At 40.0% G+C, this 115,343-nt stretch carries 111 protein-coding genes and 3 pseudogenes (1 of these 114 running past the window's edge); 62 read left to right on the top strand and 52 right to left on the bottom strand.

The window, feature by feature from the left end:
* Positions 1 to 282 precede the first annotated feature (282 nt).
* Together JZ787_RS13110 and JZ787_RS13115 are read left to right on the top strand one after the other, a co-directional pair.
* Positions 283 to 744 (top strand): DUF2147 domain-containing protein, encoded by a 462-nt coding sequence (locus JZ787_RS13110; protein ID WP_078424939.1) that lies wholly within the window; start codon positions 283 to 285, stop codon positions 742 to 744.
* A 270-nt stretch (positions 745 to 1,014) separates the two neighbouring features.
* Positions 1,015 to 1,941 (top strand): alpha/beta hydrolase-fold protein, encoded by a 927-nt coding sequence (locus tag JZ787_RS13115; RefSeq protein ID WP_346312637.1) that lies wholly within the window; start codon positions 1,015 to 1,017, stop codon positions 1,939 to 1,941.
* A gap of 68 nt (positions 1,942 to 2,009) precedes the next feature.
* Here JZ787_RS13115 and JZ787_RS13120 read toward each other — a convergent pair whose 3' ends face one another.
* Positions 2,010 to 3,647, bottom strand: coding sequence for a long-chain-fatty-acid--CoA ligase (locus JZ787_RS13120; RefSeq protein WP_346312562.1), 1,638 nt, complete (start codon positions 3,645 to 3,647; stop codon positions 2,010 to 2,012).
* A gap of 604 nt (positions 3,648 to 4,251) precedes the next feature.
* Here JZ787_RS13120 and JZ787_RS13125 point away from each other — a divergent pair.
* Complete coding sequence (locus JZ787_RS13125; RefSeq protein ID WP_346312563.1) at positions 4,252 to 4,488, top strand: hypothetical protein; 237 nt, start codon at positions 4,252 to 4,254, stop codon at positions 4,486 to 4,488.
* A 67-nt stretch (positions 4,489 to 4,555) separates the two neighbouring features.
* Here the strand turns inward: JZ787_RS13125 and bioB are convergent, their stop codons facing one another.
* A complete protein-coding gene (gene bioB, locus JZ787_RS13130; RefSeq protein ID WP_004981788.1) occupies positions 4,556 to 5,545 on the bottom strand; it encodes a biotin synthase BioB in 990 nt (329 codons plus the stop codon).
* A 301-nt stretch (positions 5,546 to 5,846) separates the two neighbouring features.
* Positions 5,847 to 6,941: a tRNA epoxyqueuosine(34) reductase QueG gene (gene queG / locus JZ787_RS13135; RefSeq protein ID WP_346312564.1), complete on the bottom strand. Its 1,095-nt coding sequence runs from the start codon at positions 6,939 to 6,941 to the stop codon at positions 5,847 to 5,849.
* A gap of 22 nt (positions 6,942 to 6,963) precedes the next feature.
* Between queG and JZ787_RS13140 the strand changes: the two genes are divergently transcribed.
* Positions 6,964 to 8,433 carry an NAD(P)H-hydrate dehydratase gene (locus tag JZ787_RS13140; RefSeq protein ID WP_346312565.1) on the top strand — a complete coding sequence of 490 codons (1,470 nt, stop codon included), beginning with the start codon at positions 6,964 to 6,966 and terminating at the stop codon, positions 8,431 to 8,433.
* Positions 8,430 to 8,708, top strand: coding sequence for an acylphosphatase (locus JZ787_RS13145; RefSeq protein ID WP_346312566.1), 279 nt, complete (start codon positions 8,430 to 8,432; stop codon positions 8,706 to 8,708). The genes JZ787_RS13140 and JZ787_RS13145 overlap by 4 nt, the downstream gene beginning before the upstream one ends.
* Positions 8,709 to 8,775: 67 nt before the next feature.
* Here the strand turns inward: JZ787_RS13145 and slyD are convergent, their stop codons facing one another.
* The 3 genes from slyD to JZ787_RS13160 all read right to left on the bottom strand — a co-directional run bounded on the left by slyD (position 8,776) and on the right by JZ787_RS13160 (position 12,134).
* A complete protein-coding gene (gene slyD / locus JZ787_RS13150; protein ID WP_004696728.1) occupies positions 8,776 to 9,258 on the bottom strand; it encodes a peptidylprolyl isomerase in 483 nt (160 codons plus the stop codon).
* Positions 9,259 to 9,397: 139 nt separating this feature from the next.
* On the bottom strand, positions 9,398 to 10,699 hold the full coding sequence (locus tag JZ787_RS13155; protein WP_346312567.1) for an NAD(P)/FAD-dependent oxidoreductase: 1,302 nt from the start codon (positions 10,697 to 10,699) through the stop codon (positions 9,398 to 9,400).
* Positions 10,700 to 10,823: 124 nt separating this feature from the next.
* Positions 10,824 to 12,134, bottom strand: coding sequence for a D-alanyl-D-alanine carboxypeptidase PBP6B (locus JZ787_RS13160; RefSeq protein WP_346312568.1), 1,311 nt, complete (start codon positions 12,132 to 12,134; stop codon positions 10,824 to 10,826).
* A 179-nt stretch (positions 12,135 to 12,313) separates the two neighbouring features.
* Between JZ787_RS13160 and JZ787_RS13165 the strand changes: the two genes are divergently transcribed.
* Positions 12,314 to 14,017 carry a M61 family peptidase gene (locus tag JZ787_RS13165; protein ID WP_346312569.1) on the top strand — a complete coding sequence of 568 codons (1,704 nt, stop codon included), beginning with the start codon at positions 12,314 to 12,316 and terminating at the stop codon, positions 14,015 to 14,017.
* Between the two features lie 82 nt (positions 14,018 to 14,099).
* Here the strand turns inward: JZ787_RS13165 and uraH are convergent, their stop codons facing one another.
* Positions 14,100 to 14,498: a hydroxyisourate hydrolase gene (gene uraH / locus JZ787_RS13170; RefSeq protein ID WP_346312570.1), complete on the bottom strand. Its 399-nt coding sequence runs from the start codon at positions 14,496 to 14,498 to the stop codon at positions 14,100 to 14,102.
* Between the two features lie 514 nt (positions 14,499 to 15,012).
* Here uraH and JZ787_RS13175 point away from each other — a divergent pair.
* Complete coding sequence (locus JZ787_RS13175) at positions 15,013 to 17,244, top strand: NADP-dependent isocitrate dehydrogenase (RefSeq protein WP_346312571.1); 2,232 nt, start codon at positions 15,013 to 15,015, stop codon at positions 17,242 to 17,244.
* 171 nt (positions 17,245 to 17,415) lie between these two features.
* Entirely contained in the window at positions 17,416 to 18,114 is a 699-nt protein-coding gene (locus JZ787_RS13180; RefSeq protein ID WP_346312572.1) for a hypothetical protein, read from the top strand.
* 53 nt (positions 18,115 to 18,167) lie between these two features.
* On the opposite strand, the gene JZ787_RS13185 is transcribed toward JZ787_RS13180, so the two are convergent.
* From JZ787_RS13185 to JZ787_RS13200, 4 genes are all read right to left on the bottom strand, one after another.
* Entirely contained in the window at positions 18,168 to 18,956 is a 789-nt protein-coding gene (locus tag JZ787_RS13185) for a pseudouridine synthase (RefSeq protein ID WP_005401097.1), read from the bottom strand.
* Positions 18,957 to 19,062: 106 nt separating this feature from the next.
* Entirely contained in the window at positions 19,063 to 19,266 is a 204-nt protein-coding gene (locus tag JZ787_RS13190) for an AlpA family phage regulatory protein (protein WP_029575045.1), read from the bottom strand.
* 19 nt (positions 19,267 to 19,285) lie between these two features.
* On the bottom strand, positions 19,286 to 19,498 hold the full coding sequence (locus JZ787_RS13195; RefSeq protein ID WP_346312573.1) for a hypothetical protein: 213 nt from the start codon (positions 19,496 to 19,498) through the stop codon (positions 19,286 to 19,288).
* Between the two features lie 340 nt (positions 19,499 to 19,838).
* Positions 19,839 to 20,537: a hypothetical protein gene (locus JZ787_RS13200; protein WP_058951820.1), complete on the bottom strand. Its 699-nt coding sequence runs from the start codon at positions 20,535 to 20,537 to the stop codon at positions 19,839 to 19,841.
* A 606-nt stretch (positions 20,538 to 21,143) separates the two neighbouring features.
* Here JZ787_RS13200 and JZ787_RS13205 point away from each other — a divergent pair.
* Complete coding sequence (locus JZ787_RS13205; RefSeq protein ID WP_346312574.1) at positions 21,144 to 22,094, top strand: MobA/MobL family protein; 951 nt, start codon at positions 21,144 to 21,146, stop codon at positions 22,092 to 22,094.
* 59 nt (positions 22,095 to 22,153) lie between these two features.
* On the opposite strand, the gene JZ787_RS13210 is transcribed toward JZ787_RS13205, so the two are convergent.
* Positions 22,154 to 22,999 carry a hypothetical protein gene (locus JZ787_RS13210; protein ID WP_087014602.1) on the bottom strand — a complete coding sequence of 282 codons (846 nt, stop codon included), beginning with the start codon at positions 22,997 to 22,999 and terminating at the stop codon, positions 22,154 to 22,156.
* Positions 22,989 to 23,327 (bottom strand): hypothetical protein, encoded by a 339-nt coding sequence (locus tag JZ787_RS13215; protein ID WP_010326922.1) that lies wholly within the window; start codon positions 23,325 to 23,327, stop codon positions 22,989 to 22,991. The genes JZ787_RS13210 and JZ787_RS13215 overlap by 11 nt, the downstream gene beginning before the upstream one ends.
* A 1,113-nt stretch (positions 23,328 to 24,440) precedes the next feature.
* Between JZ787_RS13215 and JZ787_RS13220 the strand changes: the two genes are divergently transcribed.
* The 9 genes and pseudogenes from JZ787_RS13220 (at position 24,441) to JZ787_RS13260 (ending at position 30,218) form a co-directional block, all read left to right on the top strand.
* The gene (locus tag JZ787_RS13220; protein ID WP_151732045.1) at positions 24,441 to 25,049 is read left to right on the top strand and encodes a hypothetical protein; all 609 of its coding nucleotides are present in this window, start codon (positions 24,441 to 24,443) and stop codon (positions 25,047 to 25,049) included.
* A gap of 30 nt (positions 25,050 to 25,079) precedes the next feature.
* Positions 25,080 to 26,432, top strand: coding sequence for a CAP domain-containing protein (locus JZ787_RS13225; RefSeq protein ID WP_234303694.1), 1,353 nt, complete (start codon positions 25,080 to 25,082; stop codon positions 26,430 to 26,432).
* Positions 26,422 to 27,219: a hypothetical protein gene (locus tag JZ787_RS13230; RefSeq protein WP_087014598.1), complete on the top strand. Its 798-nt coding sequence runs from the start codon at positions 26,422 to 26,424 to the stop codon at positions 27,217 to 27,219. The genes JZ787_RS13225 and JZ787_RS13230 overlap by 11 nt, the downstream gene beginning before the upstream one ends.
* A 15-nt stretch (positions 27,220 to 27,234) precedes the next feature.
* The gene (locus tag JZ787_RS13235; protein ID WP_078390424.1) at positions 27,235 to 27,618 is read left to right on the top strand and encodes a hypothetical protein; all 384 of its coding nucleotides are present in this window, start codon (positions 27,235 to 27,237) and stop codon (positions 27,616 to 27,618) included.
* 95 nt (positions 27,619 to 27,713) lie between these two features.
* The gene (locus JZ787_RS13240) at positions 27,714 to 27,959 is read left to right on the top strand and encodes a type II toxin-antitoxin system HicB family antitoxin (protein ID WP_078390425.1); all 246 of its coding nucleotides are present in this window, start codon (positions 27,714 to 27,716) and stop codon (positions 27,957 to 27,959) included.
* A 29-nt stretch (positions 27,960 to 27,988) separates the two neighbouring features.
* Complete coding sequence (locus JZ787_RS13245) at positions 27,989 to 28,270, top strand: hypothetical protein (RefSeq protein ID WP_078390426.1); 282 nt, start codon at positions 27,989 to 27,991, stop codon at positions 28,268 to 28,270.
* Positions 28,271 to 28,296: 26 nt separating this feature from the next.
* Positions 28,297 to 28,872, top strand: a complete 576-nt coding sequence (locus JZ787_RS13250) for a DUF6088 family protein (protein ID WP_346312575.1) — start codon at positions 28,297 to 28,299, stop codon at positions 28,870 to 28,872.
* A 178-nt stretch (positions 28,873 to 29,050) separates the two neighbouring features.
* A pseudogene (locus tag JZ787_RS13255) lies at positions 29,051 to 29,354 on the top strand (type II toxin-antitoxin system Phd/YefM family antitoxin).
* A gap of 558 nt (positions 29,355 to 29,912) precedes the next feature.
* Positions 29,913 to 30,218: a hypothetical protein gene (locus JZ787_RS13260; RefSeq protein WP_010326913.1), complete on the top strand. Its 306-nt coding sequence runs from the start codon at positions 29,913 to 29,915 to the stop codon at positions 30,216 to 30,218.
* 122 nt (positions 30,219 to 30,340) lie between these two features.
* Here the strand turns inward: JZ787_RS13260 and JZ787_RS13265 are convergent.
* Positions 30,341 to 31,251: pseudogene (locus JZ787_RS13265) on the bottom strand (IS5-like element ISAba12 family transposase).
* A 243-nt stretch (positions 31,252 to 31,494) separates the two neighbouring features.
* On the bottom strand, positions 31,495 to 32,454 hold the full coding sequence (locus JZ787_RS13270; protein ID WP_010326911.1) for a helix-turn-helix domain-containing protein: 960 nt from the start codon (positions 32,452 to 32,454) through the stop codon (positions 31,495 to 31,497).
* A gap of 132 nt (positions 32,455 to 32,586) precedes the next feature.
* Between JZ787_RS13270 and JZ787_RS13275 the strand changes: the two genes are divergently transcribed.
* Positions 32,587 to 33,471: an MBL fold metallo-hydrolase gene (locus tag JZ787_RS13275; RefSeq protein ID WP_087014586.1), complete on the top strand. Its 885-nt coding sequence runs from the start codon at positions 32,587 to 32,589 to the stop codon at positions 33,469 to 33,471.
* 84 nt (positions 33,472 to 33,555) lie between these two features.
* On the top strand, positions 33,556 to 34,098 hold the full coding sequence (locus tag JZ787_RS13280; protein WP_346312576.1) for a cysteine hydrolase family protein: 543 nt from the start codon (positions 33,556 to 33,558) through the stop codon (positions 34,096 to 34,098).
* A gap of 103 nt (positions 34,099 to 34,201) precedes the next feature.
* On the opposite strand, the gene JZ787_RS13285 is transcribed toward JZ787_RS13280, so the two are convergent.
* The 5 genes from JZ787_RS13285 to JZ787_RS13305 all read right to left on the bottom strand — a co-directional run bounded on the left by JZ787_RS13285 (position 34,202) and on the right by JZ787_RS13305 (position 37,404).
* A complete protein-coding gene (locus JZ787_RS13285; protein WP_087014582.1) occupies positions 34,202 to 34,423 on the bottom strand; it encodes a DUF6500 family protein in 222 nt (73 codons plus the stop codon).
* A 56-nt stretch (positions 34,424 to 34,479) separates the two neighbouring features.
* Positions 34,480 to 34,698, bottom strand: a complete 219-nt coding sequence (locus JZ787_RS13290; RefSeq protein WP_010326906.1) for a hypothetical protein — start codon at positions 34,696 to 34,698, stop codon at positions 34,480 to 34,482.
* Between the two features lie 4 nt (positions 34,699 to 34,702).
* On the bottom strand, positions 34,703 to 35,998 hold the full coding sequence (locus JZ787_RS13295) for a Y-family DNA polymerase (RefSeq protein WP_010326905.1): 1,296 nt from the start codon (positions 35,996 to 35,998) through the stop codon (positions 34,703 to 34,705).
* A 12-nt stretch (positions 35,999 to 36,010) separates the two neighbouring features.
* Positions 36,011 to 36,646: a S24 family peptidase gene (locus JZ787_RS13300; protein WP_010326904.1), complete on the bottom strand. Its 636-nt coding sequence runs from the start codon at positions 36,644 to 36,646 to the stop codon at positions 36,011 to 36,013.
* A gap of 107 nt (positions 36,647 to 36,753) precedes the next feature.
* Positions 36,754 to 37,404 carry an SOS response-associated peptidase family protein gene (locus JZ787_RS13305; protein ID WP_010326903.1) on the bottom strand — a complete coding sequence of 217 codons (651 nt, stop codon included), beginning with the start codon at positions 37,402 to 37,404 and terminating at the stop codon, positions 36,754 to 36,756.
* A gap of 215 nt (positions 37,405 to 37,619) precedes the next feature.
* On the opposite strand from JZ787_RS13305, the gene JZ787_RS13310 reads away from it, so the two are divergent.
* Positions 37,620 to 37,760 (top strand): hypothetical protein, encoded by a 141-nt coding sequence (locus JZ787_RS13310; RefSeq protein WP_004981682.1) that lies wholly within the window; start codon positions 37,620 to 37,622, stop codon positions 37,758 to 37,760.
* Positions 37,761 to 37,827: 67 nt separating this feature from the next.
* On the opposite strand, the gene JZ787_RS13315 is transcribed toward JZ787_RS13310, so the two are convergent.
* From JZ787_RS13315 to JZ787_RS13330, 4 genes are all read right to left on the bottom strand, one after another.
* Positions 37,828 to 39,906 carry a catalase gene (locus JZ787_RS13315; protein WP_010326902.1) on the bottom strand — a complete coding sequence of 693 codons (2,079 nt, stop codon included), beginning with the start codon at positions 39,904 to 39,906 and terminating at the stop codon, positions 37,828 to 37,830.
* A 290-nt stretch (positions 39,907 to 40,196) separates the two neighbouring features.
* Entirely contained in the window at positions 40,197 to 40,880 is a 684-nt protein-coding gene (locus tag JZ787_RS13320; protein WP_004986536.1) for a DUF421 domain-containing protein, read from the bottom strand.
* 71 nt (positions 40,881 to 40,951) lie between these two features.
* Positions 40,952 to 41,248, bottom strand: coding sequence for a hypothetical protein (locus JZ787_RS13325; protein WP_004981674.1), 297 nt, complete (start codon positions 41,246 to 41,248; stop codon positions 40,952 to 40,954).
* A 143-nt stretch (positions 41,249 to 41,391) separates the two neighbouring features.
* Positions 41,392 to 41,538 (bottom strand): hypothetical protein, encoded by a 147-nt coding sequence (locus tag JZ787_RS13330; protein WP_346312577.1) that lies wholly within the window; start codon positions 41,536 to 41,538, stop codon positions 41,392 to 41,394.
* Between the two features lie 622 nt (positions 41,539 to 42,160).
* Between JZ787_RS13330 and JZ787_RS13335 the strand changes: the two genes are divergently transcribed.
* Entirely contained in the window at positions 42,161 to 43,567 is a 1,407-nt protein-coding gene (locus JZ787_RS13335; RefSeq protein ID WP_005005848.1) for an iron-containing redox enzyme family protein, read from the top strand.
* Positions 43,568 to 43,767: 200 nt separating this feature from the next.
* Here the strand turns inward: JZ787_RS13335 and JZ787_RS13340 are convergent, their stop codons facing one another.
* Positions 43,768 to 44,001 (bottom strand): DUF2171 domain-containing protein, encoded by a 234-nt coding sequence (locus tag JZ787_RS13340; RefSeq protein WP_004772208.1) that lies wholly within the window; start codon positions 43,999 to 44,001, stop codon positions 43,768 to 43,770.
* Positions 44,002 to 44,265: 264 nt separating this feature from the next.
* On the opposite strand from JZ787_RS13340, the gene JZ787_RS13345 reads away from it, so the two are divergent.
* From JZ787_RS13345 to JZ787_RS13365, 5 genes are all read left to right on the top strand, one after another.
* Positions 44,266 to 45,279: an acyl-CoA/acyl-ACP dehydrogenase gene (locus JZ787_RS13345; protein WP_004985006.1), complete on the top strand. Its 1,014-nt coding sequence runs from the start codon at positions 44,266 to 44,268 to the stop codon at positions 45,277 to 45,279.
* Entirely contained in the window at positions 45,267 to 46,043 is a 777-nt protein-coding gene (locus JZ787_RS13350; protein ID WP_004985005.1) for a PIG-L family deacetylase, read from the top strand. The genes JZ787_RS13345 and JZ787_RS13350 overlap by 13 nt, the downstream gene beginning before the upstream one ends.
* Complete coding sequence (locus JZ787_RS13355; RefSeq protein WP_005325058.1) at positions 46,036 to 46,635, top strand: class I SAM-dependent methyltransferase; 600 nt, start codon at positions 46,036 to 46,038, stop codon at positions 46,633 to 46,635. The genes JZ787_RS13350 and JZ787_RS13355 overlap by 8 nt, the downstream gene beginning before the upstream one ends.
* On the top strand, positions 46,632 to 47,276 hold the full coding sequence (locus tag JZ787_RS13360) for a glycosyltransferase (RefSeq protein WP_005325061.1): 645 nt from the start codon (positions 46,632 to 46,634) through the stop codon (positions 47,274 to 47,276). Before JZ787_RS13355 ends, JZ787_RS13360 begins: the two co-directional genes overlap by 4 nt.
* Positions 47,277 to 47,660: 384 nt before the next feature.
* Positions 47,661 to 48,851, top strand: a complete 1,191-nt coding sequence (locus JZ787_RS13365) for an MFS transporter (protein ID WP_005325067.1) — start codon at positions 47,661 to 47,663, stop codon at positions 48,849 to 48,851.
* Between the two features lie 61 nt (positions 48,852 to 48,912).
* On the opposite strand, the gene JZ787_RS13370 is transcribed toward JZ787_RS13365, so the two are convergent.
* Positions 48,913 to 50,349 (bottom strand): trehalose-6-phosphate synthase, encoded by a 1,437-nt coding sequence (locus JZ787_RS13370; RefSeq protein ID WP_010326898.1) that lies wholly within the window; start codon positions 50,347 to 50,349, stop codon positions 48,913 to 48,915.
* The gene (otsB, locus tag JZ787_RS13375) at positions 50,337 to 51,191 is read right to left on the bottom strand and encodes a trehalose-phosphatase (RefSeq protein WP_346312578.1); all 855 of its coding nucleotides are present in this window, start codon (positions 51,189 to 51,191) and stop codon (positions 50,337 to 50,339) included. The genes JZ787_RS13370 and otsB overlap by 13 nt, the downstream gene beginning before the upstream one ends.
* A gap of 260 nt (positions 51,192 to 51,451) precedes the next feature.
* Here otsB and JZ787_RS13380 point away from each other — a divergent pair.
* Positions 51,452 to 51,654 (top strand): annotated as a pseudogene (locus JZ787_RS13380) (transposase); the annotation flags it as partial.
* Positions 51,655 to 51,700: 46 nt separating this feature from the next.
* On the opposite strand, the gene xseB reads toward JZ787_RS13380, so the two are convergent.
* Together xseB and xseA are read right to left on the bottom strand one after the other, a co-directional pair.
* A complete protein-coding gene (gene xseB, locus JZ787_RS13385) occupies positions 51,701 to 51,895 on the bottom strand; it encodes an exodeoxyribonuclease VII small subunit (protein WP_004986572.1) in 195 nt (64 codons plus the stop codon).
* Positions 51,888 to 53,150: an exodeoxyribonuclease VII large subunit gene (gene xseA / locus JZ787_RS13390; protein ID WP_184119157.1), complete on the bottom strand. Its 1,263-nt coding sequence runs from the start codon at positions 53,148 to 53,150 to the stop codon at positions 51,888 to 51,890. The genes xseB and xseA overlap by 8 nt, the downstream gene beginning before the upstream one ends.
* A 561-nt stretch (positions 53,151 to 53,711) precedes the next feature.
* On the opposite strand from xseA, the gene JZ787_RS13395 reads away from it, so the two are divergent.
* From JZ787_RS13395 to JZ787_RS13405, 3 genes are all read left to right on the top strand, one after another.
* Positions 53,712 to 53,939, top strand: a complete 228-nt coding sequence (locus tag JZ787_RS13395) for a hypothetical protein (RefSeq protein WP_279683851.1) — start codon at positions 53,712 to 53,714, stop codon at positions 53,937 to 53,939.
* 94 nt (positions 53,940 to 54,033) lie between these two features.
* Positions 54,034 to 54,303 (top strand): hypothetical protein, encoded by a 270-nt coding sequence (locus JZ787_RS13400; RefSeq protein WP_004984984.1) that lies wholly within the window; start codon positions 54,034 to 54,036, stop codon positions 54,301 to 54,303.
* 501 nt (positions 54,304 to 54,804) lie between these two features.
* Entirely contained in the window at positions 54,805 to 55,014 is a 210-nt protein-coding gene (locus JZ787_RS13405) for a hypothetical protein (RefSeq protein ID WP_004676710.1), read from the top strand.
* Between the two features lie 621 nt (positions 55,015 to 55,635).
* Here the strand turns inward: JZ787_RS13405 and JZ787_RS13410 are convergent.
* Positions 55,636 to 56,853, bottom strand: a complete 1,218-nt coding sequence (locus JZ787_RS13410; RefSeq protein WP_004984978.1) for an integrase arm-type DNA-binding domain-containing protein — start codon at positions 56,851 to 56,853, stop codon at positions 55,636 to 55,638.
* Between the two features lie 385 nt (positions 56,854 to 57,238).
* Between JZ787_RS13410 and icd the strand changes: the two genes are divergently transcribed.
* The 3 genes from icd to JZ787_RS13425 all read left to right on the top strand — a co-directional run bounded on the left by icd (position 57,239) and on the right by JZ787_RS13425 (position 59,852).
* Complete coding sequence (icd, locus tag JZ787_RS13415; protein ID WP_005401098.1) at positions 57,239 to 58,492, top strand: NADP-dependent isocitrate dehydrogenase; 1,254 nt, start codon at positions 57,239 to 57,241, stop codon at positions 58,490 to 58,492.
* Positions 58,493 to 58,776: 284 nt separating this feature from the next.
* The gene (locus tag JZ787_RS13420; protein ID WP_004696738.1) at positions 58,777 to 58,950 is read left to right on the top strand and encodes a hypothetical protein; all 174 of its coding nucleotides are present in this window, start codon (positions 58,777 to 58,779) and stop codon (positions 58,948 to 58,950) included.
* A 350-nt stretch (positions 58,951 to 59,300) separates the two neighbouring features.
* Entirely contained in the window at positions 59,301 to 59,852 is a 552-nt protein-coding gene (locus JZ787_RS13425; RefSeq protein WP_346312579.1) for a M23 family metallopeptidase, read from the top strand.
* 204 nt (positions 59,853 to 60,056) lie between these two features.
* On the opposite strand, the gene JZ787_RS13430 is transcribed toward JZ787_RS13425, so the two are convergent.
* On the bottom strand, positions 60,057 to 61,259 hold the full coding sequence (locus tag JZ787_RS13430; RefSeq protein ID WP_346312580.1) for a YbfB/YjiJ family MFS transporter: 1,203 nt from the start codon (positions 61,257 to 61,259) through the stop codon (positions 60,057 to 60,059).
* A 108-nt stretch (positions 61,260 to 61,367) separates the two neighbouring features.
* Entirely contained in the window at positions 61,368 to 61,973 is a 606-nt protein-coding gene (locus tag JZ787_RS13435; protein ID WP_184119152.1) for a flavin reductase family protein, read from the bottom strand.
* Between the two features lie 159 nt (positions 61,974 to 62,132).
* Here JZ787_RS13435 and JZ787_RS13440 point away from each other — a divergent pair, with 159 nt between their 5' ends.
* The 3 genes from JZ787_RS13440 (at position 62,133) to JZ787_RS13450 (ending at position 67,425) form a co-directional block, all read left to right on the top strand.
* Positions 62,133 to 63,521 carry an L-cystine transporter gene (locus JZ787_RS13440; RefSeq protein ID WP_346312581.1) on the top strand — a complete coding sequence of 463 codons (1,389 nt, stop codon included), beginning with the start codon at positions 62,133 to 62,135 and terminating at the stop codon, positions 63,519 to 63,521.
* Between the two features lie 152 nt (positions 63,522 to 63,673).
* Entirely contained in the window at positions 63,674 to 64,501 is an 828-nt protein-coding gene (locus tag JZ787_RS13445) for a PhzF family phenazine biosynthesis protein (RefSeq protein ID WP_346312582.1), read from the top strand.
* 146 nt (positions 64,502 to 64,647) lie between these two features.
* A complete protein-coding gene (locus JZ787_RS13450) occupies positions 64,648 to 67,425 on the top strand; it encodes an insulinase family protein (RefSeq protein ID WP_346312583.1) in 2,778 nt (925 codons plus the stop codon).
* Between the two features lie 91 nt (positions 67,426 to 67,516).
* Here JZ787_RS13450 and JZ787_RS13455 read toward each other — a convergent pair whose 3' ends face one another.
* Positions 67,517 to 68,581: an amidohydrolase family protein gene (locus JZ787_RS13455; protein ID WP_234964317.1), complete on the bottom strand. Its 1,065-nt coding sequence runs from the start codon at positions 68,579 to 68,581 to the stop codon at positions 67,517 to 67,519.
* 121 nt (positions 68,582 to 68,702) lie between these two features.
* On the bottom strand, positions 68,703 to 69,098 hold the full coding sequence (locus tag JZ787_RS13460) for a DUF3144 domain-containing protein (RefSeq protein WP_004696747.1): 396 nt from the start codon (positions 69,096 to 69,098) through the stop codon (positions 68,703 to 68,705).
* 114 nt (positions 69,099 to 69,212) lie between these two features.
* Here JZ787_RS13460 and JZ787_RS13465 point away from each other — a divergent pair, with 114 nt between their 5' ends.
* Positions 69,213 to 69,845 (top strand): hypothetical protein, encoded by a 633-nt coding sequence (locus tag JZ787_RS13465; protein WP_178927894.1) that lies wholly within the window; start codon positions 69,213 to 69,215, stop codon positions 69,843 to 69,845.
* A 69-nt stretch (positions 69,846 to 69,914) separates the two neighbouring features.
* Here the strand turns inward: JZ787_RS13465 and JZ787_RS13470 are convergent, their stop codons facing one another.
* Both JZ787_RS13470 and JZ787_RS13475 read right to left on the bottom strand, forming a co-directional pair.
* Positions 69,915 to 71,378, bottom strand: a complete 1,464-nt coding sequence (locus JZ787_RS13470) for a CHAD domain-containing protein (protein ID WP_346312584.1) — start codon at positions 71,376 to 71,378, stop codon at positions 69,915 to 69,917.
* Positions 71,379 to 71,775: 397 nt separating this feature from the next.
* Complete coding sequence (locus tag JZ787_RS13475; RefSeq protein ID WP_346312585.1) at positions 71,776 to 73,236, bottom strand: CYTH domain-containing protein; 1,461 nt, start codon at positions 73,234 to 73,236, stop codon at positions 71,776 to 71,778.
* Positions 73,237 to 73,521: 285 nt separating this feature from the next.
* On the opposite strand from JZ787_RS13475, the gene JZ787_RS13480 reads away from it, so the two are divergent.
* The 7 genes from JZ787_RS13480 (at position 73,522) to JZ787_RS13510 (ending at position 81,677) form a co-directional block, all read left to right on the top strand.
* Positions 73,522 to 73,905: a DUF962 domain-containing protein gene (locus tag JZ787_RS13480; protein WP_346312586.1), complete on the top strand. Its 384-nt coding sequence runs from the start codon at positions 73,522 to 73,524 to the stop codon at positions 73,903 to 73,905.
* 518 nt (positions 73,906 to 74,423) lie between these two features.
* The gene (gene thiE / locus JZ787_RS13485) at positions 74,424 to 75,044 is read left to right on the top strand and encodes a thiamine phosphate synthase (RefSeq protein ID WP_346312587.1); all 621 of its coding nucleotides are present in this window, start codon (positions 74,424 to 74,426) and stop codon (positions 75,042 to 75,044) included.
* A 42-nt stretch (positions 75,045 to 75,086) separates the two neighbouring features.
* Positions 75,087 to 76,385 carry a glutamate-1-semialdehyde 2,1-aminomutase gene (hemL, locus tag JZ787_RS13490; RefSeq protein WP_078424990.1) on the top strand — a complete coding sequence of 433 codons (1,299 nt, stop codon included), beginning with the start codon at positions 75,087 to 75,089 and terminating at the stop codon, positions 76,383 to 76,385.
* A 528-nt stretch (positions 76,386 to 76,913) separates the two neighbouring features.
* The gene (aspT, locus tag JZ787_RS13495) at positions 76,914 to 78,599 is read left to right on the top strand and encodes an aspartate-alanine antiporter (RefSeq protein ID WP_168159283.1); all 1,686 of its coding nucleotides are present in this window, start codon (positions 76,914 to 76,916) and stop codon (positions 78,597 to 78,599) included.
* Between the two features lie 55 nt (positions 78,600 to 78,654).
* Entirely contained in the window at positions 78,655 to 80,253 is a 1,599-nt protein-coding gene (locus JZ787_RS13500) for a bifunctional aspartate transaminase/aspartate 4-decarboxylase (protein WP_346312588.1), read from the top strand.
* A gap of 158 nt (positions 80,254 to 80,411) precedes the next feature.
* Positions 80,412 to 81,242 carry a hypothetical protein gene (locus JZ787_RS13505; RefSeq protein WP_346312589.1) on the top strand — a complete coding sequence of 277 codons (831 nt, stop codon included), beginning with the start codon at positions 80,412 to 80,414 and terminating at the stop codon, positions 81,240 to 81,242.
* A 108-nt stretch (positions 81,243 to 81,350) separates the two neighbouring features.
* Positions 81,351 to 81,677: a hypothetical protein gene (locus JZ787_RS13510; RefSeq protein WP_234950288.1), complete on the top strand. Its 327-nt coding sequence runs from the start codon at positions 81,351 to 81,353 to the stop codon at positions 81,675 to 81,677.
* Positions 81,678 to 81,680: 3 nt separating this feature from the next.
* On the opposite strand, the gene ruvC is transcribed toward JZ787_RS13510, so the two are convergent.
* Positions 81,681 to 82,226, bottom strand: a complete 546-nt coding sequence (ruvC, locus tag JZ787_RS13515) for a crossover junction endodeoxyribonuclease RuvC (protein WP_004984936.1) — start codon at positions 82,224 to 82,226, stop codon at positions 81,681 to 81,683.
* A gap of 122 nt (positions 82,227 to 82,348) precedes the next feature.
* Between ruvC and JZ787_RS13520 the strand changes: the two genes are divergently transcribed.
* Both JZ787_RS13520 and JZ787_RS13525 read left to right on the top strand, forming a co-directional pair.
* The gene (locus JZ787_RS13520; RefSeq protein ID WP_168159281.1) at positions 82,349 to 82,930 is read left to right on the top strand and encodes an FxsA family protein; all 582 of its coding nucleotides are present in this window, start codon (positions 82,349 to 82,351) and stop codon (positions 82,928 to 82,930) included.
* Positions 82,931 to 83,061: 131 nt separating this feature from the next.
* Positions 83,062 to 83,703 carry a LysE family transporter gene (locus JZ787_RS13525; protein ID WP_168159280.1) on the top strand — a complete coding sequence of 214 codons (642 nt, stop codon included), beginning with the start codon at positions 83,062 to 83,064 and terminating at the stop codon, positions 83,701 to 83,703.
* Here JZ787_RS13525 and JZ787_RS13530 read toward each other — a convergent pair.
* Positions 83,665 to 83,877: a hypothetical protein gene (locus JZ787_RS13530; RefSeq protein ID WP_346312590.1), complete on the bottom strand. Its 213-nt coding sequence runs from the start codon at positions 83,875 to 83,877 to the stop codon at positions 83,665 to 83,667. The genes JZ787_RS13525 and JZ787_RS13530 overlap by 39 nt on opposite strands.
* Positions 83,878 to 84,191: 314 nt before the next feature.
* Here JZ787_RS13530 and JZ787_RS13535 point away from each other — a divergent pair, with 314 nt between their 5' ends.
* Positions 84,192 to 84,437, top strand: a complete 246-nt coding sequence (locus tag JZ787_RS13535) for a hypothetical protein (protein WP_026056381.1) — start codon at positions 84,192 to 84,194, stop codon at positions 84,435 to 84,437.
* Between the two features lie 95 nt (positions 84,438 to 84,532).
* Here JZ787_RS13535 and metK read toward each other — a convergent pair whose 3' ends face one another.
* The gene (metK, locus tag JZ787_RS13540; RefSeq protein ID WP_004984924.1) at positions 84,533 to 85,699 is read right to left on the bottom strand and encodes a methionine adenosyltransferase; all 1,167 of its coding nucleotides are present in this window, start codon (positions 85,697 to 85,699) and stop codon (positions 84,533 to 84,535) included.
* Positions 85,700 to 86,417: 718 nt separating this feature from the next.
* Here metK and tkt point away from each other — a divergent pair.
* The 4 genes from tkt to JZ787_RS13560 all read left to right on the top strand — a co-directional run bounded on the left by tkt (position 86,418) and on the right by JZ787_RS13560 (position 90,022).
* Positions 86,418 to 88,406 (top strand): transketolase, encoded by a 1,989-nt coding sequence (gene tkt, locus JZ787_RS13545; RefSeq protein ID WP_346312591.1) that lies wholly within the window; start codon positions 86,418 to 86,420, stop codon positions 88,404 to 88,406.
* Between the two features lie 116 nt (positions 88,407 to 88,522).
* Complete coding sequence (locus JZ787_RS13550) at positions 88,523 to 88,738, top strand: hypothetical protein (RefSeq protein ID WP_004696769.1); 216 nt, start codon at positions 88,523 to 88,525, stop codon at positions 88,736 to 88,738.
* Positions 88,739 to 88,852: 114 nt separating this feature from the next.
* Positions 88,853 to 89,302, top strand: a complete 450-nt coding sequence (locus JZ787_RS13555; protein ID WP_234950285.1) for a GNAT family N-acetyltransferase — start codon at positions 88,853 to 88,855, stop codon at positions 89,300 to 89,302.
* A 123-nt stretch (positions 89,303 to 89,425) separates the two neighbouring features.
* Complete coding sequence (locus tag JZ787_RS13560; RefSeq protein ID WP_125274213.1) at positions 89,426 to 90,022, top strand: YceI family protein; 597 nt, start codon at positions 89,426 to 89,428, stop codon at positions 90,020 to 90,022.
* A gap of 103 nt (positions 90,023 to 90,125) precedes the next feature.
* Here the strand turns inward: JZ787_RS13560 and JZ787_RS13565 are convergent, their stop codons facing one another.
* Both JZ787_RS13565 and JZ787_RS13570 read right to left on the bottom strand, forming a co-directional pair.
* Complete coding sequence (locus JZ787_RS13565) at positions 90,126 to 90,827, bottom strand: glutamine amidotransferase (protein WP_346312592.1); 702 nt, start codon at positions 90,825 to 90,827, stop codon at positions 90,126 to 90,128.
* Positions 90,828 to 90,943: 116 nt separating this feature from the next.
* On the bottom strand, positions 90,944 to 91,507 hold the full coding sequence (locus tag JZ787_RS13570) for a TetR/AcrR family transcriptional regulator (RefSeq protein ID WP_346312593.1): 564 nt from the start codon (positions 91,505 to 91,507) through the stop codon (positions 90,944 to 90,946).
* A 94-nt stretch (positions 91,508 to 91,601) separates the two neighbouring features.
* Here JZ787_RS13570 and JZ787_RS13575 point away from each other — a divergent pair, with 94 nt between their 5' ends.
* Together JZ787_RS13575 and JZ787_RS13580 are read left to right on the top strand one after the other, a co-directional pair.
* Positions 91,602 to 92,369 (top strand): SDR family oxidoreductase, encoded by a 768-nt coding sequence (locus JZ787_RS13575; RefSeq protein ID WP_346312594.1) that lies wholly within the window; start codon positions 91,602 to 91,604, stop codon positions 92,367 to 92,369.
* An 11-nt stretch (positions 92,370 to 92,380) separates the two neighbouring features.
* On the top strand, positions 92,381 to 92,977 hold the full coding sequence (locus tag JZ787_RS13580) for a 2-hydroxychromene-2-carboxylate isomerase (protein ID WP_346312595.1): 597 nt from the start codon (positions 92,381 to 92,383) through the stop codon (positions 92,975 to 92,977).
* A 66-nt stretch (positions 92,978 to 93,043) separates the two neighbouring features.
* Here the strand turns inward: JZ787_RS13580 and eutC are convergent, their stop codons facing one another.
* The 4 genes from eutC to JZ787_RS13600 all read right to left on the bottom strand — a co-directional run bounded on the left by eutC (position 93,044) and on the right by JZ787_RS13600 (position 98,449).
* Entirely contained in the window at positions 93,044 to 93,859 is an 816-nt protein-coding gene (gene eutC, locus JZ787_RS13585) for an ethanolamine ammonia-lyase subunit EutC (RefSeq protein WP_346312596.1), read from the bottom strand.
* A 10-nt stretch (positions 93,860 to 93,869) separates the two neighbouring features.
* On the bottom strand, positions 93,870 to 95,255 hold the full coding sequence (locus JZ787_RS13590) for an ethanolamine ammonia-lyase subunit EutB (protein WP_346312597.1): 1,386 nt from the start codon (positions 95,253 to 95,255) through the stop codon (positions 93,870 to 93,872).
* Between the two features lie 13 nt (positions 95,256 to 95,268).
* Entirely contained in the window at positions 95,269 to 96,714 is a 1,446-nt protein-coding gene (eat, locus tag JZ787_RS13595) for an ethanolamine permease (RefSeq protein ID WP_346312598.1), read from the bottom strand.
* A gap of 223 nt (positions 96,715 to 96,937) precedes the next feature.
* On the bottom strand, positions 96,938 to 98,449 hold the full coding sequence (locus JZ787_RS13600) for an aldehyde dehydrogenase family protein (RefSeq protein WP_346312599.1): 1,512 nt from the start codon (positions 98,447 to 98,449) through the stop codon (positions 96,938 to 96,940).
* Positions 98,450 to 98,648: 199 nt separating this feature from the next.
* On the opposite strand from JZ787_RS13600, the gene JZ787_RS13605 reads away from it, so the two are divergent.
* The gene (locus tag JZ787_RS13605; protein WP_010326873.1) at positions 98,649 to 99,824 is read left to right on the top strand and encodes a transcriptional regulator; all 1,176 of its coding nucleotides are present in this window, start codon (positions 98,649 to 98,651) and stop codon (positions 99,822 to 99,824) included.
* Between the two features lie 29 nt (positions 99,825 to 99,853).
* Here JZ787_RS13605 and JZ787_RS13610 read toward each other — a convergent pair whose 3' ends face one another.
* A complete protein-coding gene (locus JZ787_RS13610) occupies positions 99,854 to 100,825 on the bottom strand; it encodes an alpha/beta hydrolase (protein ID WP_346312600.1) in 972 nt (323 codons plus the stop codon).
* A gap of 193 nt (positions 100,826 to 101,018) precedes the next feature.
* Positions 101,019 to 102,230, bottom strand: a complete 1,212-nt coding sequence (locus JZ787_RS13615) for an iron-containing alcohol dehydrogenase (RefSeq protein WP_346312601.1) — start codon at positions 102,228 to 102,230, stop codon at positions 101,019 to 101,021.
* A gap of 238 nt (positions 102,231 to 102,468) precedes the next feature.
* Between JZ787_RS13615 and JZ787_RS13620 the strand changes: the two genes are divergently transcribed.
* From JZ787_RS13620 to JZ787_RS13630, 3 genes are all read left to right on the top strand, one after another.
* On the top strand, positions 102,469 to 104,433 hold the full coding sequence (locus JZ787_RS13620) for a hypothetical protein (protein WP_346312602.1): 1,965 nt from the start codon (positions 102,469 to 102,471) through the stop codon (positions 104,431 to 104,433).
* Between the two features lie 128 nt (positions 104,434 to 104,561).
* Positions 104,562 to 106,277: an AAA family ATPase gene (locus JZ787_RS13625; protein ID WP_346312603.1), complete on the top strand. Its 1,716-nt coding sequence runs from the start codon at positions 104,562 to 104,564 to the stop codon at positions 106,275 to 106,277.
* Positions 106,278 to 106,378: 101 nt separating this feature from the next.
* Positions 106,379 to 107,362 carry an ion transporter gene (locus tag JZ787_RS13630; RefSeq protein WP_346312604.1) on the top strand — a complete coding sequence of 328 codons (984 nt, stop codon included), beginning with the start codon at positions 106,379 to 106,381 and terminating at the stop codon, positions 107,360 to 107,362.
* Between the two features lie 212 nt (positions 107,363 to 107,574).
* Here the strand turns inward: JZ787_RS13630 and JZ787_RS13635 are convergent, their stop codons facing one another.
* Together JZ787_RS13635 and JZ787_RS13640 are read right to left on the bottom strand one after the other, a co-directional pair.
* Entirely contained in the window at positions 107,575 to 108,795 is a 1,221-nt protein-coding gene (locus JZ787_RS13635; protein WP_346312605.1) for an MFS transporter, read from the bottom strand.
* 236 nt (positions 108,796 to 109,031) lie between these two features.
* On the bottom strand, positions 109,032 to 109,490 hold the full coding sequence (locus JZ787_RS13640) for a DUF441 domain-containing protein (RefSeq protein WP_168159265.1): 459 nt from the start codon (positions 109,488 to 109,490) through the stop codon (positions 109,032 to 109,034).
* Between the two features lie 135 nt (positions 109,491 to 109,625).
* Between JZ787_RS13640 and JZ787_RS13645 the strand changes: the two genes are divergently transcribed.
* A complete protein-coding gene (locus JZ787_RS13645) occupies positions 109,626 to 110,360 on the top strand; it encodes a pseudouridine synthase (RefSeq protein ID WP_346312606.1) in 735 nt (244 codons plus the stop codon).
* Positions 110,361 to 110,370: 10 nt separating this feature from the next.
* Here JZ787_RS13645 and JZ787_RS13650 read toward each other — a convergent pair whose 3' ends face one another.
* The 3 genes from JZ787_RS13650 to JZ787_RS13660 form a co-directional block, all read right to left on the bottom strand.
* Positions 110,371 to 110,811 carry a GNAT family N-acetyltransferase gene (locus tag JZ787_RS13650; protein ID WP_151836481.1) on the bottom strand — a complete coding sequence of 147 codons (441 nt, stop codon included), beginning with the start codon at positions 110,809 to 110,811 and terminating at the stop codon, positions 110,371 to 110,373.
* 93 nt (positions 110,812 to 110,904) lie between these two features.
* Positions 110,905 to 111,240 carry a type II toxin-antitoxin system RelB/DinJ family antitoxin gene (locus tag JZ787_RS13655; RefSeq protein ID WP_004984882.1) on the bottom strand — a complete coding sequence of 112 codons (336 nt, stop codon included), beginning with the start codon at positions 111,238 to 111,240 and terminating at the stop codon, positions 110,905 to 110,907.
* A 112-nt stretch (positions 111,241 to 111,352) separates the two neighbouring features.
* Positions 111,353 to 112,267, bottom strand: coding sequence for a pseudouridine synthase (locus JZ787_RS13660; RefSeq protein ID WP_346312607.1), 915 nt, complete (start codon positions 112,265 to 112,267; stop codon positions 111,353 to 111,355).
* A gap of 121 nt (positions 112,268 to 112,388) precedes the next feature.
* On the opposite strand from JZ787_RS13660, the gene tsaE reads away from it, so the two are divergent.
* The 3 genes in view from tsaE to miaA are tightly spaced (at most 6 nt apart) and all read left to right on the top strand, a layout consistent with a single transcriptional unit that may run on beyond the window.
* Positions 112,389 to 112,865: a tRNA (adenosine(37)-N6)-threonylcarbamoyltransferase complex ATPase subunit type 1 TsaE gene (tsaE, locus tag JZ787_RS13665; protein ID WP_026056383.1), complete on the top strand. Its 477-nt coding sequence runs from the start codon at positions 112,389 to 112,391 to the stop codon at positions 112,863 to 112,865.
* Positions 112,858 to 114,798: a DNA mismatch repair endonuclease MutL gene (mutL, locus tag JZ787_RS13670; protein ID WP_346312608.1), complete on the top strand. Its 1,941-nt coding sequence runs from the start codon at positions 112,858 to 112,860 to the stop codon at positions 114,796 to 114,798. Before tsaE ends, mutL begins: the two co-directional genes overlap by 8 nt.
* Positions 114,799 to 114,804: 6 nt before the next feature.
* Positions 114,805 to 115,343 carry the 5' portion of a tRNA (adenosine(37)-N6)-dimethylallyltransferase MiaA gene (miaA, locus tag JZ787_RS13675; RefSeq protein ID WP_346312609.1) on the top strand. The gene runs 406 nt beyond the window's last position, so 539 of the gene's 945 nt are visible here — the first part of the coding sequence; the start codon lies at positions 114,805 to 114,807; its stop codon lies off the right edge, out of view.

A 115,343-nucleotide genomic window follows, 5' to 3' on the forward strand; every position in this document is an offset into this window, starting at 1 on the left:
CAACGTGCAGACAACCGTATTATTCGCCCAAGTGCGGACTATACTGGGCCTGAGCTACGTAAAGTGGTGCCGATTGAGGAGCGTTCAGCGGCTTAATATGAAGCTCTGATACATTATAAAAAAAGCCTCTTCGGAGGCTTTTTTATATGCAATTTTTTGTTGATTTTTCTCACGGGTTAATTCAGATAAATATTTAATTTTAATGAAATAATAGATAATTAAAAGAATAGAATTGCTATAATCGCGACCGTTTATTTCTTCATTTATATTGTAATTTACTTTATGAAACATAAGTTTTTTTGTGTATCAGCACTGTTTTTGGGGTTGTCTCATTCTGCTTTCGCCATGCCATTTGACCCGCTTATTGGAACATGGAAAGTGATTGATGATCGGACCGGGTATTATATTTCAGATATTGTGATTCGTAAGAATTCTAAAACATCACAATATAGCGCAGTGGTGACCAAGTACTATCCTTTGGCTGGAGCGCCTGTGAGTGATGTGTGCAGTAAGTGTCAGGGTGGACTCAAGGATAAACCGATTTTTGGTATGCAAGTGCTGAATGGCTTAATGGGTGATGCAACAGGTCAAAAATTCGCAAAAGGCCAATGGCTGAATCCTCAAGATGGCCGTGTGTATAACATCAATACTGCGCAGTTAAATGCAGGTAAAGATCAGATGAAGGTACAAGCCTCAGCAAAAGATGCGAAAGGTTTGAGCAGCATGACATGGAAAAAGCTTTAAGTCTTTTGCTTGTGTCGATAAAGCCATCGCACGGTCATAGTGCGGTGGCTTTTTTTATGGATAAAAAAAGCTGGAAGGATATTTGCTAGATTTGCTCAATCCGTATAAAAAGGAAAAATCATCTTTCGGAGTGCTTGGTCAAAGAAAATGTAGTCTTTTAATCGATGAGATGTACGTCATGACAAAGAGATGATTAAGATTTACTTAATTGATAATGATAACTATTATTGTATGTTAAGCTTCGGTATCTCATGGCTGTATATACGAAAAATGACTCATCTTTATAGAAAGATTTTTACTACTGTGTTTTCGCGAATTTTTGGCTCGATATTGATTTTGGGTGCCAGCTTAAGTATTTATGCGAAACCTGAAATGAAACCTTTACTTGCCAATATTGCAGAAATAGGCTCGGCGTATTACAGCTTTAAAGTCAAAGAATTTGCAACTACAGATCCAAATAAAATCTATAGCGTTTGGTTAGGTATTCCAAAGACAGTACAGAAGACGCCGAACGCCTATGCATCGGTCTTTATGCTGGATGGGAACGCTGCGATGTCCCATCTGAATGAAGAAATACTTAAGTCTTTGTATGAAAATGATGCCCCTGTATTGGTTGCCATTGGTTATAAAACCAATTTGCCATTTGCCACAGCTTTTCGTTCACTTGACTATACTCCAGCAGATTTATTGACTGGAAAACCCGCTCAAGACCCAAGAAATCCAGAGCGGATGAGCGGGGGAAGTGCTGATTTTAGAAATGTGATTTTGAAGGATATCGCCCCTTGGGTTGAGCAGAATGTAAAGTTGGATGCGCAAAGAAGGGCGTTATGGGGGCATTCCTATGGAGGGCTTTTTGTGCTGGATAGCTTGCTCGATGGGCGTTATTTCAGCCATTTTTTTGCTGCAAGTCCATCACTTTCTTGGGCAGATGAGCGCATGATGCAAAAAATTAGAGCTGTAAAATTAGTCAAAGAGCCACAAAAACATGTATGGCTGATGGAAGGTGATCTTTTAACACATACTGGAGCACAGCAAAGCGCTAATTTTGATGCAAATGGCATTAATAAAAATAGAGAAATTTTGTCTATATTTGATCAGCAAGGCGTAGAGGCTAAATTTTTAATCTATCCAAATCTAAAGCATGGTGAGGTCTTTAAAGTGTCTTTATTGGATGTGCTTTCAAATAAATTATATTGATGGTATTTAAATTATCCGAACATAAAGAAAAGCCTGAGCATAAGATCAGGCTTTTCTTTTAAACAATGTTAAACAGAATTTTGTTCTAGTAGTACTTGGCCATATTGGGCGCGGAGTTCACGTTTTAGCATTTTACCCGTACCGCTCAATGGAATACTGTCGACAAAAATCACACGGTCAGGGATCTGCCATTTCGCAATTTTGTCGGTATAGTAGTCTAAGACACCTTGTTCAGTGACCGTGCTATCGGGTTTCTTCACAGCGATGACAATAGGACGTTCATCCCATTTTGGATGTTCGGCTGCAATAACGGCTGCCATAAGAATGTCTGAATGTCCCATCGCAAGGTTTTCAAGTTCAACCGATGAAATCCATTCGCCGCCAGACTTGATCAGATCTTTAGAGCGGTCACTGATGCATAAGAAGCCATCCTCATCTAAGGTCGCAATATCACCTGTGTCAAACCAGCCATCGGTCGTGAGGGCAGATTCATCTTTACCAAAGTAACTGTCAATAATCCAATGGCCCTTAATTTGTAGGTTTCCAATCTGCTCACCATCGCGGGCAATTTCATGGTTGCCTTTTTCTTCATCGGTAAGACGTAAATCTACGCCAAAAGGCGGACGGCCTTGAGAAAGATGTAGCTTGAAACGCTCTTGTTCAGAGAGCTGTTGATGTTTGGCTTTAAGTTGGTTGGCAGAACCGAGTGGACTGGTTTCGGTCATGCCCCATGCATGGATGGTGTCGCAGTTATAGTCATTTTTAAAGGCCGCTAACATGGATGGCGGACATGCAGAACCACCAACAACGTTACGGTTCATACTTGCCAGCTGGCTGCCTGTTTGTTTGGCTGCTGCCAGTAAACCTTGCCAAATGGTGGGTACACCCAAAGCCACAGTGACTTTATAGCTGTCAATCATATTCACTAAACTTGGCCCATCTAAGCCTGGCCCAGGCAATACAACGGTACAACCGACCATAGCTGCTGCATAAGGAGTACCCCAAGCATTGACATGGAACATGGGCACTACAGGCAACATAATGTCATTTGCAGACAGATTAAGAGAATCGGGTAGGCTGATGGCAAAACTATGTAAAATGGTAGAGCGGTGGCTATATAGCACGCCTTTTGGATTTCCAGTTGTGCCCGAGGTATAGCACAAAGAGCTTGCAGTTTGCTCATCAAAACTTGGCCATGTGAATTGTTCAGACTCTTTGCTGACCAAGTCATCATAAAATTTTACATCGGCAATTTTTTCTGCAATAGCGTCATCTGCAGCATCTAAGCAAATAAAGTGCTCTACATGGGGTAAATGTGCTTTTACCGCAGCAATGAGTGGTGCAAAGGTTTTATCAAATAACACCACACGGTCTTGGGCATCATTGATAATAAAAATCAGTTGTTCTGGAAATAAACGTGGGTTGATGGTATGGCAAATATAGCCACTGCCAGAGATCGCATACCAAGATTCTAGGTGACGATGATTGTTCCATGCGATGGTCGCCACGCGGTCACTTTGCGAAAGTCCTAAATCTTTGAGTACATTAGCAAATCGCTTAGAATTGACTGCGACTTTGGCCCAGTTGGTTTCAGTGATACTACCGTCTGTATTTTTAGAAATAATAGCTGTATCCGCATGGTAGCGTTCTGCGTGATCAATGAGGTTGCTAATCAATAGCGGTTGAAATATCATACGTCCGAGCATGTTGATATATCCTTATCGTGCTTTAGTTATACATTTATTCTATTCTTGGCTTTCAAAATTAGTTTTGAAAATTAAATTGTATTTTTATCCTAACTTGATCCAAATTTAAATCAAGCATTCTTTCAATCTCAGCCGCATTTTTAAAAGCGATATAATTTAGAACCACAAGTAAATGAAAAGCATCATTTAAAAAAGTAAATGACCATTTATCACTTTATGCTGTTATTCGACAAAAGGCACTTGAAATTTATAAAAAGTATGTTTAAAACTGTGTATAGCTCATGAGATATGAGTTGTGGGTATTTCAGGAAGATATACCTATTTTAAGAAGCAAATTTTTAAAAAATCATTTACAGGAGTTAAAAATGCTTCAGTTGTTTAAAAAATTATTTTGCATCCACGTTTATGAATATGAACAAATGACTGAAATAGGGGAGCATATGGAATGCCGAAAGTGCGGTGATTCTAAAACCGACTAATCATCTTAAGGAAAAGTGGGCGTAGGCTCACTTTTTAATGCCTGTATTTTTTATGGCTTAGTTCGACTGAATTGACGCAGAACGGCTTACAATAGCCGCATAAAAGTGTTTAGCATATACAGATAATGACTAAAAATTTTCAAGCACAGACTTATATTGTCGATGATAATCTGAGTGATACCTTAAGTTGGCTGTGTCAGCATCAAGAATGTTTCGATTCTTTTTACTATGACGCGATTCGCCAAACGTTAACCGTACGCCATGCCAATGGTGAAGATGAGATATTCCAAGGCGATTATCTGAATGCCAGTTATGGTATTTTAATTACTGCGCATAATTTTGCTCAGTCATCTGAAGGTTAAATAGATAGACATTAAAAAAGCCCCATACTGAATAAGGGGCTTTTTTGTGCTTAGCAAATCTTGGGAATTAGCTTGCCATGGCATCTAGGCTAAGGTCTGCCACCGTTGGTTTTGGCTTTTCTGCCACTAAACCTAATTTGGTGAACAGTTGACGGTCCTTACCTTCGCCTGCATTTGGTGTGGTCAGTAGTTTCTCACCTGAGAACAATGAGTTTGCACCCGCCATAAATGCAAGTGCTTGGTCTGAGTCAGAAAGTGCTTCACGACCTGCAGATAGGCGGATATAGCTATGCGGCATGATAATGCGCGCAACAGCAATGGTACGAATCCATTCCGTCACATCGAGTTTTTCAACATCTGCCAGTGGCGTGCCTTCAATTGGAACCAACATGTTGATTGGCACAGATTCTGGGTGAATTGGCATTGTTGCAAGCTCTTGCAATAAACCAATACGGTCTTCTTTCTTTTCACCTAGACCAACGATACCACCGCTACACACTTTCATGCCTGCTTGACGGACATATTCTAAGGTATTTAAACGGTCGTCAAAGGTACGTGTACTAATAATATGTGAATAATACTCGCGTGAAGTGTCGAGGTTATGGTTGTAATAATCTAAACCTGCATCTTTTAAACGCCCAGCTTGAGACTCATTCAGCATCCCTAAAGTCATGCAAGTCTCTAAACCAAGTGCTTTCACCTCTTTAACCATTTCTAGTACATAAGGCATGTCACGTTCATGTGGGTTACGCCAAGCTGCGCCCATACAAAAACGAGATGAGCCTGAAGCTAAAGCTTCTTTGGCTTCTGAAATAACTTTGTCTACAGCAATTCGCTTTTCGGCTTCAAGTTTTGAGTCATAACGTGCTGACTGAGAACAGTACTTACAGTCTTCAGGACATTTACCTGTTTTAATCGACAATAAAGTACTGACTTGAATGGTGTTGGCTTGGAAATGTTGGCGATGTACGGTCTGCGCTTGAAAGACGAGATCAAGAAAAGGCTGATCATACAAAGCTTCGATTTCTTCACGCGTCCAATCATTGCGTAGGTTCATAATGGCGATCCATTTTTAATTCTAACTTGTATACATCATACATTTAACGTGCCAACTTAAAAGGCATTATTGCTCAGTTTTAATAGTATCTCCCGATTATGTTTTTAATTTTATCTTTTTATGAGATTGTAAAAATAGTTGCAAAGTTGAGCGTTTTTTCGGAAATTTGGCCGCAAAATTCTATTTATTTGGATTTTGAGTTACACTGAAAATGCAGCTAAATAGATAAAATAAATAAAATTATGCAAGCAAATGGCTATTTGATTGAACTTTGATTGATTGAGTCTGTTTGAAGCAAATTTTAGTGCCTTTTCATCAGTTGCTCTTGGATGGCCCAGTCAACATGGACTTGCACAATATCGTTAAGCTCTGGGCGAGAAGCTTGTAATTGCTGCAATATTTCATCTGAGAAAGGTGCATTACCTAGACCAATCGCGACATTACGCATAAAGCTTTGGTAGCCTGTACGACGTAGGGGACTCCCTTCTGTATTTGCCATAAAGGTGTTTTCATCCCATTGCCAAAGGTCAATCAGTTGAATGTCATCCAAGCCATGACGCGGGTTAAAATCATCAATTGGTGTAGTTTTGGCAAAGCTATTCCACGGGCAAATGAGTTGGCAGTCATCGCAACCAAACACACGGTTACCAATACCACGGCGTAGTTCTTCAGGAATAATGCCTTGAAACTCAATAGTTAAATAGGCAATGCATTTACGCGCATCTAATAAATAAGGCTCAACAATGGCTTGGGTCGGGCAAATATCAATACAAGCATTACATGAACCACAGTGTTTGGTGGTGGCTTGGTCAAAAGGTAGCTCTAAAGAGGTAAAGAGCTCACCCAAAACAAAAAATGAGCCTGATGTTTTATGAATGAGTAAGGTGTGTTTACCGACCCATCCCATCCCTGCATTTTCAGCCAATGATTTTTCAAAAATGGGTGCTGAGTCTGCAAATGGGCGAGATTCAAAATCGCCAACTTTGGCTTTGATTTTCTGAGAAAGGGTCTTTAAACGCCCACGCATGACTTTGTGATAGTCACGTCCGCGTGCATAACGCGCAATGATGGCGCTATTTGGTGCAAAAGGCACAAGACGTGGTTCAGGAACGGCAACTAAATAATCCATACGCACACAAATAATACTTTTGGTGCCCGGAACAAGTAGGGTTGGATCTGCGCGTTTTTCTAAGTTTTCAGCAAGAAAATACATGTCACCATGATAACCAAGTTCTAAATATTTTTTAAAACGCGGCAATTCAACTTGAGCATCTGGTTTGGCGATGACACAATCAGAAAATCCTAAAGCCAGTGCTTCAGCTTTAATCCAAGCCTTAAGCTGCTCTGGATCATATTGATCTACAGGGATTTTTGAGGAAGATATGGATGTTGTCATAACCAAGAACAAAGGAAAAATCATGCATCAGCAAGTGTACCACAGCAGTGAGATTCAAGCATGGGAAGGACGTTGGTTCGCGCAGCAAAATAGTGCTTATGGGCTGATGCAACAAGTCGCATGGGCAACAACTGAACAGATGCTGCCTAGGCTTAAACAGCAGCAGGTCAAAAGCATCGCAGTATGTTGTGGTCAAGGCAACAATGCAGGTGACGGTTACTTGATTGCATCGTATCTAGCCGCGCAAGGTTATGACGTTGAAATTTATGCAGCAGCTTTGGGAGAGTCTACTTCACTGCAACAAGCACATGCAGCAGCTGCGCAACAGGGGATAATGATTCATACCGGTTTTGCTTTTCAACATTCATATGATGCCTATATTGATGCTTTGTTTGGCATTGGGTTAAACCGTGAACTCAGTTCAGACTGGCAAGCGGTCATTCGACAGATCAATAGACAAACAGGCTTAAAAATTGCCGTTGATATTCCAAGTGGTTTACAGGCCAACACGGGGCAAGCTTTACCTTGTGCAGTTGTCGCCGATTATACCTTAACGGCTCTGGGCTTGAAGGCTGGTTTATTTACTGGGCAGGGTAAAGCTTATGCAGGAGTCGTTGAGCTTATTTCGCTACTTCCTGTAGACAGTGCTTTAAAACCTTTAGCTTCACTTGCTCCACAGTATGTGCACTTTGTACCACGTCAAGCCTTTGGACATAAAGGAAGTTATGGGCATGTACTGGTGATTGGGGGGCATGCGCATATGGGTGGTGCGGTGATGTTAGCTGCAGAAGCTGCCTTTCATGCCGGTGCAGGCAAGGTGACCGTGGTATGTGATGCAAAACACCATACTGCAATTCTAGCCCGTGCACCCAATATTATGCTGCGCGATATTAACCAAATGTCGCTCCAAGAGCGTGAAGCGTTGGTGGCAAATGTGGATGCAGTCAGTTTTGGTATGGGCTTGGGAAGAGACTCGTGGGCTCAGCAGCAGTTTGATGCATGGTTTCCACTCATTCAGACCAATGCTTTACAGGTGGTGTTGGATGCGGATGCTTTATGGTTCTTAGCCTCAAGACCTGTAAAACTCGGTGAGCAGGTCTACGCAACACCGCATCCTGGGGAGGCTGCGACTTTACTCGGTATCAGTACTTCATCGGTGGAGTCTGACCGCATTGCCGCGATTTATGCCTTACAAAAAAAATATGCAGGACAATGGGTGCTTAAGGGTTCGGGAAGCTTGATTTTAGATACGCAACTTTGGATTTGTACCTCAGGTAATCCGGGGATGGGAACAGGTGGAATGGGTGATGTATTGGCAGGCATGATTGCCAGTTTAAAAGCACAGTTGCAAGATAACATTGCATTACATCAAATCGTGACCTTACATGCCCAAGCAGGCGATCTTTTGGCTCAACAAGGTGAACGTGGTTTACAAGCGCAGCAAATGAGTCAGGCTATTTATACGGTCGTGAACCGAGAGCATACAGTATGAAAGCAGTAAAACTGACCATATCGGGAAAAGTTCACGGTGTTGGATATCGACGCTGGTTTGCACAATATGCTGTTGCTTTAGGTTTAAAGGGTTATGTACAGAATCTGGCTTCAGGTGCAGTTGAAGCGTTGCTTTTGGGGGATGATGGTGTGGTTGCCGAACTGGTGAATCATGCTAAAGTTGGGCCAACTCATGCGGTAGTCATGGATGTGGTCATTATAGAACTTGCTTCAGAGCAACAGACATTTACAGATTTTCAAATACGTCGCGAATGACCAAGTATGCAAAAATAAAAAAAGGGCGGAAGTTAAACTTTCGCCCTTTTTTTAAGATTGTTAAATCTTAGTGGTGGTGACCACCAGCACCGTGCGCATGGCCGTGCTGTAATTCTTCTTCAGTTGCATCGCGGATTTCTACGATTTCAACTTCGAAAGTTAAGTCTTGACCAGCAAGTGGGAAGTTCGCATCAACAATTACGTTTTCGCCTTCAACTGCTTTTACAGTTACGATTTGAACGCCATCATCAGTTTGAGCTTGGAACTGCATACCCGCTTGGATGTTGTCTACGCCTTGGAACATTTGCGCTGGAACTTCTTGAACGAGTTCAGGGTTGTATTCGCCATAACCTTCAGCAGCAGGAACAGTAACAGTGAATTTTTCACCTACAGTTTTGCCTAGCAATGCATTTTCTAAACCTGGGATGATGTTACCTGCGCCGTGCAAATATGCAAGTGGTTCACCTTGTGATTGGTCTAGCGTTTCGCCTTCAGCGTTAGTCAATTTGTAGTTGAAAGAAACCACGTGATCATTTGCGATAGCAGTCATGTTTTTCGTCCATTCATTTAGAATTTAAGGGGTATATCATAAAGTGAAAAGCAGCTTTTGTAGACTAAATTTAGCAAAAAAACTGCATTTTCCACGTTCTTATGGCGTTTTTTTATTAGTGGGGACGCATTTTTAGATTTCAATGCAATTTTATTTTCGGACCGACTTTTTTATTCATCAGGTCTTTTGCGGTCATCAGCCCAGCTTGAGTATAGCCATGTAAGGTGGCCTGATGGAGTCGATATAAAGAAACATACATGGTTTTTGCCAACACGCCTTGCACATTGACTTGGCCCAGGAGTTCGCCCACAGCTTTATATTGACTGAGGGAAACCAAAGAGCCTTTGTCAGAAAATTTAAACATTGGCAAAGACTGACCACGAATGCGCGCTTTAAGCGCTCGAAGCAAAAAGGCTGCTTGTTGGCTGGCCACTTGAGCACGTGGGCCAAGGATTGGTTCATCGGCCGCGGGCTGGCAGTGAGCACAATCGCCAAAGGCAAAAATGTTGGGGTCGGAACGGGTTTGCAAAGTTGCATAGACTTTAAGACGTCCAATCGCATCTTTTTCAAAGCCTTCAAGCGCATTTAAAACGACAGGCGCTTTGATGCCTGCCGCCCAAACTTTTAGATCGGCATCGATTTGTGAGCCGTCAGCAAAATAGACATGGTCTTTATCTAACTTGGCAACACGGTGATGGGTGAGGACTTCAACGCCAAGTTTTTCCAATTGGGTAAGTGTGTGATTTGCCATTTTGGTGGATAGGGCGGGAAGAATACGATCCGCTGCTTCAATCAAGGTCACTTTGACTTTGTTTGGGTCAATTTTATTGAGACCGTATTTAAAAAAGGTACTTTTCGCATGGACCAATTCGGCTGCAAGCTCGACTCCTGTGGCACCTGCACCAATAATCGCAATATTGAGTGCGCGTGTTTCTGGACGGTTTTGTGCATCTAAATACAAATGTAGAAGGTCTTGTTGGAAAATTTCAGCTTGCTGGCGACTGTCGAGGAAGTGGCAGTAATGTTTAGCGCCTTCGGTCGCAAAGTCGTTAGAGGTCGAGCCGACTGCAAGGACTAAGGTATCGTAGTTGAGTTCAAACTGCGTGGTTTCAGTGCTTTGTTTGGCATATTGGCGTGCTTCAAGTTTTACTTGTTTATGTTCTTGATCTAAGCCGACAAAACGACCCAAAACAAACTCATAATGATGTTTAGAAGCATGTGCAAAATAATTGATTTCTTCAACACTTGGGTTGAGTGTACCTGCCGCAATTTCGTGGAGTAAGGGTTTCCAGATGTGGGTGAGGTTTTGATCGACGAGGGTGATTTTAACCCATTTGGATTTTGCGAAGCTGTCACCGAGTTGCGTTGCTAACTCTAGACCACCAGCACCACCGCCAATAATAACAATATGGTGTGGCACTTGTTCTGTTTGTACAGCCATATGAAGCAACCTATTTATTATTAAAAAAAGAAGATGACATTGAATATGCCATCTTCTTGATTTATTGATAATTAGATTGTCTTACAAGTTACATAAAGTATAAAACTCGGGATACTGCTCGAACTTAACCGAGTGTATAGGTTTTTACTTTAGGTTCATCGCTTGATAAAAATGGAAACAAGCTTTTGAACCAAAACATTAGACGCTGGAAAATATTGGCTTCTTCAATTTGTACATCTTCTTCAATGGTGAATGTTTGAATGAGCTGATTGTTTTGATAGACCTGCACTTTCGCCAGTTGCATCACTTCAGCCAGCGGAGCGGTCAGCTTGTTTTGCAACACTTCAATATTGAAATGCGTTTTTGTGGACTCTAATGGATCAATGCGTTGAATGGTGCCATTGCTTGTATTGAGCATAATGCGTTGGTTGGTCTGGTCAAAGGCATGTAAGTCAATGGCATATGGTTGATCGTACAATGATGTGGTCACAATTTTCGGTTGCTTACTTTCCACTTTGAACATTTTCAATGTCGATTTGACTACAGGCAGTTCAGCGATAATTTGCTTATCTTTCAGTGCAACTTCATTGCGAGTATAGGTATAAGACAAATTCATGAGATTGTGAGCAACTTCAGCGCGTTTTGCTGCACTTTCTGTACCTAAAACGATGACCACCAAACGACGGTTTGGATTATCTGTATTCATGGTCGGGCGGTTTGCTGTCAGGGCTAAATTGTATCCCGCTGCTTTGGTATAACCTGTTTTTAAGCCATCTACTGTCGGGTCTTGTTTTAACAGAATATTGGTTGCACGGTGAAAGCGTTGGTTATAGCTAAAACTTTGCTGTTTTGAATAGTATAAATAGTCTGGCGTTTCATTCACCAAGGCTTGGCCTAAGAGCGCTAAATCATGTGCAGTCGAATAGTGTTCTGGCATAGTGATACCCGCAGGGTTTTGAAAATGCGTTTCAGTCATTCCCAGTGCTTTGGCTTCTTGGTTCATTCGTGCAACAAAGTTTGGAATATCACCCGAGATGCGTTCCGCTAAAGTCACCGCTGCGTCGTTGGCAGACATGACCACTAAACCCGCTAAAAGCTGATCCACAGAAATCTGTTCACCTTGTTTTAAGTACATTTGGGACTCATCCCACATCACTGTACTGACCACAGGTGTTGCGGTAAGAATTTCGCTCTTATTGAGCTTCCCTGTATTGATTTCTTTGAGTGCAATATACGCCACCATCATTTTGGTGAGCGAAGCGGGTGCACGTTGAACATGACTATTATGCTCTGCAATGACTTGCCCCGATTGGCTGTCAAAAACGGTCCAAGCTTGAGCTTCAACTGTTTCAGGAACAATGTTGAGCAATGCTGCTTGAGTGAAACTTGAACATAAGGCGAAGAGTGTAGCGATGAAGTAGATGACAGCTTTCAATGAAATTCCCTAACCAAGCCATTCCGTGACTTTTAAACCTAAAACAGCTGCAAATGCTATGCCTTTTTTACCTCAATGACCAGTCAAAAATGCAGACAAATGTGACTGTGACGCAAAACTGGCGTAAATAATGCTAAGCTAAGTTATAACTCATTTCATTTTATTTTGTATCGCCCATTATGTTGCACTATCAGATCGAATTTGACGATTATCGTCAGCACCTTATACACGTGACTTTACGTTTTGTAGCAGACCCAACACAGGTACTTTCATTACCGACTTGGATTCCGGGTAGTTACCTCATTCGCGAGTTTTCAAAGCATATAGAGTCGGTTCGTGCCTATGATGAAGAAGGGCGTTTGTTAGAAATTCAAAAATTTGAAAAGAATAAATGGCGTCTTTTTAATACTGACCATGAATTGATTACGGTTGAGTATGATGTCTATGCCTATGATCTGTCGGTGCGCGGTGCGTATGTAGATCAAACCCGTTTATATGTAAACCCCGCATGTGCTTGCTTAGGTTTAGAGGGTCAAGAGGACAAAGCAGTTGAAGTTGAACTGTTCCTTCCTGATGAGCTGAAATACTTCCAATTGGCTACTGGTATGGCTTCAAAAAGCCTCGTTAAAGGCCGTTTTACCTTAAAAGCCAAAAACTATGCAGAGCTGATTGATGCACCATTTGAGTTGGCCGAACAGACGCGTTTTGGTTTTGAAGCCAATGGTATTTCGCACGAGTTTGTGGTGTCAGGTAAACATGCCATGAATGCTGCACGTATGCAGCAAGACATTGAAAAAATCTGTGCAACGGAAATCTCAATGTTTGGCTCAGCACCATTTTCAAACTACACCTTTATGACGATGGCGACAGCAAATAGTTATGGTGGTTTGGAGCATCCAAATTCAACCAGCTTGATTAGCCCACGTGAAGACTTACCAAAAGCCAATGAGCCTGAAGAGCCATCTGAAGACTATCAACGTTTCTTAGGTTTATGTAGTCATGAATACTTCCACTCATGGTTGGTCAAATTCATTCGTCCTGAAAACTTTGTCAATTATGATCTCAACAAAGAAGGCTATACCTCTTTGCTTTGGATTTTTGAAGGTTTCACGTCTTATTATGATGACCTGATTTTGCTGCGTAGTGATGTGATTTCCCAAGCCTCATATATCAAACTACTCAAAACTCAGATTGATCGCTATTTACAGAATCCGGGTCGTTTTGTTCAGTCTGTGTCTGAGTCCAGCTTCGATGCATGGGTGAAATTTTACCGCCAGGATGAAAACTCGAACAATGCAGGCACCAGCTATTACAACAAAGGCTGTTTGGTTGCACTATGCTTAGACTTAGGTTTGCGCTTACGTGGTTCAAGTCTAGACGCGCTTATGCGTAAACTTTATGAGAACGCGCAAAAGGGCATACAAGTACATGAGCGTACGATTGTAGAGTTGTGTAATGAGCTGACGGGTGATAACTGGATTGAGCAAATCAATCACTTAATTAACACCACAGATGAGTTACCGCTGGATCAACTTTTCCCTGAATTTGGTTTAAGTTATAGCCTGAAAAATGATAAGTCATTACCTTTAGGTTTAAAGCTTGTAGATAAGCCAGAAGGCGTATTGGTGCAAAGCGCACGTCGTGATGGCGCTGCGGCTCAAGCTGGCCTTTCTGCCCATGATGTGATCATTGCGATTGATGGTCTCAAAGCAACGGTGAAACTGGTAGAAAAGTATGCCAAGCAAGAAGGCTCGTATAGCATATTGGCATTCCGCCGTGATGAGTTGATGAGCTTTGACGTAAAAGCTGCTGGCTCAGAGCTGACTGAAGTTGAATTGAAAGTCGAAGATCAAGCGAAAGCAGAGAAGTGGTTCAAGGCTTAGTCCCTAAGCCACTTTATTTGATTCTGTACAGACAAAAAACCGATGCTTAGGCATCGGTTTTTTATGCGCTTATTTATGTGCATTAACTACCACGGTAAGTGGAATAGCCATATGGGCTAATTAATAGAGGAATATGGTAATGATCTAATAAGCCATCAATTACAAACACCACGGGCACTTCAGGAAAGAATGAGCGCTGATTTTTTTGGCGAAACCAATCACCCGTTTTAAAGGTAACTTTGTATACACCTTTTTGTAAGGCCGTATCTTTGGGATATAAATCATTGATTCGACCTTGGTCATCGGTCGTGCTTGAGCTGATTTCTGTCCATTTATCATTTTGTTGGGCCTCAAGTGTCACTTTGACATTGGCAGAAGGGAGACCATTTTCCAAATTCAGCACATGGACGCTCAATGGATTTTGAGCAAAACACCAAGAAGAAAAACCAAGTCCAATGAGCGGAAGCAGCATTTTTAGCATTGAATTGACCCTTACCGTTGCAGAAAAAAGATTCAGTTTAACCAACCCTATAAAAAACATAGGTTTAAAAATGTAAAAATGGAGGAGTACGCGTAGAGGGTTTATGTATCAATATTTAAGCTGCAGCATGTTGAATGGCTTTGCCAATTTAAATTTAGCGCTGAGAAAAGTCATTCTGATGCATGTAGGGCTACAAGACTATAAAAAGGATTTGAAGACTGCATTATGTGAAAAGTATCAGGTGTTATGATCTAAATGAGGTGAACAACACATTTCGCTAAAAAATTTGTTTATTTGCTAAGCAAAAGCTAAAGCCTTGTGGAAAGACGTGATTTTGAAAAACGAAGGCTGTAGTGGTATTTTCTGGCGAAATGTCGTTATCACTGGATATTACGTTGACTGTAAAGCCCTGAGGGACGATACTTTCAGGGTTTTATTCAAGCACATCGGTTCGCAGGGGTTGAGCCAGAAGCTCATCCCCCTAAAAAACTCAATCTAACGCAAGGGGCTATATATGGCTGGTGGAAAGTCAACCATCATTTACACACTGACCGACGAGGCGCCATTGCTAGCGACTTATTCGCTACTGCCGATCATTGAGACCTTTACTAAACCTGCTGGTGTAGAGATCGTTAAAACTGATATCTCTGTTGCCGCACGTGTTCTCGCAGAATTCTCTGAATACCTAAAAGAAGAGCAAAAAGTCCCAGACAATCTTGCAGAACTAGGTCGTCTTACCCAAGATCCAGATACTAATATCATCAAACTCCCGAATATTAGTGCCTCTGTTGCTCAGTTAACAGCATGTATCAAAGAGCTTCAATCAAAAGGCTACGCGATTCCTGACTATCCTGAAAACCCGACCACTGAAGACGAAAAAGCGCTTAAAGCACGCTATGGCAAATGTCTGGGTTCAGCTGTAAACCCTGTATTGCGTGAAGGTAACTCTGATCGTCGTGCACCAGCTGCAGTGAAAAACTATGCGAAAAAACACCCGCACTCTATGAGCGAGTGGAAGCAATGGTCTCAAACTCACGTTTCTCACATGGATGAAGGTGACTTCTACCACGGTGAAAAATCGATGACTTTAGATCGTGCACGTAATGTGAAAATGGAACTCATCACCAAGTCTGGTGAAACGATTGTTCTGAAGTCGAAAGTTGCACTTCAAGACGGCGAAATCATTGACTCAATGTTCATGAGCAAGAAAGCGCTTTGCGATTTCTATGAAAAAGAATTGGATGATTGTAAAGAAGCGGGCATTTTGTTCTCTTTACACGTTAAAGCAACCATGATGAAAGTTTCACACCCGATTGTTTTCGGTCACTGTGTGAAAATTTACTACAAAGATGCTTTTGAAAAACACGGTAAATTGTTTGATGAGTTAGGCATTAACGTAAACAACGGTATGGCTGGTCTTTACGAGAAGATCGCAACTTTACCGACATCTTTACGTGAAGAAATCATCGAAGATTTACATGCTTGCCAAGAACACCGTCCTGCACTTGCAATGGTTGATTCGGCGAAAGGCATCACAAACTTTCATTCACCAAACGACGTAATTGTAGATGCTTCAATGCCTGCAATGATTCGTGGTGGCGGTAAAATGTGGGGCGCTGACGGCAAACCTTATGACTGTAAAGCAGTAATGCCTGAGTCAACTTTTGCGCGTATCTACCAAGAAATGATCAATTTCTGCAAGTGGAACGGTAACTTCGATCCACGTACGATGGGTACTGTGCCTAACGTTGGTTTGATGGCGCAAAAAGCTGAAGAATACGGTTCGCACGACAAAACTTTCGAAATGTCTGAAGCGGGTGTTGCAAACATCACTGACCTAGAAACTGGCGAAGTGTTAATGACTCAAAATGTTGAGGAAGGCGACATCTGGCGTATGTGTCAGGTGAAAGATGCACCGATTCAAGATTGGGTAAAACTTGCAGTAAACCGTGCTCGTAACTCGGGTATGCCAGCAATCTTCTGGTTAGACCCATACCGTCCGCACGAAAATGAAGTGATCAAGAAAGTACAAAAATACTTGAAAGACCACGACACTGCTGGTTTAGACATTCAGATCATGTCTCAAGTACGTGCAATGCGTTATACACTTGAACGTGTAGCGCGTGGCCTAGATACGATTTCTGTAACGGGTAACATCCTACGTGACTACCTGACTGACTTGTTCCCAATTATGGAATTGGGTACTTCAGCGAAAATGTTGTCTATCGTTCCGTTAATGGCGGGCGGTGGTATGTACGAAACTGGTGCAGGTGGTTCAGCGCCTAAACACGTACAACAGCTTGTTGAAGAAAACCACTTACGTTGGGATTCTTTAGGTGAGTTCTTAGCACTTGCAGTATCGCTTGAAGAGTTAGGCATTAAAGAAGACAACGCTCAGGCGAAACTTCTTGCGAAAACTTTAGATCAAGCAACTGGCCAGTTACTTGACAATGGCAAGTCTCCATCACGTCGTACAGGTGAACTTGATAACCGTGGCAGCCACTTCTATTTAGCGAAGTTCTGGGCTGAAGCGCTTACTACACAAGATGAAGATGCTGAGTTGAAAGCGAAGTTTGCTCCACTTGCGAAGGCACTTGCTGAAAACGAAGACAAGATCATTGCTGAACTTGCTCAAGTTCAAGGTCAAGCTGCTGACATCGGTGGTTACTATGCTGTAGATACAGCTAAAGTAAATGCTGTAATGCGTCCAAGCGAGACTTTGAACGCTGCACTTGAAGCGATCTAAGTCAAAATTAAATCGGCAGTTCTGTCGATGAAGTAAAAAAAGCCGATGCAAATGCATCGGCTTTTTTTATAGTACTTTATGCTTTCTATTTAAAAAAATTGATGATGTTTTTTAATATCAGATGTTTGTTATAACTATAAATTAATAATGCTTGAGTGATCTAATTGAGATATGAATAAAAAGAGTTTAATTTTTGGGGTAATAGCTACTTTGATTTGGTTTCTAGGAATTTATGTATTCAGTCAAAGTAATAGTTATAATCTGCCTGCAACACTCAATGAATTGGGTGATTTTCTTGCTGGTATTTTTGCACCTATTGCATTCTTCTGGTTAATTCTAGGGTATGTTCAGCAAGGTAAGCAGTTAGATCAAAATACGAAAGCTCTAGAACAACAAGAAAAGGCGTTGCAACTTCAGATTGATGAGATGAAAGAGAGTGTTAAGCAGCAAAAAGAATTAGCCACTATTCAAAAGCAGCAGTTTGATGCCTTTAACAAAGCAGTTAAGCCAATATTTGTAATTAGAGATAGTGGATTCACTTATTTTTTTTATCCAGATGGCAGTGATTTCCTAGTTAAGGTGAGGTTTAATTTGACAAATTTAGGTGGAGTAGCTAATACGCTTTATATTCGAAATAGTATGAAAAAATCTATATTTTATTTAGATCAAATTGCTGAAAAAGAGACGGTGGAAGTAGAACTAAATTTATATGAACTTGATTTAGATATTAATAATACACAACAAACAATGCTTGCTGAAATTACAATGGATTTTGAAAATTTATATGCAGAACATAAAAAATTTAATTATGAAATATATGGAAAAAGAAATGGAAGATCTAGATCGGAAAGAGATATGTTTAATTTATAAAAGGGATTAAGTATTTTAAAGCCCACTTGCGTGGGCTTTAAAACAATCAACTTTTAACGACCATTACGTCCGCGACCGCGTGGCGCTTTTGTATTTGGACGAGTGGTACCATTGGTTTTACGCTTTGGTTTCTCACTATCATCCATTTGCCAAATACGCTTTGTACCTGACTTTTTCACGGAACCATCTTTGTTCTTACGAACCATAGGTTTGCCACCTGTACCACCCGGTTTTTTCACATAAGAGCGTGAACGGTAAGGTTCTTCAGCAGGAATATTTTGAAAGTCAGGGTATAAAAGTGGCTCGATTTCTTTAGTTTCGCCTGGTTGTAAACCCATTTGAACCAAATCAATTGCACCAATTTTAGTGCGGATTAAACGTAAAGTAGGAAAACCTACAGCAGCAGTCATACGACGTACTTGGCGGTTACGGCCTTCACAAATTGAAATTTCGACCCAAGAAGTCGGCACAGACGCACGGAAACGTACAGGAGGATCACGCTCCCATAACCACTCAGGTTGTTCAACTTTAGATGCTTCAGCAGGTAAAGTCATACCATCTTTTAATTCTACACCTTTACGCAACTGCTCAAGGGCTTCCTCAGTGACATCACCATCGACCTGAACCAAATATGTTTTAAATTTTTTATTGGCAGGGTTAGTGATGTATTGGTTCAAACCACCATGGTCGGTTAGAAATACCAAGCCTTCAGAGTCCATATCCAAACGACCAGCCAAGCGCAAAGTAGAGTCGCTGACAAAGTCAGACATCGTCATATGTGCTTCATCTTTACGGAACTGGGAGAGGACGTCATAGGGCTTATTCAGGATGACGATTTTCATTATAACCTACTAAAATATATAAATTAATTTTGATGTGGTTTCCTACTTACCCGTTTAAGTACCCGCTCTGGGAGAGATAGCGGAGAAATTAGGAATAAAATGACCACTAATTGTGGGGTACTATATCAGATTTAGGCTTATGCTCCTCAACTTTATTCTTAACGTACGAGGAATACCAAAAAACATCTTTATCAGAAAGTCTAATTGGTTGCTGAATATCCCCAGTATTAATCATGTTATAGAATTTATCTTTTCCAATGGATAGGAGTTGCATAAATTCTTTAGCTCGAATTCTGCGATCAATCTCAATCATCTTGCATCCTCTGTGCTCATCCCACCACCTTCATATCTAGAGGATAAGACTCTTGGTGATTCATGTATTCTTCATCAAATGACGGGTAAACTGTATTAGCTTTTAAATTGTGCTTTTTAAATATAAATCTAAGTGAATTTTTCGTACTGTTACCAGAAAAAGTGCAGCTACCATTAGCTTGTTCTTTTTTTACATATTCAGATAATTCAAACCGAATTTTGAAGTTCATCGATCCTCCCATAAATTGATAAATTTTTCATTTTCAGGGTGAGCTGGTAATTAAATGAAAAACCGAATATGCACATTATCAAAATATTTAAAAAAAAGATGAGAAAAGTTTAAAAAACAAAAAAAAGGTTTATTTTTTAATTTATTATATCAGTAAAATAATCTTAAGTTTGTTTAGATGGATATTCATTAAATTAGAAATGGTTTTTTGTAAAGTGATTTTTAAAAAAATATTATTATAAAGTAAGAGAGTTAAATTTTTAAAAACGCACACGGCTTAGCCGACCCTGAAAAAAAGGTCGGCTATTAACGCATACTGCTTTTTCTGTTAGTTTTTTTATTTACTCATCGTAAATTAAGAATGGATTATTTAAATTGAGTAAAATTGAATTCTTTTTGTTGTTAAATTCTCTTCCAGTTTCTGAAGTACTAAATTCATTTATCTCTTCAGTGTTAAATGATTTTCTCTCAAAATAATCATGCATTAAATAGAGTTTCATGATCTCAAATAATATATCGATTGGATCATCATCATTATTATTTAATTTAAGAAGCGACAATAATGTCCCACCAATAAAAAATTTTTGATGATTCTCTCTATTTCTCTTTTTAATATTTTGTTTCTTTTCTAAAGCATCATCCGTGTCTAAGATGTTTTGATGGATTTTTATTTTTATATCATCGGGTAATTTTGACATATAATTGTCTAACATTTTTTCAGCTAAAAAATAATGTTCAAGCACTGGTGGAACAACTTCTCCGAAATAACTATAATCTAAAATATCGCGTTCTATTTTTGTGATCGATTTTGGATCTTTTTTAGATATAAAAAGAAGTTTATTATCATACGTCTTTCTTTTTTTTGTATATAGATACGTTTTTCTGATTAATTGTTTTTCTTTATCACTCAGTTCCCCTAATTTTTTTTGTTCGATTAATTGAATGACATCATAATGTGAACTTTCGAATGTAGCATTATTCATTGCAAAATATTCGATTGAATTAATGTGGTCTTGTGTTGTTAATGCTGTACGACTCATTGTGATATTTTCTCACTAAAAATATAAAAATTTATATCACATGTTAATTTTAAAACTTGAGAAAAGTTGAAATATTCAAAAAAATTGCTGCTTTTTTTTCTACTCACTGTTAGTCACTTTTAGTTTGCTGTTAGTTTGGGCTGTTAGTGGTGAGAGATAAAAATCATTTTTTGCGAATGCAAAAAAAAGATTTTTATCTCGTCTCCGTGTTCATTTCAATTCGCTTTCAGCGAATCAAAATGAACCCTACGTCTCGCCCTGCGGAGCACTTTTAGTTTCTTAAGCTATTGTATTTAAATTATATTATTTATTGTGTATTGGAAAAAGCACTTGAAATGGCTAAAAAATATACAAACGTCTGTTACACGTTAAAAATTGGGGCTGTTACATGTTTTTTTGCTTAAAGTTTGTTCGGTGTTACACGTTAAAATTTCGGCTGTTACACGTTAAAACGGGGGGTGTTACACGTTAAAAGTACGTACATTGATGATGCTGATATATTTTCTATAAAAAAATCGCATTATTTTTCATTTTCTGCATCAAACGAATAAAATTTTTGAATAATTTTATATGCTCCATTTTCTTTATTTGAAATTGGATTTGTATATGTATTATTTTGATTTACGTCATAATGTCAAAGAACTAAAAATTCAGCATAAAAATTTGCGTAGAGATAAATTCAAGCATTCTTCAGAACTCGGTTATCACTACATTACGCGAACATTATATTTTTCAACGCATAAACAAGATATTGAAGAGCTTGAATATACAGCATCAGCCAATATGCCAATCTGGGCAGCTGATAGCCCCGAAGTATTTTGGAATGCAGCAGATCAATATGAAAGTATCAATGGGCGAACATCTACACATATTACCGTGGCTTTACCCAAAGAACTTGATTGTATGCAACGTATTGAATTGTCGAATCAACTTATATACGAATTCTGCGGTCAATATCAGATGCCATATAGTTTTGCAATTCATAATCATGTTTCAACCCTCGATGGGCGTTATGAACAACCGCATTTGCATTTATTATATTCTGAACGAAGTATTTATGATGGCATTGAACGAACACCAGAACTGTATTTTCAAAGACATTGTCCAAAAAATCCTGAGAGAGGCGGTGCCAAGAAACTAACAGCAGATGTAATTGGGCTCGGTCGTCATCAAATTAATCATTATCGAAAAATAACAGAAAATGTCATAAATAAATTTTTAAAAGAATATGCACCAGTTAAAGAAGTGGAGATCTACGGAATTAAGTTGCAAGTCGAAAATAAGGTCTCATGTTTATCGAATGAAGATTATAACAAAAAAAATGGGACAAATTTAAAAGATGTTCCGCAAATACCTCGACATTATTTGCATAGTAAAGATCCGGATATTCAAGAAAAAATTAAAATGGTTAGACAAATAGTTAAAGAGATTCGAGAAGCGAACTTATATGAATTACATCAAGCTGAGTATCAGCTTGAATTGTCCAGAAGAAATCAGTATCAATGTGAAAATAATGATATTGCTCAGAAGCCTAAATCTAATGATTTCGACTGCTAATTTATTTTGATTGTCTGGCTGAGTCATAAGTAAGTTCAATCTGAATAAGTTGAACTTGCTCACTTGATTAAATAGCTGTCGATTTGTAATTGCTCAAGTGGATGCCATTGATATCGCTCCTGACCACAAAAGGATTGTTTGATGTAGGCAATATGTCGAATCACGTGTTTCTGCTGTTTGAGTAAATTTTGGATGCGCTGATCTGCATAATGAATATCAACGCGCTGCTGCAAGAGCGCTTGATAAAAATGACGATAATCCGTATTCATATTTTGGAGTATTTCACTTGTAGCGATCGGGGAGAGTGGCTGAATCAATCCTTGTGCCGTCGTATGTTCTGAGATTACAAGGTTTGGCTGTGCGGAGCATTTCTCTGATTTTAAGGACTGCTCGTGTGTAATCGCCTGATCTTTGAGAGTGTGAAATGCCTGTTGAATTGACAGCGTTAGCGTATCAGCTTGGGTGTCTTCAGCAGGATGTACACTGCTTATGGACTTTGAATCTGTTGTCTTTGCCGTTTGAGTAGACGATTGCGGTTGAGCTTGAGTTTCAGTATTCGGCTGGATCAATTGTTTTAACTTTCGATAGTTAATTGAATAAAAATTGGTTTGGAGCCATTTATTTTTTGAGAGCTTTTTAATCACTAAAATCTCCGCTTGTTTTAATTTAGCGACGATCCGTTTAATGGTGGAGACACTATAGATCCCGAGGGTTTGTTGCCATTGTTCATAACTATGGAACCAATACTTTTTTCCTTTGTGGACTTGAGCATCACTTTTTTCTAAGCAGTAATGCAGCTTTTGTAAAAAAGTCGCGGCTGCGACGCCATACGCTTTTGCAAGCGTAGGCGAAGCAATTAAAGGGTAGTCCGAGGGAGCCAGCAGAATATGCTGATTATGCTTCATAACGTGCTCCCAAAAGACGCTCAGCACGTTCAATCAGGTTTTGACGTTGATGGGTGCGGAATGCCCAGAGCGATGGGGTATGATTATTTTGATTGAGTTTTGCGACTTCAGCGATTTGTTCATCATTCATCTGGCGCATACATTGACGAATAATTTGGTGCGCATGTTCAAGCTCGGTCAACAAGGAGTCTGCAGTATCGAGTGCTTGATAAAGATGGGTTAGACTTTGACGCTGGGGATTTGAAATGCTTTTGCCAAGTTCAACAATCAGTTGAGAGGCTTGTTTTTTAGATGTGCAAGTGTATGCACCATGAAAAGTAGCGTTCATAGCAGTAGTCCTAGATAAGTTTTAAATACTTACCAGCATCACTTTCCTACGGTGATGGTGGCAGTTTAACAGGAGTAGGAAATACTGAATCTAGGATCAGCCAACCTTACGGTTGTCCTGCCAAACTGCCATAGCGACTGCTAAAACAGTAGGCAAAAAAATAGCCGCGAGTGCGACATTAATTTGCACCTAGATTGTATCAGGTTTCCTACGCCTGAACACAGATTTTGCTGTGTCCTATAAGCTTATCTGCGTATCCCGTGAGCTGTCAACGCTGTATTTGATTATTTTTACAAAACGCAACATTTCATTAATTCATTGATTAAGCTTTAGTTATTGGGGAAGTCTGACGGCTGGGTTTACCTATGATGAACAGGAGTATGTCGTTTGATACGGCAGGGCTTTTCTTCAGATCCACTTAAAAAAGTGAATGTTTGGTGAAGATCTATTCAATCATTTTATTCATTTATTTTATTACAGAAGAGCAGTTCATTTTAAACCGATCCATAGCATCAAAATCAGCCCATTGATGGTTTTAATTTGAGCTTATGGGTGAAATCAATAACTTAACTGAATTTATTCAAGGCGATCATGTGAATTTTATCGTATCGCGAAATTGACTAAAGCGCTGGATAAATCTAATATGAGCTCGCTGGCCTACATTGCCAGTCGGTTTTGACAGACCGATTCATCTAGCACATGAGGTTTATATTTTTGGATATAAACTGAATGTGGGAATCTTCACGTCCCCCTTTTTTTCTATGGTAGGACGGAAGGGGGACACTTTCGGGTGTGCTGATTCCTAGATGATCAGTCTGTCAACCCCTTTTCGTTCTGCCACCATTATTTGACAGTAATTTGGTAGAACTTCTATTACATCTAGGAGCTTCTCATGCTGTATCCATCTATTCTTTATTGTGCCTCCGCACCTGTTCAACCTTGTTGTGTCCTTCAACAGGGCATACAGCACTGATTTTAATTTTTAAGCTGTATTAATAAAACATTTTTACACGAACAATCTCTAAGGTGGATGGCTCAATCACGCCTATAAAAAATACTTATTTTTATATCCCCTTGTGATTGTCAATTGCATTGAACATGCGGGGAACAATGATGTCTGAATTCACTCAACCAAAAATCATTTCAATCGAAAATCGCCCACAAAAATCCAAGGTCTTTGTAAAGTGCATCGTGGTGCCGATCGTCATTTTTTTAATTATTGCTAAAGTCTTTTCCTTTGGCTGGTTTGGCTACCTATTCTTTGGCATCTGGCTGTTATGGTTTGTGATCACCTATTACTTCTATACATATGGCAATACCTACTTTGCAGGTATGACGGAGCAACTGACCCGTCAAGGTGAACAGTTTAATTATCACAATCGTGGGGTCTGGATTAACAGTCAGCATAAAACCATCATCCTGTTTGATGAACCCGAACAGCGTTTAGTAAAATACCCATTTGATTATATTACTTCGGTCGGTCACTTCAACTTAGTTGAAGACAAAGTGTCTTATACAAGCACAATTACTAGCAATCCGATGACGGGAACGCATATCCGCTATCACGAACATCGCAGCCCAGTCAAAAGAGAATACCAAGTCAATATTGGAACACGCGATCAATTCAAACCGCATTACCGCCTCAAAGTGTTGTTTCCTTGGCGTAGCCCCAAAATGGCCAGTGAAATCCGCCAACTGCTATCGGCCGATCATTACCAATAAAAACTAAGAATAAGAGGGAGTAATAAACGTATGAAACATTCAAAAACGGGGATACCATCCATCACAACCAGCACCTTGATGCTGGTCATCAGTATGGCGATGGTTGGATGTGGCGGTGGTGGTTCAGGCGGAAATACTGGTTCCAATAGTGGTGGAACGGATGGGGTAAACGATGGTGGTACTTCACCTCAGCCTGTCACGTGTTCTGAAACGCAATATCTACAAGAAGGAATTTGTAAAAACAAGACAGCACAACGCTTTGAACCTTTATTGGTCTCTCGCTTTCTCAAAGGTCAGGCCTATCAATTGAACTTGAAGACTGATCAAGATCTGACCTTCAGTTTTAGCAGTCAGAGTCCGAATATTTGTGACTTCGAACAAGGGGAGCTCAAAGCCCTTGATGTGGGCAAATGTACTTTAAAACTGACACAGGCAGGAACCTCACAGCTTCTGCCTGTGAATAGCACGATGGTAGTGGATGTCATTGAGGCGCATGCAGAGGAGCATAAAGATTTGAATGCTTGTCATGCAGGGAGACCCAGTGAGGCAGAGCGTCAGCTGTTTATCAATACCCTGAATGAGATTCGTGCCTTACACAATCTGCCGAAAGTTCGCTACGACCATGCCTATGAAGATCAAATGATGCAAGCCTCTATGTTACTGGCAGTGAATGAAAAGACCTCACACTATCCAGATCGTACCTGGCGCTGTTTTAGTGATATTGGCTATCAGGGTGCTTCGACATCGAACTTGAACTTTGTTCAAGCCTATCAACCTTTAGCCAGCTACGGTGCTGATACCCATCTGATCAATTGGTTGATTGAAAAAAACTCGACCAGCATTGGACATCGACGTCATATCTTGAGTCCATTCCTGAGCAAAACTGCCTATGGCGAAGTCTCTAATACTGAGGCTAAAAGCGTACCGACCATCTTAGGCGCTGCCATGAAAGTGGTCTATCCCTATGCATCGCAAACCTTAAGCACCACGATGCCGAAAGGGGTGATTGCCTATCCGTACCATGTTTATCCGAAGAAATTCTTTTCAAAAAATGAACCTTTATCCCTGTCAATATTAGTCAATCCACAAAATGTCTATGCCAACAATACGGTGGATTTTTCACAGGCGAAGCTGACCGTGACTAGACGAGACAATCAGCACATCCAAACGATCAGCAACATCCAGTATGACAATATCAGCTATGGTTTAGTGGCCAATAACCTGCAATTTCATTTTAGTGCAATGGAATACAACGTGATCTATGACGTTCAGGTGCAGAACGTGTTGGTGGATGGAAAAGCTGAGAACTATACCTACTGGTTTAAGGTTGATGATCAGTCTAGTGAACAACGCTCATCAGGAGAATCCTTCAATGACATTTAAGCAGAGACCATTTTTACTCGCCAGCACTTCACTACTGGCATTACAAATTGCAGTGGCGCAACCTGTTTCTACCGCCAATGCAGCGACTGTACAGCCTGTGACTTTAGAGCAGGGCTTAAACTGTTTGGATTGGGCCAAGCAAGAACAGTCGTTTAGCAATCAATTGGCCACGGGAGATTGGACGCATACCGCAGCCTCTAAGCTAACAACGTTGCAACAACAATTTAAGCAGCAATACACTCAGCAAAAATCAAGCATTGTGGATGATCCAGACGATGAAAACTACTGTGAGGATTGTCCTGAGATAGAGGTTTATTTACCCAACGATCAACGCAATCCAATTCAACGGATTGAGGCTTTGATGCAGGTCAGTGTGGCTGGGGCAAGTACTTCGATTTATCGCAATGATGACATGGCTCAGACCAAGCAGAAGCTAGAGGAAGGGTTAAAGATTCAGTTCAGTCACTATAGTGGACAGCAATTTAAACGTTTTAAGCAGCAGTGGGATCAAGCCTCAGCACATGACAATGAGAAACGAACCAAGACCCATCAGGTCTTTCAGCAGTATCCACATTTAAAAGTGTTTAACGGGGAGGTCTTTCAAAACGGAAAACGTTACAGCCCTAAACAGATTTACATCTATACCCAGCACTATAAACGGGATGCTTCTGATCTGAGCAGCATGATTGCCTATATCAGTCTGTATGACCATCCCGTGAATCCATCACAGCACATATTACAGTGTGGCTTTATTGACAATATGTCTTACACCGCTTCAACTGAATAAATAACGAGTAGCATCATGAAAAAAATATTTTTAGCGGGCTTATGTCTCAGCCTTTCAAGCTTGGCCTGTGCGGGCGCCAAAGAAAGCCTGATCGGAAAACGTCTGGTGATGGACATCCCGGATGTCCAATGTGCGGGCTTGTCCTTCTCCAAAAATGGCAAAGATGCGGCGATGTATGCAGAACTGGGACAGTGTCAGGATCCCTTACATCTTAGGGTCAGATGGTTGGATGACAAGACCTTTATCTTAATTGAAAAAGTACGTCTCAATGAGACCTCTCCACCCCGTAGCTTTTTATACAAAGTCAAAAGCATCAATCAGGATTATGTCCAGCTGACTGAGATCTGGACAGGGTGGGGAGACTCAAAAGACGATACGCTGGGTTATTATTTTAGATAACAAGATCGGAATAGTGATCAAGACAGGCCCTTGCTGAGGTAGGGGCTTTAAAACAAGAAATGAATAGTTCGATCAGTATTTAAAGGAATTCAATCATGGTGTGTAGTCCAGTGTTTTATCCAGCAAAATTCGAACAAGAAGGGCAAGCTTATAACGTCTCTTTTCGAGATATTCCTGAGGCAATGACTTGTGGTGACAATTTCGAGGATGCGCTACAGATGGCCAAAGATGCGCTGTTTACCAGTGTGGACTTCTATCGTGAAGAGGGTCGGATTTTACCTCCACCCAGTGAATGCCAAGAGGGTGAGATCCTGATTGCTTTGGATCTGGCACTGAAATAATCACAGGGAACAAAAAAGAGGATGCAAATATGGAAAGCAAAGAACACGAAGATCTAGAACAACACAAAGACCTAGAACAACCCGCAGATATTTTATGTGACGTTTGCATGGAATCCACGCAACTGAACCATGGGATACTGTCTGCCAATTGGGGCAGTGGGTCGAAGCATGATGGAGAACAGTATGAACTGTATTTATGTGAGGCATGTTTCTTCGCTACTGTCGCAACGTTAAAAAGAGAACATCGGGTGAAGCAGATGTTTAATGAGGATTTTAACGAAGCTGCATTAGAACGATTTGGTCTGAAATAAGTATATCAAGATGATGAATTGTGCCTATGGATGACAATATTAAAAGACTTTTAGTAGAAGCTGAATTGAAAAACTTAGCAGCAGGCTCCGTGTTTTCCGTTCAAGATTTCAGAGTTTCTCTTTCCAAAAAGCAGTTTTTAAGCTTTTTATCGCATTATCTGGATCAGGGGGAGGTTAGTTTAGTTGTACCCAATATTTACTATAAAGTTAAATTCTCCAATCTTTTTAATCCGCCGAGAGCCTTACCCCCTGATCTCTCCAAAGTGTTAGCCGGGATCACTCGATTAACCGGTGAGACGTTTCAATATGATGGAGGCTATTGTGCCAATCGTTTAGGGTTAAGTACTCAAGTGCCTCTATATCATGTCTTACATACAAATGGCCGTTCAAGACGATTCAAACTGTCGGGTGTAGATGTGGTACTGAATCACACGGATGATCAACGACTGCTTCAATACCCTTTGCAAAAGGTCGGTATGGCGATCTCAGCTCTGTATTATTTAGGACCAAATGTTGTGGATGATAAGATCATCAAAGCGATCAAAGATCAGTTATCACCTGAGGAGTATGCAAAGTTACTTTCAGCCGATTTGCCGAAATAGCCTATTCCTGTGTAAGCCTACGAACTATTCCTATTTGCACCCTACCTATCATTCCTGTTCCAAGTAGGCGATCAAGAATTAAATTACATAGTTAATATTGATATTGCATGCTTGAAAGATGGTCAAATTATAGGGAAAATATGATGCAATTCTTACCATATAGTATGAGCTCTTAGATATGAAGGGGTTAACTTTTATTAATGGTGCGACTGATGTTCGCAAATCTTGGAGTAAAATTGTTCAAGTTGTCAAAGATAGCCATAAACCTGTTTTTGTTTGCAGGAACAATACGCCCGAAGCTGTTATTCTAAGCTTTGAAGAATTTCAAAACATGCAGGAAATCGTTGAAGCTGCTCGACGTGAACAGTTCGGACAACAGATGGTTTGTGATCTATTGGATATTGCTCAGTTAACAGATCAGCCGATCAAACCTATGCTTTTGAACAAAAAAAGGTGTGTTTGAAGAAGCAGAAGGGCAATAAGCATAGCTGTTGGTGATAATTATGGGATTTTCGTAAGATTTGATTCAGATACCCTTGAACGGAAAGGGTGTTATACAGTTGGAATTGGTAAAACTAATTTAACTGTTATATTTTTAGATTCGATTATAAGCCAGTACAAAGCAATAAAAAATGAGTTATCACCTGAAGATTATGCAAAGTTACTTTCAGCCTATTTGTCGCAATGGATCAAAAGGTTGATGAGTGATTATGAAAATTGGACTGCCACCACTTTCCTAGACAAAAATGGTCTATTCTTGGACTGTCACCTGTATTAGGCTCTACATCTCCTGCTTCAGGATTTAATGCTAAGAATGTTTTGAATTCCTCATATTTTTCCTGAGCCCAATAAACAAGACAGTATTTAGTAAATAATGGTCTCACATATTGTATACATTGATTTTAGTTATACTACCTTGTAGTAGTTTATTTCATACTACTTGGTGATATTTTTACATACTAAATTTTAATTCACAGGGTTAAAGACGATGTACTATTTCGCAGAGGATCCCTTCTAGGTAATGTTACCTAGGAGGAACAATGAAAAAACTAAAACATCAATACAAGCAATCAATACAAAGTACTCGACACGATTATCTTTGGAAGGTTTACCCTAATGTCAGAAGTGCTATATTTAAGAAATTTAGTACTCAGCAAGAGCGTAGCTTTTATTTTTTGCATCGTATTGAATACAAAAGCTATTCGCTTAAAATTCGTGTAGCACGTGGTACAGGCTTACCTCAAGTTTGGGATGATTTTCCGACTTGCGTTTATAAAGTTGCTAAAAGTTGGAAACATAATTCTAAGAGAGCACATCAGTACTACAAAGAACATGAACAAAAATAAAAAATGGGAGCTATCATATCAGCTCCCATTTTTTGTTGTTTCGGCATAAGCCCCATTATGTTAAATAGGGGGCTTTGTTGCACAAAGATTTGAAATGCAAAGCGCCCCTAATTGAGCCAAATTTAAGGCGTAACTTGGGTAAGTGGTCGACCTAATTCCGTAAATCTGTTAAGGACTGCTACACGTGCATGGATCTCATTCACTTGGCTATCAAAACTCCTTGCACTGAGTTTATCTCCTAATAATTTGATGCAATGCATCTTAGTTTCAACCAAACTTCGACGATGATAGCCTGACCATTTTTTCCATAGTGTCCTGCCTAAACGTTTAATTGTTCGAAGTAATTCATTTCGCTCTAGCGAGTACTCTTTGTATCTTTCCATGGTTTCGCATTTTTTCTAGGTGGAATCACCGCATGCGCTTGCCGATCTGCAATGACCTGACGGCATTGCTTGGTGTCATAAGCTCCATCGGTATAAACACAGTTAATCTGCTCATCTTGTGGAATCTGATTAAGTAAATCACCAAGCACCTGTGAATCACTGACATTATTGGTTGTAAGCTGAACTGCTCGTATTTGTAGGGTTTTAGCATCTATACCAATATGAAGTTTACGCCATTGGCGACGATATTCAGGTCCATGTTTCTTGCGTTTCCATTCGCCCTCACCTAGAAACTTCATGCCTGTAGAGTCCATGAGTAGATGCAGCCCATCGCTACTTTTTTGGTAGCTGATTACAATATCAATATGCTTTTGTCTTCTACAAAGCGTGGTGTAATCTGGAGCTATCCAATTTAATCCGCAAAGTTTAATCAGACTTTGCACAAAGCCAGTGACCATACGTAAAGACAGACGGAATAAGGATTTAATCATTAAGCAGCATTGGATGGCTGCGTCGGAGTAGGTTTGATTTCGCCCTTGTTTGCCTTTTGATGGCGCATACCATTGCGTAGCAGGATCAAACCAAATGGCAATATTTCCGCGACTCATGAGTGCTCGGTTATATGCGGGCCAATTGGTTGTGCGGTAGATTTTGTGTAGGCTTCTTCATTTGAAAATTATATCGCTGAAAAACCCTTTACAGATAGGTTTGTGCAACAAAGCCCTTTGTTTCTATCATGATCAAAACATTCATGCTGTGCATCCTGCTCTCAGCCTGAACAGCGGATTCGATTTTGATAAAGGTACAGTCACTGTCTTTGTGCAGTGTGTGAATTGGAATAGTCCTTGTGTGAGGGCTGTTTCGAATAACTCTTTTATAGAAAGTGGGGATGATTATCTTTTTTTTTTGATCCCAAATGCTTTTCTCCATGCTAGTGGGCAGGTGCCATATTTTTCACGGAAATTCTTTCTAAATGACACAGTATTATTAAAACCTGAAAGCTCGGTTATCTTTTCGATAGACAAGTTTGTCGCTTCTAAAAGTTCACAACTTAATCTGATTCTTTCAGTATTCAGCCAATCGACTAAGGTCATACCTGTCGCTTTCTTAAAGTGCCGTGTGAACGTCCTGCGTGTCATATGTGTCCGTTCAGCGAGGCTTTCAATATTATGTTGTAAGGCTAAATTCTTTCTTAAAAAATCAAGTAATAGGTTAATTTGTGCATCTTGGCTCGATTCTGCGACTGGCTGTTCAATAAACTGAGTTTGCCCACCTTCACGGTGAGGCGGGATCACCATTACTCTAGCAACTTTATTCGCAATTCGTGCATTATAGATTTCACGTACCAAGTACAAGCAGCAGTCTAACGCTGCGCCTGTTCCAGCAGAGGTTACGATCCTTTGGTCTTCTACATACAGGGCGTCATTATCAAGTTGAACCTGTGGAAATCGTTCACTAAAATCCTGTTCAGCCATCCAGTGCGTAGCTGCTTTTTTATGGTCAAGCAGCCCTGCATATGCCAATGCATAAGTTCCGTAGCATAACCCTACAATTCTAATTCCAGCTTGATATGCACAATTTAGGGCATCGATAAGTACTTTTTCAGGTTTGTGATTAAAATCATCCCATCCAGGAATAATAATAAGATCCAATTGTTTAATAAGTTCGATCCCCCCATCAGGGATAATCATCATAGACTGTTCTGTTTTTACGGGTTGGCCATCTATAGAAAAAATTCTCAGATCAAATAAGCGTTTATCTTCAATCTTGATATTGAAAATGATATGGGGGATAGAGAAGTGAAATGGATTTATATTGGGATATACGAACAATCCAATCACTGGTATAGCCATTCAATCTACCTCTCTAAAATAATAAATATAGCATGTTGTCCCAATAGTTTCGATGATTGTCCTTAAGGACAATTTTATTGCTTAATTTTTCCTATCATGATTCGAGTATGACTAAATGATTGGATCTGGAACATGAATAAAATTTTAAGTAGCTCTGTTATTGCACTCTCTCTGGCAATGGCTTCAGTCCATTTATATGCGAATGATAAGGTGGGTCAGCGAGATACTTCTAAAGTTACGCATATACAAGAAATTCGCAATGCAACGATTAAAGTAACCTATGCTGATACGACTTTTTTAATTGACCCAATGTTTGCTAAAAAAGGATTCTATGAAGGTTTTCCTGATACTCATCGTAGCTATTTACGGAACCCATTAGTCGATTTGCCTATCAAGCCCGAAACGATTTTAGAAGGTGTAGATGCGGTAATCGTGACCCATACCCATCTAGATCATTGGGATGATGCAGCACAAGCGACTATTCCGAAAAACATGCCGTTGTTTGTACAGAATAAAGAAGACCAGAAAATCATTCAGTCACAAGGCTTCAAAGATGTTCGTGTATTAACTCAAGCGACCTTTGAAGGGATTAAGCTCACTAAAACTGGTGGTCAACACGGTACTGATGCCATGTACCGTATTCCTAAGCTTAAAGCTGGATTAGGTGAAGCAATGGGTGTGGTATTTGAAGCTGCTGGCCATGAAACTGTTTATGTGGCAGGAGATACCATCTGGCGTTCTGAAGTTGATCAAGCGATTCAAACATTTAAACCTGATGTGATTGTCTTGAATACAGGTAACGCCTTGGTTGATGGCTTTAAAGAATCCATTATTATGGGCAAAGAAGATACTTATCATGCAACTCAGAAAGCACCAAATGCTAAAGTGGTTGCTGTTCACATGGATGCAATTAACCACATGTCGGTAACACGTGCTGAGCTTGCAGATTACGTAAAGGACAAAGGAATCCAAGATAAGGTTTTAATTCCTATCGATGGTGAAACGCTTTCTTTCTAAAGTAACTTAAAGAAGTGGAATGCTCCCACTTCTTTAAAATCCTAAGTAGAGCAAAATAAATGTTAGTTAAATAAAGGAAAAGATATGTCAAAATCAGCTTTATTAGTCATCGACTTACAAAATGAATATCTACCTACAGGTAAATTACCATTGGTAAATATTGAACAAGCTGCTGCTAATGCAGTGAAAGTAATTACGAAAGCCCGTCAAGACGGTACTCAAGTGATTCATGTCCAGCATATTGCGAATGCTGAATCGCCTATATTTCAACCTGACTCAAATGGTATTGAATTTCAGGACACAGTTAAGCCACAAGCAGATGAAACTGTAGTCATTAAAAATCACATCAACGCGTTCTTAAATACGAATCTCAAAGAAATTTTAGATAGCAATCACGTGACTGAGCTAGTCGTGATTGGTGCTATGAGCCATATGTGTGTTGATGCTGCTGTACGTGCTGCTTCTGATTTTGGTTACAAGGTAAAAGTTATTCATGATGCTTGTGCAACGCTAGACCAAGAATTTAATGGTATCAAAGTACCTGCTGGTCATGTCCATGCAACATTAATGGCTGCTTTTGAATTTGCATATGCTCAAGTAATATCAACTGAAGATTATGTTAGCTAAAGACTAAGATTTTAATATTGTACTTTGTTTATAATTTTTATTGTAATAATCAATATCCTATATCAAACCATGATAGAGTTAAGCGCTCTATCATTGTTTTTTATTACTTTGACTCACCTAAAACAAGTTGCCTAACTTTAACTGCTTTCTCGAAGTGATCTAATTTGTGTTTCATAATCCACCAGTGAGCAGCCTCCATTAATAGTTCTGGATTATCATTTTTATTCTTGAAGAAAGCATAAAAGGATAGACCGACATTTTCTCCTTTTTTCTCAATTTTCTCGTTGCACCCACGAATAAAAATTTCTTTTAATTCATCTCTCATTTTTGACCTACTTCAATTGTTCAATTTCTCTAAAACCCGTATTCCTGCCGATTGTTTTAGTTTACTGTTCCCAACACTGGAATCATTCTAGGTCCAGCCTGTCTAGCCTTACCAATAATCTCAACCAGCTCATCATAAGTCAGCTCAAACTTATCCTCACTGTCAAAGACATAGACCATATTCTTGTCTTTGAATTCTTCAGGAGTAGGCGGCACGAACCGCTTAGGAATTAAAATCTGCGCCAATTGTTCATTTGAAAGTTTAAATAAATGCATAGTCTTATCTCACTCTAAAGAGTTCATTCCATTCGGTTAAATAGTTTGGGGATTTGCGTTCTTGATTCATTTGCCAGTGTTCTTCTTTTCGCCCACACAAGCCCAACGACAGCGTGTTCTTGCCATACTTGTGGGTGATGTGATCTAAGGTGTCGGAGAGCTTGGCTCGCTTAATCTGTAGCGAATAATCGGTAAATAGGTCAGGGGAGAATTTGGTTTTAGGTATGATCTCCATCAGGATGATGCCTGCCTTTTTATACTTAAATCCGGGTTTGAATATTTCATCAATGGCCTGCATTGCTATGCGGGTAATCTCTAATACATCATCGCTGTGTTCATGTAGCTGCATAATCACGTAAGGTGTGTATTTTGCACATTTATCAAAGCGACCAGTTTGAATAAACACCCCAATCATTTTGCATAGGGACATATCATCCCGAAGCCTTGAGACAGCTCTTTGCACATATAAACGCACTGAGGATTTGATATTTTCAATGTCGTAAATCGGTTGGCCATAAGATTGGCTACTGATGATTTGCTTTTTAGCAGGCGCATCACTCTCTAGATCGATGCATGAGATCCCATTCAACTCGCGTACAGTCTTTTCCATAACAATACTGAACTGCTTTTTAATCTCTGCTGGATGCGCTTGAACTAAATCCAAAACGGTACGGATATTCATTGTATTGAGCTTTTTACTGTTCTGGCGACCAACTCCCCAAACCTCGCCAACATCGATCTGTGCAAGCATGGCTTCAGTTGAGCAGGGATCCATATCGACCAGATTGCACACTCCATTAAAGAACTTATTCTTCTTGGCTAGATGATTGGCAATTTTGGCTTCAGTCTTTGAACGTCCAATGCCCACACAGCAGGGTAAAGTGAGCCACTGCCAAGCAGTCTTGCGAATGTCTTGGGCATAGTCGGTTAAATCAAATAAGTGCTCATAGCTGGTGAGATCCAAGAAGCATTCATCAACTGAATAAATCTCTTGCTCTCCTGGTGCAACATACATCCCCAGTAAAGTCATAAAACGACGAGACATGGCCCCATATAGGGCAAAGTTGCTGGAGAACACCTGAACATCATGCTTCTTGATGATGTCTTGAATCTGGAATACCGGCACACCCATTTTAATACCAATGTCTTTGGCTTCTTGGGAGCGCGCCACGGCACAACCATCATTACTCGAGAGAACAATGACCGGACGATTATTAAGGGACGGATTAAAAATACGCTCACAACTGACGTAGCAGTTATTCACGTCCACTAACGCGAATATACGATTTTCAGCTTTCATTTTTTATACTTCTTATTTGCTGGTCGAGCGTCTATAAAATTGCTTGAGGTTGAAAGTCACAACCCCTTGGATAGAGATAGACTGGCTGTCTTTAGGAATAATATGCTCGTAAGCTGGATTTTCAGCTCTCAGCCAAATAGGGGGAAGTTCATAGTCTTCATCCCCAAACATTTCTTTGATTTCTTGTTTTGACATCTTAGCGGTCATCATTAACCGCTTAAGTGTTATTTCACGCTCATCGATGAGGGCTAAAACGATATCTCTATGCTGTGCTGTAATGCTCTTATCGACCAAGAAAGGGTCATCGATTTCAAAACCAGCGTAAAGCATAGACTCACTATCAACCCGTCCCATAAAAGTGGATATGGGGTTGAAGATAAGAAAGTCATTTAAGTCGATCGACTTATCGATATGGTCTTTGGTACCAAAAGCAGGACCAGCTGAAAAACGTTCCAGTGCAGACGGAATTTCGAGGCGGGTTTTGACTGAAATTTCTTTAAGATCAAACTTAGAGCCTAGCTCATGCTTTTTTTGTATTTTTTCAAAGACAGCATTGACTGTAGGACTAGGAGCACCATCGGGACCCATGAGTGTTTGAAGGAATGACCAGACGTCATCCGAGAAATAGATCGGTAGTTTCTTTGACATGTTTGACTCCTACGCTACGAGGCGTGTTTGGAACTGAACTCTTTTTTTAGAATAGTCTGCGCTGAATTAAATTTCAAATTTAAAAGCTGTGGATAATCAAGGCACCTTCAAATTAAATTAGGTTGAGCACCATTTTCGGATAAGTGGGATTTAGGGAAGGTGATGTACTCATCCTGCATTTCAAAGAAGAACTCATGCGCCTCTTTAAAGCTGCAATTCAGCCATTCTTCGCGGTATTCGTCAGGGATTACGATGATCGAGCGCTTCTCATCTTTAGGTTTATGGAATTGCTTCATAAAGGGGTGTTTATCGGCATTGATGGTGAGCATGCTCATTGATCGGATTTGCTCCCCATCGATGACAGCATTCTCGTATATGGCCGCCACAGTAAAGGGCATGCCATCCTCACGTGCAATCCCATACCAGTGAGATTTCCCGTCAATGTATTTAGGCTCAAAGATGGTTTCGACAGGGATTAAACCAAATTGAGACTTATGCCAAGCCTCCCTAAAACTGGGTTTTTCAGCGACCGTTTCAGTCCGGGCATTGTATGTGTACTTGCCGAAATTCTTTTCCTTGGCCCACTTAGGAATCATTCCAAAATTAACCGATCGCCATTCGATCTTGCCGTCATTGGAAAAGATCAAAGGAGAGGGATAGTTAGGAAATATGTCTTCAGGAAATTGCAATTGATCAGGTTCAGGGAGATCTATCAGGAATGCACGATTCTTTCTTATCGCTTCGAAGTTTGCGCACATAGACTTATCCCTGTTTATTCTTCATGATCATCGCTCAAATAGTAACCCAACTAAGAATAAAATGATTTCAAAACAATTTAGTATCGTCAACGCAGTGCTCACATAAGAATTTGCAGTATTAAACCTAAAAACAGTGAGTTTTACATATCTATAATTGATACTCAGCTCTACAAGTCATATTTATTTATATAAGCTATACTGGTGATGGAATCGCTATGACTAATAAACAAACGCAAGAGTCCAATCCTCAAAAAGAATCAAACGATGACAAGGGTGATCAGAAAACCTATCAGAATCCGGATCCCCAAAAAAAACCTAATGAAGAGCCCGAGAACCCGCTTAAAGAGCAGAAGTAGATCAAAAAGCCCTCGTCGAGGGCTTTTTGAAATCAAATGCTTACACTACTTTTAATCTCAAATAAATTCATGCTGGAATAGCTGCGACAACTTTTTCTCTATCCCACAAACGGTGATTTTGAATAGCTTGTTTGAATTGATCTTGGATCTCTTTAAAATTTTGAGTAGAGAATAGAGCTGCATCCTTAGTGAGCTGAAACTCATCTATTAAAGCGCATTTATCACCCAGGAAAACAATGGGCTTGAGATGCTTATATGTCTCTAATACATAATGTTTAGAAACTCCATCAGCCTTAAATACTTCTAAATTATTCCCATCAATCACGATTACGGCATCATAAGTCACTGAAGGCTCGCCATTTTGTCTTCCATCTACTGGTATTTCATTGCCATCACAAGATTTAACAGGGGCTGCGTTCGGTGCTAAAGTTTCCACAATAGCTTTTTCGGCTTCAGCCCATATTTTAATATCATCTATTGATGACGCATTTACACCGTTATGAACGAGCAAGGCAATTTTTCGCTGTTTAATATCAGATGCAGGAAAAGATGAGGTACTTAATCTTTTCGAAGATGCAATTACGGGTTGGTGCAGACTATCTTGCTGTTTAGGGGGAGTTTTAATACCTAGCTCTTTCGCAACATATTCAGCTAAGTCCAAGTCAATATTAGCTAAGACAGCGTAAACTACACGTCTGCGGATATCTTCCGATTTAACCTTAGATAATTCAAAAGAATATGCATCCTTAATATGCTGTTGTTCATGTTTTTCCAAACTATGGTAGTGCATTGTGGCTTGCGAGAAATGATCAGCGAAACTTTCTGGTCGAACTCTTAGTTTGCTGCCTTGTACTTCTTCAGGATGTGTCTTGAAGGCACCACTGTCATTAGGTGATTCTCTTGGCCAATTTTCATCAACAGAATTAGGTTCATAATTTGCCTTTCCTTTATAAACTTCGTGATTAGCATAACCACCTCGTCTATTCGTATGAAAAGGACAAACGGGTTTGTTAATTGGAATTTGATTAAAATTTACCGTACCTAGTCTGTGTAAGTGAGTATCCGTATAGCTAAATAGCCGTCCTTGTAAAAGGGGATCGTTACTAAAATCTATACCTGAGACAATATTTGCAGGACTAAAAGCAACTTGTTCTGTTTCTGCGAAAAAATCATCTGTATTTTTGTTTAAAACAAATTTACCTAGTGGAGTGACAGGTACAAGTTCTTCTGGGATTAATTTTGTAGCATCTAAGACATCAAAGTCCCATTGTTTTGCATCTTCTTCAGAGAAAATTTGTGCGCCTAATTCCCATTCCGGGTAATTGCCACGCTCAATAGCATCCCACAGATCACGTCTGTGAAAATCGGGATCTTTGCCATTAATTTTTAAGGCTTCATCCCAGACGACTTGAGCTACCCCTTGCTTTGGAGTCCAATGGAATTTCACTAAGAATGCTTCATTATTCTTATTAATCAATCTAAATGTATGAACACCAAAACCTTGTATAGAGCGTAGATTTCTTGGAATTGCTCTATCAGACATTATCCAAGTAGTCATATGTGATGCTTCGGTGTTTAAAGAAATAAAATCCCAGAAAGTATCATGGGCAGATTGACCAGTTGGAACTTCATTGGCATCTTCTGGTTTTACTGCATGAACAAAGTCCGGAAATTTAATAGCATCCTGAATGAAGAAGACAGGGATATTATTCCCCACCAAATCATAATTTCCTTCTTCAGTATAAAATTTTATAGAAAAACCTCGTACATCTCGAACGACATCAGCCGAACCTCGCCCACCTTGAACTGTAGAAATACGGACAAAGATAGGAGTTCGATTATTTGTGTCCGTTAGGAACTTAGCTTTAGTCCATTTTTCATTACCGGTATAAGCTTGAAAGTAACCATGAGCACCGACCCCTCGAGCATGTACAACACGTTCTGGAATACGCTCACGATCAAAATGAATAAGTTTATCCCTTAGAAGAAAGTCCTCGAGAAGAGTAGGGCCTTTCTCATTAATTTTTAGACTATTTTGATTATCAGCTACGGGAACACCTAAAGAAGTGGTAAGAGTTTTACCTATAGGATCCACGTATGCTTCCTCAGAAAGCTGGTCGATTTTTGGTGTATTTGGTTCTTTCATATCACATTCTCTTATACATTTGCTTTATAACGTTTTATGAAAATAAGTATTTATTTTCACGTAAGTTAATGGCTTATTTGTTGACGGATATTTTGTGCTTATACAATTTAATAGGTTATCTACAATCGAATATGAGTTACTTGCAAGAAAACTCTTTTTTGGATCAAAGATACCCATATAAACTTTAAGTATTTACGCTTTGAGTAAGGTAAAGAAATGTGTATTTTTTGTTCGCTTAAACTATTCATTTTAAATAATATTGAATTAATCTAAGTCAAAACAAAAGCTTATTAATTTTGATATTCCTCACAATACAAACAGGATTTAGCCCATTTTGTATTTTGACAGCGAGGGCATTCTTCATTTAAATGATTTAAACGTTGGGTTTGACCACACAACATACAAGAATAAAAGTGATCGACATTATGATGATCTGCGATTTGGTATTCATCGGGAAACAGAGGAAGGCCCCATTTTATATTTTCTTTAGAATATGGGATCACGCTTAGGCAGCCATCAGTCTCAAGCAGTGCTATTTTAACTTGTCCGAGATGCTCTATTTTTTTTTGGCGCATTTCAGCAAAGAATTCATCGTATGAATACTTTTCTTGCTTAATATCCTCAACAATCAGTAAACCATTTTTGACGATGTATATAGGTCGACCTTCCAATACGGTCTCAATAGCATCGGATTTCATCATTAAATAAGTTGTTAAGCGATATAAAGCCATAATTACTGCAAAAACGATGACAGCATGTATGATCGGAACTTCTTCATAGAACATGGCATCGCCAGCAGCAGATCCTAAACTAAGAATAATTGCGATTTCAAAGATGGAAAGTTGCCTAACACCACGTTTACCAGAAAATCTTAAAACTAAGATAATCAGGAAGTACATCAAGACACTACGAAGTACAATTTCTGCTGCAAAAGTAAATGTAGTATCAGCTAATAGTATTTTTATAAAGTCCATTTTACACCTATTTAATTATTATTTAGATGTGCTGATAATGAGCCTAAAAGGCTCATTATCATTATATTGGCTTACATTTTGTCCCATGCATCTTTAATCGCATGTTTGGCTTGTTCCCACTTTAAGCGTGATTCAGCCTTTAGTTCTTCCCATTTTACTTTTAGATCACTTTCTGAATCCTCAAATCGTGCATCAGTACCACGCTCATTTCGGGCATGCTGACCTAATTCATAGGCTGAACGAAGATCACGGTCATAATCTACATCAGGAAGTTCTCGTTGGATATCGCCGTAATATGGGCGGTTTGAATAATCTGTACGCCAATCATGCTTGATTGGGTTTTCGTCTTGATGGTCATTGATAGTCATAATGAACTCCAATTCTATCCAACTAAGAATTCAAAAAAAATTCTTAGTTGGATTTAATTAATGAATGAGTTTAAGAATTTAATAATATTATTCAACATGAAAAACTATTATTTCTGTTGAGCGTGTTGGTCATTTTGCTGGTTTTAGTTCGGTTGTTTTTGCTGATTCGGATTTTTTTTCGGTTGGTCTGGTTGCTGTTGCTGTTGCTGTTGTTGCTGATCTGGCTTTTTTTGCGGTTGATTTGGCTGCTGCTGTTGCTGATTTTTCTGCTGTTGATTTTGATTAGTCATTTTACTGAACCTCATAAGATTAGAATTAATCTACATTAATTGATCAGTAGATTTATTATTAATATCATAATTTGTGTTTTAAAAAACATCAGAGGTGTTACATTTTAATTTTTGAGTTAAATTGTGTTTGTTTTAAAAGTTTAGGTATTGATAATAAATGGAAATATATATTTTGTTTTTTACAAAAGGCTAACAATGTTTAATTTTATTCTTAATTCAGATTTATATCTTTTTGATTGGAGTTGTGTTTGTAATTTATTGATTTTTTTTTAATTTTAAAAACAAGAAAAATCCGTGTAGGATATCAACTGAATAACGACAGAAATAATAGCAGTGCTTGTACTTTCAATAAATACAGTTAACAATTTTATAAATTAGATAAAATGCTTTTTCACTAATTTTAAGCACCATATTTTTTTAATTTTAATGAATGTGATTGAAATCACATATAGTGAAATGTTTCTTTATTTCAAATATTATAATTATTTACTTAAATTTTTGTATTTTAAAACTAAATAAACTAAAGGATTACATTTGTTAACGTTTCTTTTCAAAGTTGTTAATTAATTAAGTACAAGTGTCAATTATGTTGGTATAAGTTATTTACCGCGAGAGAATTATAATGCCTACTGCAGTAAAAGAGAGAATTTTAAATTTAATAACCGATGCCCATCAGAAATATTTTGAAATAACACAATTTTTCTTAGATCCATCAATGTCACGTTCTGAAAAAGAGTTGAAAGCTTATCATTTCCTAGAAAACGAAATACTTCATTTGGATAGTGATTTCTCTGATTTTCCTACTAATGTTGATCAATTGGCAGTCTGGATGCAGAAACATAATAAAACGCAATGCTTGCATTACAAAGAGTACTTAGAAAGGCGTGAAAATGGGAGTGCAAGGGAGTTTTTTGGAACTACAAGTAAAGCTTATGAATTTTTATACAAAGTAGCACCGACCAAACGTGTAGACGGTGCTTGGCTTTATAGCTTTACGCAGTACTGGAATGATCCAGCTTTTAGAGACTTTATACAGATATATGTTGAGGAGTTGGGGTTAGGTTCTAGTCAAAGTAACCATGTAAAAATTTTCAATAAATTACTTCTATCACTTGGTCTTCATCAATTTTCAATGAATTTACCTGATGAATACTATCACCAGTCAGCAATACAATTGGCTTTAGCTTATGCTCCATCAGATTTTATACCCGAGATTGCAGGTTTTAATTTTGGATACGAACAACTACCACTTCATTTACTGATTACAAATTATGAACTTAAAGAGTTAGGTATTGATTCCAAATATTTTAACCTACACATTACAATTGATAACTTTGATAATGGACATGCTCAATTAGCTACAAATGCGATCAAATGTTTAGCCAAACGTTACCCAAATCAATCCGAATTTATTCGTAAATTAAAGATAGGCTTTTTATTGAATAATCGGGGAATTAGCTCAGTTCAAATAATAAAGAACCTAAATACTGAGCGAGTGGTTCTGGACATTTTCAAGAGCAAAGCTTTGGTTGGAAAGCACATGCATAATGAGAAATGCAAGTTTAAGAATAAGTCTGTAAATTCATGGCTATCAGAAGAAGATCAGGTTGAGGAATTCATTCTTGAGCTAATAAAAATAGGATGGATTAAGCTTAACGAAGATCCTGAACATAGCCGATTTTGGAAAATGATCAATGATGAAGATGGGAAAATGTTTGGAGTTTTCTCTGCTGCAGAAAAAGCTTTTATTTATGATTGGATTGCTGGTGCTAATTCAAGTAGACGCATTAACCCAGTAAATACAGAATATATAAAAAACTTTATAGAACTAAATGATTTTAGTTATTTGTCAGAAAAGGAATTATTGCTGTTACAGCAGCAAATTCAGATATCTACAAATACTGGACATAAAATTAGCAAATTGATGCCATATTTAGCTCCACATCAACATCACCAAGAGATTGGTTTATGGGCTACGCAAAAAGTAGTTGAATATATTTTCCCATTCTTAGGCAGTAATTTTAAATAAGAGTAGGCTAACTTATTAATTTATACAGAATAGATGTAGTCTATGACAAATAGATTGCATCTCGCTATTTTTTACACGTATGAAATGAAACACCTTTGATTCAAACGGACATTGCGAAGGCTTAGGGCTTTTTTGAAATTACTTACAAAGAAATAAAGAGTACGATCAAAGTCTAGCCGTACTCTTTATTTTACGATAATTTAAATAGCTTGCCATTGTTGCTTAACTTCTTCTGAATTTTTAATCAGAACTACTTTGTCATCTTTGACCTCACCAATCCATGCCGTTGGGATCAGATGATGCTGATCATTTTCATCACGCGTCAGTTTGAGTTGGCTATCACCTTCGAGATGATCAACTGTTCCGACTTTGGTACCACAAGAAGCAATTACATCTGAATGTTTTTTAATATCTTGAATATTTAAAGTACTCATTTCTTAAACCTCTTTTATAAACATTACAACACAGAAGCCTTTAAGCTACTGCTTATTTCCTCATAATTGTTGGATTTTAAATAATCCTTACATGATGATTTTATAGATTCACTTAAATCTACTATTTAGTTAACAATGAAACAAAAAGAAATAAATAGTTAAATAATTACGAATAATTATCTTTTCATTACAATTTATCTATTTAACTAAACAGATTATTTCAATTATTGTTTAAATAAACTCATTTGAATTAACATTTTAAGAATGAATAGAAAAATATTTATAAAAAGCTCAACTTTAGACATATTAAATCGCTTTGAGCAGTATTCAGCTGAAGAAAAGCTAACTCAACGTCCAATTGTGTTGAAACAGTTGATTCATTCTGTTGGACGATTGCCTGACCCTGCTTCGGGACAAACCTATCAACGCTGGCAAATTTTTGCCCAGATAGCTGGCTTTGACCTAAGTTTAGCAAAGCTTTTTGAGTCCCATTTTGATGCTTTAAGTATTTTGCATGAACTCGGTTATCAACATGAAATCAATGAGGAGACATGGGCTGTTTGGGCTGCCGATGGTGGACCCGTGCCGTTACAGGTCGAAAATGGGCTTTGTAATGGAATTAAGCCGTGGTGTTCAGGCGCTGAATTTATTCATAAAGCATTAATCAGTTTTAAAGATCAACAGGGGCAATCTCAGCTCTGCATTATTGACCTCAACCAATCCTTGATCACCATTGATCTGGCTCACTGGCAAGCTATAGGCATGAAGGGAACACAGACCGCAAGAGTCAATTTTCAAGAGATAGCAGTCAAACTCATTGGTCACCCCAATGACTACCTTGATCGGGTTGGTTTCTGGCATGGTGCTGCGGGTGTTGCAGCTTGCTGGTACGGTGCCGCGGTGCGGTTAGTGGATGAGCTACAACAAAGTTGCCTTAAAGCCCCTAATCCTTTTAAGAAAATGTATTTAGGGCGGTTGGTAACTCGACTTGCTGTAACCCGACAATATTTCCAATATATCGCGCAACTGATTGATAGCCAACCCAAGCTTAGCCATGAACGGGATGTACGGATCTTGCGTGCGCAGGCAGAACAAAGCTGTTTGGAGGTTATTGAAGGGGTAGGAAAAGCGCTTGGAGCACGGCCTTTTTGTGAACAAGCAACTTTTGCCAGCCTAATGGCTGATTTACCTGTATTTATTCGGCAAAGTCATGCGGCATTCGATGATGAGCAAATTGCTGAACGATGTTTACAGGAGCAAATATCATGGCAGCTCTAAAACATCCTTTAGTCGAAGATCGTATTATTGAAGGGCAAGGGACCTCCCGAGAACAATGGCTGCATGCATTTGAGCAGCAGCCGCTTTCTCTACTCAATTTTAAAAAATTTCAGTCTAAAAGAATCTTGATTGTTGCACCCCATCCAGATGATGAGATACTGGGGTGTGGCGGCTTGATGCAACAATTAATTATGTTGAATTGTCAGTTGGTGATCGTGGCCGTAAGTAATGGGACACAAAGCCATCCACATTCAACCAAATACAGCCCAGATCAATTAGATCAAATTCGCCCACAAGAAAGCTTGGCGGCCTTACAGCGTCTAGATATTTCTGAATATGTTCAACGTATTGCACTAAATTTACCAGATGGGCAGATTCATTTGCACAGGGAACATCTGTGGCAAGAATTAGACAAGTTGGTTAAAGCGGAAGATATTTTAATTTGTAGCTATGCACAGGATGGGCATCCAGATCATGAAGCGGTAGGAAAAACTGTACAGGCATTTGCTCTAGCTCATGACATGTCATATTTACACGTGCTGATCTGGGCTTGGCATTGGGCGCTACCACTAGATCCGCGTATCAACTGGCAAAAGGCTAGAGCTTACAACTTAACTCAGGCTCAATTAATCAAAAAACGTCGGGCCATCATGCAGTTTAAGAGTCAGATTGAAGCTGATGAAAGTACAGGCAATTCTGCGATTTTATCTCCAGCAATCATCGAACGTTTGTTAATGCCTTGGGAGGTTTATCTTTGTGAATGATTCTAGTCAATATTTCGAAGCCTTATATCATCACAATAACGACCCTTGGGGCTATGATTTACATTGGTATGAAGCTCGTAAAAGGCAGATTTGTTTGGCATTGCTTACTCAACAGCATTATTCATCAGTGTTGGAAATCGGCTGTTCCAATGGCCATTTAAGTGTACATTTAGCCAAACGCGCTGATCAGCTTTTATGTCTAGATTTTTCTGAACATGCTGTTCATTGGGCCTCTAAACGTTTAGAGAATTTGAAGCATGTGAGCGTTCAACACCAAAAAATTCCTGAATATTTTCCTGAACAGAAATTTGATCTGATTGTCATTAGTGAAGTGGCCTATTACTTATCACGCAATGAACTGCATGAACTGATCGATCAGCTCCAAGACAGTTTAACGCCACAAGGTGAAATTCTGTGTTGTCACTGGCGTCACGCCATTCAGGATTTTGAACTAGATGCTTATCAAGTCCATCATTGTTTAAAACAATCTTTGTTGTTCACTCATTATTTAAGTTTGAATGATCCAGATTTCATCATTGATATCTGGACGGTAAATCCTTCATCTTTGGCAAAACAACAGGGCTTAGTATGAAAATAGGTATTGTTATCCCAGCCCATAATGAGGAACAAAATTTATCCGCTTGTTTGCAGTCAATTAAACACGCTATACAGCATATAGGTCACGGTCAGGTCGAGATTCTAGTGGTTTTAGACAGTTGTACTGACCAGTCCCTCATGATTGTAAAGTCACATCAGATGAATTGGCTTGAATGTAATTTTGCTTGTGTGGGCAAGGCCAGAGACCTTGGCATTAGGCAGCTAATCGATCAAGGAGTTACATGGGTCGCTTGCACGGATGCTGATACAATTGTAGATCCTGATTGGTTACTATGCCAAATGCGACATCAACCAACAGATGCCATTTGTGGAATCGTTATACTGGATGATCTTAGTCACTTATCAATACAACAACAGCAAAAATATCTGACGCATTATCAGGACATGATGAATCATCAACATATACATGGGGCGAATTTAAGCTTTAGTGCCGAAGCCTATATTAAGGCGGGAGGCTTTGAACCTATTCCTTGTCATGAGGATGTCTCATTAATTGAAAAATTTATTAAGCAATGTTGCAAAATCACTTGGAGTAATTTGGTTCGCGTCACCACTAGCAGTAGATTAAATGGACGTGCACCTGAAGGTTTATCGTACTTTTTAAAACATTTATAAAATTGATCTGATTTGGTGGAGAAAGCTAATCCACAGCTATACCGAGTGAAATATATTATTCAGCTTTATAAATGAACTGCTTAATTCAGTCATTTCTTCAAAACTTAAGTAAATTCATATCTTTGCCTTGTTTAATTGAAAAGCTAAGAATAAAAAGTGTTAAAAATAAACGCTTTAATTTTATTTAAATAAATGAAGATAAATGATTGATATGTAGCGATTTTATTTCTTGCAAAAAATACTATTTTTAGCTTGGTTTTGTGTATAATTTCGCCATAAAAGCCTCTGTGGATTTATAGAACTTCTCTATAGATTAGCAGGGGTTTTTCTATGGCGATTTATCCGAGATGGACGCTCTGAGTTAATTTGTGTGGATGGTATTAAATGATCCTTTTTTCCAGAACTGCTCTTATTGATCCTGAAATTCAATTAAGTGCTCAACGTCTTTCAACTCGTTTTAGCTTTTTCGGTCTTGGTTTCGCCACGGCTGCATGGGCGCCGCTGATTCCTTTTGCCCAGCAACGTTTGCATTTTAATCATGCCGATTTTGGTTTGTTGCTATTATGCAGCGGCTTAGGTGCAATGCTAGCTATGCCTGCGACAGGTAAAATTGTTCAGCGTATTGGTTGTCGTGTGCCGATCGGTTTCGCTTTACTCTTGCTTGCCGTTTTATTGCCAAGCCTAAGCTTATGGACCTCGCCGTTAATGATGGCGATCACCTTATTCTTATTTGGTACAGCAGCAGGAAGTCTGGGTGTTGCACTCAATATTCAGGCCGTAGTGGTTGAGAAAAATAGCTTAAAATCATTGATGTCTGGCTTTCATGGTATGGCGAGTCTAGGCGGATTAGCTGGGGTACTGACGATTACTGCATTGCTTGCTTTAAGTATTTCGTCTGTTATGAGCGCATTTGCTGTGAGTTTACTGTTGGTAATTATTGTTTTTCTTTCAGTGCCATACAACATAAAAGCTGTAGAAAACACCCTTCTTGAAGCGTCATCGAAAGTGAAAAAGTCGATACGACAGCGTCTGCCACAACCTTTGATTATATTAATTGGTATTGCCTGCTTCATCATTTTCATGACGGAAGGTGCGGCGATGGACTGGAGTGGTATTTATTTAACGCAACAATATGGAGTTAATGCCGCTTTTGCGGGATTGGCGTATACCTTCTTCGCGATTGCCATGACCACAGGACGTTTTACGGGGGATTATCTGATCCGTTATTTTGGTGAAAAAAAGCTTTTAACCTATAGCGCGATTTGTGCAACTTTAGGTTTAGCTTTGGTCAGTATCGCGCCTTATTGGTGGCTGGTTTTAGTGGGTTATACACTGGTTGGGACAGGTTGTTCTAACATCGTCCCGATCATGTTTTCCCGTGCTGGACGTCAGACGGTGATGCCGAGCGCAGTTGCATTGTCTTGTGTTTCGACCATGGCTTATACGGGTATTCTGGTTGGACCTGCTTTCATTGGAATGGTGAGTGAGCTGATTGGCCTAAGTACAGTGTTTATGGCACTATCGGGTCTATTATTATTGATTGTGGCTTTAAATCGGTTTACTTATGTGAAATAAGCCTCATAGTGAATTGAACTGGCAATATCTGGATACTGCCAGTTCCTTACAAATCAAAGTACTATAAATTTTGATAAATAGGGTTAACGTTACGCATTCCCAGGAATCTGAAATCCTGCATAGCGGTTTTGTTCTGTAAGTCGTTAAGAAATGCATTGCGCCACTCATTAATATCAAAATCTTTTAAACCTTTCATCAGTTGTTTGTAACGTGAAATACGTTCACGTCGTGGCATTTCCAGTGCTTTTTTTAAGGCATTGACCATCGCCATTTTGTCGGTGGGATCAACCAGAAGTGCTTCAGACATCTGTTCCGCTGCACCTGCATATTTGGATAGAATAAGTACACCAGGATTTGATGGATTTTGCGCGGCAATATATTCTTTCGCGACCAGATTCATCCCGTCTCGTATTGAACTGATCCAGCACACATCGGCTTGACGATAGATTTGCATCAAATGATGATGTTTTATTGCATCATAAATACATTCCACGGGTTGCCACTCTTCCTTTGCAAATTCCTGATTAATCATCTCGATCTTAATCTTGAAACGCTCAAATAAACGTTGATAAGCTGGAACTTCCAAACGACATGGGCAAGCAATTTGTAAATGTTGAATATGCTGCTGATACTCAGGATATTTCTCTAAGAACTCTGCATAGGACAAAAAGCGTTCCAGTAAACCTTTTGAATAATCAATCCGATCTACGCCGATAATGGTTTTTGCAGCATTCAGCTCTACTGGACGGGTAAGGAAGTCTTGTACATCAATAAACTTATGAGCCGCTTTTTGAATCGCTGTTGGATTTACACCAATTGGGTAGCATTTAATTATGGTTAAACGTTGATGGTAGCTTAATAAAGTTTGTTGAATTTTCTGTGCGTTCAATAAAGATGTGCATACTTGCATACACACTTTTTGATCTTTATCTGTTTGTAGACCCACCACATCGTATTGGCATAGATCCTCAATCAATTGTTGAGCACATGGAATTTTTTGCCAGATAAATAAAGGTGCAAAAGGAATGTGCAGGAAAAATCCAATTTTATTCTGCATACCGAGTTCACGGCAATATTTCGCCACACTTAAAAAATGATAATCATGAACCCAAATGGTATCGTCTGGATCTGCAATTTCGGCAAGTTTTTGAGCGAATAAAGAATTTACTTTTTGATATCCTTCGTATTCTGATGTTTTAAACTCAATCAGGTCTGAACGATAATGCATGGCAGGCCAAAGTGAATTGTTGGCAAACCCTGCATAATAATCTGAATATTGAGAATTTGTTAAAGGGCAGGTGACATAATCAACTTTATCCTTCCGAAAAATATTAAAATGTACTTCCTCTTGCTTATGAACTCGTTCGCCATTCCATCCGAGCCATACACCACCAATATCATCTAATGCATCTTGTATAGCGACTGCAAGCCCACCTGCGGTAGTTTTTTGCCCGTTGGGAATACTGACTCGATTCGATAAAATAATTAATTTAGACATGTTTTCTCTCCATCTAAGTTGTTGTTACCCTTAAAATTGTTATCATGGTTTCGAATATGGTCTAAAAATAATTCTAAAAAATCATATACTTGCTTTGTGTCTTTAAGCTGGTATTTGGCATGGGTAAGCCCTTGACCGACTTTGATTGAGATGCCATCTTCCAACTGATTCACAAAATAAAAACCATCTTCGTCCGTAAAGTCATCACCAATGAAAATTGGTGTGTAAACCTCATACTGGTTTAAATGAGCTAAAACTTCCTTGATTGCCAAGCCTTTATTGACTTGAGCGGGTATTAATTCATAAACGAATTTCCCTTGAATTAATCTTAGGTTGGGGAATATCTTTTGAGCTTCTAACATTATTTTTTTTGCTATATCTTCTAGCTCTGGAGCTTTCCTATAATGCAACGCAATTGATGATTTCTTGTTTTCAATCAGTAAACTTGGATAGGCGATACATGCTCGAGCTAAAATTTTGTGAATATGTGAAATTTCTAAGAAATCCTTTGGTGTACGTAATTCTTTTTCATTTCCAAGATATATTTCTAATCCATGCAATGCAGCAATTGGAAGATCAAGGGATTCAAATAATTTACGTGCAGAATCAATGTCTCGTCCTGTCACAGCTATAACAGGAATTTTATTTGAAATAATTTGTCTTAAAATATTTAAAGTCTTAGTCGGAATATAACTGTTAGTAGGATCTAATTGAAAATCAGATAAAGTTCCATCTATATCTAAGAATAGACATGGCTTATTGTAATTTGAGTTAAGCTTGTCTCTTAATAAAGAGTTCAAGTATTCTAATTGTGAAATTGATTCATCTATTATATTTCTCAATTTTAGTATCTCATATTTCAATTATATTTTATTATAGGTTGATATTTTTTTTATAATACTTAAGTTGTCAATAAGCAAACACAAGTAGAACGTAATTTACATCAGTAATGCTTAGAATACATGGTAAATATTTCTTACATTTTTAATAAGAATTCATTTTTTATATTTATTATAGCTTTGCTACACAAAGATGTATAAGTTGAAGTCGCTTTATTGCATAAACCTATTCTTGAAGGCTTCTTCAGCAATATAATTTTCAAATGAAGAAGCCTACACACAAAATCTACCGCACAACCAATTGGCCCGCATATAACCGAGCTCTCATTAATCGTGGGAATATTGCCATTTGGTTCGATCCAAAGACCTAGTGTATGCACAATCACAAGGCAAGCATGGTCGAAATCAAACTTACTCTGACACCGCTATTCAATATTGTTTAATGATCAAATCCTTATTCCATCTAATGTAGACCAAAAAGTAAAATAAAATTTTCCCATATTATTAACTTATTATTCCTTAAATGTCTCATTCAAAGCTTGTTGTACAGCATCAACACGTGTTTTACAGGCTTTGTATGCCACCATAGACTCTTCAACGATTTTCATTAAATTGTCGATGTCTGGCTCTTCCTGTGACTCCAATAGCTCGGCATTCTTTTTAAGGACTCCATAGCCTTCCTTGAAAGAGAGTTCTTTTTTACTCATTACTAATTACCTTCGTTACATTTGCTTGAATGGTGCCATCCTGTAATTCGACCTGGATGCTATCACCTGAAATCTGTTGAATAGAGCGAATAGCTTTTCCTTCACTACGAACAATTCCGTAGCCTTTAGCCATCACGGTTCTTGGATTCTGAATTAGGGTTTCCCGCAGCAGTGATTCGACTTGATTAGTTGCCAGTTTGATCTGTTGCTGGGCTAAATAATGTAGGGTGCTTAGCATCAAATCTACGCTCTTATTTGCTTCATTAATCTGCCCATGCGCAAGCGTCTTAATCACTCTCATGTATTGATCATTTTGGCTTTGGTACGCCGTGATTTGATGTTGGGATAATAGCTTAATGGTTTGGAATAAATCTAAGACATCCTGAGTCCGTTCAGCAATTAGATTACGAATGCCACTAATTACCTTACTTGGTGTATCAAAAGAACGGTTTGCAACTTCATCCAATATCGTACGGTCTTTCTCGTGACCAATGCCGACCCAAATCGGAACGGTTCGTTTGGCCAACAATGCTGCTAGTTCATAATCATTTAAATAGGCAAGGTCGTTTACAGCACCACCGCCGCGAATAATCACAATGAGATCAGGTGGTGTATTGAAATCGGTAGCCCATTGTCTGAGGCCATTACTTAGAGAGGTGATAATACTTTGCGCAGCTGTGTTCCCTTGGAATGTTGCTGAGTAGTACTTGAAATGACATACATCAGATTTTTCTAAAGCATCAGCATCTTTTTTGAAGTCACCTAGACCTGCAGCATTTTCAGGAGCAATTACCAGGACATTCTGAATATCAAAAGGAGTAGGGACGAGCTTGTTTTTATTTAATAGGCCTTCAGAGGTAAGTCTTTCTAAAATTTGTTGATAGTGCCGTGCAATGTCTCCAAGCGTATAGCTTGAATCAATATCTTCAACATTCACCGAAAAGCCATACTGAGGATCAAACTTGGCTCTAACTTTTACCAAGACATTTAAATCCTTTGAAAGCTCTACACCGCTTTCTCTTTCAAACTTAAGCACCATTTTCTGAGCTATAAATTTCCAGATGGTTCCTTTACAACTCGCTATAACTTTGTCGGTACTTTCATCCTTTTCAGCTAACTCAAGATAGTAATGTCCGCCCTTAATATTTAGATTACGGATCTCAGCTTTCACCCATACAGGCTCATTGAAAGTAATTTGAATTACTTCCTGTACTGTGGATAGATAATCACTAAGAGAAAACTGAGGTTCAGACATTAGGTCAATTATTTTAAGTGGTTAGATGAATAGTATTAAAGCAAAGCTATAAGTGCAAATTGAGAATATGCTCACTTGACCTTGATCAAGGTATATGGCATATTTCTTCTATAGTGGACGTACATATGGAAATTCACTTAATTACCGTAAAAAGCTCATCATTTGATGGGCTTTTTTTGTTACTAGATAATTTGGTATAAAATGCGAATGAGATCTCAATATAAACCAAGTATATTATTTGGTATTAAGTTCTCCATGGTAGTTAATATCAGTTTATACCTGCACCTTCCCCAAGTTGCAGGTTTTTTTTCTTCATTTTTTATTCGATTAATGATTTAATTATTTTGTTGTAAATAAAAACAACGATTCCTTGTTTCGGCGCAAAAGACCAAGGGGAAAGCCTTACAGAAATGTAGGGCTTTTTTAATAGGAGCTTAACTTAATCGTATTGGTATAAATTTTAATTTTTTATCAGATGCTTAGTCGATAAAGTGCGTTCAAATAATTGCGCTTTTTTGTTCTGATATATTTTAATCATTACTTACAACAAGAAGAATAGAAATGAATATTTGTATCGGTGGTGATTTAGATGGCAGGGTAATAGTGCTTGATAAACCATGTTTTAATGCTAAAAAAGTAAACAAGACAAAAGCAGCAAACTACATTAAGCAAATGTATGTCATACATGGTGACGTCTATTATTTTTGGCGTGATGCTGAGCTTAAATTGTTGGAAGTTACTCAACGTATAGAGATCTTACTGGCAAAGACTAAGCGAAAATCTATTTAACTGTCCCTGATAGTAAGTTTTTTATTGTCTTTATCCGTAAAAGAAATTAGTTTAAATTGAACCAATTGTTAAAATAATTATGAGAACGGAAAAAATGAATAGAAAATTTGAACTACATGTGATTAGCCAGATCTATGACTTTTTAGTTGAAAGAGAGGCGTTTACCTCACTAAACCTTGATCGTAAAGTTACGGAGTTTTTTCGGGAAGTACATGTAGGGCGAGAAGAAGATTTTACAATTCTTGAATCAAATAAAATCTCAGGAAACTTTGGTGAAGTTTCCTATATCAATTTATTGAATGTCCCTAATTTCAACGATAAAGATAAATTTCTGAAATGGGCACATAAAGCTTTAAATTTATAAGTTGTAATAAATCAGTGTAATTTAATAGGAATTGTTTCATTGTTTAACAAATTCAATTACATAAATAATAATGTGGTTACATTATGAACAGTAATTCATCAGAAGGCGGTTAGATAAATACAAATCACAGTGATATGTTTGAATCAAAAGTTCTACATGGATGGAATTAAAGATGAAATTCTTAACTTTGGTGAGCATAGGTGCGGTAGCAAGTTTCTGTTTATTGTTAAAGAGTCACACTACTGAAAATTCATTTCATTCAAACTTCGATAACGTTGTTCGAAATGCTGTCTTACAGGGATTCATATAAATATAGATGCCTAAGATATATAGCTTTTAAGTACTTAAAGGAGAAATAAGATGATCAGATTATTAATGTGTATATTTGGCCTTCATGGTGCTAGAGAGATTGATTACACCAATGACCAAAAAGAAATTTGTGTATGCCGAGAGTGCTTGAAGAAAGTCAAGAGTCCTTATAAACAGGTATAATTTCTTTTTATGAAAAGACAGTCTAAAAAATCTGAGCATATAACCTCAAATTGGACAACCGAGCAAGATAGTTTCTTAATTGAAAATAGTTTTATGGTGATTGAGCAGCTTATCAATCATCTGCCTTTTACTGAAGATGAAATTATTAAGCGTAAAGAGGTACTAGGTCTCACTAGAAGACATAGACAGATGCGTAAATTTTTGAGCAATCCATCTTAAGAGAGTTCTAAGCCTCTATTTTTTTAAAACGGATCAGACATAAAAGACCCCGTTCGATATCTATTATTCGCGGAGGTTTTTTTCTCTTATGGATGTTGTTATACAACTTTATACACTTAATTAACGTCACAGTTACTTTTATAAAATCTCTTACATGTCTATCCCTAGAATTTGTGATAATTGTTTGCATTTAGAGTCAAATGCATTCTTAATGACTAGAGCATTAAATAGAACAATAGAAGGAGATGGATATGACCTCGCAAGAAGTACTCGTATTTTCAGCCTCAGCATTTGGTCTCACATTACTCATTTATGAGTTTGGACAGATGTCCATGATGTTTAGTTAAACCACCTTCGGGTGGTTTTTTATTGCAAGATATAACTACATCACAATATGGATAGAATATGTAAACTGGTTAAATTTTAGTGTAATTATGAATTTACAATATTTACTGGAAGTTTCGTTTACGTAACAAACGAGTAATTAATGGCTTTGTTGCATAAATATGTAAGCATCTGATTTAAATAAATTTAATTTTAGATCAAAAAATTATCAAAACTTTTAAAATCATATAGTTATGAAATCTTTGTGCAACAAAGCCTATAGGAATATGCAATAATTCATGTGCTCCAGCTATCTACAATATTTGCCCAATCCTGAAGCATCTTTCTACGATCAGTCAAATATTTCGCATGGTTATATGAAGCGCGGGTCTTATTTACTTCGGCATGGGCTAGTTGTGTTTCAATCCAGTCAGTATTATAGCCAAGGCCATTTAATTCAGTTGAGGCTGTAGCCCTAAAGTCATGAGCTGTTACTTGATTTAAGCCAATATATGTAAGCATTTTGTTTAGAGTAGTTCTAGAGATCATGCAGTCTCTTTTTTGCGGGGAAGGGAATACATATTTTTGATCTTTAGTAAAAGCATATTGTTCATTCAAAATATTAAGTAATTGATTGGAAATGGGAACGATATGAACTCGATTTTTCTTCATTATTCGTTCTTGCTTTAATCGTCTAGAGGCTTTAGGAAATTTGATAATCTTCTCTTCAAAATCTACAAAACTCCATTCCATTTTTCTTATTTCAACAGTCCTGAGCATAGAGTAAAGCATTGCCAAACATGCATTCTTAACGGTTGTAGAACCTCCATAACTATCAATATTTTGTCGTAGTGCATTCTTCTCATGCTTTTCAAGTGGTCGAGCATGTTCTACCTCAGGGGATTCAATGGCCTCCCTTACCGCGTAGGTGGGATCGTTATCAGCGCGTAAAGTCACAATTGCATAGCGCATAACTAAACCAATGAATCTACGATTAAGGTTGGCAGCAGACTCACCAGTGCCATGCTTCCCTTGACTTAATACACGTTGAACAGTGTTCTTCATAATGGATAAGATATCTGCAGAGCTAACGTCATTGATTGGCTTATTGCCAATGGCTTTGTAGACATCCTTTTCCATAGAATTATTAAAACGGCCGATATAGTCCTCTGATTTGTACTTCATTCTCTCTTGAACATATTCTTGAGCAATGGCCTTAAATGTATTGTTAACAGCCAATTCTTTTTCAATTCTATCTTTTTTCTTTTCTTCAACAGGGTTCAAGCCTTTAGCAAGTTTAGCTTTAGCCTCGTCTTTAAGCTTACGAGCATCCTGAAGTGATACTGCAGGGTATTCGCCAAAACTAATAGTCCCTTCTTTTCCATGTAAGACAAATTTGAATCGCCAAATTTTTTTACCAGTCGGGCGCACTTCAATATATAAACGTTCAGCATCAAGTATTCGGTAAGATTTTTCTAGTGATTTTAAAGTTCTGACTTTTGCATCGGTGAGCATACGGGTATCTTGTTAATAGAAATATGTTACCCGTTAAGATACCCGTTTTTATTGAGGATTAAAATAGAATAAAAAAGACTAAAATAGAGTGTAAGTTTTGTTTTGTAAGGGTTTTAGTGGTTTTCATTAGATTGTAACGGATTGATACAGACTCATATTATCAGCATTATTCAGGATGACGATTTTCATAGTCAATAACTTCTGTAATTACATAAAATAAGAAATATCAAGATTTATTTAATAGAGAAATGTAGTTATTTCTCGTATAAATCTCAAAAACAGCGGAATTCGATTAAGCTATTATGCGATAAGAACAGTGGAAAGTATTGTCTATCGGCAATTATTTTTTAAATTTGCCAATTATAATAAAAGGGAGCGCCTGAAAATGGGTTATCAGAAGATCATCGTTCCTGCGGATGGTAGTAAAATTACCGTAAACGCAGATTTATCATTAAATGTTCCAAATCAACCGATTATTCCTTTTATTGAAGGCGATGGTATTGGTGTTGACATTACACCAGCCATGAAAACTGTAGTGGATGCTGCAGTACAAAAAGCATATGGTGGTAAACGCTCGATTGAGTGGATGGAAGTCTACTGCGGTGAAAAAGCCAATAAAATTTATGGCTCCTATATGCCAGAAGAAACTTTTGATGCGCTACGCGAGTTTGTTGTTTCAATTAAAGGCCCCTTAACCACACCCGTCGGCGGGGGCATTCGTTCTTTGAACGTGGCGCTACGCCAAGAATTAGATTTGTACGTCTGTGTACGCCCTGTACGTTGGTTTGAAGGGGTACCATCACCTGTTCAGCATCCTGAACTGACGGATATGGTTATTTTCCGTGAGAACTCAGAAGATATTTATGCCGGAATCGAGTGGAAAGCCGACTCTCCTGAAGCGAAGAAAGTGATTAAGTTTCTCAAAGAAGAAATGGGCGTGACTAAAATCCGATTTGAAGATAACTGTGGTATTGGGATTAAGCCCGTATCGAAAGAGGGAACGCAGCGTCTTGTGCGTAAAGCGATTCAATTTGCGATTGATAATGATAAGCCGAGTGTGACCTTGGTTCATAAAGGCAACATCATGAAATATACCGAAGGAGCGTTTAAAGAGTGGGGCTATGAACTTGCGATGGACCGTTTCGGTGGTGAGCTCATTGATGGCGGGCCATGGGTAAAAATTAAAAATCCAAAAAATGGTAAAGACATCATCATTAAAGATGTGATTGCCGATGCATTCTTGCAGCAGATTTTAATGCGTCCTGCGGACTATTCAGTGATTGCGACTTTAAACCTGAATGGTGACTATATTTCTGATGCACTGGCTGCAGAAGTTGGAGGGATTGGTATTGCGCCGGGTGCGAATATTGGCGGGGCGATTTCTGTTTATGAAGCCACGCACGGAACAGCGCCAAAATATGCCGGTCAAGATAAAGTCAACCCAGGCTCCATTATTCTTTCTGCTGAAATGATGCTACGAGATATGGGCTGGGTAGAGGCGGCAGATTTGATCATTAAGGGGATTTCAGGAGCAATTGAGGCGAAAACAGTCACTTATGATTTTGAGCGATTAATGCCGAATGCAACCTTATTGCGTTGTTCAGAGTTTGGTGAAGCCATTATTGCGAATATGGAATAAGCCTTAAACTAAAAATGGCAGAAACCCGCACATACTGCGGATTTTCTTTTGTTGTGTTGAAAGTAGCTCTGGAAATAGGTTTGCAATGTAAAACTAGGTTAAAGGATTTGTGCTTTCAGTGAGTATAGGTAAGGTTAAATAAAAAGGAGAGTTGATTCTTAACCACAATTTATATATGTAATTACAATGAAGTACTTTGATACAGCTTATAGCTTGGGTTTTTAGCTGAGTGATGTATGGTGGTCTTTGTCGAATGTTACGGCAGATGATAAAGGAGTAGTCTCGTGGCTAATCAACAAAATCAACAGCAGAACAATCAGCAGCAACGTCAACAACAACCGAATCAACCGCAAGAACAACCAGATCAACAACAACAGCAACAACAACCCAAACCAAATCAAGGTCAGCAAAAACAGCCGAATCAAAACCAACCGAACCCAGATCAGCAACAACGCTAGGCGTATTGCTATTTCATGAACGAATATTAAAGGTATTTCAAGGAGGAATCGATCAAAGGGAGTTGAACCAAAGGAGGACCCTATGTCGAATAATGTTGTGAAAACATTAAAACAGAAGATCAAAGCACGTTTAAAAAAGATCTCTAAGCATCAGTCTAAGCTGAAAGCCTTGGAGAAAAAACTGAAGAAGCGTAAGTAGTTTTACGTGGTTTATTTGAAGCAAAGCCCTCATTTTATATGAGGGCTTTGTCGTTACATATATAGGATATCTTTCAATATATGAGGCATTTAGTATGAAAAGGTAACTTTATCTTATTTTAATCTCTAAAAATTACCTGAGTAGTTGAATCATGCCTCGTTTAGTTCTGAGTGGAGCTATTTTAAGTATAAGTCTGCTGATGAGTGGATGTCAGCCACCGGCTTCGGGTGAAGCAGCAGGTTTGAGTTATCCATATTTATATTGGCAGTTATATAAGACGCCTTTAACAAAAAACTTAAATGTGCCTGTACTAGGTGTAAGCCATAAGCAGATACAAGATACTTGGGGGGCAGCACGTGGTCAGGGACGAAAACATCAAGGTATTGATATCTTCGCTAAACGTGGAACACCTGTCTTAAGCGCTACATCAGGCATTGTCTTGGATGTCGGCCTCAATAGTCTAGGTGGACAAGTAGTATGGGTAATGGGACCAAACTTAAGCCGTCACTACTATGCACATTTAGATGCTTATGCGCCTAATATTCAAACGGGTGATTGGGTTGAAGTGGGAGAAGTATTGGGCTATGTCGGGAACACGGGCAATGCCAAGAATACGCCACCACATTTGCACTATGGAATTTATAGGACTGGAAAAGGAGCTGTGAATCCTTATCCATATTTAACTTTAAATGCATTGAAATAACTGAGCTTTAGTCTACAGCTGTAAAAGTTCGAATGCATGAATTGTATTGGTTATAGAAGGCACATCAATTGGGTTCTTTTCTTATACTTACACAGTACATTTGTATTATGTAGAGGTAAGTCAAAAATACTACAGGTATTTAACATGGACGGCCCTTTATAACGGAACCTACAACTCTTTTTCGATTTCCTTCTATGTGAAGGATTAAAAGGGCTCTTTTTTAGTTGTTGGATTGGAGGTGGATGTCGTACGGGTAAAGTAAAATAGTTGCAGTGTTCCTAAACCGAGGACACCCGCAGCAAGTATAAACTGAAAGTGATATGACCAACCCAAATGCTGCAAGGTACTAAAACTTAAACCACCGACCAGCTGGACCGTTGCAAAGCTAAGTGTCGCTATACTCCACAACTTTTTATAGGCCAAGCCGTAGAGTTGTAAGATGGTGTAGGAGGTGAGAAAGACTACCGCAGGGTTCAGTAGTCCTGTGAGAAATGAAGACAGGAGTGTAAATACAGGCGAAAAACTCAGAACCGCAATAAAAACTGCCACAATATAGACACTGTATAAAATCTTTAAAGCCAGAAAGTTGCCAAATTTACGTGCTAAAGCATAAGCTATCGCTGCACCCAAAGCGCTGCCTAAGCCATATAAAATCCAGTTAAAATTGATCCAATATAAATTTAGCGTTAAGACATGACTTAAATAATCAATCCAAAACAAAGAATGGGGAATATAGGCAAAGGCGCTGCAGGCATAAACAATGAGTAAGCTATAGTAAATTTTATTCACTGTATGAGTCTGGGGTTGGTTTGTAGGGATACTGTGCAGTTGCTTTTGGAAAGGACGAACCAGTATCCATAATAACCACGTAATGACAAATGCAAAGCCACAGAGAATGAACCATGCGCTACTGATTGCAATACGGTCTAAATACGGCATAAACAGCGTGGCTGCCAATACACCAATTCCTATTCCGCTAAATCCAATGAGATTAATTTTAAAACGGTGCTGTAACTCACTGCACTGCGCCACAATACTGGGCGATAGAATCATCAGCAAACCACCGCCGATACCTGAAATGATGCGCCACACCAAATACCAAACTTCGTTAAAATGTGAAAATGCACAGGCAAATAGGCTGATTGAACCAAAGAGCGCAGCAAAAATGATATAGATCGGCATTTTTGCATTTTGTGGCAACTTCATCGCCCAAAATGCGCCGATCAGATAGCCCAGCAGATTGGCGCTACCGAGTAGGCTGGCGAAATTGTGTGACCATTCATAGGCTTCGCGAGTGGACGGCAGTAGAGCGGTATAAGAAAAACGTAAGATGCCAATTCCCAAGCACATACTCAGGCAGAGAAAGAGACTCAGTTGTACGGTGCTTGAGAACGTCCTGTTCATCATAATTTGACTATTTGTTTAAAAAATACACTTGAACTATAAGATGAAATTTACAATAAAACAATCGGGTGATGTCCACCTTTAGTCGAGCGAAGTAAAGGCGCAGTCAATTTAATCAGTATCTTTGAGTTGATTGATATCCACTGCATCACCAATGGTATAAAAGTGTCCGCCTGCAACATGGTGGATGCTTTTCCATTCATCTGCGGCTTCATGGTAGTACCAATGCCCATCTCTAAAAACACGATCATCGGCATAAGCGGCAATGACTTTGCCAATAAATAAGTCATGTTGCTGTTGATTATGCGGTTCAGGAATGAGTTCACACAGAATCCATGCACTACAGCCTTCAACCACTGGAATTGGGCTGTAACCAAACTGAAAAAGTTCGACCCCACACTGACGTAACTTTTCAGGAGCATCATATTGACTGATTATGCCTAGTGCGTAGACCATTTTCAGCTGTTTAAGTGTAGGGACTTGCAGCGCAAACAAACCCGATTTTTCAATAATACTGCGGGTTTTTGTCGATTTATCGAGTACGACCGTCACTTTGGCTGGGCTAAACTCTAGGGCGCATGCCCAAGCTGCGGCCATGACATCGGTGCTTTCATCATCTTGACTGGAAACCAGCACGGTTGGGCCGTGGTTGAGTAGCCGATATGCTTTTTCTAAAGGTACGGGCAGAATGTGAGGATTAAGCAGAGATTGATTCATATAAAAGAACACTTTAACAGCCGTTTAAATGCTTTATACCACATTCTAAAACTGCCAATTCAGTCTAAATTTGTACATTCAGCGTGGAATATGGCGCAAAACAGTAAGCCCGTTTAAATTTTGATTTATAATTATGACAGCATCATTTAGGGAAACAGTATGAATATCCCCTTAATCGTCAATGTCATCATTTTTATTGCATTGCTTTTTTTACTGGGCCGAACCCGTAAAACCGATTGGAGTTTAGCGAAGAAGGTACTGGCAGGTCTCTGTCTCGGTATTGTTTTTGGTCTCGCTTTACATGGGTTTTATGGTACGCATTCGCCTGTACTACAAGAGTCGGTACAGTGGTTTAATTTGGTCGGTAAAGGCTATGTCAAACTACTACAAATGGTGGTGATGCCTTTGGTATTTGTTTCCATTTTAGGCGCTGTGATTAAGCTGCACGATGCGGGTTCATTGGGTAAAATTAGTTTTATCAGTATTGGGACTTTGTTATTTACCACAGCGATTGCTGCATTTGTCGGTGTGGTGGTGACCAATCTGTTCGGCTTAACTGCGGCAGGTTTAGTGCAAGGGACACAAGAAACTGAACGTTTAAATACGATTCAAACTGACTATGTCGGGCAAGTGGCTGACTTGCAAGTGCCTGATTTATTTCTGTCATTTATTCCGAGCAATCCTTTTGCCGAGCTGACAGGGGCACATCCAACCTCCATTATTAGTGTAGTCATTTTTGCAGTGTTTTTAGGCATTGCAGGCTTGAACCTCATGAAAGCGGATGCTGAAAAAGGGCAAAAGCTGTTGTCTGCAATTGACATCTTGCAAGCGTGGGTCATGAAGTTGGTACGTCTAATTATGATGCTCACTCCTTATGGTGTGTTCGCACTCATGACCAATATTGTGGCCAACTCTAAAATGGCGGATATCTTAAACTTAGGTGGCTTCTTGGTTGCGTCTTATATCGGCTTGGCGATTATGTTTATCGTGCACGCCGTGATTTTGGCGCTCACAGGTGTTAACCCAATTCAGTTCTTTAAAAAGGTTTGGCCTGTGCTGACCTTTGCGTTTACCAGCCGTTCAAGTGCTGCCAGTATTCCTTTAAATATTGAAGCGCAAACACGACGTTTGGGTGTGCCTGAGTCGATTGCCAGCTTTTCAGCATCATTTGGTACGACCATTGGGCAAAACGGCTGTGCGGGGCTGTATCCTGCGATGTTGGCCGTTATGGTTGCACCAACAGTGGGTATTAATCCGCTCGATCCACTTTGGATTTTGACTTTGGTTTGTGTCGTGACCTTGAGCTCGATTGGAGTGGCTGGTGTTGGTGGTGGAGCAACATTTGCAGCACTGATTGTCCTACCGATGCTGGGCTTGCCTGTGACTTTGGTTGCACTGCTTATTTCAATTGAGCCTTTAATTGATATGGGGCGTACGGCTTTGAATGTGAATGGTTCTATGACCGCAGGTGTTGTGACCAGTCAAGTCTTAGGTCAAACGGATAAGCTTATTTTTGAGCAAGACAATGTGGACTTAAAAGAAGTCTAAGCTGGAAAATATATAGCTTATGAACTGAAAAGAAGCCTATCTTCATGATTAGGCTTCTTTTTATTGGACGTGTATCCATAAATGACTAAAAACTGTATCTACTTTTTTACTCAGTTTTTTGCAAAATAAAGCTTCAATTTAGGAGAAAAACGATGAAAATGTATCAAGTCGATGCCTTTACAACTGAATTATTCAAAGGTAATCCTGCCGCTGTGATTGTGTGTAATGAATGGTTAGCAGTAGATTTGATGCAGAATATTGCCTTGGAAAATAATTTGGCAGAAACGGCTTTTGTGAAAGTGATTGATGCTGAAAACTATGAAATTCGTTGGTTCACTCCTCAGGTTGAAGTGGACTTTTGTGGGCACGCGACTTTAGCCAGTAGTTTCATCCTGTTTCGGGATTATACCGATGCCAAACGTATCCAGTTCCATGTGAAAGACTTGGGTATTTTTATCATTGATCAAGACATTGATGGCAAGATTCATATGAATTTTCCAATTCGAGCACCGCAAAAGTTAGAAGACTATCCTGCGGAAATTCATGAATTGGTCGATTGTGAAATTAAAGAAGTCTATTTAAACCCACAGGCTTATATTTTAGTGTGTGAGTCTGAGCAGGCCGTTAAGGATGCCAAACCGAACTTAGATAAAATTCGTCAACTGGCAGAAAAGCATAAAGTCAGTACTGCGATTACTGCTGAAAACTTGGATGTTACCCTGACTTCAACGTCTCAAGACTATGATTATATCGCGCGTTATTTCGCACCGCATAAAGGCATCAATGAAGACCCTGTGACAGGCTCCATGCATACAGGTCTTGCACCACTGTGGGCGGAGAAGTTGGGTAAAACCTCATTGATTGCCTATCAGGCATCGAGCCGTGGAGGATTGCTTTACTGTGACATTCAGTCTGAAACGCGAATCCAAATTTCTGGCTATGCCAAGTTATATATGACGGCTGAACTTTACTTGGATTAAGTTTTAATTCTCTTAAATTAAAACTACTGGTGAAAAATAAGCATTGATTAAAATGCTATTTTTCACCAAATTACTATAAAAATAATTTAACTTTCCTCTATGATGTTGAGAATCATTCATATTTTGTCGAATTGTTTGGAAAAATAATGTTAATGCGTTTTAAAACATTGAGTTTGTCGGTATTGCTACTTGGCTTTGGGGGCACAGTATGGGCACAACCCGTATTAGTAAAATCGGAACAGAAAATTGAAGAATATAAATTAGATAACGGTTTACGCATTATTCTTGCGCCAAACGATAAAGAAAATAAAGTGTATATGAATATGGTCTATTTGACTGGTTCATTGAACGACCCAAAAGGTAAGGGTGGTTTAGCGCACTTATTGGAACACTTAGCGTTCAAGGGAACTAAAAATGTTCCAGGGGACGAGTTTCAGCGCCGTTTAGATCAATACGGTTTAATGAATAATGCCAGCACAGATTATTACTCAACCAAATACATTAATGTAGTTCGTCCTGAACAAAATGCGATTAATGAGCTGATTCATCTTGAAGCCGAGCGTATGGACGGCTTGGTGCTCCAAGAAAAATATGTACCATCTGAAATCGCGATTGTAAAACGCGAGCGTGAAGTCCGCATGGATCAGCCTTTTTCAGTGCTCATGGATCAGATGTGGAAGTCCGCTTATGGCAATCAATATTTAGGGCGTTTACCGATTGGTGATTTAAACGAGTTACAGTCAATCAAAATGGCTGAGCTGAATAAGTTTTATCGTGACTGGTATGCACCGAATAATGCGGTGTTTGTCATTTCGGGGAAGTTTGATCAAGCTGCTCTACTGAAGCAGATTGATGAAAAATTTAGTGCGATTAAAGCGCGTGCTGTACCTGCGAAAGTCAAAGTGCCTGTCTTAGATGCAAGTAAGATTAAAGAACGCCAGTTTGTAGTGAAAAAAGGCAGTAATTTCGCCAAATATAATATCTACCTGAATGGTAAAAATGAGAACATTAAGACCGCGTTGGCGGTGTCACCGTATTTATACACCATGCAACCCAGTGGACATTTGTACCAAAGCATTGTAGAAACGGGAACGGCTACAGCTGTTCAGTCGACCACATGGTTAGACCAAGATTTCAATATGGTGTTTATGGGCGCAGTTTATGCCCCCAACCATGATGTGAAAAAAGTCGAGTCAGCTTTGGTTACTGGTGTAGAAAAAACACCAAGCTTCAACGAGGTTGAGCTCAACCGCGTGAAGAGTATGATTAAAAATGCACAAGAAAGCATGTTCAGCAGCGCAACAGCAGTCGGTGGCATGCTCAGTGACTACGTGGTTTCTGCCAATGGTGATTGGACACAATACTTTAAAGATCAGCAACAGTTACAACAGCTCAGCGTTACTGATGTGAACCAACGTTTAGATGACTTTTTAGTGCCTGAGCATCGTATTTCAGGCACTATTTTACCGACCCCAGAAGATCAGAAAAAAGCACTTGAACAAGCGGCAGCAGCGACCCCAGCAAAAACTTTAGACCAACAAGCCGTGGCTGAAGAACCATTGAAAGATGTCAGTGCGTATAAGGCAGAAGTGGCTGGATATGTAAAAAGCTCAAAGCAGTATTTAGAAAGTGCTGAAAAACAAATTCAGCGTGGCAAGTTAAAAAATGGCATGCAATATGCGCTGTACTCAAGTACCACGCGTGACGATAAGACCTATGCCACCATTTCGATTGATTTTGGTACTGCAGAAAGTTTGTTTAATAAAGCAGAGTTATTAGATCTTACCTCTTATTTACTGCTCAGAGCTTCAACTCAATATAGCTTGCAAGATATTGCCGATCATTCTATAGATGCGGGTGGTGGAGCAAGTGCCTCAAGTAATGGTAACGGCATCAATATTTCAATCGTGGCAAAGAAAGAAAAGTTTGATGAATTTTTTAACTTCGTGATAGATGTACTTAAAAATCCAACCTTTGAACAAAGCCAGTTTGATTTGATTAAGTCACAAAGCTTAGCAAGTCTAGATCGACCGTATACAGAACCTGAAACTGTAGCGGCTTTAACCATTGCTCGTTTACTTGAAACTTATCCAATTGGGGATATTCGACATCACTTCGAGCCTGAATATGTCAAGAAGCAGTATCAGGCCGCAACACAAGCTCAGGTTAAACAGCTGTATCAGCAGTTTTTTGCGATGAATCATGCACAAATTTCGGTAACGGGCGTGATTGATACGAAAAAGATGAAAAAGACTTTAAATCAGGCTTTTGCAAACTGGAATTCGGCAGCGCCTTATCAGCGGATTACTTCTGACTTTACTGCATATAAAGCGCAGCGTGTACATGCACTGTCAGAGCAGCGTGAGTTTGGTAGCTATCAGAGCATTATGACGTTCCCTGTGGGTACATACCACCCAGATGCACCTGCTTTACAGATACTCGAGCACATTTTAGGTGAGTCGCAGTTGTCTTCTCGTTTGGCGCAAGAGCTACGTGAAAAGAATGCCTTGGTCTATGGTTTCGGCAGCAGCATTTCGTTGGATGACTGGACGGAGTCAGGAGCGCTAACGATTGATGCAAACTATAGCGCAGGCAAATCGGCTCAAGTGTCTCAGGCGGTCTATAAAGTGTTGAATGAGTTATTGGCCAAAGGCGTTACTGAACAGGAAGTGGAAGCTGCCAAGGCTGATATTTTGAAAAAGCGTGTGACTGCACTTGAAGATAGTCGCAATATCCATCGCATGTTGATTCCTCAAATGAAGCGTAATCGTACTTTACTGGATCGCGAACAGCGTGATTTAGCATTGGCAAAAATTAGTAAAGCCGATGTTGATGCGGTGATTCAGAAGTATATTAAGCTGGATCAGTTGGTTGAAGTGATGGCTGACCAATATGGCAAAGCGCAACCAGCGCTGAAAAATTAAAGATTTCAGTTTTCATTTAAAAAGAACCCCTCAAAATTGAGGGGTTCTTTGTATCATAGGTTTTATAAAATAGTTTTCTTATTTTTTTTAATTAAAGCCGATAAAACTGTTTGGCATTGTGATGGAATACGCGTTTTAAAGCATCAGGGTCATAGGCTGCGACGACATCGCTAAAGGCATCGATAATATTCACCAACGATGTACTGACCGAATCCATAGGAAAGTTAGAGGCAAACATCACCCGATAGGTTCCAAAACAGGCGAGGGCATGTGTAATCATGGGATGTGCAAGGTCAAAGACTTCTTGTTTGGAAGCCAGTCGACCTTCTTTATGAAAGCGATGTCCTAATACAGGCATGAAAAGCCCCGACATTTTGGTATAGACATTTGGACAGCTTGCAAGCTCAGCTAAGTCGTCCTTCCAACGAAAGAGAATATTTTCCCGTGCCGTTTGTGTCATGCCTGTATTTGCACCAATTGGGCCAAATAAACCTGCAGGTGTACCCAAATGATCCAGCACAATGGAAGTTTCTGGGAACTGCTTGGCCAGATAAATCACATCTTCAAGCTGTGTCGAATAAACCCAAGCATCAAAACTCAAGTTGTATTGGGACAGTACTTCGAAACCTTTGAGAAATTTTTTATTGCGATATAACTGTGGCTCATCTGTCCACGCATGGATTGCTTTGTCTTCATGAAAAGACGCCATTTTACGAATACCACGAAAGTGTGGTGAAGCTTTATGGTGTAATTTTAGGATCTTTTTAAAGTTACGATCACGTGGGTCAGCTGTTGCGACAATGCCACCCAATTTGACGGTATCTACCCCAAAAGCTAAAGACTCGATAAACTGAGTTTCCTCAACCACACCTTTGCCTTTGCTGTGATGCCAACTGGCTTCGACATGCACCACTTGTTCTACTGTGTATGGGCCAGTATCGCGTTTATAGTCATGAGGTAAATAAGGACGTGTAATATGACGGGTTAGACCGATGGTTTCAATCAGATCTTTAGGTTTCACCAAACGAACCATTTTGTCCAAAAGCTTAGGATGCTTGCCCAATAATTTGACTGCCAAAGCCGCTGCATGTGGCGTGTTATAGGGGTCCCACTGGTGGATGTGTGGATCGATGAGTGCAAAGTCCAAATGCTGCATGTTCTTCCCTAAGTCATATTCCTTAGCGATTACCATACTGTAAATTGAGGTGTTGCAACATTGTATTTCGTTTCAAATACGACGAAATGAAAAAAGCCTGCACGAAGCAGGCTTTGATTGATCAGTGATCGTGTTTGTGGTCATGCTTATTGGCATGAAATTCTTCGTTATGACGGAAACGAAGGTAGTTCTCAAACTGTTCACAATATTCGTCATAGTTGTCTTCAAGCATCATTTGGAACTGCTGCAAAATATAAGACATCACTTGCTCTTTGGCATCACGCATTTCATCGCCATCTTTAAAGTTGTTGGCTGCCACCCACGTGTTAAAACGGGCTGTACCAAACAACATCGCAGCACTCACTTGGCCACGTATTTCAGCAGGTTTCACTTGTGAACCTTTTTCTGTGCGACAAAAATCGTTGGCTTGCTTAATAAATTCATCTGCACGTTCAAAAAAAGCAGCATTCAACGCTTCTTCTTCGGTTACATCTGTTGCTTCAATCTTCTGAACCATGAACTTGTCCTAAAATACATAAATAACTCAGCCTGCATTATAGGCAAAGCCTTGCAGAAACTAAACCTTTGCCTTAATCTAAAAATAGCCTAAGCAATAAAATAGAGGATATCCATGCAAGACGCGATTGCGGTACAAAGTTTAAAAAGTGATATTGCATTATTGCGTCAAAACATTTGGCCACCACAAAATTTAGCCAATGTCGAAGGCTTACCGATCTACTATGGCACGAAAGCGGAAGTTGAGGACTACTACCGTCAGTGGATGGGTTTGATTGAGCGGGCACAAGACTTGTTCCAACCTTTTATGGAAGATGAAGTGTTGGATGCAATTCATTTACCTAGTCATTTGAACTTACCGCTGTTTTATTTTCACGTCGATCGTATTCGGATTAATAAAACCCGCGCCAAAGAATCTAAAAGTTTTCGCGGTATTGCAAGCTTAATCGAAAAATGTGGGCAGTTTGAGCCAGAGCAAGTCCAAGCCATGCGCGCTTGGTTGGACAGCGATGATAACGCTGCCTTGGTTGCGCATAGGGAATTTATTGACCTCAGAACCTATGTGTTTCAGCATGGGCAGAGTGAATATACCCGTACCCGATTTTATGTAAATGGTATCGTGTTAAGTACCGAAGCACACTTTGAACTGGTCGATGCACGAGACAAACCACGTAAGCAGCGCAGTGATAGCTATAACGCCCCCTTAGCAGATAACAATACGTGGAAGGTGTACGGAAAGTATCGTTAACTTAAGTGTCGGCAGGAAATTCACTTATAGAAGAGCTTTTCACTGTTGATGTATATTTTGGTTTAAAGGCTATTTCAGCTTTTTGGTTTGACTGAGCAGCAACAGCCGTTGTTCAACCAATTTCAGCATTCTATTTTTTTCCGCGGCGATCCATCCTGTGGCAAAACTATAAGCGGCTTCTGGTTCAGGGGCTTGTTGAAATAAAGCTTCTGCAACCACTAAATCATTATAGTGCCCTAAGTTTTCCTGAACTGCTTTGAGTTTTTTTAAATAGGTTTTTAATGCTTTTGCTTCGAGTAAAAATGCCACAAACTCAATGCTATAACGCAGTTGTTTGACTTGTTTACGAATACGGTGTTTTTCCTCATCTTCAAGCTGGCTAAAGTGCTCGGCATGTACGCATATTTTATGGTGTAAAGCCTGTATCACTTTGAGTGCATGTTTTTTCAGTTTGGTTTTTGAAGGCGAATCTAATTCTTGCTCTGTAAATAAAATTAATTCAAGCCAAAGTTGCGTCGTTTCTGGTCGTTGGAACAGGGCACAGACATCAGTGATGGCTTCTGTACTTGGAGCAAGATGGTCTAAAGGATAACCAGCCTCAATCAGTTGGGGGAGTAAGTCTTCGTTCAGCGCATCGATATCACGTGTTCCACCTAAGGCTTGAAAAATAGTGGTGAGTTCCGCTTTCCAGTGTGGTTGAATGGCATCCGACCATGCAGCAAAACTTTTCAGTGCGGTACGTAAGCGGCGAATTGCCACGCGGGCTTGGTGTACATGCTCACTGGAATACTGCTGTCGAGCAATTGAACTGGCATTGGGAAGTAAGTGCTGTAGGCAATTGGCCAGTATGCTTTGTAGAGCTTTAACTTCGCTTGAACTTCTGTTCAGTACAAGAGGTGTTTGATACTGCGCTGAAAAGGAACTTTGCTGACGAACAGCCTGAAGGCCATAGTCTGACTTGCTATGTGTGTCGAGACTCAGTTGGTATTTTTGAATCCAAGGTTGTATAAATGCGATCAGATCTTCTATCGATCCTTGTTTTAATTCAAATTCGATTTCGAAAATATCCACACTGCTTTGTTCTTTAAAAATTTTGCCAATATCGAGAGCAATTTCAAGTGTACTACTTCCAATATCCTGCAAAACGCGTAAACGTTGGATGTTGGTTTCAAAGAGCAATTCAAGGGTTGGAAGTGGAAGCCCCAAAGCGCGTTTTAAGTTTTTGTAGATAACGGAATAATCTTTTTTATAGTTATCTAAGTCGAGTGTAGTCGTCTCAGGTGGCTCTATATCAAATTCAAGTTCAAAGCGACTCAATGCTTTTGCGGTATTCAGTGCTTTGAAGGTTTGTTTCCATGTATCATTTTCCTGCCGCCGTCGAATCGCGATGCAATGCTTAGCAAGTGTTTGATCCGCTGTATCAAAGTATTGGGCTGCTAAATGAATCGGCTCAGCCTTGAGCAGTGTAAAAGCTTTTTGCAAGGCCTTACGCTTCTTAACTGGAACTTGAAACTTAAACTCAATCTCTTGCATAGCCCTGACTCATGACAACCTACGTTTTACTATATGCTAAATTGAGTAAAAAAAGACCAGATTTGAATAGGTATCAGCTAAAAGAGCAGAAATAGTGGGCTAGATGTCACTTTTAAAATGAGATGGTCGTCAGAAATATGCAGAGTTAATAAGTACAGATGGTTACTTCGAAGTGATAATAAACCTACATTGAGTAGGAATGTATAGGCTTACTTTTTAAGAATAAAAATGAAGATAAAGCCTGTATTATTCTGATAATAGGCCGCTTTGTCATAGATAAATTAGCGGTTTGAAGCGACCAACTATGATTTTCTATCATGGTTTTAGGTCTTATCAGGCTTTGTGGGGGACGATAGCAGTCATGTATTTAACATGACTGCTTATACTATACAGAGCGTTATTTTAAGAATTTACGGCTAACTAAGAACTGTTCTGTCGCCTCTAAAAGTTTATCGGCATAGACTTCAAGTTTTGCTGTGAGCCAGCCCAAAACAAACCAATCACTGGCTTCAAGTTCGGTCTGTTGAATATATGCAGCTGAAGTCGCCAAGATTTGATATTCATGTGCAGCTTGTTGGGCATCATTCAACGCTTTACTGTATTTCTGCAAATTTTTCACATCATAAATGGACGTTAAAATAGGAAAGCTAAACTTCAATTCCTTAATTTTCTGCGCCAATACATCTAAGCTTTCAAAGTGGCTAATATCTGCAGCATTCAAGCTTTCTTGTAGCTGTCGATATTGGTTTTGAAGGGTATTGTGCGCATAGGTTTTTAAATCCTGCTTTTGTACCTGATCATGTGAACTTAAACTAAAGGTCAATAATTCAAGATAATGATGCACGTTCTGCGTCGATTTAACTAAATTTCCAAGCTTTTCTTGAGCATATAAAATGTCTTTGGCAAGATTTTCTGTAGTAGTTGGATTTTGTAAAAATGCGCCTAGGGTACTTTGCATATGCTGCAAATGTTGTAAATGATCAAACTGATGCTTAAATGCGGCAAGTTGCATCGCCCATTTATCAGAAATATTGTTATTCCAGTCCTTAAACAAAGCTAAGGTTAGTTGTAAGTGCTCTAAAGCGGTTTGTGCCTGATTAATATGGCTTTGCTCAGCAACACCTGCTGAAATTGCAGCAATATTCGGCAGTAAATGCTGCATTTGCTGACCAATCAACAAACTCAGGTTATGTGCCGCACTTTCTTTTTTTGATAAGACAAATTCTTTTTCAAAACGTGCTGGACTCACTGTTTGTTCAAGTGCCAGTAAGTTACCCATTTCAGCTTTGCTACGAACATCTAACCACAGTTGATACTTCTTCACCCATTCAAAACTAAAAGCCAAAAGCGACTGAACAGAACCTGATTTGAGCTCAAACTCTACTTCATGGATGGTCTGTTCTCGACCAGATGCACGAACTACACCGATATCCAAACAGACTTCAATTTCAGCATCTTCAAATTCAATGACGCGATAGGTGCGTTGGATGTCCGTTTCAAAGGTGAGCTTTAATGCAGTCGCATCCGCTCCTAAAGCTTGGGTTAGAATCTGTTGAGCCTCTGGAATAGCTTCATAAATACTGAGGTCGAGTTCAGGAGATGACTCTAATTCGCCCAAATTGTGATTATGTTCAAAACGGTGTAAATGACTTTTACCTGCGGCTTTGAGTGTTTGAATCCAGCAAGGACCTTCAAGACGTTGACGCAAAGCAGCGCCGTGTTGAGCCAAAAGGCGGTCAGACGTGTCAAAATACTTGGCTTGAAGTTGAATATTTTCAGACTTTTTAGGATCTAAAGCTTTAAGAAGGGCGGTACGTCGTGCTTCGTTAATCTGAAATTTTAATTCAATTTCAACCATGAAAAATTCCTAATTTGAGGGGCTAGGTCAGTGCCAAGCCTTTATGTATTTAGATGCATGATCTGTAGTTTGTTTTATGTGCGCTAAAGGCACACCAATGTACACCTGAATTGTAGCGAAAAAGAGACAGTATGTAAGACTTGACGACACAATAAAACAAAGTTGCAGTGAGAGATTGATCAAAAAATAATTCTGTTTTTATTGGAAGCTTTCTTTGAGGCGATTGCACTTTGCAGACTGAAGATTTTCAGCTATTTTGGTAGAAAACCATCAGGATGATGACAGATGAATGCACAGGTTGAACCGAAACAGGAACGTGATGTAGAACCTAATTTCCAGTTGCCGATTAAGGACTTTCAGCAGTTTTATCGTTTTTATCTAACAGAACACCGTAACATCATGAGTCGTCGGCTACACGTTGCGGGCAGTTCAATTGGACTGTACTTTTTCTCTAAAGCCATACTTAAACGCAAGCCGCGTTATTTTATATACGGCTTAGTCTCTGGCTATGCCTGTGCGTGGGTAGGTCATTTTGTTTTTGAAAAAAATAAGCCAGCCAGTTTTAAACAGCCTTTGTATAGTTTTATTTCTGACTGGCGCATGTTTTCCGATGTTTTACGTGGAAATTTAAGCTTACAAGATCGTGCTTTGGATAAAATTCCAAGTTAGTGAAGCACTTTGTGACTTCATCATGAAAGTTTTATGAAAAGCTTGAAATTAACAGTTGCAAAGTATGAGTTAATGTTCTAATAATGAGATCGTTGTTTATATTTTCACCAAATAATATATAAGTGCTTTGAACTTTAAAGTGCTTTTAGTTTTCCAAGCCTAGAGCGACCTTCTCTAGGCTTTTTTTATGTGGATTTTAAATAAAATATGCGGCTTTTTAGCTTTTATGATGTTGTTCAAACACCACTGGTTTAAAAAGCTAAAAAGCCGTATTAGATCGCTGCGTGTCTCTTATTCTTGTTATAAAGTTGTTATTTTTATTTTATTCTTGTTGCTTTCTGTATCCATTAAACTGCGAAAGCGGTGGGGCGACTATCACTGAAAATAGGTATTTTTATATAGCCTGAGCTTAGTCGCGGGATTTTTGTACAAAGCAAAGCATTTTCAGTCCCAACTCATTAAAGCATCAGTCGCCTTTGGCTTTATAATAGAACGACATAACCCAAAGGTAGAGTTAAATGCGCGGTTTATATTTAATTACAAATGATGATCCTTTAGAGCTACTTTTGGCTAAATTAGAAGGTGCAATGGCAACACGTGAGGTTGCCATTTTGCAGTATCGCCGTAAAAAAGTACCCAAAGAAGAACAGGCTTACGAAGTCGAGTATATGAAAGCGATGTGCGCTGAGTATCGTGTTCCTTTTGTGATCAATGATGACTTAGAAATGGCAGTCAAATACGGTGTTGGTGTGCATTTAGGGCAAGGTGATGGCGAAGTTGCCGAAGCTGCCGCACGCCTGCCAAAAGATGCAGTGATTGGTCGTACGTGTTTGAACTCGATTGAGCTGGCAGAGAAAGCCATTGCTGAAGGTGCAACATACGTCGCTTTTGGTGCAATTTACGCAACTGAGACCAAGCCAGAAGCAGGCAATATTGGCTTGCAGACTTTAAAGGAAGCCAAAGCCAAATTGAATGTGCCGATTTGTGCGATTGGTGGCTTAACAGTTGAAAATTCAGGTGAAGTGATCGAAGCTGGTGCCGACCTTTGCGCAGTGATTAGTGATATATTAGGGCTATCAATGTCTGCGATTCCTGATCGTATAGAACAGTGGGCTGATTTATTTGCATCTAAAGCTTAAGCGTTTTTAGATGTTTTTTTATTTTTTGAGTTGAGTAACTTCATGAGCTTATCTCCAAAGCAAGAACAATTGTTTAAACAAGCAAGCAAACATATTCCGGGTGGTGTGAACTCACCTGTACGTGCATTTAATAGCGTAGGCGGAACGCCTGTCTTTATTGAAAAGGCGCAAGGTGCATACTTGTACGATGTGGATGGTAAGCGCTATGTAGACTATGTGGGCTCATGGGGACCAATGATTTTAGGTCATGCTCATCCTGAAATTATTAAAGCAGTTCAAAATGCTGCAGTGGATGGTTTAAGTTTCGGTGCACCCACCGTACATGAAACAACTTTAGCTGACATTATTTGCGAAATTATGCCGTCAATTGAGCTGGTTCGTATGACCAACTCAGGTACTGAGGCAACCATGACAGCCATTCGTCTTGCACGTGGTTATACAGGTCGTGACAAGATTGTAAAATTTGAAGGCTGTTACCACGGTCACTCAGATTCACTGCTAGTAAAAGCAGGCTCTGGCTTGCTAACCAGCGGCGAAGGTGAAGCAACTTCGGCAGGTGTTCCTGCCGACTTTGCCAAACACACACTGACTCTTCCATATAACGATATTGCTACTTTAAAAGAGTGCTTTGCGAAGTTTGGTTCAGAGATTGCAGGGGTGATTGTGGAGCCTGTGGCAGGGAACATGAACCTAGTCAAACCAATCGACGGCTTCTTACAAGCGATTCGTGATGTATGTGATGAACATGGTTCTGTTTTTATCATTGATGAAGTGATGACTGGTTTCCGTGTTGGATTGGGTGGTGCGCAAGCTCACTATGGCGTGACTCCTGATTTAACCACCTTAGGTAAGATTATTGGTGCAGGCTTGCCCGTCGGTGCTTTTGGTGGGAAACGAGAAGTGATGGAGTGTATTGCTCCACTGGGTAAAGTTTACCAAGCTGGAACACTGTCGGGGAATCCACTTGCAATGCGTGCAGGGATTGAGATGTTTAAACACCTGCGCCAAGATGGTTTTTATGAAAAATTGACAGCGCAGCTAGAAAAACTGCTTGTGGGTTTACAAGCCGCGGCTGATGAAGCGGGTATTGCTTTTAAAACGCAACAAGTAGGGGGTATGTTTGGTTTGTACTTTACCGATCAAGAAGACATTACTAGCTTCGACTCGATGTTGAAGTGTGATATTGATGCATTCCGTAAGTTCTTCCATGGCATGTTAGACCGTGGTGTGAACCTTGCACCATCTGCCTTTGAAGCTGGCTTTATTTCAGCTGCCCATTCTGATGAAGACATTGAATTTACCCTGCAAGCAGCGAAAGAAGTTTTTGCAAGTATGAAGTAAGTATTTGTCCTTGTTAAAAAAGCCCATCTCATTTGATGGGCTTTTTTTATAGTATTTTAACTGTGGAATTCAATATGAAAATTAAGCGCTACTTATTGTTGGTAGCTACCGAATTTATAGTTCATTAAACTTATCAATAGGTTCAAATAAAGCTGAGATATGTTGAATTCATAATTGTGACACGGATCACAAATTAAAGAGATCGATTCTATTAAAAACAGGATTTATAAAAATAGTTAAATCAGTTATTTATATTAATTTTGAAAAGAAAATAAAGATTAAATAAACTATGTTAAATAAAAATAAATGATTTTTGTTACAGTATGAAATATTAATTCAGATGATTTTACTTTGTTTATATGAGAATGAAAAACCTATATATTTTTAAGTTATTTTGAAATAATTAATTATCATCATTTATAGATAAAATAATATATTTGCATTTATATATTCTGAGGAGTATTTTATCAAATGGAAAAATAAACTTTAGTTTTAATGATAAATCTAATAATAAAGTGAGTCCATAATATGATTGAGTGGCTACAAGGTGAATTAAAACATAGTCCCGAAATTCTATTGTTTTTGTCATTGGCAATAGGTTTTTGGATTGGTCAATTTCAATTCGGTAAGTTCCAATTTGGTGGTGTCGCTGGATCATTATTGGTTGCAGTGATTCTAAGTCTGATAGGTGTACCTGTTGACAATGGTGTGAAAGCCATTCTATTTGCACTATTTATTTATGCAGTTGGATTTGAAAGTGGTCCGCAATTTTTCAAATCTCTCGGACCTCAGTCGATTAAAGAAATTCTACTGGCTGCCTTTATGGCCATTTGCGGGCTTATTACCGTCCTCGCTATGGCGAAAATATTCGATCTAGACAAGGGTTTGGCTGCGGGCTTAGCCGCAGGCGGGATGACACAATCTGCCATTATTGGTACGGCAGGTGATGCTATCTCGCGCTTAGATTTGCCAATGGCAGAGATTCAACGACTGCAAGCCAATGTCGCAATTGGTTATGCTGTGACTTATATTTTTGGCTCTCTAGGTGCGATTATTATTTGTGTGAATATCTTGCCGAAATTTATGGGGCGAGAAATTCATGATGACGCACTTAAAGCACAGTCTGAGCGTTTAAAAGGTGCTTTTGAACTTGCACCGGGTCAGGAACTGGCGATGCCAGAAATTGTGGGACGGATTTATAAAGTTCAACAAGCATCTGGTCAAACGATTGCAGAATTAGAAGCCCAAAAGTCAGGTATTACCATTGAGCGGCTTAAACGTAAAGATCAGTTTATCGATGTATCGCCTGAAATTACTTTGCAAACGGATGATGTAGTTCTCATCGTTGGTCGCAGAGCAAGTGTCGTTTCTATTGCAGAGAATATTGGCTCCGAACTCCAATCTTCTCAGGGTATGGAAATGGTCATGGATACGACGGATGTCATTTTAAGAAACTCTAAATACATCAATCGAACATTAGGTGATGTCAAAGCCAATACGCCTGACTATCTTAAACATGGCATTTATGTGCTGGGCATTAAACGTCAGGACGAAACACAACTCTTAAGTGATGAAACTATCCTACGTCAAGGCGATGTGGTGACCGTATACGGAACCAAAAGTGATCTTGAGCGTTTAGTTAAAGAAGCAGGTAAGGCCTTACCAGAAAGCTTAAAAACAGACTGGATCTTCCATGGTGCTGGTTTGGTGGTGGGCTTACTGATTGGCTTATTTGTTGTGCGTATCGGTGATGTTCCTCTGACACTTGGTGCTGGCGGTGGCGCACTTTTATCAGGTCTGTTGTTTGGTTGGCTACGTAGTCGAAACCAAGTTCATGGCAATATGCCTTTAGCAGCTTCGCAGTTACTTAAAGATTTAGGTCTTGCAGGTTTTGTGGCTGCGGTTGGCTTACAGTCGGGGTTACAAGCCATTCAAACCATTAAAGACAGTGGTTTATCACTATTTATGATTGGTGTCGTGGTTACCGTTGTGCCACTGATTCTCTCGATGCTATTCGCACGTTATGTTCTGCGTTATGACAATGTCGCAGTGATGGCTGGTGCTTTAACTGGTTCACGAAGTGCAAACCCTGCATTTGGTGGCGTGCTCGATAAAGCTGGCAATTCAATTCCTACGGTTCCCTTTGCAATTACCTATGCATTGGCCAATGTTTTTTTAACCTTGCTGGGTCCACTGATTGTGGGTTTAGCTTAAAAATTGATGTTTAACAATAAATCTTTAGCTTCACTATAATTAAAGGAGACTTCCCATGGGGAACGTTGATTACTCAAAATATGCAAAACTAAGCCCATTTGAATTAAAAGATAAACTGATTGCGCTCGCAGAAAGTCGAACTGACCGTATGATGCTGAATGCAGGCCGAGGAAACCCAAACTTCCTTGCAACTGTCCCTCGTAGAGCTTTTTTCCAACTTGGTTTATTTTCTGCAACTGAATCTGAGTTTTCATTTTCATATATGCCAGAAGGACTCGGTGGTTTTCCACGACCTGTAGGCCTGCAATCTCGCTTTGATAACTTTATACTTGAAAATCGTGATAAACCAGGCGTAGTGTTTTTAGGAAAAGCGATTTCTTATGTTAGAGACCAGTTGGGCTTAGACCCTGATGCATTTTTATTGGAAATGGTTGAAGGTATTTTGGGTTGTAATTATCCTGTTCCAGATCGTATGTTACGTCTGAGCGAAACCATCATTAAAGAGTATGTGTTACGCGAAATGGGCGTGCAGGGTATGCCAAAAGATGGCTTAGATCTGTTTGCAGTAGAGGGCGGAACAGCAGCCATGGCATATATCTTTAACTCGCTTAAAGAGAATAAAATTATTGTTAAGGGTGATCGAATTGCCATCGGCACTCCAATTTTTACCCCTTATTTAGAAATTCCAAAACTCAATGATTATCAGTTGGAAGAAGTATTGATTGAGGCGGATCCAAATCAGGGATGGCAATACCCAGAGTCAGAGCTCCGAAAATTAGAAGATCCATCAATTAAAGCTTTTTTCTTGGTGAATCCAAGTAATCCACCTTCGGTCAAAATGAGTGATGAAGGCTTGGCAATTTTGGCTGATATTGTTAAAAAGCGTCCTGATCTGATTATCCTGACCGATGATGTCTATGGAACATTTGCCGATAATTTCAAATCACTATTCGCCATTTGTCCAGACAACACCATTTTGGTTTATTCGTTCTCAAAATACTTTGGTGCGACAGGCTGGCGTCTAGGTGTCATCGCCACGACCAACAATAATATTTTGGATAAGAAGCTTACTGAATTATCTAAAAAAGATAAAAAAGAACTAGAAGAGCGTTATTCATCGCTAACGACTGATCCATCAAGCATCAAGTTTATTGATCGTCTGGTGGCAGATAGTCGTAATGTCGCTCTAAATCACACCGCTGGACTGTCGACACCACAACAAGTTCAAATGGTTTTATTTGCGCTATTTAACTTAATGGATTCACGTCAAAGCTATAAAAAAGCGGTTAAATCTGTGGTTCGTGAGCGTGATGCAGCGCTGTATCGACAACTGGGTGTTGATGTTCCTCAAGATCCAAATGCTGTCGATTACTATACGCTGGTGAATTTGGAAAATACTTCGCGGACGCTGTATGGTGATGAGTTTGCAGATTGGGTTATGAAAAATAAAAACCCAACCGAGTTGCTTTTCCGTGTAGCGGATGAAACGGGGGTTGTTTTACTTCCGGGCTCAGGTTTTGGTGTACAACATCCTTCTGCACGAGCGTCTTTGGCAAATCTGAATGAATTTCAATATGCAGCCATTGGTGATTCATTACGACGTTTTGCGGAAGAGTCTTATCAAGAATATCTAAACTTTAAAAAGAAAAAATAAGCTTGAAAAGTATAGATTAATCTAGTTGTAAAAAAGCCCATCTCCTTTGATGGGCTTTTTATATGATGGGTATTTTTAATAAAAAAATACTATATCTCAAATACTTTGTGTTAATTTTAGGAGTACATGAAAAAATTAATAATTAAATAAGATGACTTATGATTTTAAATTTTCTCCGAAAGCCTTTAAAGCTAAAACATTTTTTGATTTTTATACTATTGTCACCAATCATTATCGTTATTTTGAGTGTTATTGTTAGTGTATTAGAACCAAGTGATGTACCGAGCTTAAAAGAAAAACCATATGAGTGTGGAAGTTTTGGCGATCAGAAAATGCGCATTGATCGACGATATTTATTTTTTGCAAGTGTTGAATATCAAGATGTTAATTATTGGGAGAAAGGTTCTAATCAACTACATAATACCAAAGGTTGTAATGATCAAATCGGTAACGCCACATTTCTTGTGAAATGGCCAGAAATGCATCCTTCAGAAGGTTTTAGACTTTCCTCGAATCAAATCAGTGACATCGCTTTCACTTTATCACAACGTGGTAATTGGAAGGATGAGTGGGGAGACGACAAAACGTTTTTTGATTATACGCCTTCATTGAAATTTTATTTAAGTGAACGGATGGGTGCTCGAAAAGATATGAGCATAAGTGAGATTAATTCGGAGAAGAAATTTAATGCAAGTTTGTCACTTTATGAAATAGATTTGGGAGAGCAAGATAATATTTCTAAAAAAATTTACTGGAAAGAAGAAAACGGGAAAGGCATTGGTGTAGTCATTGCGTGTGCTTCATATCCAAGTGGTGCTACGGCGTGTGAATTAAATAGTCATGTACCAAATTATGGTTTTAATACTAGTAATTTGGATATAGATTTCCATGCGGAGCTTCTGCCACATTGGGAAATAATTCAGCGTGATTCTTTAAAATTATTTAATTCTTTTCAGATAGAAGAAAATAAAGTAAATGCTTCCAAGTAAGAATATTGAAGTAGCATAAGAACTATTGAGTAGTAAGAAAACGCGATATAACGCAATCAAGCCTAAAATTTAAAGACTTCGAATAATGGTAAAAGTGGGGGAGGAAGAATGGATAAATACTTACTGGTGGCCTTGGTGGTTGGTGCATGCATATTGCTGGTGATTTACACCCAACTTGCACCATCAGGTGGACAGAAAAATTTTAAGCAAATCGTACAGCAGGCATTTAGTCGTTATAAAGTGATCGAAAAAAACTACACCATTATGATTTGTGAGATCAACCATCGCAATGAGCCAGAAGAATTGGTCTTTATACGTATCGATCCTGCTCAAAAGAAAAATTTACGCATTTCGGGAAGAATGCTGATAGCAACTTATCCCAAAGCACCATCGGTACGTGAAATGCGTAAAGACTTTAAAAACTATGTCTCTTAACGCTTAGCGTCGACGAGAGCTACTACGGCTGCGTCCGCGCGCCATACCGCCTAGAGCATTGAGTACAGCAAGCTTGGTCATACTGCCTGAAGCATGCGCATGACAGATGGCAGCAGCAAGAGCATCGGCTGCATCTTGCTGTGGTTTGATGCTTAAATTTAAAAGTCTCATCACCATCATTTGTACTTGTTCTTTGTCCGCAGCACCATAACCGACCACAGACTGTTTAATCTGACGTGCCGTGTATTCTGCAACTTGTAGATCAAGGTTGACCAATGCAGCAATAGCAGCCCCGCGGGCTTGTCCCAGCTTCAGTGCGGAGTCAGGGTTTTGTGCCATAAACACTTGCTCAACCGCTGCTTCGGTTGGGCCATGAAATTTTACAATACGATCAATCCCTGCAAAAATACGTTTTAGCCGTTCAGGCATATCAGCAGCTTCGGTACGAATGGTGCCAGCATCGACAAAAATTAGTTTTTGACCTTCTTTTTGAATAATACCGTAGCCTGTAAGGCGAGAACCGGGGTCAATACCAATAATTAATGACATGCTTGCCCTTTAAAAAAAATAATATGCCCATATTGTTACATAAGCGTATCAAAAAAGCTTGATGTAGATTGAGCACTTGATTCTTGCACCTTATTCATTTTGTTGAGATTAGATTAATTTTCATGAAATTATTTCTTTTTATATTAGCTGGTGTCATTCTCGAAGTCTTCGTATGGATCGGCGTGGGCGACCTCGTTGGTAGCATGTGGTACGTGTTCTTCTGGTTTATTGCCGCTTTCTTTATTGGTATGAGCCTGATTCGTAAGTATTCAGCAGGTTTAATGCCACAAATGCAGCAAATGCAAGCGGGCCAGATGGGTGCAGATCCTGCATTAACAAACAATCTGCCAAAAATCATTGCGGGTTTTCTTTTATTGATTCCTGGCTTGGTGACAGACGTGGTTGCCGTGTTATTGCTTATTCCTGCGGTGCAAAAAGCCATGACAGGTGCACTGATGAAGGTGATGATGAAACGTCAGCAAGCGATGATGGAAAAAATGATGGGTGGCATGATGGGGGATATGAATGGCATGGGCGGTGGTGCTCAAGGTCAAAACCCATTTGCAGATATCATGCGCCAGATGCAAGAAATGCAGCAACAGCAGGGCGGTTCAGCTTATCGTGACTCGAGTATTATTGATGGCGAAGCACGAGAAGTCACGCCAGAGGCGAAAAAAATTGAAATGAAAGATGTGAATAAATAATTTCATACCCAATTTTAAAGCCGAGTTCTAACTCGGCTTTTTTATCTCTATGAAAATGTTTTAAGTGCTTATGATTTAAAATAAATATAACAAACGATATAATTATTTTTTAAAATTTATGCCGCTTTTTTATGTCATTGCTTTTCACGATTTGCGCATTGCATTTTGTTGCGCAGCTAAGTCCTGGTCCTGATGTTTTACTGATTGCCAAAAGTTCAGCTTCGACCACACAAAAAAACACTTTAAAAACGATCTTAGGTATTTCCGTTGGCATTGTAGTTTGGGTGGTTTTAACCTTGTTAGGTTTTACCGTACTCATCGAAAAAATGCCATGGATTCAACAGGTATTGATGGTGATTGGTGGGGTGTTCCTTGCACGTATGGGGTGGCTGATGTTGAAAGCAGGCCTCAACACGATGCAGCAAGAAACTTTGCTAGATGATGGTCAAAAACTGCCTACACCCAAGGCCAACCATTATTTCATGTCAGGTTTACTGACGAACTTGTCTAACCCGAAAACGCTGATTTATTTCAGTAGTGTGTTTTCACTAGCCTTAAGTTCTAGCGCAAGTCCCTATTTAAAAATGCAACTTGCGGTCATTATTCCAATCCAAACTTTTATGACTTTTGCACTGCTGATGCTGCTTTTATCATTACCTAAAATTAAAGCGGCATATCAGCGTTCAGGAAGTTATATTGACATTTTTTCTGGCGGGTTGTTTCTGATTTTTGCTTTATGGCTTTGGTACGATGCTTTCGCAATCTACATCTAAGTCATTTTTAAGCTCTTTAGATGATGGAGCCTGTCCCAAGATAGACACTTCGTCTTTTTTACTTTGCGCATAGCGGTTGGGCTGCAATGTCGCTTCGGTATTTTCTGAGCCCTTATAGCTCCGACTGCGGTTGGCACGTTCGCGTAAACCGCCTTTTTTAATCAACTGAACCATTCTTTCTTCCTCATCGTTGCATCTTATTTTAATAAACAATCGCGAGAAAACTAAAGGGTTTTCAGCAAATATGACGGAATACGTCAAAAACTATTATGTTACAAAATGAAATTGTCATGATTCGGTGTTATAAAGAGGAATATGCGTTAAATCAATTGATTAATCTTTCAGTGTAAGCCGTTGCTGACATTACTTCAGGTGAATGGCGCTTGAGTCTCAACAAATACTCACATAAGATAAATGAATCTAACATTCTGTGAGGCAGGGTGATGGACAATAAAAACAAGAAAGGACAAAAACAAGGGGGTAAAGCCATGCTCTATCAATACCACTGCGCATGTTGTGAAACAGTTGTGGCATCAACAGATAAAGACTGTCCAAACTGTGGATCACATAATATTCGAAGTCCTTTTGGATTTTGGATTTTCTGTATTGTTGCATGTCTTGCAGCAGCGATTATCGTTAAATCTGTACAAGTCTATTTGGCCGACCGAAACAGTGAACCCGCTGCGGTAACATCATTGTTTGATGTGTTGAATCATGAAAACAAGCCTAAGTAGTGGAGTTCAATGACTTCACGACTGAACTGATGGACTATTCCCCATCAAGGAAAATAAAAAAACCCGCATTAAGCGGGTTTTTTTTTGGATCAAAATTATAGACCAGCTGAAGCTTTAAGCGCTTCCACTTTGTCTGTTTTTTCCCAAGTAAATGCAGTATCTGAACCTTCACGACCGAAGTGACCATAAGCAGCTGTTTGCTTATACATCGGTTGAATGAGGTCAAGCATACGAGTGATACCGTATGGACGTAAGTCGAAGTGTTCACGGACTAATGCAATGATCAACTCTTCAGATACTTTTGCTGTATTGAAGGTATTGATCGAAATAGACGTTGGCTCAGCCACACCAATGGCATAAGACACTTGAATTTCACATTTGTCTGCAAGACCTGCTGCTACAATGTTTTTCGCAACATAACGACCTGCGTAAGCAGCAGAACGGTCAACTTTAGATGGATCTTTACCAGAGAAAGCACCACCACCGTGACGTGCCATGCCACCGTAAGTGTCTACGATGATTTTACGACCTGTTAAACCACAGTCGCCCACTGGGCCACCAATCACAAACATCCCTGTTGGGTTGATGTGGAATTTGGTGTCTGCATGGAACATTTCAGCAGGGATCACTTTTTTCACGATTTCTTCAATCACAGCTTCTTTTAAGTTGCTTTGAGAGATTTCAGGATCGTGCTGGGTAGATAATACGACTGCGTCTAAACGAACAGGCATACCATTTTCATAAGCAAAAGTTACTTGGCTTTTTGCATCTGGGCGTAACCATGGTAAAGCGCCACTGCGACGTAGCTCAGCTTGCTTTTCCATTAAACGGTGTGCATATGAAATTGGAGCAGGCATAAGCACGTCAGTTTCACGGCTTGCATAACCAAACATTAAACCTTGGTCACCTGCACCTTGATCTTCAGGCTTTTGACGGTCAACACCTTGAGCAATCTCTGGTGACTGTTTACCAATCATGTTGATCACAGCACATGTTGAACCATCAAAACCAAGGTCAGAATGGTGGTAACCAATGCCATTTACGGTTTGACGAACAATCGCTTCGAAGTCAACATTTGCAGTTGTTGTGATTTCACCTGCAAGTACTACCGCACCCGTTTTTACAAGCGTTTCACAAGCAACCCGCGCATATGGGTCTTCTTTTAAGATCGCATCCAAGATAGCATCACTGATTTGGTCAGCCATTTTATCTGGATGGCCTTCGCTTACAGATTCCGAGGTAAATACAGCGTACTCGCGCATAAGTCCTATCACAGTTAATTTAAAAGACGCAATATGGTACATCGACTTAGCCGTTTGAGCCAGTTCTACACGACCAAAATGACTGAATTTATTTCAATTCAACGACTTTTTATCTGATATAAGCATCTAAAAAATTGATATAGCGTTTATTTTTAGTTCGAAATGACAAAGTAACGGTTCTGATTCAAAGTTTATGGGTGCGTATCATGAGATTTTGTGCTTTGGTTATATCTAATTGTAAAACAATAGTTTGTTTGATTTTTTTTGGCTTGGGTGTTAAGTTGGTAAATAAAAAATGCTCAAAATATGCATCATAAAAAAATCTATAATTTGTACTAATTCATGAATAATTTAAAAAAGTGAATAAAATTCACCATGAATGTTTAATTGTATGTAAAAAATACAAATGTATCTTGTGATGTGTTTGATACTCAAGGATAACGGTTTGTTCTGATTAGTGAATAGGGTGGCCGAGCTTTGTTTTTAAAAGTTGATGATTCTATCGTGTAGAATTTGACCCGGAGAAAAGCGAGAGAGGCATTTCTGAGTGAAATTGTTGTGATTTTAGGCAATGCCCGCATTTATTAGACATTGATGATGAATAAATAGCGAAATATTGTCCATTAGGCTTTACCCATTCCTCTTTTTTTAAGACAATACAGCTATCTTTGAATTCTATTCATCTTACTCTTTAAATCATTTGTTTGGACTCTGACCTATGACAACCCCGCTTAACGAACGTCGTATTGCAAACGCAATTCGTGTATTGGCAATGGATGCTGTGCAAAAAGCAAACTCTGGACATCCAGGTGCGCCAATGGGGATGGCTGATATCGCTGATGTGGTATGGCGTGAGTTTTTCAACCATAACCCGACTAACCCTCAATGGGCGAACCGTGACCGTTTTGTACTATCAAATGGTCATGGCTCTATGTTGCAATATGCGTTATTGCACCTTACGGGCTATGATTTATCAATTGAAGATTTAAAAGCATTCCGTCAACTGCACTCTAAAACGCCAGGTCACCCAGAATTAGGTTATGCACCAGGTATTGAAACTACGACTGGCCCGCTTGGTCAGGGGATTGCAAACGCAGTTGGTTTTGCTCTAGCTGAAAAAACCTTAGCAGCGCAGTTCAACAAAGATGAGTTGAGCGTTGTTGACCATTTCACTTACTGTTTCTTAGGTGATGGCTGTTTAATGGAAGGTGTTTCTCACGAAGCATGTTCACTTGCAGGTACTTTAGGTCTAGGTAAACTAATTGCTTACTATGACGACAACGGTATTTCAATTGATGGTGAAGTAGAAGGTTGGTTCTCTGACGATACAGAGCAACGTTTCTTGGCTTATGGTTGGCAAGTACTTAAAGCTGATGGTCATGATGCAGATGCATTACGTGCTGCAACTTTGCAAGCAAAAGCTGAAACAAAAAAACCAACGATCATCATCTGTAAAACGATTATTGGTCTAGGTTCACCAAACAAGCAAGGTAAAGAAGACTGCCACGGTGCGCCGCTAGGTAATGACGAAATCGCATTAACACGTGAAGCATTGGGCTGGACTGAAGGTCCATTTGAAATTCCTGCTGACGTTTATGCAGCATGGGATGCAAAAGCAAAAGGGACGGCTTCTGAAGCGGCTTGGAATGAATTATTTGCTCAATATGCAGCAAAATATCCAACTGAAGCAGCTGAACTGAAACGTCGCCTTTCAGGTGAATTGCCAGCTGAATTCCTTGCTCAAGCAGATGCGTTTATTGCTGACACTAATGCAAAAGCTGAAACCATTGCTACGCGTAAAGCAAGCCAAAACACATTGCAAGCTTTCGGTCCATTATTGCCTGAACTATTAGGCGGTTCTGCGGACTTGGCTGGTTCTAACTTAACACTTTGGAAAGGTTGCCAAGGCGTTCAGGACAATCCTGCAGGTAACTACGTACACTATGGCGTACGTGAGTTTGGTATGACTGCCATTGCAAACGGTGTTGCGCTTCACGGTGGTTTCATTCCTTACGTTGCAACATTCCTTATGTTTATGGAATATGCGCGTAATGCAGTACGTATGTCTGCGTTGATGAAACAACGTGTAATCCATGTATATACACATGACTCAATTGGTTTGGGTGAAGATGGTCCAACGCACCAACCTGTAGAGCAAATTGCGTCTTTACGTGGTACACCAAACTTAAATACCTGGCGTCCATGTGACACGGTTGAAGCAGCTGTGTCTTGGAAGTCTGCACTTGTACGCTCAGAAGGCCCAACTGCGTTGATCTTCTCTCGTCAAAACTTACCATTCCAAACACGTACAGATGCACAAATTGCAAATGTAGCGAAAGGTGGTTATGTATTGGCTGAAGAAAAAGGCGAATTAAAAGCGATTATTATTGCGACGGGTTCTGAAGTATCTTTAGCAATGGAAGCACATGCACAACTTGAAGGCGTGCGTGTCGTGTCTATGCCATGTGCAGAAGAATTTGTGAAGCAAGATGCAGCGTACCGTGAAGCGGTTCTTCCATCAAACATTCGTGCGCGTGTTGCTGTTGAAGCAGCGCACGTAGACTACTGGTGGAAGTTTGTAGGTTTGGATGGTCGTGTAATTGGTATGACGACTTATGGTGAGTCTGCACCTGCGAAAGACTTATACCAATACTTCGGTATTACCACTGAAGCAGTTGTTGCTGCGGTAAAAGAATTGACAGCTTAATTTTTAAAAATTAACTGTTTGAAGGACGCTCCAGTTTAGGGGCGTCTTTTATTTTGAATGGTGTATATAATATGCAAGCTGCTGCCGAAGTAGCTGCATAAATTTTAGGTGATGATATGAGCTTGTACGATCAAATTCATGATGAAGTTGTATTGATGGATGCGGGCGAACAGAAGTGGATTGGACCAGATCTACCTTTGGAGGCGATGGTTGCTGTTGAACTGTTATTGCAAGATTTAGCAGAAGATAAGCAAATTAAGATCCGTCGTAAAAACCATGAAAAACAAACAGGTATGAAGTTAATTGATCGGATTCTGATTGAAAAACTATGATGGTTGTCACGTCTAAAAGAAGCCTTATTGAAGCGATTCAATAAGGCTTTTTCTTTGTAGTGATTTCAATTTAAATATAAGCCGTACAAAAATAAATAGTACTTTGAGAGCAAAATGGAAGTACAAAATATTCATGTTGTGCCACTGACAGAAATTGATCAGTCGATCTGGGCTGTATTATGGCAAGCTTATCAGGCATTTTATCAGGTTGATTTATTGGAGCAGATATCTGAAAACACATGGCATAAACTAACTGATTCTAAGCGTGAGCATATGTATGGTTTTGCTGCACTTATAGCAGGTCGGGTTGTAGGCATTGTGCACGTGATAGAGCATGATAGCTGTTGGACGTTAAAGCCTTATGCATCTTTACAAGATTTGTTTACGCATGAGGACTATCGTGGGCTAGGGGTTGCAAGAGCTTTAATCGAACACGTTAAGATGTATACCGAAAAGCGAGCATGTGATCGGGTTTATTGGCTCACCCATCAGGACAATTTAATTGCACAACAACTTTATAATAAAGTCGCGAAGCAGACAGGTTTTATTCAATATAGGGTGTAGGTAAGTTGCTACATTTAAAAACAATTATATCGTTCTAAAGTTGCAACATATCGTTTTATCTTTATAGGTGTATTCGTTGTAGAACTCTATAGACTAAGCAGTATTCCAATGTGAGATAAAAACATGAACTTCAAAGCTTTAACAATCGGTTTGGCTGTTGCAACTGCGACTACATTTGCTATGGCGAAACCTGTGGCATATCAAATTGACCCTACACATACAGCAACAGTTTTCACATGGAGCCACTTTGGTTTTTCAACGCCATCTGCAAACTTCAGCGACATTCAGGGTGTGATTAATGTTGATAATGCAAAACCTGCAAACTCGTCGGTGAATGTAACGATTCCTTTATCTAGCTTAAACACCAACGTAAAAGCTTTAGATGAACACTTACAAGCGGCTGATTTCTTTGATGCAGCAAAATACCCAACCATCACATTTAAAAGTACAAAAGTACAAGCTGTAGGCGCGAATAAGTACAAAATCACAGGTGATTTAACCATTAAAAATGTGACAAAGCCTGTCGTTTTAGATGCGGTGTTAAATAAACAAGGTGAGCACCCAATGACCAAGGCACAGTCAATTGGTTTCAACGCAACCACTTCATTTGACCGTTCTGCTTTTGGTGTAGGTGCATATGTGCCTAACGTGGGTGATAAAATTACTGTGAATATCACCACTGAAGCATCAGTTCCACAGCCTAAAGCTGTTGCAAAATAAGCCATATCTACCAAAAAAGCACCTCATAGAGGTGCTTTTTTATGTCTGCTGTAAACTTAAAAGTTAGAGCAATAGATACATTGAGCGGATTATGGCTGAATTATTAAACCAAGGTTTTTAAATATGCTGCCAAAACTTGTCCAGAAACATTTTCTAGTTGAGCTGCACAGCGTTGGTTGTCTGCACGCAATGCTGGAATGTTGATATTCGCTTGACGAAGTTCAGCAGTATGCCCGATTAGCCATTTTTCTAAACCGTCTGCTGCGACTTCAGGATGGAACTGTAAGCCTAGAATAGTTTTGCCTACACGAAAAGCTTGGTTGGGATAAACTTCTGAGCTGGCCAACAGTTCAGCTTGAGCAGGGAGTTCAAAGGTGTCTCCATGCCAATGTAGTACTTCAGTTCCTACCAGTGCTTGTAATGGGTTATGTTCAACGAAATTGAGCTGTAACTGACTCCAGCCAATTTCTTTGCTATGACCTGCATATACTTTTGCACCGAGTGCATGTGCAATCAACTGTGCACCTAAGCAAATGCCTAAAGTGGGTAAATTCTTTTCTAAACGAACTTTTAGTAAGTCTATTTCTTTTTGTAAGAAAGGGTAGTCTTCAGTTTCATATACCCCAATTGGCCCACCTAAGATCACAGTTAGACCTGTGTAGTTCAACGCTTTAGCTAAGTCATCTTTGCCTGCTTCGAAATATCGTACCCGATAACCCAATTGATATAACACATCTTCCCATGCGCCCAAATCTTCAAAAGCAAGATGCTGAATCGCGTATATGGTATCGGGTAGTGTCGTCATAGCTGGCTCGTTCACAGGGGTTAAAGGAGTGTAAAAATGTACAGGGAAATGCGTAGAAGTTGAAGGCAATAAATCAGAAAAGATGCAGAAAAAAACTATAAATTCAATCCAAGATTTTACTTGAGCTGTAGCATGTTCTTAATCATCCATTTGCTTGAGCTTAAAATTTCTCTTTGTAGATGTTCATCCGCCATGCTGCGCGCCATGACGATTGCACCGACCAGTTGACATAGTACCGCCCAAGCTTGTGTTTCATTGCCTAGATGTTGTGTAAATAGTGCGTGACCACGAAGCATTTCCTGTTGAAAACACAGTTTTGTTGTTTCACTACTACGTGCTACTTCGGCTGCAAGAGAGGGAATAACACAGCCTTGATCTGGACGTTGCACATGAGACAGCGCTAAATAACGTTCAAGTTCGAAGTCAATCCACTCTTCGAGGTTGTCATGCGGATTGGCTTGCCATGCTTGAAAGCTGTGTTGTAACTCGGACTCGATCAGTGCTTCAAACAATTCATGTTTCGATGAAAAATGCGAATAAAAAGCACCGCTGGTCATTTGAGCCGCTTTCATAAAACCGTCGACGCCAGTATTGGAAAAGCCTTGCTTCTTGGCCAGTTGAGCACTGATTTTAAGCAGCTCTTGACGTTTTTCTTCTTTATAGCCTGTTTTATAGCGCATAGGAGTTTCATCAAAATAAAATTGACTGATGCTGAAAACTATAACATAGTGATCGTTATGATAACGATCGTTATTTTATAAAGGGAGTGTATTTATGGATGGATTACAGCCAGAACAGCAGTTGCAAAAGACTGATGCTAAAAAGAAAGTCGCGTTAGTGATTGGCGCAGGAGATGCTACAGGGGGCGAAATCGCGAAACGTTTTGCACGCGGTGGATACATCGCCTGCATGACGCGAAGAAATGCCGACAAGCTCCAGCCCCTAATTGCAGAAATAGAAGCCGAAGGTGGCCTTGCATATGGTTTTGCGTCTGATGCACGTAAAGAAGAGCAAGTCATCGCTTTGGTGGAAGAAATTGAAGCCAATATTGGTGAAATCGATGTTTTAGTGTTTAACATTGGGGCGAATGTGCCATGTAGTATTTTAGAAGAAACTGCACGTAAGTATTTTAAAATTTGGGAAATGGCTTGCTTTGGTGCGTTCTTGACAGGGCGTGAAGTGGCAAAGCGTATGGTCGTGCGTGAACACGGCAGCATTATTTTCACGGGTGCAACCGCAGGCATAAGAGGTGCTGCAAACTTTGCCGCTTTTGCAGGGGCAAAACATGCACTGCGTGCCTTAGCGCAAAGTATGGCACGTGAGCTTGGCCCGAAAAATATTCATGTGGCGCACGTGGTGGTGGATGGGGCAATTGATACCGATTTTATTAAAGACACTTTTCCTGAAATGTACGCGCGCAAAGAACAGGATGGCATATTAAATCCCGTGCATATTGCAGAAAATTATTGGCATTTGTCGCAGCAACCGCGCGATGCATGGACGCATGAGTTAGATTTAAGACCTTGGATGGAAACGTGGTAAAAGGACAAAGCATGAAAAGCGTAGAATTTTATTTTGATTTGGGCAGCCCATATAGCTATTTGGCCTACTATCGTTTACTGCAAATGGCAGAGCGGCAAGAGATTCAGATTGTGTATAAGCCTATTTTATTGGGCGGGGTGTTTAAAGCAACAGGCAATCGTAGTCCGATTGAGATTCCTGTCAAAGGGGTTTATTCAATCTTAGATATGCAGCGCTGGGCGGAGTATTACCATATTCCAATGCAAATGAATCCGCATTTTCCAATGAATACTTTAACCCTAATGAGGATTTTGACAGGCGTTCAATTGTTGCATCTAGAAAAGTTTGAGCAAGTTTTGAAACTGTTATTCGATGCGATGTTTGGTACACCACAAAATCTGAATGAACCTACTGTCTTGGCAGAAGTGCTAAAACCAAGTGGTTTTTCTGTAGAAGATATTATGAGTATGGTTCAGGCGGATGTTGTGAAACAAAAACTGATCACTGAAACAGAACAGGCCATTCAACGTGGCATTTTTGGCGCACCGACATTCTTTGTGGGTGATGAAATGTATTGGGGCCAAGATCGCCTACATTTTGTAGAACAAGCGCTGAATAAAGCGAGCTAAAAAACCTCAGTTAACAGAACGCGCTATTTAGGATCAGCCGTAAAATTACGGCTGATCTGCTTCAATTTAAAATAAACGCTTAGGCGTATGTTCCGTGTCTAGGCTGACCATTTCATGTTCATCTTTTAAGTCTACACCTGAGTAGCCGAGTTTTTTAGAGCCACGCATGAGAGACATTAGCCGTTGTGCTGCAACAGGAATGCTTAAGCCCGCCGATCGAACATTTGAAATACAGTTTCGTTTAGCATCCAAAGTATCTGAGGCTGCTTTCCATGTATAGTAAATGCCCATACTATCAGGTGAGCTTAGACCGGGTCTTTCGCCAATCAGCATCACGAGCATAGTCGCGTGTAGGCACTCTGCAACTGGATCACCCAAAGCGACTCGGCTTCCAGTAGCAATTACCATCGGTGCAATGCTCCAGTGCTCCGCTTGCAGATGTGAGATCAAATGCTGAATAAAAGGCACTGCATTTTCTTCAATCGCCCGTGCTGATAGTCCATCACCAATCACAATACAGACATCATAGTTTTGCGGGTTACTGGATTTAAAAACCTCTAAGCCATGTTTTGAAGCTGGACTTAACAGGCGACCTAAGTCAGGACGTTTTAAGTATTCTTGTTTGTTTTCAGCTTGACTGTGTACCGTTAGACTATCTAAACCTAGTGTATTAAAACTCGCAACTAAGTGTTCGACATCTAAAGCTTGATGTACCGCATCTTGCGCTTCCGCATGCGCCAGTTGAAATTTCAGCAGTTCATGGGTCGGAATACTACAGCCAGCGCGACCAATGGCGATACGAGCATCGGTGAATTGCTTTAAGTTTTCCCAAACATCCTGATGCTGTTCAGATTGATAGTTTTCTAGAGGAACAAGTGACATAAGTTGCTCCTTATATATGCAAAAGTTTTTCAAATTGCGGCGGGATATGTTCTGGCCAGATAATGTGCTGCTGCTGTTGTTTAAAGATGCCTTGTTCAGCCAACCACAGATCAAACTCAGGTGCAGCTTTTAAGCCCAGAAGTTGCCTTAAATACAGCGCATCATGAAACGACGTGGTTTGATAGTTCAGCATGACGTCATCCGAACCCGGAATGCCCATAATAAAGTTCAAACCTGCTGCACCGAATAGGGTGAGTAGTACATCCATGTCGTTTTGGTCGGCATCAGCATGGTTGGTATAGCAAATGTCGCAGCCCATAGGTAAGCCTAGGAGCTTGCCACAAAAATGGTCTTCCAAGCCTGCACGGATAATTTGTTTGCCATTGTATAAATACTCTGGTCCAATAAAGCCAACCACAGTATTTACCAGTAGTGGGTTAAATTTACGAGCTACTGCATAGGCACGGACTTCTAAGGTTTGCTGATCTACGCCGTGATGCGCATTACTAGATAAAGCACTGCCTTGACCTGTTTCAAAATACATCACATTTTGTCCCACAGTCCCACGCTTGAGTGCAAGTGTCGCTTCATAGCCTTCACGCAGTAATCCGAGATTAATACCGAAGCCTTCGTTGGCGCGCTGTGTACCTGCAATCGATTGAAACATTAAATCAATCGGCACGTTTTTCTCAGCCAGTTGAATCCCCGAACTGATATGCGTCAGTACACAAGACTGGGTCGGAATGTGATGCTCTTGGATCACATGATCGAGTAGTTTGAGCAGCTCCGATAAATTTTGTAGGTTATCGGTTGCAGGATTAATCCCAATGACGGCATCACCATTGCCATACATCAAGCCATCCAAAATACTGGCCGATATTCCCAAGAGATCATCAGTCGGATGATTGGGTTGTAAACGGGTCGAGAGATGACCTTTCAATCCGATGGTGTTGCGAAATTGGGTGATGACTTCACATTTACTTGCAACCAAGATGAGGTCTTGGTTGCGCATAATCTTACTCACCGCAGCCACCATTTCAGGGGTTAAACCGAGCGCAAGTTGTTGTAATTTCTGCGTAGTCGCATCTTCACTGAGTAGCCAGTTACGAAAGTCTCCTACGGTAAAATGTGAAATTGGTGCAAATAAATCACTACGGTGCTCATCGATAATCAGGCGGGTTATTTCATCCTGTTCATAGCTGATCAGCGCTTCAGTTAAAAACTGCTTCAATGGAACATCGGCCAATGCCATTTGTGCGGCAACACGTTCAGTGGCATTTTCCGCCGCAACACCTGCAAGTTGATCACCTGAGCGCAGCGGGGTTGCTTTTGCCATTAAAGTTTTTAAATCATTAAACACATAGTGCTGATGTCCAATCAACGTTTTATAAGCCATGTCATAGGTCCTTCTATAAGTCTTGTTCGGCCTTACGAATACTTTCAAACTCTTCTTCAGGTGTACCTTGAACGAGTCGATGGCGACTATGGAAAATAAAGTAGGCAATAAAGACCGCATAAATAGCGGCAGCCATAAACCAAACTTTAGGATCCACCACAAAACCAGCTATCACCGCAATACTGGCTAAAATCAAAGCAATTGATGAGGTGACAATCCCACCTGGGGTTTTATAGGGACGATGCAACTCTGGACGGCTGATGCGCAGTTTAATGTGAGAAAGCATCATCAAGACATAAGAAATAGTCGCACCAAATACCGCCATCAGGATGAGCAGATCACCTTCACCTGTTAGGGACAATAAAAAACCAATGATGCCGGGAATAATAATCGCTAAATAGGGCGCTTTGTTTTTATTGGTCAGGGATAACGAGGTTGGTAAATAACCCGCACGGGATAAGGCGAAAATTTGACGTGAATAGGCATAGATGATGGAGAAGAAACTCGCAATTAAACCTGCCAGACCGACAAAATTGACAAAGCTGCCTAACCAGCTGTTTTGACCATAGACGGCTACTAGTGCATCAACTAAGGGTGCGCCTGATTCTTTAAGTTGTTCTGCACCAGCAGCACCAGCACCTAAGAACAGAATAAGTAGGGCAAAAGCGGCCAAAATCAGCATCGAACCGATCAAACCACGCGGTAATGATTTAGATGGATCTTTAGCTTCTTCTGCTGCCAGTGGAACACCTTCTACCGCTAAAAAGAACCAAATGGCATAGGGCACCGCCGCCCAAATGCCGATATAACCCATCGGGAGGAAGCTACTTGCACCGATATTTTCAGTCGGTGCAATGTTAAATAAGTTGGCGCTGTTAAAATGTGGTGCCATTGCGATGATAAAGACAAAAAGAGCTACGGCTGCAATGGCGGTAATGACAAACATAATCTTGAGGGCTTCACCTGCACCTTTAAGATGAATGCCCATAAAAACCAGATAGCAGATGAGATAAATGATCCATCCACCGATACCAAATAAGGACTCGCAGTAGGCACCAATAAAGCATGCGATAGCCGCAGGGGCGATGGCATATTCAATTAGAATCGCCGTGCCAGTGAGATAGCCGCCAAATGGGCCAAATGCGGTACGCGCAAAGCTATAGCCACCTCCCGCAGTGGGCAGCATGGTGGCCATTTCAGACATAGACAGGCACATGCATAAGTACATGATGGCTACGACAACCGTTGCGATAAACATACCGCCCCAGCCACCTTGAGCAAGACCGAAGTTCCAGCCAGCAAAGTCGCCTGAAATGACATAAGCCACGCCTAAACCGACTAATAATAGCCAGCCTACAGCACCTTGTTTCAGTTGCCTTTTTTCAAAATAGTCGTCAGATGTGCTTACCGTTGAAGTAGAAAGCGGAGTCGTTGAGCTGTTAATGGGAGAATCAGTCATGTGAAGCTCCATATCTTGAGTTTTTATAGATGGCTTGATGGATGCAATATTTATGCAATTTCAGTACCAAGCGATTAGACGTCCTGTCTAATGTTTATATGACACAGCTTTGAATTATTGTTTTGATGGTTGATGGTTGATGGTTGATGGTTGATGGTGAGAGTGTTTAGGGTGACGAATCGCCCTAAACACATAGAGAACAGAATACAAATAAGCTAAGTGCTTAGAAGAAGCCCATAGGCTTAGTTGCATAGCTCACAAGTAAGTTTTTAGTTTGTTGGTAATGATCAAGCATCATTTTGTGGTTTTCACGACCAATCCCTGACTTTTTATAACCACCGAAAGCGGCATGCGCAGGGTAGATATGGTAACAGTTGGTCCAAACTCGACCCGCTTGAATTGCACGACCTGCACGGTAAGACGTATGTGCTGAACGTGACCATACACCAGCGCCTAAACCATAAATAGTGTCGTTGGCAATTTTAATGGCATTGTCAAAGTCTTTGAATGTTGCCACTGAAAGTACAGGCCCAAAAATTTCTTCTTGGAAAATTTTCATGTCATTGGTGCCTTTGAAGATGGTTGGTTCAATATAGAAACCAGAACCTACTTCATTACGCTCACTACCGCCTGTCAGTACTTGTGCACCTTCACCGCGACCTGTTGCGATACAGCCCAAGATTTTCTCTTGTTGTTCCAGTGAAGCTTGCGCACCAATCATCGTTTCTGTATCGAGCGGGTGACCCGTTTTAATGCGTTTCACACGTTCAACTGCCATTTCAAGGAATTTATCCGCAATACTTTCTTGAACTAAAGCGCGTGATGGACAGGTACAGATTTCACCTTGGTTAAGTGCGAACATGGCAAAACCTTCAAGGGCTTTGTCTAAGAACTCATCGTCCTGATCCATAATGTCTTCAAAGAAGATGTTTGGAGATTTGCCACCTAATTCCAAAGTCACAGGAATTACGTTTTCAGTGGCGTATTGCATGATCATTTGACCGACAGCTGTTGAGCCAGTGAATGCAATTTTAGCAATACGTGGATTGGTTGCCAGAGGACGACCCACTTCAACACCATAACCGTTGACGATGTTTAAAATACCGGGTGGTAGTAAGTCTTGAATGAGTTCAATTAAAACCAAAATACTCGCAGGCGTCTGTTCAGCAGGTTTTAAAACAATACAGTTACCCGCAGCAAGTGCTGGAGCAATTTTCCATGTCGCCATCAAAATTGGGAAGTTCCATGGAATGATTTGTCCTACCACGCCCAATGGTTCGTGGAAGTGATAGGCAACGGTATCTTCATCAATTTCAGAAATGCCGCCTTCTTGCGCACGGATACAACCTGCGAAATAGCGGAAATGGTCAATGGCTAAAGGAATATCCGCTGCAAGTGTTTCACGAATCGGTTTACCGTTGTCCCATGTTTCAGCCACAGCCAATTTTTCTAGATTTTGTTCTAGACGATCTGCAATTTTAAGGAGTAAATTTGAACGTGTAGTTGGAGAAGATTTGTTCCATTGTTCTTTGGCTTTGTGCGCAGCATCCAGTGCAAGCTCGATGTCTTCTACAGATGAGCGAGGGACTTTTGTAAAAACTTTACCGTCGACAGGGGAGATATTTTCAAAGTATTCACCTTTTACTGGAGCAACCCACTCGCCACCAATAAAGTTGTCATACTGTGTTTTAAATTCTACTTTAGAACCAGATTGGTTAGGGTCTACATAGCGCATATTGAAGTTCCTTTGCTTATTGATTTTTTTAAAAGCATCTACAGCTTTGGTATAAGGTACATCTGTACAATATTTAAGTAGCATAACTAATATAAGGTTGGAAAAAGGTTGGAAGGAAGGAGGTTTACAAGCCTTTGACAAATGTTTACAACCAAGTAATACAGTGGACGTATATCAGGAATTGTTTTGAGAATAAGGAATGATGGCAATGCAACATTTAATACAGAAAAGACAAGAAATAGAAAAGCTTAGAACCAGTAGCAGTATTTCGACGGTACAAGCTGAACAACTGGGAAAAAGTATTGCAAGTTCATGGCAGCGCTCTAACTCCGCAGAAATTCCAAAAGATCGCTTTGCTGCGCCCATTTCTGAAGGTTCTATGTCACAAGGTTCAGCGCTACAACATGCTTTGAGTTACTGCGCAGATGAACTGAGACACATTGCACAGCAGTCTTCGATGGTGGTCGCTGTAGGCGATATTGGTAGTACGATTATTTGGAGTGCGTCCAGCAGACAAATGCGTAATGCGGCAGAAAGTGTACATTTTGTTGAAGGTGGGCAGTGGCGAGAGGAATTGGTGGGGACCAATGCGTTGGCCTTGTCCTTAAAAACGCAACAGTCCAGTTGTGTCTTTTCAAATGAACATTACATGAGTTCCATCCATGATTGGGTCTGTTATGCTGCGCCGATCATCGACCCTTACTCAAAACACGTCCTTGGGGTGATTGATTTATCCACCACATGGAAAAACCACAATAGCCTTGGTCTACTCGCAGCAGAGCGCTGTGCATCTATCATTCAAACGGCACTGTTAGAATACCAGCGTCAACAATTATATATCCGTGCTTTTGGTGTGCCACAAGTACATTTCAATGGCAAAGTGATGGTCCTCACACCGCGACAAATTGAAATTTTGACCATCTTGGCGTTGTGCCCACAGGGTATGACTTTAGATACTTTGCATCAGGCCTTATATGGTGAGCGCAAGGTGAGTGTGGGAACACTTAAGGCCGAAATGTCACAATTGCGTGACTTGCTCGGTGGAATGTTGGGATCTCGTCCCTATCGGATTTTGGCGCATATCGAGGCCGATTTTTTACAAGCCGAGCAGGCCTTAGATGCTGCCTATATCGAGACTGCATTAAAACTTTGTTCAGGGGTTTTACTGCCTAAAACGGAAAGTCCATTTCTATGCGCATGGCGCGACTGTTTGGAGTCACGTTTAAGCAGTGCGATTTTTAAAGCCAATGAAACCGATATGTTGTTTAAACATGTCGCACGTTACCCAGAAGCGATTGATGCCGTTGAGCGACTCATTGAGCTGACTCCGGATGGACATCCTGCGCATCAGCTACTTGAGAAATATAAAATTTAAAGATTATGAATTGTGTTAGAAAGGTGTAGTTACACTATTTTTTGCTCGAGCCACTGGAACAGCTCAGCATAGACTTCGGCACGAACTTCAGGTGCGGAGAGGACTAAGTCGTGTAAACCATTTTGAATGGTCACGACACTGACGTCACCTTGTAAATTTTTGGCCTGCTTTTCAATGTCTTTAACATCTAAAATCACATCACTGGTTTGCGCGGCTGCGCCCCATTTCTTTGGGTTGAGCGTTTGATGTGAATGCATAATGAGTGCAGGAACAGAGAGCTTTAAACCACCGCGATGAATTTCTTTCTGTGCTTCATGGATTGCACGTACAAAGCTGATCCGAACCATAGAATAGCTTGGTTGTTTCCACTCCAAATCAAAGTTCCATTCACCATGCTCGTTTTGATGTAGGCTCGGTACATACCATTTATTCAGTTCACTTGGAAACTTGAGGTCAGGAAAATGCTTTGCGAGTCGACTGAGCTGCGGCACTCCAAGTTTGCGCTTAATGGGATGCATATTAAAATCATAAAAAGGGCTATTGGCCCAAAGTGCTTTGATCAGTGGATGCTTAGGATTGTGTGCAGCGTATAAAGTCGTGATTAAGCCACCCGTAGAGTGTCCTGCAAGTAGCACCGCAGTATGGCCTTCATTGCCAATGATCTCTAAGGCTTGGGTAATTTCAGCATCGTATTCGCTGAGATCACGGACGTTATAATATTTTTGATGGCTCAGGTGAGAACGACCATATTTTCTTAAATCGAGCGCATAAAAATCATAACCATGCTGATTAAATTGTTCAGCCATTTCGGTTTGGAAAAAGTAGTCAATAAAGCCGTGGATATACAACACAGCTTTTTGAGTATTTTGCGGGGCTTTTTTGCGCACAAGGGTTGCGCAGACTGCCCCTTCATAATCGTCTGGAAAACTGAGTTTTAATTGTTCATAGCCTTCGCCGAGGACATCAGGTTGATAAGCAGGATGAGTTTGATTTGCTGACATAATTTGCTCTGGTTGTTATTGTCATGAGTTTTTCTTATCCTTGATGAAGTGCAAAACTTTGTCAACCACAAATAAAAAAAGACAATTTAAGTGCACAGGTAAGCAAGGATTAGGCTTACCTGAATGAAACAGTATGGACGTCTGTTTCATTCCACTTAAATTGTCAAAGCAAACTAAAAGTTAAGGAGAGAACTTAGACCGCTGCTTTAAAATCGACCACTGAAGCACCAGATTTGAGTGCAGCTTTGAAGATGTCGACCACTTGAGCATGGTTTGCTTTACGTGGATTCGTCAGCATGCAGGCATCTTTTTGCGCATTTTCAGACATAACACCCAAATCTTGCTCTTTCACACCCAGTTCAGACAAGCTCGATGGAATACCAATCGATGCAGATAGTTCACGAATTGCGTCAATTGCAGCATATCCAGCTTCTGTCACAGTTAAACCTGTGATGTTAACTCCCATCAGTTCAGCAATACGTGCATAACGGTCAGGGCAGGCAATTAAGTTGAACTCACAGACGTGTGGAAGTAGGACTGCATTACATACGCCGTGAGGTAGGTTATAGAAGCCACCAAGTTGGTGAGCCATCGCATGGACATAACCTAGAGATGCATTGTTAAATGCCATACCTGCTAAATATTGTGCATAACTCATTGCATCACGTGCTTCTAAGTTTTCACCGTTCGCAACTGCTGGACTTAACCATTGGCTAATCATCGAAATGGCTTTTTCAGCACAGGCATCCGTGATTGGGTTTGCGGCTGTTGAAACATAGGCTTCTACCGCATGGGTTAATGCATCCATACCTGTTGCTGCCGTTAAACTTGCAGGTTTTGCAATCATCAGTTTAGGGTCATCAATTGCAATTAGTGGAGTGCAGCGCCAGTCTACAATTGCCATTTTTACATGGGTATCTGTATTGGTAATAATACAGAAGCGTGTCATTTCTGATGCTGTACCTGCCGTGGTGTTGATGGCAATAAGAGGAGTCATTGGAACCGTACTTTTATCGATCCCTTCGTAGTCACGAATATGACCACCACCCGCAGTCACGAGTCCAATACCTTTAGCGCAGTCATGCGAAGAACCACCACCTAAGGAAACAATAAAGTCACAACCTTGTTCGTTATAGGCAGTCACGCCGTTGTGGACATTGATGTCAGTTGGGTTCGGTTCTGCACCTGGGAAGATGTGGCTATCAACACCTGCATCTTTGAGATATCCTGCAATGGTGTCGGCTACGCCAAATTTAAATAAACCTGCGTCGGTCACAATCAGTGCTTTCTTTGCACCGAGGTTTTGTGCTTTGCCACCAATTTCTTTGGCACAGCCTGGACCAAAAAGTGAAACACAAGGGATATAAAAACCGTTCGTTTGATCTGCAATATTTTTAAAAGCCATGGTGCGATTCCTTCTACCATTATTTATGTTGTTATCGGTGCTCATTACCGTTTTTAGAGTATCGAATGATTCAAAAAACTTGTGTACCTACCAAATACCTACCATATGTAAGGGAATGAGGAGAAATGGCTTCAACGAACAAAATGGCTATCGATAAAAGGCATAGCCTGTGGTTCAGGATTTGTTTATATTGGTTTTGAAGTTGTGGTGAAATAGCCAAATTCAAAGAGGAAAAGCCGTGGAGCAAAACGATAAGCTTAAGCAATATCAAAGTCTTGCTATACAGTTAAGACAAGTTGTTCCGAGTATTCAGCAGCTTTATCACGAGCAATTCGCTTTTCTTTCCACACTCAATGTGCAAAACGTTTTAAGTGTCGACGTAAAACAACAACGGATTCAAATTTTAAATCATTGTTTTCATATTCAGTTTTATGCGCCAGCTGAACAGATGGAGCTGTGTGTTCCACAGTTTATCTATCAAGGGCACTATGCAGAAGCACTCGAAGAGTTTTGTTTACACGACATTGTATTTTTAGTGGGTGATCAATCCCCACAACATTCTTTGTATTTGCGCAATAAAGTTAAACAGTTGCGTCAGCTGATTCTTCAACAGGTGTTTGTTTTGTTCGATGGGCCGAGTCGCGTGCAAACGATTTTGACTGAAATACGGGAAACGCAATCAGAACTCTTTCAACAGTTATGCCAGCGAGTTGAATTCAATACAGCTGATCTAGCTTCTGAGCGAAGTTTGCTGGCCGAGTTGCAGCGCTTATGCAACTTAGATGTAGATCAGGCGGAAGATATTTTACCCTTACAGTCTTTGATGAATAGTTATGATGAGCTGTGTTGCAGTGCCAATCAATTATTAGATCCGTATGTTTATCGCATTGTACAAACGGCATTTCCTGAAAGGTTTTCTTTACAAGAGTTGATGGATCATACGCACGACATTCACTTGTTATATCCGCATGCTAAAGAGCAGTCCCATATGCTCGGCTTTGTGCGGCTTATGCATCGGGATCTTTGGACATCGCGTGATTTGTTGGCAAAGCGCCATTTTTTAAAAGCTGAAACTAAGACATGGCAAAAAAAGGTCGCCAAACTCCCGATTTTTGATGAAAGCCGTACCATAAATTGGTTATTCAAGCAAAAAGCGGTGGTGACAGACTGGGTTAGTCAAAATATTCAGCACAGTAGTATCCGTGTTGCCGTAACGGCTTTAAGTTATCTCGATACGCAGTCTTATCATCCTGAGATTATTGTCACGACTTTAAAGTACTTCCAACATGTTGCGGCTCGCTTATTTATACAAAGTTGCTATGAGTATGCCTTACAACAGCATTGGTTTGAGCTGGAGGCCAACCAGCATGTGGTCTTAAAAAATAGACGCCAAGATATGGATGATCAGCGGATAGCGATCAGCCCGTCTATTTTGTATTTAGATGAATGGCTCGAACTGCTGCGCCGTGTGGTCGAACAACAGCCCGAATGGGGGAAACGGGTCTACACAAAATTAAGTCGTGTAATGCAGGCCTATATTCAGCATCTAGATAAAATTGCGCAGAAACTCCCTAAAGACTTAGTGATTTATTTTAGCGAAGATAAGCAACAACACCGTGATTTTTATCTTCAATTAAAGCAACATAAACTGCATATTGAAAGCTTTAGACAGTTGTTTTATTTAAATCGTCTCCCTTTACGAATTTCGGTGTTTGATGCTTATGTGCGCGATTATTTGCCTGAACATTTTGAGACGCAAAAAGAGGTTTTAAAAAATGTCACATGGAAGAGCCTATTTCATCAGGCTGTGCAGTGGCATGATCAGTTGCATAGCCAAGAGCTACTTGCGGAACTGAAACGAAAGCTTGGTTATGTCTCATGGCAACCAATTAGTCATGAAGCTTATTATTTTATTGAGAGTTGGGTGCTTGAGGAGCTCAAAGATATTGATCGCATCATTGCTGAGTCACGTCGCTTTCAACATTGCTTAGCAGCCAGTTTTGCCGAGCGAATTATTGTGCGCGAATATGCTGCATTTCATATGAGTCATACCGACGCACAGCGGCACTTGACGCTCGGTTGTCATTATATTGCAGGGCAACTGTTATTTGATCAGCTTGAATATCCAAATAACCAAAAAGCGCTACCTGATGATGTTGTCGTCGCTGAACAATTCATTGCCATGCTGAATCAAACCCAATAACCAAGCTCTTAAAAATTAAACAACAATGGACCTAATTTGTCGCACATCATTTACTGTGTGACGAGATCTGCTTAACTTTTTTGCAAAAACTCGGTAGGCTATAGCCGTTCATCAATGGTATAGGTCTTATGAAGCAAGAAACTGCACTCAAACTCTTAAAAGCGGGCGAAAATGTCTTTTTAACCGGTTCCGCTGGTGCAGGAAAAACCTATACGCTGAACCAATACATTAACTATTTAAAAGCCCGCAAAGTGCCTGTGGCGATTACTGCTTCTACAGGTATTGCCGCGACACATATGAATGGCATGACCATTCATACTTGGGCTGGCATTGGTATTAAAGATGCGTTGGGGGAAGATGAACTCAAACGCATGAAAGAACGTAAATACTTAAAAGAGCATTTAGAAAATGCCCAAGTCTTAATCATCGATGAAATTTCGATGTTACATGCTAAGCAACTCAATTTGGTCAATAAAGTCCTTAAGTTCTTTAAAGAAAGTGAAGAGCCGTTTGGCGGGATTCAAGTGATTGTTGCAGGTGATTTCTTCCAGTTACCGCCAGTTGGTAAAAATGAAGAACGCAATCGCGATAAATTCTGTTTTATGTCTGATGCTTGGGTCGAAGCCAAGTTTCGTGTGTGTTATTTGACTGAGCAGCACCGTCAGGGCAATGATTATCTCAATGATATTTTAAATGCCATCCGCAGTCAGAGTATTAACTCTCAGCACTTGCAGGCTTTACAAGCTACACGTCAGCAAGATATTGGAGAAATCTTTACACGTTTATATACGCATAATATGGACGTGGACACCATCAACTTCAAACATTTGAATGAAATTGAAAATGAAGGTCGACAGTTTGAGGCGGTGTGTGATGGCAATGACAAGCTTATTGAAACGTTAAAGTCTTCTGTGCGAGCACCTGAAAACCTAACCCTCAAGAAAAATGCCAAAGTGATGTTTGTAAAGAACAACTTTGATGTGGGGTATATCAACGGTAGCTTAGGCGAAGTGGTGGGCTTTGAAGAAGATGATGACTTTGGGATCTTGCCGAAGGTCAAACTGACTGATGGTACGGTGCTAGTGGTTGAGCCTGAAACATGGTCAGTGGACAATGATGCGGGAAAAACGATTGCCAGTTTTCAGCAAATTCCATTGCGCTTGGCATGGGCCATTACCATCCATAAGTCACAAGGGATGACTTTGGCGGCAGCGGAAATTAATCTTAGTCATACTTTTGAAAAAGGACAGGGCTATGTGGCTTTGTCGCGCTTAAAGACTTTGGATGGTTTAAGGTTACTGGGATTTAATGAACAAGCTTTGGAGTTAGATAGTCTTGCCATTAAAGCAGACCGTCGCTTCCAAGAACTGTCCGATGAAGCCGAGACACATTTCGAGGCCATTGATCTTGACCCGCAGCACAAGGCATTTATCCGTCACTGTGGCGGAACGCTCAATGAAATTGAGATTGAGCGTAATGAAAAGAAAATTGCCCGTAATGCAGGTAAAGCCAACTATGCTTCTGCAACACTCGATGAAACACGTGAGTTGTTTGAAGGTGGTTATGAAATTGCAGATATCGCACAAGAGCGCGGTTTGACGGCTGCAACTATTATCAACCATTTGGCAAAGTTGCATAAAGAGCAAGGCTTGGATATTTCCGTGGCACATCCTGGAGAAGAAGTAGTTGAGCAAGTGCGGAAAATTTATAAACGCTTAATGAAGCGTCAGCAAACAGAACACTTTAGCGAAGATGGTGCGATTAAGCTTCGTCCTATTGTGGAACTGACAAATCCACGTATGGGCTATGACCAAGTTCGTTTAGCGCTGTTATATATTGAATAACATCTTAAAACTAGGACATTTCGTGCAGAAATTTCTTACTTACTTTGCCCAGAACTTCAGTTAAACTGAATTTTAAGGGATAAGAATAACTTAGAATCGTAATGAAATTGACAGCTTGGTACACGCTTCGCAAATTTGTTTATAACAATTTGCATAATGAGGATTATGAGACGCCCTTAAGTCGAGGGTTAAACTATTTTCTCATTGCACTGATTATGAGTAATGCTGCTGCGGTCTTGCTGGAGTCGGTACAAAAGTACTATGTGTTGTATCAAGACTTTTTCTATTATTTTGAAATCTTTTCTATTATCATTTTTAGCGTCGAATATCTCTTACGTTTTTGGTCAATTGCTGAATCTAATAGTTTTGAGTCGGATTGGAAAAACCGTCTAAATTGGGTCAAAAGTGGTGGGGCGATTATCGACCTTTTGGCTATTCTACCTGCGTATTTAAACTTCTTTGTTCAGTTCGACTTACGATTCTTAAGAATTGTTCGTTTGCTTCGACTTCTCAAGCTCACCCGCTACTTTGTCTCTCTACAAATTTTATTACGTGTCATTGAGCGCGAAAAAGGCTCATTTCAAGCGGTTATTTTCATCTTAATGATTATGATCATTATGGCGGCTGCAGGGGTGTATTTGATTGAAAGTCAGGCACAACCTGAAGTTTTCAGCTCCATTCCAGCTTCAATGTGGTGGGCCGTGGTTACACTGACCACCGTCGGTTATGGTGATGTGACACCTATTACGCCGTTAGGACGCTTTCTTGGAGCGATTATTACCATCTTAGGGGTAGGTTTGGCTGCATTGCCTGCGGGTATTTTAGCCAATGGTTTAGCCAATGAACTTGAGCAGCGTAAAGAAAAACTTGAGCTTAGATTTCGAGAATTAATCCAAAATAGTGATATTGATTTTGTCTTAGAAACAGAAAAAATTGAAGAAGTTCGTAAAGAAGTTGGGCTGACCAAAGAGCAAACACAGGATATTATTTTACAGCTCATTCGTGAACAAAAAGAAGAATCTTTAAGGCAAGAGCGTGAGCAATATGCCTATTGTCCACACTGCGGGAAGAAACTACCTGAATGATTATGCCAGTCAATTAAGGAGTTTCGTATTGAACTTCTTAATGCGGATGACGTTATCGCATATCGAATAAAACCTAGAGTTAAAAAAAATACCAGTAAGATTCTTAACGGCCTGATATTAATCTGAATGATGGATTGTAAAAGTGTGCATAACAATACGATTGAATTTTTATGCACGCTTATTGTTTTTAGATAAAAGTCATTTATACGGGGTTAACAAGTCTGATTTGCATCGCTTTTACATGCGGATATCGACTTTTTCTCATGCTGAAAAGCCGTCAGCAAAATAATTAGTCCACCTAAACTTAGTAGAACCCCGACCCAGATTGGAGCTAACCAACCTAAACCTTGGCTAATTAACCAGCCGCCCAGGAAAGCACCAAAAGCATTGGCAATATTAAATGCAGAGTGATTGAGTGAAGCTGCTAAGCCTTGTGCATTGCCAGCGACATCCATCAAGCGGGTTTGTAGTAAAGGCCCCAAACCTGCAATACTGAAGCTGACCAAGAAGAGTGCAATAAAAGCAGTGGCAAGGTGATCCATAGACAGGGCACAAAGCACATAAGAGCAGGCATTGGAAACTAAGACCCAAATAATCGCCTTGTTTAAGTTTTTATCGGCAAAGTGTCCTGCGACCACACCGCCGACGACCAACCCGAGCCCAATACATGCCAGTGCAAACGGAATGACTTGAATGCTGGCATGGGTATACTCAGTCAAAATAGGCGATACATAACTATAAACAGAAAAGAGCCCACCAAATCCAATTGCACCGACAGCAAGCGTGAGCCACATTTGTGTATTTTTAAGTCCACGCAGTTCATTTTGAATGCTGGCTGTGTGATCCAGCTGCATTTTGGGTAGGCCAAAACAAATTGCGACCACAGTCAAAAATGCGATAGATGCAGAAAACTCAAAACCTGCACGCCAACCATACAGCTGACCAAGCCATGTCGCAAAAGGTACACCAATCACGGTCGCGACATTCAGCCCCATCATGAGCATGGCGACTGCCGAAGCACGCTTTTGTTTTCCAGCAAACTCTGCAACCACCAAAGCGGCAATACCAAAGTAAGCGCCGTGAGGGAAACCTGCAATAAAACGTGAGACCAACATAGACTCATAGCTGTTTGCGAGTGCTGTACTGGCATTGGCTATACCATAAAACAGCATGAGGCCAATTAAGAGCGTTTTACGCGGAACTTTGGCGGCCAAAATGGCAATCACAGGTGCGCCAATAGTCACACCTAAAGCATAGGCACTAATAAAATGCCCTGTGACAGGAATGCTGAGATTGAAACTTTGTGAGATCTCTTGGATGAGTCCCATCGCAACGAATTCAGTCGTACCAATACAAAAACCACCGAGTGCTAATGCCAAAATAATGACAGATAAGAGGCTTGTGGGAGAGATGCTATTTTCTTGAGAGGACATAAATAGAGGAGAAAATGAAAAGTATTATACGTTCTTTATCACATGAAAATTTGGTTGTTCGAAAAAGTTATAAGTGAACTAAGCAAGCGTAATATTCATATGAACTCTGAATGTTCTGCACGATGAATATTTATTCATAGCGCTATATTGAGTGGACATTCTATAAAAAGAAGTCAAATTTAAAGGCAGCAAATACAGATTAATCTGACCTAGTTTGAGAGTTTGGATTTGTTAGGCTAGGGCTGTCCTGTACCAATGATTAGGGTAAGTAACCCAGCCGCAATGAGTGGGCCGACTGGAACGCCACGTAGTAAAGCCACTCCTGCAACGGTTCCGACTAGTAAGCCTGCAACAACATCGGGTTGGTTTGACATCAGTTTTACGCCGCGCCCGCCTAGCCATGCAACCAAAACACCAATGGCGATAGCAAGTAACGATTTAACACTTAAAAAAGATTTAAAAATACTTTCACCGCTAATTCTACCACTTGCAATAGGCACTAAAACTGCAATGGTTAAAATGATAATCCCGATATTCAATCCATGTTGTTGAATTAGTGGAAAGTATTCATTCAGTGGTGTCATCCGCAAAATAATGAGGACTGCAGCAGCAATGGTTACCGCAGAATTGTGACTAAAAATACCGCAAGCCAGTAGGATCAGGAGGACGATCAGATTCAAATCTAAGTTCGGCATAGGGGAGAGACTGGTCAAAAAAACATGTGCATTGTAACGTTTTTTTAGCCACTCTGCTGAATGATCCGAGTCCTTTGATTGATGTTCCTGTATTTCAGTATAAAATGAGCCTTTATTTAAAAATGTGGTGTGCTGATGCTGTTGGAAAAAATGTTGCAGTCGCAAGGATTTGGTTCGCGAAAGCATTGCCAACAGTTGATTAAAAATGCAGCCATTGAAATTGATGGGCAGATCATTACTGACCCTAAACATAAACTCAAATTGGATGCGCTGCACTACAAGGTACACGGCAAGAGCTTTGAATACCGTGAAAAAGTTTATATTGCCTTGAACAAACCTCAAGGCTATGAATGTTCACATCAGGCGACGCATCATTTTAGTGTTTTTGATTTGTTTGATGATGTGCTCTTAAATCGTGGCATTCAATGTGTAGGTCGTCTAGATCAAGACACCACAGGTTTATTGTTACTCACCGATGATGGTCAGTTCTTACAAGCGCTGACACACCCTAAAAAACATGTGGCAAAAGTGTATCGGATGCAAACGGCCGACCCTGTTACAGATGAACAAGTCCAACAGCTGGAGCAAGGGGTGGAGCTGCGAAATGAAAAAGGGAGTTTTGCTGCAACAGATGTAAAACGCTTAGCCGAATGCGAACTGCAAATGACTGTGCATCAGGGGGTATATCATCAAGTGAAACGTATGCTTGCGGCAGTGGGAAATAAAGTTGAGAGTTTGCACCGTCAGCAAATTGGAGCACTCGACTTAACGGGTATACCAGATTTAGGCGAGGGGCGTTGGGCCTATCTAAATGTCGAACAAGTGGCTTTAGCCAAGACACGCAATGATCTTGAGAGTGAAGGTCTTTAGACGCTGAATACTATAGAAAGCAATGATAGGTCTTAAACTCATTATCCGCTACAAAGCCCATGGCTTCATATAAGCTGTGGGATTGATAATTATTTTTTTGCGTTTCAAGCGTAATACGAATGGCTTTTTCGTGTCGTGCAAACAAAATCGCGGTATCGATCAATTGTTTTGCTGAGCCATGGCGACGATGCGGTGGAGAAACATAAACATCATCTAAAATATAATAAGTTGCACAGGCCACAGAAGAGAAACCTAAATACAGCAGCACAAAACCTGTAATCACATCGTCTTTGACATGAATGAAGATGACGCTTTGTTCGTTTTCAAGGCGAAGTTTAAGGAACTTTTGGGAAAGTGTTAAGTTGGAAGATGCACCATAAAATTGGCGATATTCATCAAATAATACAGCAAGTTTTTCTAAGTCTTCTAAAGTGGCACGTCTAACGATCATGTATTACTCCATGCTGTATTTATAATGTTTACATGAAGCATACCTAAGTTTTGAAAGGGATATTTCTAAAATTTGTTTAGAAATGCAACACTGTTAAGTTTTGTCACTTTCTCCCAAGATTGCAGCTAATTCCTCAAATAGATCAATATGTTCATCATCTGCAAATAAATCATTGGTTGCAGTTGAGTCTGCACTGGTGATGTGTTCAACCGCTTTTTGTTCTTGCTTGAGTTTACGTAGTTTAATCAGTTGTTCAATATTGATGTTCTGGTTTTCGATTGAGAAAGGGATGGATTTGGTTAAAACCACTTGTTTGAAGAACAAACGAACGGCTTGCGCAGGCGTAATTCCCAGTTGTTTAAACACTGCAAAAGCTTGTTTCTTTTCTTGGGAATCGAGTCGAATTTGATAGACTTCTGTTTTTCTCATGATTTTTTAAATAATTTGAACGACTTAAGGGTAGAAGTTATTTTAATCAATTCCATTGTAATTTCAATATTCATACAATGGAATTTTAAATTATTTTGTAATGACAAGCAGATTACAATGTCAATTCAAGATTTGAGCTAAACTGCATAAGCTGTTGAGTTACTGGATCTTTAAATGAAAGATGCTTAGCTAATAGCTGTAAAGGCTGACTAAAATCATCGTCGGCTTTATGTACAACTTTAGGATAGAACGGATCATTTTTAATCGGGAGATCTAAGAAGTTGAGGTGTACACGCAGTTGATGCTGCTTGCCTGTCTCAGGTTTGAGCTCATATTTTGCCCATGTTGCATCATGCTCTAAAAGCATGATTTCAGTTTCACTGTTCGGTGCTTTGTCCAAAACCTGCATGGTGTAGAACGGCTCACCTTTTTGCATATGCAACTTTACAGTATGTGGAAAGTTGAGTTCGCGATGAAAAGGAGCAATTGCATGGTAGGTTTTTTGAACCTGTCGATCTGCAAACATCTGCTGATACATCCCTCGACTGTGAATGCATTTGGAAAACATCACTAAGCCAGCGGTTTCACGGTCAAGGCGGTGGATGGGCGTTAAATGCTCAATGCCTGTTTGTTTTTTCAGGCGCACCAATAGGGTTTGTTGAACGTATTGCCCCGTTGGACTGATGGTCAGAAAGTGCGGCTTATCCACCACTAAGAAATGATCGTTTTCAAACAAAATGTCATGCTGAAATGGCACTTCAATTTCATACGCTAAAAAGCGGTAATAAAACACATGCTGATTTTCAAGATATGCCGAATCTGTATGGAGTACATTACCTACAGCGTCATAGACCAAACCATCATGAAAGCGTTGCTGCCACTCAGTTGCTTCAATATGCGGAAATTGGTCAGATAAGTATGCCAATACGGTGTGTGGTGCTGGCTTTAATTTAGGCAGAAACACTTTACTTGCGCTCACGCCATTGAGCATGGGAGGGCAAAATTCAGCAGGTTTTATGTTGAGCATGATGTGCAGGCAATATCTAATCGGTTGGCGCAGTTAAATACGAGATTTCAAGCTTGTGGCTTGGGCATTTTGTGAGTCCAGTGCTATCATAATTGTTCTTTTGTCACTTGTCGTGAGTATTATGCAGTATTCATTTAATTTAACGCTCAATAATGAACAAGATACCCAAAATTTAGCGCAAATTTTGGCACAGCATTTTACGACGGGTGTAGTGTATTTAATTGGCGATTTGGGTGCAGGAAAAACCACGCTAACACGCCACTATTTACAGCATTTAGGCCATCAAGGTTCCGTGAAAAGCCCAACCTATACCTTGGTTGAACCTTACCAAGTCCAAGGACGTGATATTTTCCATTTTGACTTGTATCGTTTAAACGATCCGTATGAGTTGGAGCTAATGGGCATTCGTGACTATTTGGAAACGCCCAATGCATTGTTTTTGTTTGAATGGCCGTCTAAAGGGGGCGATGAGATCCCTGAGGCGGACTTAATTATTGATATTCAAAAATCGGAAGATGAACTGACACGGTCTGCTACCTTAAGTTTCCATTCAGTAGCATTATTACAAGCTTTAGAGAGCCAATTAAACAATGCGTGATGATTTAAAGATAAGCCGTATTCATACTTTGAATCCTGCTTTAGCCAACCAAATTGCAGCGGGTGAAGTCATTGAGCGTCCAGCGTCTGTGGTCAAAGAGTTACTTGAAAACTCGATTGATGCAGGTGCGACAGAGCTGATTATTCGGGTAGAGCAAGGCGGCAGTACTTTAATTGAAATCATGGACAATGGTCGAGGAATTCACGCTGAAGATCTCCCTTTGGCGGTGATGCGCCATGCGACCAGTAAAATCCAAACCGCTGAAGATTTACATGCAATTGTCAGTTTAGGCTTTCGTGGAGAGGCTTTGGCTTCTATTGCAGCGGTGTCGCGTTTAACCTTGACCAGTAGTCAAGCGGATGATGGAATTGGTTATCAAGTTGAAGTCAATGGAACTGCATTTGACCATCAAGAGATTCAGGCTGTAGCTGCACCGAAAGGTACGCATATTCGGGTACAAGATTTATTTTTTAATGTGCCTGCGCGTCGAAAATTTCTCAAAAAGCCTGGCACAGAGTTTGGTCATATTGAGGAAATTGTCCGACGTTTAGCGCTGACGCATTTCGATATTCGTTTTGTGCTTGAACATAATCAAAGCATCAAACTAAACTTGCCGATTGCAGATAGTGGTGAGCTACGTTTTCAGCGCGTACAGCAGTTGCTAGGGCGCGCATTTACTGAAAATGCTTATTGGATGGATGCGGATAGCATCAACATGCGTTTAACAGGTTGGTTGGGACATCCTTCGGATGCGCGGGCTCAGGCTGACTTGCAGTATGTTTATGTGAATGGTCGAATTGTTAAAGATAAAACCATCTCTCATGCGCTGCGTATGGCTTATGATGGTATTTTGCATGGACATCAGCATGCGGGTTATTTGCTTTTTCTGGAAGTCGACCCCGAAAATATTGATGTCAATGTACATCCGACCAAACATGAAATTCGCTTTTTAAATCAACGTGAAGTACATGAATTTGTACGTCACTATGCTAAAGAGACTTTATCGCAGTTTCAAACGGCAACCGCAGATTTATCTGATGCCATGAAGGTTGCAGAGAATCAAGCTTCGATGTCTGTGCAGCCTCGCTATCAAGAGCCTTTGCAGTTGCATCGTCATGTTGAGTCTGCACAAACTGGTGAGCAAGCCCCATCGGATGTGCTGACTGACTTTAGTTCAAATCAACCGCAAGGTGTCCATTATTCGGCGCAACCTTCACGCTATCAGGGCTCACAACAACTCAATAATGCCTTGCAAAGCTATTTAGCACCTCTACGTGATACCTCATCTGCTGTTGATCAAGCTCAGCCTTTGGCTGATTTTACAGTGCAAAGCCCTAAAGTCGATGAACATCCGTTGGGGATTGCAATTGCACAATTGCATGGTATTTATGTGCTGGCTCAAAATACAGAAGGGCTGATTATTGTTGATATGCATGCAGCGCATGAGCGTATTCTGCTACAGCAAATGAAGTCAGCGTGGGATAAACCAGAGTTTTGGACTTCTCAGCAGTTACTTATTCCCAAAGTGATTAATATCACACGAATGCAAGCGACACGCGTGGAAGAGCTCAAAGATCAATTGGCGCGTTTAGGTCTTGAAATTGATCAATATGGCGATGAGCAGGTCATTGTTCGTGGTGTGCCTGCGATTTTACATAAAGCCAACTTTGAGGCGCTGGTACCTGAATTACTTAACGATTTGGATCCAAATGATGAAGCACAGGGCTTACTGCAAAAGCGTGATCAAATTCTAGCGGGTATGGCCTGTCATGGTGCTGTTCGCGCGCATCGCATTTTAGGTCTTTCTGAAATGAATGCTTTGCTTCGTCAAATGGAACAAACTGAATTTGCCAGCCAATGTAACCATGGTCGCCCAACCTGGCGTGCGTTTCCATTGGCTCAACTAGATAAGCTTTTTGCTCGAGGAGAGTAGTTGTACATGTCAACTCAATTGCCGGTCATCAATTTAATGGGGCCAACTGCAAGTGGTAAAACTGCTTTGGCATGTCAGCTTTATGAGCAAGGAAATTTTGAACTGATATCTGTAGATTCAGCATTGGTCTTTAAGGATATGGATATTGGTACAGCAAAGCCGACCAAAGAAGAGTTACTGCAATATCCACATCACCTTATCGATATTATTAGCCCATTAGAAGTCTACTCGGCTGCAAACTTTGTTGAAGATGCATGTGGTCTAATTGATGATATGCATGCACGAGGTAAAACCCCGATTTTGGTGGGTGGAACCATGCTCTATTTCAAGGCACTTTTAGAAGGTCTTTCAAGCAATTTACCGAGCGCAGATTATGCTGTTCGTGCTGAAATAGAAGCCAAAGGTGAAAGTGAGGGTTGGTCTGCGGTCTATGCTGAATTATGTAGTGTGGATACACTGGCAGGCGAAAAATTTAAAGTGAGTGATAAACAACGGATTATTCGGGCTTTAGAAGTTTACAAATTGACAGGGCAGCCTATTACTAA

Source organism: Acinetobacter sp. BWR-L5 (assembly GCF_039655985.1).
Lineage (GTDB): Bacteria > Pseudomonadota > Gammaproteobacteria > Pseudomonadales > Moraxellaceae > Acinetobacter > Acinetobacter johnsonii.

Coding starts and splice junctions, on each gene's coding strand:
- JZ787_RS13535 (WP_026056381.1), top strand. CDS start 84,192: ATGCTCTATCAATACCACTGCGCATGTTGTGAAACAGTTGTGGCATCA.
- JZ787_RS13410 (WP_004984978.1), bottom strand. CDS start 56,853: ATGCTCACCGATGCAAAAGTCAGAACTTTAAAATCACTAGAAAAATCT.
- JZ787_RS13175 (WP_346312571.1), top strand. CDS start 15,013: ATGGCTGGTGGAAAGTCAACCATCATTTACACACTGACCGACGAGGCG.
- JZ787_RS13645 (WP_346312606.1), top strand. CDS start 109,626: ATGCTGTTGGAAAAAATGTTGCAGTCGCAAGGATTTGGTTCGCGAAAG.
- JZ787_RS13235 (WP_078390424.1), top strand. CDS start 27,235: ATGAAAAAAATATTTTTAGCGGGCTTATGTCTCAGCCTTTCAAGCTTG.
- JZ787_RS13180 (WP_346312572.1), top strand. CDS start 17,416: ATGAATAAAAAGAGTTTAATTTTTGGGGTAATAGCTACTTTGATTTGG.
- JZ787_RS13635 (WP_346312605.1), bottom strand. CDS start 108,795: ATGTCCTCTCAAGAAAATAGCATCTCTCCCACAAGCCTCTTATCTGTC.
- JZ787_RS13350 (WP_004985005.1), top strand. CDS start 45,267: ATGGCAGCTCTAAAACATCCTTTAGTCGAAGATCGTATTATTGAAGGG.
- JZ787_RS13470 (WP_346312584.1), bottom strand. CDS start 71,378: ATGCAAGAGATTGAGTTTAAGTTTCAAGTTCCAGTTAAGAAGCGTAAG.
- JZ787_RS13225 (WP_234303694.1), top strand. CDS start 25,080: ATGAAACATTCAAAAACGGGGATACCATCCATCACAACCAGCACCTTG.
- tkt (WP_346312591.1), top strand. CDS start 86,418: ATGACAACCCCGCTTAACGAACGTCGTATTGCAAACGCAATTCGTGTA.
- JZ787_RS13125 (WP_346312563.1), top strand. CDS start 4,252: ATGACTAAAAATTTTCAAGCACAGACTTATATTGTCGATGATAATCTG.
- JZ787_RS13615 (WP_346312601.1), bottom strand. CDS start 102,230: ATGGCTTTTAAAAATATTGCAGATCAAACGAACGGTTTTTATATCCCT.
- JZ787_RS13570 (WP_346312593.1), bottom strand. CDS start 91,507: ATGCGCTATAAAACAGGCTATAAAGAAGAAAAACGTCAAGAGCTGCTT.
- JZ787_RS13610 (WP_346312600.1), bottom strand. CDS start 100,825: ATGTCAGCAAATCAAACTCATCCTGCTTATCAACCTGATGTCCTCGGC.
- thiE (WP_346312587.1), top strand. CDS start 74,424: ATGCGCGGTTTATATTTAATTACAAATGATGATCCTTTAGAGCTACTT.
- JZ787_RS13550 (WP_004696769.1), top strand. CDS start 88,523: ATGAGCTTGTACGATCAAATTCATGATGAAGTTGTATTGATGGATGCG.
- JZ787_RS13435 (WP_184119152.1), bottom strand. CDS start 61,973: ATGAATCAATCTCTGCTTAATCCTCACATTCTGCCCGTACCTTTAGAA.
- JZ787_RS13315 (WP_010326902.1), bottom strand. CDS start 39,906: ATGAAAGAACCAAATACACCAAAAATCGACCAGCTTTCTGAGGAAGCA.
- JZ787_RS13215 (WP_010326922.1), bottom strand. CDS start 23,327: ATGAACGCTACTTTTCATGGTGCATACACTTGCACATCTAAAAAACAA.
- JZ787_RS13285 (WP_087014582.1), bottom strand. CDS start 34,423: ATGAGAGATGAATTAAAAGAAATTTTTATTCGTGGGTGCAACGAGAAA.
- hemL (WP_078424990.1), top strand. CDS start 75,087: ATGAGCTTATCTCCAAAGCAAGAACAATTGTTTAAACAAGCAAGCAAA.
- JZ787_RS13320 (WP_004986536.1), bottom strand. CDS start 40,880: ATGGACTTTATAAAAATACTATTAGCTGATACTACATTTACTTTTGCA.
- JZ787_RS13295 (WP_010326905.1), bottom strand. CDS start 35,998: ATGAAAGCTGAAAATCGTATATTCGCGTTAGTGGACGTGAATAACTGC.
- JZ787_RS13480 (WP_346312586.1), top strand. CDS start 73,522: ATGAATGCACAGGTTGAACCGAAACAGGAACGTGATGTAGAACCTAAT.
- JZ787_RS13260 (WP_010326913.1), top strand. CDS start 29,913: ATGAAAAAACTAAAACATCAATACAAGCAATCAATACAAAGTACTCGA.
- mutL (WP_346312608.1), top strand. CDS start 112,858: ATGCGTGATGATTTAAAGATAAGCCGTATTCATACTTTGAATCCTGCT.
- JZ787_RS13115 (WP_346312637.1), top strand. CDS start 1,015: ATGACTCATCTTTATAGAAAGATTTTTACTACTGTGTTTTCGCGAATT.
- xseA (WP_184119157.1), bottom strand. CDS start 53,150: ATGTCTGAACCTCAGTTTTCTCTTAGTGATTATCTATCCACAGTACAG.
- JZ787_RS13445 (WP_346312582.1), top strand. CDS start 63,674: ATGAAAATGTATCAAGTCGATGCCTTTACAACTGAATTATTCAAAGGT.
- JZ787_RS13230 (WP_087014598.1), top strand. CDS start 26,422: ATGACATTTAAGCAGAGACCATTTTTACTCGCCAGCACTTCACTACTG.
- JZ787_RS13450 (WP_346312583.1), top strand. CDS start 64,648: ATGTTAATGCGTTTTAAAACATTGAGTTTGTCGGTATTGCTACTTGGC.
- JZ787_RS13345 (WP_004985006.1), top strand. CDS start 44,266: ATGAATAGAAAAATATTTATAAAAAGCTCAACTTTAGACATATTAAAT.
- JZ787_RS13365 (WP_005325067.1), top strand. CDS start 47,661: ATGATCCTTTTTTCCAGAACTGCTCTTATTGATCCTGAAATTCAATTA.
- eutC (WP_346312596.1), bottom strand. CDS start 93,859: ATGTCACTTGTTCCTCTAGAAAACTATCAATCTGAACAGCATCAGGAT.
- JZ787_RS13270 (WP_010326911.1), bottom strand. CDS start 32,454: ATGGCTATACCAGTGATTGGATTGTTCGTATATCCCAATATAAATCCA.
- JZ787_RS13440 (WP_346312581.1), top strand. CDS start 62,133: ATGAATATCCCCTTAATCGTCAATGTCATCATTTTTATTGCATTGCTT.
- JZ787_RS13185 (WP_005401097.1), bottom strand. CDS start 18,956: ATGAAAATCGTCATCCTGAATAAGCCCTATGACGTCCTCTCCCAGTTC.
- JZ787_RS13395 (WP_279683851.1), top strand. CDS start 53,712: ATGAATATTTGTATCGGTGGTGATTTAGATGGCAGGGTAATAGTGCTT.
- JZ787_RS13500 (WP_346312588.1), top strand. CDS start 78,655: ATGGGGAACGTTGATTACTCAAAATATGCAAAACTAAGCCCATTTGAA.
- JZ787_RS13520 (WP_168159281.1), top strand. CDS start 82,349: ATGAAATTATTTCTTTTTATATTAGCTGGTGTCATTCTCGAAGTCTTC.
- JZ787_RS13300 (WP_010326904.1), bottom strand. CDS start 36,646: ATGTCAAAGAAACTACCGATCTATTTCTCGGATGACGTCTGGTCATTC.
- JZ787_RS13630 (WP_346312604.1), top strand. CDS start 106,379: ATGAAATTGACAGCTTGGTACACGCTTCGCAAATTTGTTTATAACAAT.
- JZ787_RS13305 (WP_010326903.1), bottom strand. CDS start 37,404: ATGTGCGCAAACTTCGAAGCGATAAGAAAGAATCGTGCATTCCTGATA.
- JZ787_RS13290 (WP_010326906.1), bottom strand. CDS start 34,698: ATGCATTTATTTAAACTTTCAAATGAACAATTGGCGCAGATTTTAATT.
- JZ787_RS13145 (WP_346312566.1), top strand. CDS start 8,430: ATGAAAGCAGTAAAACTGACCATATCGGGAAAAGTTCACGGTGTTGGA.
- uraH (WP_346312570.1), bottom strand. CDS start 14,498: ATGCTAAAAATGCTGCTTCCGCTCATTGGACTTGGTTTTTCTTCTTGG.
- queG (WP_346312564.1), bottom strand. CDS start 6,941: ATGACAACATCCATATCTTCCTCAAAAATCCCTGTAGATCAATATGAT.
- JZ787_RS13330 (WP_346312577.1), bottom strand. CDS start 41,538: ATGACTAATCAAAATCAACAGCAGAAAAATCAGCAACAGCAGCAGCCA.
- JZ787_RS13240 (WP_078390425.1), top strand. CDS start 27,714: ATGGTGTGTAGTCCAGTGTTTTATCCAGCAAAATTCGAACAAGAAGGG.
- JZ787_RS13640 (WP_168159265.1), bottom strand. CDS start 109,490: ATGCCGAACTTAGATTTGAATCTGATCGTCCTCCTGATCCTACTGGCT.
- JZ787_RS13530 (WP_346312590.1), bottom strand. CDS start 83,877: ATGGTTCAGTTGATTAAAAAAGGCGGTTTACGCGAACGTGCCAACCGC.
- JZ787_RS13655 (WP_004984882.1), bottom strand. CDS start 111,240: ATGAGAAAAACAGAAGTCTATCAAATTCGACTCGATTCCCAAGAAAAG.
- JZ787_RS13590 (WP_346312597.1), bottom strand. CDS start 95,255: ATGGCTTATAAAACGTTGATTGGACATCAGCACTATGTGTTTAATGAT.
- metK (WP_004984924.1), bottom strand. CDS start 85,699: ATGCGCGAGTACGCTGTATTTACCTCGGAATCTGTAAGCGAAGGCCAT.
- JZ787_RS13605 (WP_010326873.1), top strand. CDS start 98,649: ATGATGGCAATGCAACATTTAATACAGAAAAGACAAGAAATAGAAAAG.
- JZ787_RS13650 (WP_151836481.1), bottom strand. CDS start 110,811: ATGATCGTTAGACGTGCCACTTTAGAAGACTTAGAAAAACTTGCTGTA.
- JZ787_RS13140 (WP_346312565.1), top strand. CDS start 6,964: ATGCATCAGCAAGTGTACCACAGCAGTGAGATTCAAGCATGGGAAGGA.
- bioB (WP_004981788.1), bottom strand. CDS start 5,545: ATGAACCTACGCAATGATTGGACGCGTGAAGAAATCGAAGCTTTGTAT.
- JZ787_RS13555 (WP_234950285.1), top strand. CDS start 88,853: ATGGAAGTACAAAATATTCATGTTGTGCCACTGACAGAAATTGATCAG.
- JZ787_RS13340 (WP_004772208.1), bottom strand. CDS start 44,001: ATGAGTACTTTAAATATTCAAGATATTAAAAAACATTCAGATGTAATT.
- JZ787_RS13510 (WP_234950288.1), top strand. CDS start 81,351: ATGGATAAATACTTACTGGTGGCCTTGGTGGTTGGTGCATGCATATTG.
- icd (WP_005401098.1), top strand. CDS start 57,239: ATGGGTTATCAGAAGATCATCGTTCCTGCGGATGGTAGTAAAATTACC.
- JZ787_RS13200 (WP_058951820.1), bottom strand. CDS start 20,537: ATGAGTCGTACAGCATTAACAACACAAGACCACATTAATTCAATCGAA.
- JZ787_RS13455 (WP_234964317.1), bottom strand. CDS start 68,581: ATGCAGCATTTGGACTTTGCACTCATCGATCCACACATCCACCAGTGG.
- JZ787_RS13575 (WP_346312594.1), top strand. CDS start 91,602: ATGGATGGATTACAGCCAGAACAGCAGTTGCAAAAGACTGATGCTAAA.
- JZ787_RS13110 (WP_078424939.1), top strand. CDS start 283: ATGAAACATAAGTTTTTTTGTGTATCAGCACTGTTTTTGGGGTTGTCT.
- JZ787_RS13475 (WP_346312585.1), bottom strand. CDS start 73,236: ATGGTTGAAATTGAATTAAAATTTCAGATTAACGAAGCACGACGTACC.
- JZ787_RS13400 (WP_004984984.1), top strand. CDS start 54,034: ATGAATAGAAAATTTGAACTACATGTGATTAGCCAGATCTATGACTTT.
- JZ787_RS13210 (WP_087014602.1), bottom strand. CDS start 22,999: ATGAAGCATAATCAGCATATTCTGCTGGCTCCCTCGGACTACCCTTTA.
- JZ787_RS13565 (WP_346312592.1), bottom strand. CDS start 90,827: ATGACGACACTACCCGATACCATATACGCGATTCAGCATCTTGCTTTT.
- aspT (WP_168159283.1), top strand. CDS start 76,914: ATGATTGAGTGGCTACAAGGTGAATTAAAACATAGTCCCGAAATTCTA.
- JZ787_RS13280 (WP_346312576.1), top strand. CDS start 33,556: ATGTCAAAATCAGCTTTATTAGTCATCGACTTACAAAATGAATATCTA.
- JZ787_RS13430 (WP_346312580.1), bottom strand. CDS start 61,259: ATGATGAACAGGACGTTCTCAAGCACCGTACAACTGAGTCTCTTTCTC.
- JZ787_RS13310 (WP_004981682.1), top strand. CDS start 37,620: ATGACTAATAAACAAACGCAAGAGTCCAATCCTCAAAAAGAATCAAAC.
- JZ787_RS13165 (WP_346312569.1), top strand. CDS start 12,314: ATGTTGCACTATCAGATCGAATTTGACGATTATCGTCAGCACCTTATA.
- JZ787_RS13505 (WP_346312589.1), top strand. CDS start 80,412: ATGATTTTAAATTTTCTCCGAAAGCCTTTAAAGCTAAAACATTTTTTG.
- tsaE (WP_026056383.1), top strand. CDS start 112,389: ATGCAGTATTCATTTAATTTAACGCTCAATAATGAACAAGATACCCAA.
- JZ787_RS13370 (WP_010326898.1), bottom strand. CDS start 50,349: ATGTCTAAATTAATTATTTTATCGAATCGAGTCAGTATTCCCAACGGG.
- JZ787_RS13460 (WP_004696747.1), bottom strand. CDS start 69,098: ATGGTTCAGAAGATTGAAGCAACAGATGTAACCGAAGAAGAAGCGTTG.
- JZ787_RS13425 (WP_346312579.1), top strand. CDS start 59,301: ATGCCTCGTTTAGTTCTGAGTGGAGCTATTTTAAGTATAAGTCTGCTG.
- JZ787_RS13335 (WP_005005848.1), top strand. CDS start 42,161: ATGCCTACTGCAGTAAAAGAGAGAATTTTAAATTTAATAACCGATGCC.
- JZ787_RS13560 (WP_125274213.1), top strand. CDS start 89,426: ATGAACTTCAAAGCTTTAACAATCGGTTTGGCTGTTGCAACTGCGACT.
- JZ787_RS13405 (WP_004676710.1), top strand. CDS start 54,805: ATGAAAAGACAGTCTAAAAAATCTGAGCATATAACCTCAAATTGGACA.
- ruvC (WP_004984936.1), bottom strand. CDS start 82,226: ATGTCATTAATTATTGGTATTGACCCCGGTTCTCGCCTTACAGGCTAC.
- JZ787_RS13325 (WP_004981674.1), bottom strand. CDS start 41,248: ATGACTATCAATGACCATCAAGACGAAAACCCAATCAAGCATGATTGG.
- JZ787_RS13155 (WP_346312567.1), bottom strand. CDS start 10,699: ATGGCTGTACAAACAGAACAAGTGCCACACCATATTGTTATTATTGGC.
- JZ787_RS13220 (WP_151732045.1), top strand. CDS start 24,441: ATGTCTGAATTCACTCAACCAAAAATCATTTCAATCGAAAATCGCCCA.
- JZ787_RS13275 (WP_087014586.1), top strand. CDS start 32,587: ATGAATAAAATTTTAAGTAGCTCTGTTATTGCACTCTCTCTGGCAATG.
- JZ787_RS13465 (WP_178927894.1), top strand. CDS start 69,213: ATGCAAGACGCGATTGCGGTACAAAGTTTAAAAAGTGATATTGCATTA.
- xseB (WP_004986572.1), bottom strand. CDS start 51,895: ATGAGTAAAAAAGAACTCTCTTTCAAGGAAGGCTATGGAGTCCTTAAA.
- JZ787_RS13120 (WP_346312562.1), bottom strand. CDS start 3,647: ATGCTCGGACGTATGATATTTCAACCGCTATTGATTAGCAACCTCATT.
- slyD (WP_004696728.1), bottom strand. CDS start 9,258: ATGACTGCTATCGCAAATGATCACGTGGTTTCTTTCAACTACAAATTG.
- JZ787_RS13600 (WP_346312599.1), bottom strand. CDS start 98,449: ATGCGCTATGTAGACCCTAACCAATCTGGTTCTAAAGTAGAATTTAAA.
- JZ787_RS13250 (WP_346312575.1), top strand. CDS start 28,297: ATGGATGACAATATTAAAAGACTTTTAGTAGAAGCTGAATTGAAAAAC.
- JZ787_RS13245 (WP_078390426.1), top strand. CDS start 27,989: ATGGAAAGCAAAGAACACGAAGATCTAGAACAACACAAAGACCTAGAA.
- JZ787_RS13360 (WP_005325061.1), top strand. CDS start 46,632: ATGAAAATAGGTATTGTTATCCCAGCCCATAATGAGGAACAAAATTTA.
- JZ787_RS13195 (WP_346312573.1), bottom strand. CDS start 19,498: ATGAACTTCAAAATTCGGTTTGAATTATCTGAATATGTAAAAAAAGAA.
- JZ787_RS13525 (WP_168159280.1), top strand. CDS start 83,062: ATGTCATTGCTTTTCACGATTTGCGCATTGCATTTTGTTGCGCAGCTA.
- JZ787_RS13625 (WP_346312603.1), top strand. CDS start 104,562: ATGAAGCAAGAAACTGCACTCAAACTCTTAAAAGCGGGCGAAAATGTC.
- eat (WP_346312598.1), bottom strand. CDS start 96,714: ATGACTGATTCTCCCATTAACAGCTCAACGACTCCGCTTTCTACTTCA.
- JZ787_RS13205 (WP_346312574.1), top strand. CDS start 21,144: ATGTATTATTTTGATTTACGTCATAATGTCAAAGAACTAAAAATTCAG.
- JZ787_RS13660 (WP_346312607.1), bottom strand. CDS start 112,267: ATGCTCAACATAAAACCTGCTGAATTTTGCCCTCCCATGCTCAATGGC.
- JZ787_RS13580 (WP_346312595.1), top strand. CDS start 92,381: ATGAAAAGCGTAGAATTTTATTTTGATTTGGGCAGCCCATATAGCTAT.